We start from the raw sequence: 111,682 nt of genomic DNA on the forward strand, positions 1-111,682 counted from the left end.
CGCGTGCGGCGGCGGGCGAGAACACGCCCTAGCGTGGAGCGCAGCCCGCCAGGCCGCAGGAGCGGCCAGGCGGCAGGCGAGCGGAGCGAGCCTCTTGAACCAGTAAAGAAAATCTGAACCAGCAGAACTGCGTGCTTAGGGCACGCGCCTGGATTGGCAAGGCTCGGCTGGCCTACCCCCCGATGAGCTGGCCGTAACCCCAGTGACCGCGCATGCTCGTTCTTGCTCAGATTTCACAGCACACCAACGTGTGAAATGGGTTGATGTGTGCAGGCGGGCTCAGGCCACGATCTCGGAGGGCGACACATCCCGCCCCGGGTAAGAAAGATGCCTTTGGCTGAAGCTAGGGCTATCCAGGCAGCATACGAGTATCGCCTGGATCCTTTTTATCAAGAGCGTGATCGATATTGCCATCATTGGTTGGATTAGTATCGCTCACCTCGCCATCGCGGATCACTTTTCCGGGAATTGCCTTTTTGACTGCGTCGGAAAGTAATCCAGGATTACTAAAATCTAGATATGCGAATGCTTGTTCGATTGACGGATCGTGGTTGAAGTGGTCCTTGAAGTAATGCAACCGATCGCGACAATCTTCAATGAGCTCCGACCAGGTCTTAACCCATACTTTCACCCGTGTCGGCCCATCTGCGTAGTCCAGAACGCATCCGGATGGCCGGCCCTGTTGGCGCGCCTCGGCACGGACGAGGCCATTCATTTTACTCGTGATCAACCAAAATTCCCAGTTTACCGTAACATCGGTGAACTGCGGATCTTCGGCTACTGCCAATGCGTAACTCTTGATCTGTGACAGCTCTTTATCGCCAACAATGACCTTGGGAGCCTTTAGCTCCACTATGAGATGCTGCAGGCGTCCGTTCTCGCGCTGTGAGCGTGAAAGCATTAGGTCGACAATTCCCACTGAGCCATCTTCCCTGCGTACTGGTGATGGCGTACGTACCCGTCGGCCTAGCTTCTTAAGATGGCGATCAAGGACAGCGTCTAGTGATCGATCACTTACGAGTAGTCCGTAGTGTTCTCCAAAGATCCACGTTTCGTTTTCGAGGATTTTGTGGAGCTCCGTCCGCTCCTTGACTCGGCTAGAAGCTTCCGGATCGAAGACAAGATGTTCGAGCATGCGCAGGAAATCGAGTCGGTCCGCAACGTTGTTAGCCGCCTTGATCAGGCTCGCGAGGCTCGTCCGATCCAACAGCCTCGACAGCTCTTTTTTGTCGTCCGAACTTAGCCTAAAGATTTCATCAAGCACCTTATGTGTATGCTCAGGCTGATGACGGACCGTTTCTCGGAGCAAGGCCAATGTGATCTTCTGTTGCCTCTTAGTGCGTGGGATATGGCGGCTTATGGTTGCAGCCACCGTATCGAACGTTTCCCGCTCGAGTAGCTCCGCATCGTTCTCTGGCGCGCTCTTATAAGGGTAGACATCGTCGGCCTTCCATTGCTCGACTAGCTCTGCCCTGCGCTCCCTAATGCGTTCCCTGAAGTGCTCCCTGAGCTCAACTCTGGCGGCCCCGACCAGTGCACCAACGGGCGTCGTCGTGTCATCTGCCAGGACGAAGGTGCCAATATGATCAGGGACCCCGGACCAGAGAACGTATGCCGTAAACTCGAACCCTGGCGCCTTAATCCCCATATCAATAATATCCATGGAGACGCCATTTTCATCACACAAGTGAAGTTCGCGGCTGACTTTCATTTTCCATTCGATGATGCGAACTTCTGCAGAGTGCTGAATGTCGTCAAAGGTAAATGAGAAGGAGCGCTTAGTGTCCTTCTGTATGGCCGACTCAGGCTCTACCCGTTTGCCGTCGTAGACGACAGAGATCTTTGGATAGCGAATCAAGTACGGCCCAAGCTCGGTGATTATCTTATTTACGGCATTTTCGGTCAAGAGGGAGTCGAGACGAGTGTCTTGCCGACCCCATGCCTCAAAGACTGTACCAGTGGGGTCGATTGTCGGCTCAGGGTCCGAGATTATGAAGTCGTTGCGAGCATCACTTGATGCCGATACTACAGTTTTGAGCCTTTTGCCAGTTGCGTCCGTGGCGACCGTAGTCCACCTGATCTGTGATCCGAGTGCATAGCCGCGTAGACGCCCCTGGCCGTTTCGTCCATGGAGAGGTCGCTGTTCTAAAATTGACCGCTTTGTTGTCGGCTTCCATGATCCGCCAATGCGATCAAACGTCGATGCGCAAGATTCTGGGGATATTCCGGATCCATCGTCGGAGATGATTATTCGATCTGTGCCCGTAAGTTCTGAACGATGGATCTCGATTGAGACATTATTCGCGTCCGCGTCCAAAGAATTCCAAATGAACTCTTTTACGGCACCGATCGGATCGCGCTCGTGCGCGAGTCGCTCTACATGATCCTCTGCCGCTTCAAGGTGAACCCGTCGCATATGGACATAGTGCTTCGGCTTTTTCGGGCAGGCCATAGGTTGTCAACAAATGTTACTCATAGGATACGTCTCACCTGTGCCGATCCAGGCGCATGCAAGGGTCCTGGAGCTCCCACGGCCTGAGATGCTGACACTGCTCTGCGCTTTGAGGCAGTGTCGGCGAATGTTGGTGAACGTGCTTAAATCACGAGGTCGATGCCGTTGTCTCTGAGTTCCTGCGGTGTCAGGTCGATGGTGGGCTCGTCGGCAAGCTCTGCGTGGTAGCCGATCTCGTAGCGATTCGCAGGCGCTTTGACCTCGGTGACCTCAATGGGCCGGCCGTTGGCGTGGGCCATGGTGCGGCGGATGATCAGCAGTGCTTCGGCGTAGTCCATCGCCAGCAGGGTGCGTTCGTCTTCGTAGGCGATGCGGGCGGTGGTGAGGGTCATCCATCGGATGGGGCCGTGTTCGCGGATGAGTGATTGGTAGAAGAACCCGGCGCGTTTGCGGTACTGGTCGTGGCGCTTTGGGTTGTCCCAGTCGGGGAGCATGTCGGCGTTGGTGTAGGAGTTGATCTCCAGTCGGGCGGATGCGCCGTGGATGACGGCGGTGTGGCCTCGGTGCCACATGCTGCGGCGGTGGATGACGGGGTGTCCGGGCCGGACGCCGAGGATGATCGCGGTATCGCGGTTGGCGCTGATCTTCTCGTCGGTGAACAGCGGGGCGTCGGGGTCGGCGTCGCGCATGGCGAGGTCCCACCCGAACTCTTGGACGTCGGGGTGGTTGCCGGGGGCGGCGAGGTCGGGCCGCTTGCGGTCGGTGATGACGATTGTGCGGCGTTCGGGCATGGGGCGGACGAATGAGCCGCGTCCGCGCATGACGTAGGCGAGTCCTTCGGAGACCAGGGTGTCGATGGCCTTGCGGACGGTGGGGCGGGAGACGTCGTACTTCCTGACGAGTTCGGGTTCGCTGGGCAGTGCGCCGCCGGGCGGGTAGCGGCCGTCCAGGATCGCGGTGCGCAGGTCGGTGGTGATGACGCGCCAGATGGCGTCCTTCTCGTCGGTCTCCATGACCTTCCCTTCCGAACATTTTCTCAGCACTACTTGTACTACAGGTTGACGAACAGATCAAAGCAAGTCAACATGTACTACAGGTAGTACTGCGATCGTGGGAAGGTGGTGGTTGATCATGAACGCTGGCAACGAACACCCGGAATGGATGACCGACCTCGTGCGGGTCGTCAACGCGCCGGGCTACCAACGATGGCGGCAGATGGTCGCCGCAACAGGCGGCTGCGCCCACCCGATCCACCTCACCGGCGACTCGACCATCGTCGACGCGAGCACGGGCGAGGCGCTGCACACCTACACCACCACCGACGAACCCGGCGGGCACCTCCTCGTCGCCTGCGGCAACCGGCGCGCATCGGTCTGCCCGGCCTGCTCGGAGGTCTACCGCGCCGACACCTTCCATCTCATCCGCGCGGGCCTGTCCGGCGGCAAAGGGATACCGGAGACGGTCAGCGCTCATCCGCGGGCGTTCGTCACACTGACTGCGCCGTCCTTCGGGCCGGTCCACACCCGGCGCGAGACAAGCGGGACCGTGCGGGCCTGCCGTCCCCGCAACCGGGACCGCACATGTGAACACGGGCGGCCGGTCGGCTGCCACACCCGACATGAGCCGCAGGACGACCGATTGGGTCAGCCCATCTGCCCGGACTGCTATGACTACATCGGGGCCGTGTTGTGGCAGGCACACGCAGGCGTGCTGTGGCACCGCTTCACCCTGGCCATGCGTCAAGAGCTGGCCGCCCAGGCAGGGATGAGCCGCCGCACGTTCGGCAAACAGATGCGGGTCTCCTTCGCCAAGGTCGCCGAGTATCAGCGGCGCGGCCTGGTCCACTTTCACGCGATCATCCGCCTGGACGGCCCCGAGGGGGCGCACGAGCCACCTCCCGACTGGGCCGATCACGACCTGCTGGTCCGTGCGATCCCTCCCGCCGTCAAACGGGTGTCGGTGAAGTCACCGGTCAGCGAGTTGGGCCGGCGGGTGCTGCGGTGGGGTGATCAGCTCGACATCCGTCCCGTTCTGCTCGATCCCACGGCTGAGGGGCTGAGCGAACAGGCGGTCGCGGGCTATATCGCCAAGTACGCCACCAAGGGCGCGGAAGCCTCCGGCACCGTGGACCACCGGCTGTCCTGCTCGGTCTGCGGCGGCCGTGGACGCGTGAGCGTCCTGGCCCCCTGCGAACGCTGCCACGGCACCGGTCTCAAACCCGGACTGCTCCTGGACGCGCTCCCCGTCACCGATCATGCCCGGCGCATGATCCGCACCTGCTGGGACCTCGGCGCACGACCGGAGTTCAGCACCCTGCGACTACGGCCCTGGGCGCACATGCTCGGCTTCCGGGGCCACTTCTCCACCAAGAGCCGCGCCTACTCGGTCAAGCTCGGAGACCTGCGCGGCGCTCGCTCCCTGCACCGGGCCGCGCAAGCACGTGAACGGTACGGCCTACCCGCCCTCGGCGACGCCACAACCCTCGTTCTCGGTCACTGGCGCTTCGCCGGGATCGGCCACACCCCCGGCGAAGCAGTCATGGCCGAACACATCCGCCAACGCGTCCAAACCGCCCGGCACATCGCGGCAGAACGCGAGCCCGAATGAAGCCAACCGACCAGTCCGACGATCGTCGGCTCTACCGCGTCAGCGACGCCATGCGCCTGCTCAGCCTGAGCCGCACGGTGATCTACGAACAGATCAGATCGGGCCGTCTGCGCTCGGTCACCCAAGGCCGCGCCCGGCTCATCCCGGCCTCGGCCATCACCGAATACATCTCCCTACTGGAACAGGAGGCGAGGAAAGCATCATGACCACTCGGCGTAGCAGGGGAGACGGCGGTCTGCACTGGGACGAACAGAGGGAGCGCTGGATCGCCTCCGTAACGGTCGGCTATACGCCCGCTGGCAAGCGCATCGTGAAGAAGGCCAGCGGCAAGACCAAGACCGAGGCCAAGACCAAGCTCAAAGAGATCATCCGCGACTACGAAGACGGCTTGGCCATTGCTCCGGCGGACTACACGGTTGAGCGCGCCGTGAACGACTGGCTGGCCTACGGGCTGAGTGGGCGGGACAAGGGCACCGTCACCGCCTGCACGATTCTGAGCAACACTCACATCATCCCTGCGCTGGGCGCTCGGAAGCTTCGGGATCTCAGCGCGGAAGACGTGGACAAGTGGCTAGCAGACAAGGCGAAAAGCCTGAGCACTCGCACCCTTCAGGGGCTTCACTCGTGCCTGAATCGGGCGATCAAGCGGGCGATGGCGCGCGACAAGGTCAAGCGGAATGTGGTGGCGCTCTGCTCGGTCCCTAAAGGGAAGGCGGGTCGCCCGTCGAAGGCTCTTACTTTGGCTCAGGCGGAGGCTGTACTGGAGGCAGCCGAGGGTTCTCGGATGTACGCCTACATCGTCCTGTCGTTGCTCACTGGCGCGAGGACGGAAGAACTCAGGGCGCTGACGTGGGATCACGTGGATACGGAAGGTGACCCGAGCGCCACGCCGCCCATACCGCCCCACGTGGCCGTCTGGCGGTCGGTGCGGGCCGGCGGCGACACCAAGACCCGCAAATCCCGCCGGACCCTCGCCTTGTCCAAGCGCTGTATGGACGCACTACAGCGGCAGAGGGAGCAGCAGGAAAGGGAGAGGGAGATCGCGGGGGAGAACTGGCAGGAAAGCGGCCTGGTGTTCGCGTCCAAGGTAGGGACACCGCTCGATCCCTCGCACGTCCGGCGAGACTTCCGCAATGCGATCAAGACCGCGCAAGGCGTGGACCCGGCCGAGTGGACGCCACGGGAGCTCCGGCACAGCTTCGTCTCGCTGCTCTCGGACAACGGCATCCCGTTGGAGGAGATCTCCCGTCTTGTCGGCCACAGCAGTACGTCGACGACGGAAGCCGTCTACCGCAAGCAGATCCGACCAGTCCTCCAGGCTGGTGCAGTTGCTATGGATCGAATCTTCCGGGAGGAGTAGTCGTCCGGGCACGGGACCAACTCCAGCCAGGAGGTGGGCTCCCTTCATGTGAAGGGCTGTTTCGGGGCGTATTCTCTACGCGCGTGCGCTGAGCGCTGGTATTCCATTACGGGTGAATGAATGTACGCCCTTTGGCGTGAGAGGCGGGTAGATGGGTCGTCGCAGCAGACGACGTGAAGGCGACTTAGCGGATACTCATAGCCCTGAACAAGGCGGCAGCATCGATAAGTCAAATAATTGGTTGGAAGCCTTGGCGCGCCCTCGAGGTACCGCTGCTCTTGCACTCGGGGGCCTGCTTGTGTCCCTGGCGTCCTTCCTCACAAGCACGAGCATCACGAAGCTCAGCATCCTCGGCCCTGTAGCGTTCGGTTTCCTCATCAGATTGGCTTGGCGTAGGCGAGGTTGGCTGTTCACTGCGGGAGCGTCACTCGCCGTCCTGCTTTCGCTCGTACTGGCTACGCGGGTCTACTCGGCTCCTGGTACGACCTCGTTCTGGTACGACGGTGATGTGATGGATCTCTCTGCCCTGCCGCTCTCAGATGGCGCAGGCATCCCACTGACGGCCAGTCCTGATCACGGTCAGATTTATCAGACAATCCTCCCAGTTCAGTCGGATTCGGGCGAAATTCTAGTCTCGTGTACGCAGGATGGGCTTATCACTGTCGGTGCCCGATCAGCCGAGATGGAGTGGGCGCGGATCGAGAGCGGAAAATTCCAAACACTCTGGGTGCCCGTGGCATTTCTCGGTGGTTTAGCTCCTGGGACTGCTCGCACGTTGCTGCCGTGCTCCAACTGGCGGTGGCAAGTCCAGAATCTAGGAGATCCGTAGGCGACCGTCTTGGATGGATAGTCACTCAGTTAGTCACTCAGGAGACGAAGAAGGCCGGTTCCGATGATCGGAACCGGCCTCTCAGCTGGTACTTCTGGGTCGGGGTGGCGGGATTTGAACCCACGGCCTCTTCGTCCCGAACGAAGCGCGCTGCCAAGCTGCGCTACACCCCGGTGTCGCAGTCGTCCTGCCCTGCGACTCGGCAAGTCTAGCGGACTTTGTGCGTGCTTGTGCGTCAGCGTGCCGGGCGGCGGGGAACCAAGGTCAACAATGTGGCCTCGGGCGGGCAGGCGAACCTGACCGGGGCGTAAGGCGAGGTTCCGAGGCCGGCGGACACGTGGAGCCAGGAGCTCTCGTGCCTGCTCAGCCCCTTCACGCGAGCCCGGTCGATCCCGCAGTTGGTCACGAGGGCCCCGTAGAACGGGATGCACAGCTGGCCGCCGTGCGTGTGGCCGGCGAGCAGCAGTTGATATCCGTCCGCGGCGAACCGAGACATGTTCCGGGGCTCGGGCGAGTGCATGACGCCCAGGCGAAGATCGGCGTCGGCGGGAGCGGGCCCGGCGATCTCGTCGTATCGGTCCCGGTCGATGTGGGAGTCGTGGATGCCGCCCACGTGGACGTCCAGGTCGGCGACCTTCAAGCGTGCGGTGGCGTTGTTCATGTCCACCCAGCCCGCCTCCGTCATGGCGGCTCCCAGTTCCGCCCAGGGCAGGTTGGGGATGTGCTGCCGCGAGTCGTTCTTGGACGTGCGCCACAGATACCGGGCCGGGTTCTTCGGCCGTGGTGCGTAGAGGTCGTTGGATCCGTAGACGAACAGGCCCGGCCGGTCCAGAAGCGGCTCCACGGCCCGCATGTACGGCCCGATCGCGTCGGGGTGGGCCAGCGTGTCACCGGTGTTGACCACCAGGTCGGGCTCCAGGGAGGCCAGCGACCGCACCCAGTTGATCAGCCTCGAGCGTCCCGGCGTGAGGTGAAGATCAGAGATCTGCAGAATCCTGACCGGGCGCTGCCCTGGGGCGAGTACGGGCACGTCGAAGCGGCGAAGGCGGAACCAGTTCCGCTCCACGACGGACGCGTAGCCGAGACCGGCCACACCGAGACCGAGGATGGACAAGGGAATCGCGGTGGCTTTCCTCACACAGCCAATCATGCCCGACCGCTGTCGCCCCTCAGACATAACCTGGCGAGAACCCGGCCCCTGACACGGCAAGATGGATCCATGAGTGCGTTGAAGGACAAGTTGAAGGCCGATCTTGTGACCTCGTTGAAGGCCCGCGACGAGGTGCGGCTCCGGACGATCCGGATGGCGCTGGCCGCCATCGGGGTCGAGGAGGTCGCGGGCAAGGAAGCGCGGGAGCTCTCGGACGACGAGGTCGTCAAGGTCCTCACCCGTGAGGCGAAGAAGCGCAAAGAGGCTTCGGAGGCCTTCGCCAACGCCGGCCGCGCCGCGCAGGCTCAGGCGGAGCTCGACGAGCAGGCCGTCCTGGACGAGTACCTGCCCGCTCAGCTGTCCGACGAGGAGCTGGGGGCGCTCGTCGACGAGGCGATCGCGGAGAGCGGCGCCGCCGGCCCCAAGGCGATGGGGCAGGTCATGAAGGTCCTCAACCCCAAGGTCGCCGGCCGGGCCGAGGGCGGCCGGGTCGCCCAGGCCGTACGGGCCCGCCTCAGCGCCTGAGGCCGCCCGGGCCGTACGAGCCCGTCTCAGCGCCTGAGAGCGCCCGCAGGCCGTCCCCACGGGGACTCACCCGGGAACGACGAAGCCCTCCCCGCCATCGGCGGGGAGGGCTTTCACATCGTCACTGAGCGGGCGGGACGATCGGGGGAGTGACGGGACCACCGGGACCCCCTGGGCCGCCGGGGCCTTCGGGATGGTCGGGATCCTTGTCCTTGTCCTTGTCCGGTGGCGGCTTGGGGGCGCAGGCCTGGCTACAGCCGCCGAACCTCGACATGTCGGGGCGGGTGAAGCTGGTCGCGTCGATCCCCTTCAGCGCCGAGATCATGGTGGCCTTCCAGATCGGGCCGGGGATCGTGGCGCCGAACACCGAGCCGTACTGGCGCCCGTTCATGGTCTCGCCGCTGAGCGGGTACTTCACCGGTCCGCGCGGGTCGCCGAGGCTGACCGCTCCGGCCAGTTCCGGGGTGTAGCCGGCGAACCACACGGTCCGCGACTGGTCGCCCGTTCCGGTCTTGCCGGCCGCGTCCCTGCCGATGCCGCCCACGCCGGACATCGTGCCCTTGGTGAAGACACCCTCGAGGATGTTGTTCGTCGCGTCGGCGATCGCCGGCTCGATGACCCGCTTGCACGACGGCTTGAACGACGTCGTCTTGCCGTTCCGGTCGATCACGGCGGTGATCGCCATGGGCTTGCAGTACTTCCCGCGCGCCCCGAGCGTGGCGTACGCGGAGGCGACGGTGACCGGGTCCATCTCGTTGGCGCCGAGGGTGAAGGTCTGCACCTCGCGGAGCTTCGTGCCGTCGGAGCGGCTGATCCCCATGTCCTTGGCGGTCTTGACCACGTTGCAGAGGCCGACCTTCCGCTCCAGCGTCATGAAGAAGGTGTTCACCGATCCCCATGTGCCGGTCTGGAGGCTTTCGAACCCGCCCTCGCCACCCTCGGAGTTGTGCTGAGCCACGCCTGGAGCTCCGACGTTCTGGCCCTTGCAGTTCTTGAAGTCCGCGTAGGCGTGGGCCTCGAACGTGCCGCCGACCTTGAACCCGTCGTTGAACTTCAGGCCCTCCTTGAGGGCGGTCACCAGAGTGAACACCTTGAAGGTCGATCCGGCCTGGAAACCGCTCCCGCCACCGTGGGCCGCGTTCGCCACGATGTTGTAGGAGATCTCGTTCTTCTTCTTGTTCCGGCCGAACTTGCGGCTGGAGGCCATCGCCCGGATCGCGCCCGTTCCCGGCTCGACGAGCGCCTCGGACGCCACCGGCTTGTCGGAGGTGCTGACGTACTTCTTGATCGCCTTTTCCGCGGCCTTCTGCATCTTCGGGGTGAGCGTGGTCTTGATGGTCAGGCCGCCGCGGTTGAGGAAGTCCTCACGGGCCTTGGGCGTCTTACCGAACTGCGGGTTGTTCCTGATCTCGTTGCTGACGTAGAGGCAGAAGTACGGGTAGGCGCTCTCCCCGCATCCGCCCGGGATCGCCACGTCCTTGTAGCCGAGCTTCTTCGCCTTCGACTCCGCCGCCTCGGCCGGAGTGATGATCTTCAGTTCGGCCATCCGGTCAAGCACCGTGTTGCGCCGCTCGAGGAGGCGATCGCTGGTCACCTTGCCCCGGTTGGGGTCGGTCCTGTTCGGGTCCTGTACGGCTCCCGCCAGCGTGGCCGCCTCGGTCAGGTTGAGCTGGGAGGCGTGCTTGCCGAAGAAGCGCTGGGAGGCGGCCTCGATCCCGTACGCGCTGGCGCCGTAGTAGGCGATGTTGAGGTAGCGGTTGAGGATCTCGTCCTTGGAGTACTTCTTCTCGATCGCCATCGCGTAGCGGATCTCGTTGAGCTTCCGCGAGAACGTGGGGGCGACGGCGGCGGCCTTGGCCTCGTCCGAGTCGGCCATGTTGTACAGGACCTGCTTGACGTACTGCTGGGTGATGGACGAGCCGCCCTGGGTCACCCCGCCCGTGGTGACGTTCTTGATCAGGGCGCGGCTCGTGCCTTCGAGGTCGAGCGCGCCGTGCTCGTAGAACCGGAAGTCCTCGATCGCCACGATCGCCTTCTGCATGATCGGGGCGATCTGGTTGAGGGACACCGACACGCGGTTCTGCCAGTAGAACTGGGCGAACGGCTTGCCCTTGGCGTCGAGGAACGTCGTCTTCTCGGGCAGCGGAGGTTCGGGCAGGTCCTCCGGTGCGAGCCGTAGGGCCTCGGTCGCCGACTTCACCGTGACACCCGCGCCGCCGACGGCGGGCAGGACGACGGCCGCCGCCAGGAGACCGGCCACGCCGGCCGCGGCGATCAGCCGCAGAAGGTTCCAGAAAGCCGACGCCCGGCTTTTGCCCTTAGCTTGCACGGATCCAAGGGTACGTCGGATAGGTCACGTGATCGGCACCAATTGCACCAGCTTGCATTACCGCTTGCCGAGGATGACTAGTTATTCCCGGCCACATGGCCTGACATGACCATGCGAGAAATTGGTCCCCCCGGGGACTGTCGGTCCGATCGTCTCCTTGCGTACGTTCTCCTCTGCGGCAACTGCTACAAGGAGGCTCGACGCCCGCGCCCGTCGGCCGAAGTGACGACTGACCACCTAAGGGGAGTGGGGTCGAACATGTGGATCACGGATTGGACCTCCCGTGCCGCCTGTCGAGGTGCGGATCCTGACGCGCTTTTCGTGCAAGGCGCCGCACAGAACCGGGCGAAGCTGATCTGTCGAGGATGCCCTGTCCGTACCGAATGCCTCGCCGATGCACTGGACAACCGCATCGAGTTCGGGGTCTGGGGCGGAATGACCGAGCGGGAACGCAGAGCGCTGCTGAGGCGGCGACCCGACGTCGACTCCTGGCGCGACCTGCTCGAATCAGCCAAGGAAGAGTACGAACGCACCAACGAGTTGATCGCCGGCTGACCCCCGACCGGCTGGGCACCACCGCACACCCATGCGGCATCTCGGCCCGAGTCACCATCGCCGGGTCAGTCTGATTTCACGGCCGGCACCCCGGCCGTTCGGGTCTCGTGGCGGGCGCGCCCTGCGCCTCCCCCTCCATTCATCACCATGACCACGCCGTCACCGCGTGGCACGGTGACCGAGACGAACGCGTCGGACTACGACGCGAGGAGCCGTCCGATCTGGCGCAGTCCCGCCAGGTCGTGGACGTCTTCCGGCATGGCGGGCACCTGAGCCAGCGGCACCGTGGGGTGCGCGGAGGTGAAGTGCTCCTGTTCCCGCTGCTCACGCGCGGCGAGTTGCATGCGGCCCGCATGCAGCCGCAACACGGCGGCGGTCAGGTCGTGTTCGCCGCGCGCCTCCAGATCCTCGGCGGCGGCGGCGCTCCGGGCCGCGGACAGTGTGGAGGCCGAGGCCCGGTGCACCCGGTTGACCACCACCCCGGCCAGGGGCATGCGGTCGTCGGCCAGCCGTTCGACGAAGTAGGAGGCCTCGCGCATGGCGTCGCGCTCCGGCGCGGCGACGACGAGGAAGGCCGTCCCGGGCGCCTGCAGGAGGCGGTAGGTCTGCTCGGCCCGCTGCCGGAAACCGCCGAACACCGCGTCGAGGGCGGAGACGAAGGTCTGGATGTCCTTCAGCACCTGTGCTCCGAGCACCTTGGTCAACATGCCCGCGACGATGCCGAATCCGGCGTTGAGCAGCTTGAACGCGCTCCGTCCCCCTGCCTTGGCCGGGGCCGTGAGGATGCGGATCAGCCGTCCGTCGAGGAACCGCCCGAGCCGTTCTGGCGCGTCCAGGAAGTCGAGGGCGGACCGCGACGGCGGGGTGTCGACCACGATCAGGTCCCAGTCGCCCGAACGGCGGAGCTGGCCGAGCTTCTCCATGGCCATGTACTCCTGCGTGCCGGAGAAGCTCGACGACAACGACTGGTAGAACGGGTTGGTCAGGATCTGCTGAGCCCGCTGGGGGTCGGCGTGGGCCTCGATGATCTCGTCGAAGGTCCGCTTCATGTCGAGCATCATCGCGTGGAGCTCGCCGCCGTTGGCCGCGTCGACCCTGTCGTCCGCGGTGCCGTTGCCCATGATGCGACGTGGGGTGTTGTCGAGCTCGGTGAGGCCCATCGACTGGGCGAGTCGCCGGGCGGGATCGACGGTGAGCACCACGACCGAGCGCCCGCGTTCCGCGGCGCGCAGTCCCAGCGCCGCCGCCGTCGTGGTCTTCCCGACGCCGCCCGACCCGCAGCACACGATGATCCGCGTCCCGTCGTCGTCCAGGATCGCGTCGATGTCCAGCGCGGGGGCGGTCCTGCTCACAGCTCAACCTCTTCTGCCTGGATGGGCGGGTGCGTCGCCGTCATGCCGCGCCCTGGTCGTGGATGCTCTCGGCGAGCTCGTAGAGGCCCGTGAGATCGACGCCGTCGGCCAGCAGGGGCAGGTCGTACCGGGGGACGCCGGCGGTGTCCAGCGTGTCGCGCTCGCGCCTCTCCAGCTCCGTACGCGTGGCGTGCTCCGCGATCTCCAGGGCGAGGGCCTCCGCGATCAGGGACGCGTCGGACTTGCCGTCCGCGAGGCCGGCCGCCTTCAGTCCCAGGGCGAGCTCCGACAGGTCGAACCGGTCGGCGGCGGCGGCGTCGAGGACGGCGTCCGGCAGCGTCGTCGGCCGGACCATGTTGATGAAGACGCCGCCGACGGGGAGCTTGGCCGCGCGCAGCTCGTCGATGCCGTCGAGCGTCTCCTGGACGGGCATCTCCTCCAGGAGCGTCACGAAGTGCACGGCCGTCTCCGGTGAGGCGAGGACGCCCCGGACCATGTCGGCGTGGTTCTTGACCGGGCCGACCCTGGCCAGCCCGGCGACCTCCTGGGTGACGTTGAGGAACCGGGCGATCCTGCCGGTCGGGGGCGCGTCCATGACGATCGCGTCGTAGACCCTGCGCCCGGAGCCGTTGCGCCGCCGTACGGCCTCGCTGGTCTTGCCGGTCACCAGGACGTCGCGCAGACCGGGCGCGATGGTCGTGGCGAAGTCGATCATGCCCATCCGGGTGAGCGCCTTGCCCATGCGCTTGATGCCGTAGAACATCTCGAGGTAGTCGAGCATGGCCTCTTCGGGATCGATCGCCAGCGCGTAGACGTCGCCGCCTCCGGGCGCCACGGCGATCTTCCGCTCCTCGTACGGCAGGGGCGGGAGGTCGAAGACCTGCGCGATGCCCTGCCGTCCCTCCACCTCCACGAGTAACACCTTGCGGTCGCCCGCGGCCAAGGCCAGGGCGAGGGCCGCGGCCACGGTCGTCTTGCCGGTCCCGCCCTTCCCGGTCACGACGTGCAGTCGCACGCCCTCCCAGTCGGTGTCACGGGACGTGCTCTTCCTGCGGGCTGGCTGTTTCACTTCGCCTCCTCCGGCCTGCCTGACGGGGTCGTCACGCGGGACCCGCCACAGCTGCGCCGGTCGGCCGGCCTGCTCCACTCGCCCACGCTTCGAAGGCTACCCAACGGTCATATCCCGATTCATCTCGGTCGACTTCGTGGGGAACCACGCATGACGGCTTGGACGTCGCTTGGGTAAGACTTGGTTTTCGGGCGTATCCCCCCTAACGCGCCCACTAAGGAGATGCCGGCAATGGAGTCGGTACTGTTCCCGTTCGTCGTGATCCTGGTCGTACTCGCGCTCATCGCCGTCGCCCGCGGCGTGCGCGTCGTCCAGCAGTTCGAAACCGGGATCATCTTCAGGCTGGGCCGCATCCGGCCGGACGTGCGCGGGCCCGGCCTGCACCTGATCATCCCGGTCGTCGACCGGATGCAGAAGGTCAACATGCAGATCGTCACGATGGAGGTTCCCGCGCAGGAGGGCATCACCCGGGACAACGTGTCGGTCCGCGTCGACGCGGTCGTGTACTTCCGGGTCATCGAGCCGATCAAGGCCTTCGTCAACGTGCAGAACTATCTCTACGCCGTCTCGCAGGTCGCCCAGACGTCCCTGCGGTCGGTCATCGGCCAGTCCGAGCTCGACCAGCTCCTGTCCGACAGGGACGAGCTGAACGCCAAGCTGAAAGTCGTCATCGACGAGCCGACCGAGGGTCCCTGGGGTGTCAGGATCGAGCGGGTCGAGATCAAGGACGTCGTGCTTCCCGAGGGCATGAAGCGGTCGATGTCCCGTCAGGCCGAGGCCGAGCGCGAGCGCCGGGCCCGCATCATCACGGCGGACGGCGAGTTCCAGGCCTCCAAGCGGCTGGCCGCGGCCGCGCGGCAGATGTCCTCCGACCCCGCGGCCCTGCAGCTGCGCATGCTCCAGACCGTCGTGGAGGTCGCGGCGGAGAAGAACAGCACGCTCGTCATGCCGATGCCCGTCGAACTGCTGCGCTTCTTCGACCGGATGGCCCCCGCCGCCGAGCGGCCCCCCGCCCCGGTGGCGGAGGATCCGGAGCCCGAGCCCGTGGAGGAGACGCTCGACGAGTTGCCGGCGGTCGAGCCGCCCGCCGATCTGCCCGCCGATCTGCCCGGTGGTGCGCCCGGGGAGGGCCTCCGGATCGAGGCTCCGCTGGGGAACGGCACAGGCGACGGCGGCAAGGCCTGACGCATCGATAGCCTGTGCGCATGACCAAGTGGGAATACGTCACGGTGCCGCTGCTGACGCATGCGACCAAGCAGATCCTGGACAACTGGGGAGAGGACGGCTGGGAGCTCGTCTCGATCGTCCCCGGGCCCAACCCCGAGCAACTCGTCGCCTACATGAAGCGGCCCAAGTGATGGCGACGCCGGAAGAGCGGATCGCCGGCCTCGGGCTCGTCCTGCCCGAGGTCGTGCCCCCGCTGGCCGCCTACGTGCCCGCCGTGCGGACGGGCGACCACGTATACACCTCCGGCCAGCTGCCGATGGTCGACGGGAAGCTCGCCGCCACCGGCAAGGTGGGGGCCGAGGTCTCGGCGGAGGAGGCCAAGGAGCTCGCGCGCGTGTGCGGGCTCAACGCGATCGCGGCCCTCAGGTCCGTGGCCGGGGACCTGTCGAACGTCGCGCGGATCGTCAAGGTCGTCGGCTTCGTCGCCAGCGCTCCCGACTTCACCGGGCAGCCTCAGGTCGTCAACGGCGTGAGCGAACTGCTCGGCGAGGTCTTCGGCGACGCGGGCAAGCACGCCAGAAGCGCTGTGGGCGTCGCCGTACTCCCGCTCGACGCCCCCGTGGAAGTCGAGATCATCGCCGAACTCCACGCCTGACTCGCGGCGCGTCCCGGGCTCGCCGGGCGCGATCACCGCACATCCTCGGAGAAGGGGCCGTCCGCCGGCCCCTTCTCCGGCTCTCCCTGCTTTCCTCCCGCTTTCGCGCCGTCCCCGGTTTCCGGATTTTTCGGGCAGTTCGCCGGCCGTCTCCCGCACGCCCCCATCCCCAGGGCGCGGCGGCGCGAATACCATGAGGCCGGGAAAACCGAGTGATGTTCTACTGGAGGCGCACATGGGCATTCCACTGCCGGGAGAGTTCGGGGAGCGTGCGCGCGGCATCCTGTCCGGCCGCATCGTGCCCGTCCCCGCCCGTGACGCCGCCACCGTGGTGCTGCTCCGGGACGACCCCTTCGAGGTCTACCTGCTGAAGCGCAAGGCGACGATGGCCTTCGCGGCGGGCGCCTACGTGTTCCCCGGTGGTTCGGTCGACCCGCGGGACAGCGACCACGCCGTCGCCTGGGCGGGTCCGTCGCCCGCCGAATGGGGCGAGTCGTTCGGAGCCGACGAGCGGACGGCCAGGGGCCTGGTCTGCGCCGCCGTACGGGAGACCTTCGAGGAGTCCGGAGTCCTGCTCGCCGGGCCCAGTCCGGAGACGGTCGTGGCGGACACCACGGGCGACGACTGGGAGGCCGATCGCCTCGCGCTGGTCGACCACACCCTGTCGTTCGCCGAGTTCCTCGATCGGCGCGGGCTCGTGCTCCGGTCCGACCTGCTGAAGGCCTGGGCGCACTGGATCACGCCGGAGATCGAGACCCGGCGGTTCGACACACGGTTCTTCGTGGCCGCCCTGCCCGCCGGCCAGCGGACGCGCGATGTGGGCGGGGAGGCGGACGTCGTGGCGTGGATGACGCCGGACACGGCGCTCGTCCGGGGCCGGGCGGGCGAAATCATGCTCATGCCACCGACATTTCACACATTGACCGAGATTGCGGCGTTCGAGAGGATCGACGACGTGTTCTCGAACGACCAGACGATCACGACCTTCCTGCCGTCCGCCAGGGAACATGACGGACAGGTCGTCCTGGACGTCCCCGACATCGACTACCGCCTCCCCACGCAGAAGCGGGAGACGGCATGAGCGGGCTGCGGATCCCGGTCGACGGACCGGACGGATCGGGTACGGCCGGCGCGATCAACCTGCTGGCCCCGAACCCGTCGCCGATGACCCTGGACGGCACCAACACCTGGGTCGTCGGTCTCTCGGACGACGTGCTGGTCGTCGACCCGGGGCCCGACGACGAGACGCATCTCAAGCGGGTCGCCGGCCACCTGGGCGACCGCAGGGTGACGGCGATTCTGTTGACGCACGGCCACGAGGACCACAGCGGCGGCGCCAGGCGGTTCGCCGAGATGGTGGGCGCGCCGGTCCGCGCGCTCGATCCCCGGCACCGGCTGGGCGAGGAGGGACTCGCGGACGGGGACGTGGTGACGGCCGGCGACACGGAGGTCAGGATCGTCGGCACACCGGGGCACTCGTTCGACTCGTTGTGCTTCTGGTTGCCGCAGGACCGGGCGATGCTCACCGGTGACACGATCCTCGGCCGGGGAACCACCGTGATCGCGCACGACGGGGATCTCGGCGATTACCTCCACAGCCTCGACAGGCTCAGGCACGGCGCCGAGATGCTGGAGGCCGAGGCGCTGCTACCCGGTCACGGGCCGGTGCTGCCCGACCCGGTCGGCGTGCTCGACGCCTACATCGCGCACCGGCGGCAGCGGCTCGACCAGATCCGCGAGGCCATCAGGCAGGGGGCCAAGGACGCCCGCGAGATCGTCGAGATCGTCTACGCCGACGTGGACACATCGCTCTGGCCCGCCGCCGAGATGTCGGTCGCGGCCCAGCTGAACTACCTCAAGAGGCTTTAGCGCGAGCGGTTGTAGAGCCGCTCCCTGTCCATGATCACGACAGCCTTGGCCTCGATGCGCAGCCAGCCACGCTGGGCGAAGTCGGCCAGAGCCTTGTTGACCGTCTCCCGTGAGGCGCCCACGAGCTGGGCGAGCTCCTCCTGGGTGAGATCGTGGTGCACCCGGATGCCGTCGTCGGTCTTCTTGCCGAAGCGGTCGGCCAGGTCGAGCAGCTGCTTGGCGACGCGGCCGGGAACGTCGGTGAAGACCAGGTCGGCCAGCACGTCGTTGGTGCGGCGGAGCCGCTGCGCGAGCGCGCGCAGCAGATGGAGGGCGACCTCGGGACGTCCGGTCAGCCACGGACGGAGGTCGTCGTGCCCCAGCCCGGCGAGCCGGACGTCGGTCAGCGCGATGGCGGACGCCGTACGGGGGCGGGGGTCGAAGAGGGACAGCTCGCCGAACATCTCGCCCGGCCCGAGGACGCTCAGCAGGTTCTCTCGGCCGTCGGGCGCTGTTCGCGCTAACTTGATCTTGCCCTCGAGCACCACGTAGAGCCGGTCTCCCGTCTCGTTCTCACTGAAGAGGGTGCGGCCCTTGGGCAGTTCGACCTCGGTGACGCTGGTCCGCAGCGCCGCGGCGCTCTCACTGTCGAGCGCGGAGAACAGGGGAGCCTTGCTCAGTACTTCTTCGGTGCTCACGGTGCCTCCTTTACTGTGGTTCGCGCTCGGTCGTCGGCTCCGTGCTTAGCCATTGTGACCCACGCCTTCCGCATAGGCTTACGGGGTGTCCCGCAAAGTTCCATCGGCGGCCGAGTCCAGGCTCGCTCTGGTGCGTCGTGCCCGGCGGATCAATCGAATCCTGGCCGAAACCTATCCTGACGCCCATTGTGAGCTCGACTTCGGCAACCCCCTTGAACTGCTGGTCGCCACGATCCTCTCGGCGCAGTGTACGGACAAAAGGGTAAATATGGTTACTCCGGTGCTTTTTGCGAAGTATCGGACAGCGGCTGACTTCGCGGCGGCGGACCGCGCGGAGCTCGAGGGGATCATCAAATCGACCGGGTTCTTCCGGGCGAAGGCGAACAGCATCATCGGCATGGCTCAGGCGCTCTGCGAACGACACGAGGGCGAGGTTCCCGGCTCGCTCCCCGAACTGGTCAAGCTGCCGGGCGTCGGCCGCAAGACCGCGAACGTGGTGCTCGGAAACGCCTTCGACGTGCCGGGGATCACCGTGGACACCCATTTCCAGCGGCTGTCCCGGCGCTTCGGGTGGACCACGGAGACCGATCCCGTGAAGATCGAGCACGAGGTCGGCGACCTCATCCCCAAGTCCCAGTGGACGATGTTGTCCCATCGGCTCATCTGGCACGGCCGGCGGATCTGCCAGGCACGCAAGCCCGCCTGCGGCGCCTGCCCGCTCGCGGCGCTCTGCCCGTCGTACGGCGCCGGCCCCACCGACCCAGAAGAGGCCCGCAAGCTCGTCAAGACGGGCCCGTTCTCCTGAGCCCGGGGGCCGGTTCCTGCGCGCCGGGCGCGTTTTCCTCTCCTCAGCGGGAAGCCTCAGCGGTCCGCGGTCGTTGTACGGCAGGCTGGTCGGCTCAGGCCCCCGAGGGGCCGAGCCAGCGCTAATCGGAGGTGCTCGTGGTTCCCGGCTGGTTGACCGACTTGGCGGCGGGAGCCGTACGGACCCGGGTTCCCGCGGCGTTGCGGCCGCCCCCGAACGGCGACGGCCGGCGTGCCGCGGTGCTGCTGCTGTTCGGCGAGGGGCCGGAAGGGCCCGACATCCTGCTCATCCAGCGCAGTTCCAAGGGGCGGGTGCACGCCGGGCAGCCCGCCTTCCCCGGCGGCGGTCTCGACCCCGACGACGACGGCCCGACCGGCGCGGCCCTGCGTGAGGCGGAGGAGGAGACCGGCCTCGACCCGGAGGGCGTCGAGGTGGTCGGCACCATGCCCGAGCTGTACGTCTCGCGCAGCCACAACCGCGTGACGCCCGTGCTGGCCTGGTGGCACACGCCGTGCGCCGTGCACGCGGCCTCGCCGGACGAGGTGGAGTCGGTGGAGCGCGTCCCCATCGCCGAACTGGTCGATCCGGCCAACCGGCTCCAGCTCCGCTATCCCACCAGAGCCGCGTCCCATCCGGCGTTCCGCGTACGCGGTCTGCTGGTGTGGGGATTCACCGCCGGAGTGCTCGACGGGGTCCTGGCCGCGACGGGATTCGAGCGGCCGTGGGACCGGTCACGGATCGAGGATCTGCCGCCCGAGGTCCTGGACCTCGCCGCCCGAGGTTAGCGTCAGGCCGAGCGCCGCCCAGTCGGCGACGTCCTCGTCCTCGTCCGAGGTCAGGCGCCGCAGCGCGGCGAGCCCGGTGGGGTCGGGGGGATCACCCATGACGTTGGGCAACGCGTAGGCGGCGCCGTACCGGACGACGGGATCGTCGCTCCCGGCGAGCTCGATCACCGACGGGAGGGCGCGTACGTCGCGCAGGTGCCCGAACGCGATCAGCACCGAGTAGAGCACATGGGAATCGGTCTCGCTCACGGCGAGATAGCGCAGGATGGGCAGGGTCCTGTCGGCGAACGGCCGGTCACGGCCGAGCTCGCCGAGGATGTCCACGCCGAGCACCCGCTCGTTCACGGACGCGCTCGCGCACAGGCGCCTGGCCACCGTGAACGTCTCGAGGTCTCCTCGTGCCTGCAGCGTGGTGATGGTCTGCCACCGTGTGGTCCCGTCCGGGTCCGTGTCGCCGAGGGCGATCTGGATGAGCCTGTCGACACCGGATTCTCGATCGCCGTGTGGCTCCCGCCGGGTCCGCTCGCGCTGGGCCTCATCGTCATCGGATGGCCCGTCCCCTGCCTCCATGACGTCACGATATCGAGGAGACCTGCGGGACGCCTGCACGATGACGGGCGCGGCTGGATACCGTTGAAACTGTGCGCGGTGATCTCCTGGACCTCATTCTGATCGGCCTCGTGGTGGCCTTCGCCGTATCCGGTTATCGGCAGGGCTTCATCATCGGGGCCTTCAGCTTCATCGGGTTCGTCGGCGGTGCCGTACTCGGAATGTTCGTCGCGCCACCGATCGCAGGCGCGATCGTGAGCGGAGACACGGAACGGGCGCTGCTCGCCATCGTGGTGGTGTTCCTCGCCGCGACCGTGGGCCAGTTCGCGTCGTCCACCATCGGGGCCGTGGTCCGCAGCCATGTGACGTGGGAACCCGCGAAAACCGTCGACGCCTTCGGGGGCTCGGTGGCCAGCGGCCTGTCCGTCCTGATCATCGCGTGGCTCCTCGGCTCGCTGATGGTCTCGATGAGCTTCGCCGTGATCAGGGACCAGGTGAACGGCTCGGTGGTCTGGCAGACCGTCGACGACGCCATCCCCAGTGGTGTCCGGGCGCTGCAGAAGCCGTTCAGGGACTTCGTCGACTCCTCGGAATGGCCGCAGGTGATCACCTCCATCGGGGGGCAGAACGTGGCGCCGCCCGACGAGGGGGTCCTGAAGGGCAGCCCGGATCTGACCCGGGCGCGCAAGTCCATCGTGAAGGTCCAGGGCACCGCCCCGACGTGCCGCAAGCGCATCGAGGGCACCGGATTCGTCTACGCGCCCCACAAGATCATGACCAACGCCCACGTGGTCGCAGGCGTGACGCGGGATCTCCGGGTCACCGACTCCACGGGGGCGGGCCACGACGCCCGTGTGGTGCTCTACAACCCCGACAGGGACATCGCCATCCTCGACGTGCCGGACCTGCAGGTGCAGGCGCTCCGCTTCGACTACTCGGCCGAGAGTCGCGACGACGCGGTCATCGCCGGCTACCCCAAGGGGCACGGGTTCACGCCGCTGGCCGCGAGGATCAGGGTCAAGCAGCGAGCCGAGTCGTACGACATCTACAACCACCGCAAGGTCGACCGTGAGGTCTACGCGATCCGGGGCAAGGTCCAGCCGGGCAACTCGGGGGGGCCGCTGCTCAGCCCGGACGGCAAGGTGTTCGGCGTGATCTTCGCGGCGGCCACCGACCAGCCGGAGACGGGTTACGCGCTGACGGCCGAGGAGGTCCTCCCGGACGCCGAAGACGGCAGCGCCGCGACAGCCCGAGTAGGCACCCAAGAATGCGACTGATTCACCTGGGTGACCCCCTTGGGTGACCCCTTGGGTGACCCCTTGGGTGTGATCATGCACAGGTTCGTGGAAGGGCCGGGCGACCTGCGCGGACACCCGGCGTGATCATGCACAGGTTCGGCGGCACGTGCGGCGACCTGCGCGGACACCCGGCGTGATCATGCACAGGTTCGGTGGCACGTGCGGCGACCTGCGCGGACGCCGCTCGTGATCATGCGCGGATTCGGCTTCGTGCGGGCCGACCTGCGTGAATCTCAAGCGTGATCATGCTCACGATTTGTGATCAGGCACAGCCGTTGAGCCGTGGGTCACTTGAGATGTCCCACTATGCGCGATATCGCGGAGTTCGCGTCCGGGGTCCCCGAGTCGATCTCAACGATGATCTGGTCGGCGGCCAGGGTCATCGCCCGCAGATCCAGGTCGAACGGCCGGCGAGAGCCGTACGAGCCGAGACGAGCGGCTCCGCGGGTCAGGAGGGCGACGGCGCCGGACGGGTTGCCCCGCTGAACATGGGTGAGTCCAACGCATATCTGGGCAAGCCCCTGCCAAAGTTCCCGTTCGTCGGAGGGGCCGGTCTTCCAGCGGGCCTCCAGCACCTCATGGGCGTGGAACGGGTGGCCGGTCTCGAGATAACGACGCGCCTCGTCAATTGCCTCCCGGGCGTCCGGCGCGTAGTCATCTGGAACGCGCGGCACGCCTGCGGTGCCGTACGGCAGGGGCCTGCCGAAGTCGTCCCGAGGGCGGGAACTGCGTGGTCTGCCTGCTTCATCACGGTCGCGCATGTCTTCTCCGCATCGCATGATCACGAACAGTTGTCGGCCTGTTCATGGTTATTGATCGAGAACTCTTGCATGATCACGAAGGGGGTTTTCGCAGGTCGGGCTGGCTCTTGCCGAACCTGTGCATGATCACGATCGGAAAGCGGCCAGGTCAGGTGGCCTTTCCACGAACTTGTGCATGATCACGCCCAAGGGGGAGGTGGGCTTGGGGGTCATCGGTCGGGCTCGGGATCGGTGAGCCAGGAGATCAATTCGTTGTCGAACCGCTCAGGCCGCTCCTCGTGCGGGAAGTGTCCGGCCCTGTCGATCTGCCTCCACCGGTACGGCGCGGCGACGTACCGGCTGGAACCCTGGGCGGTCCGGGGGAGCACGCACGTGTCGAGGGATCCGTGCAGTTGCAGGGTGGGCGCCTCGATCTCCTTCCGCATCTGTCTGGCGTAGCGCAGCCCGTCCGGCCGGAGCTGGGAGCGCCCGAACCAGCGGTGGTACTCCAGAGCCGAGTGGGCGACTCCCGGAACGCGGAACGCGTCCTGGTACGTGCGCCGCACGTCGCCGGGAGGCCACTGCGGGCCCGCCCACGCATCGAGCAGACGCCCCACGAACGCGCCTCCGTCGGCCGTCAGCCGGCGTTCCGGCATGATCGGGACCTGGAACGCCAGGGCGTGCCCGCTGGCCCGTATCTGCCCGAAGAAGTCGGTCAGCAGGGCCGCGCGCATCCGCAGGGGGTGGGGAGCGCCGACGGGGACCAGGCGGCGCACGACCTTCGGGTCGAGCACGCTCATCGTCCAGGCGAGCAGCCCGCCCCAGTCGTGGCCCACCACGATGGCCCCCGTCTCGCCGAGGGCCCGGATCAGCCCGGCGGCGTCGACGGCGAGTGTGGGCAGGTCGTAGCCGCGGGGAGGCTTGTCGCTCGCGCCGTATCCCCGGAGATCGACGGCGACGGCGCGGTATCCGGCGGCGGGCAGGGACACGAGCTGGTGCCGCCAGGTCCACCAGAACTGGGGGAAGCCGTGGAGCAGCAGCACCAGCGGCCCCTCACCCGCCTCCACGACGTGGAACCGGGTTCCTCCGGCGTGGACGTCACGGTGGGTCCACGGGCCCTCGATCCGGACCACGGACTCGTCAAGTGCCATCGCTGATGGACTCCCGGTGTGCGCCGACCTGCCCGGCGGTGGGGCCGGTGTACGGCGGGGACGGAGGAGCGGGTGTGGACGTCGCGGGGGCGGCCGCCGTGGTCTTGCCCTCCTCCGGGCCGCTCGCGAGGCCCTTCAGCGACCGGGCGGTCCGCTTCATCCCTGCCAGGCCCTTGAGACGGCGGTACCCGATGAAGCTCATCGCCACGGCGACCAGGAGATAGAAGATCGTGACGATGAGGAACGCCACCCACGTCCACAGCCCGAGCGCGACCAGCCCGTACGCGATGGTGAACGAGGCCAGGATGAGGCACAGATGCGCGATGAAGGCGGCGGCCCCGAACAGCCCGGCGGCCATGCCGACCCGCTTCGCGTCGAACCTGAGCTCGGCCTTGGCCAGCTCGATCTCCGAACGGACGAGGGTCGAGATTTGATGACTGGCCTGAGCGACCAGGGCACCGAGCGATTCGTCCTCGGGCATCAGCGATCTCCTATCTGCGTCTACGGGACATCATGTCGTGTTCGCGCCTGTACGCGCACGTGAAGAAGGGCGGATGCGAGGGCCGCTGCGATCAGGCTGGCGGCCAGGACGGCCGTCGTCACGCGATCGGAGCCCGGGTAGGCCCGTTCGCCGATGAGCAGGGAGACCGTGAAGCCGATCCCGGCGAGGACCGACACCGCCGCGAGGTCGCGCCGGCGCAGGTCGTCGCTGATCCGCGCGAACCCGAGCCGCACCGACAGCCAGGCCCCGCCGAACACGCCCGCGAACTTGCCGGCGACCAGTCCGGCCACGACGCCCAGGGCGATCCTGTCAGTGAAGACCGAGCCGAGCGACGCCGGGTCCAGCCGCACCCCCGCCGCGAGGAACGCGAACACTGGGACCGCCAGACCGGCGGAGAGGGGACGCGCGAAGTGCGCGGCACGTCGCGCGGGCGAGGGCGATCCGTCCGTTTCGCTTCCGGTCCTGGTCAGCAGCCCGCACACCACTCCGGCGACCGTGGCGTGCACGCCGCTCTCGTGCATGAGGCTCCAGGCGGCGAGGCCGAGCGCCAGGTAAACGGCCGGATTGCGGAACCGCCGCCGCTGCAGGAACCCGTAAACGGCCAGGACGACCGCCGACCCCAGCAACGGCAGGACGTGCACCTTCTCGCTGTAGAACAGGGCGATCACCGTGATCGCGCCGAGGTCGTCGACGACGGCGAGCGTGAGGAGGAAGACGCGCAGTGCGGTGGGCATCGCCGAGGCCGTCACGGCGAGCACGGCGAGGGCGAACGCGATGTCGGTGGCCATCGGGATCGCCCACCCTCGGCCGGCTCCCGGGGCGCCCCAGCTCACCGCCAGGTAGAACAGCGCCGGTACGGCCATGCCCGAGAAGGCGGCGAGCACCGGCAGAGCGGCTCTTTTCAGGGTTCTCAGCTCGCCGTGGGCGAACTCTTCCTTGATCTCGAGGCCGGCGACGAAGAAGAAGATCGCGAGCAGGCCCTCCGCCGACCACTGGCGGAGCGTCAGGTCCATCGGGCCGACGACGGCATTCCTGAGCGCGTCGTACGACGGGCTCCACGGGGAGTTCGCCCAGATCAGGGCCATGGCGGTGGCGACGAGAACCACGACTCCGCCGATGGTCTCCGTTCGCAGCGCCTCGGCCATCCGCTGGGCGTAGGCGAGGGCGGACCTGGGCGGCCGCCCCTGGGCGGGTCGGTCCATCGTCTCCCCTGTGGATCGGCTGCTGTCAGTTCGCCGAACCAGACTCCCGGCACACCTGCGGACAAGGTTACCCAAGCACGCGAAGGGGCGCGGGTGCCGAGCACCCGCGCCCCTCGACGGACCGATCGGCTCAGTCCTCGCTCTTGGCGGCCGGCAACTTCTCGGCGATGAGGTTCATCACCGAGCTGTCGGTGAGCGTGGTGACGTCACCGAGCGAGCGGTTCTCCGCCACGTCGCGGAGCAGGCGACGCATGATCTTGCCGGACCGGGTCTTGGGCAACTCGGGCACGATCATGATCTGACGCGGCTTGGCGATGGGACCGAGTTCCTTGGCCACGTGGGTGCGCAACTCGGCGGCGATGTCCGCGCCCTCCTCAGCGTTGCCGCGCAGGATCACGAACGACACGATCGCCTGGCCGGTGACCGGGTCGGTCGCTCCCACGACGGCGGCCTCGGCGACCTTCGGGTGGCTGACCAGCGCACTCTCGACCTCGGTGGTCGAGATGTTGTGGCCGGAGACCAGCATGACGTCGTCGACGCGGCCGAGCAGCCACAGGTCGCCGTCCGAGTCGCGCTTGGCGCCGTCGCCGGCGAAGTACATCCCGTCGAAGCGCGACCAGTAGGTGTCGATGTACCGCTTGTCGTCGCCCCAGATCGTGCGGAGCATCGACGGCCAGGGCTCGCGGACGACGAGGAAGCCGCCGCCGCCGTCGGGCACGGACACGCCCTGGTCGTCGACCACGTCGGCGACGATGCCGGGGAGCGGTCGCATCGCCGCGCCCGGCTTGGCCGCGGTGACGCCCGGCAGCGGGCTGATCATCATGGCGCCCGTCTCGGTCTGCCACCAGGTGTCGACCACCGGGCAGCGGTCGCCGCCGATGTGCTCGCGGTACCACACGTACGCCTCGGGGTTGATCGGCTCACCGACCGACCCGAGCACGCGCAGCGAGGACATGTCGTACTTGGCGGGGATGTCGTCGCCCCACTTCATGAACGTCCTGATCGCCGTCGGCGCGGTGTAGAGGATCGTCACGTCGTACTTCTGGACGATCTCCCAGAACCGGCCCCGGTGCGGAGTGTCCGGGGTGCCCTCGTAGATCACGCTGGTCGCGCCGTTGGCGAGCGGGCCGTACACGATGTAGGAGTGCCCGGTCACCCAGCCGATGTCGGCCGTGCACCAGTAGATGTCGGTCTCCGGCTTGAGGTCGAAGACCGCGTGATGCGTCCAGGCGGCCTGAGTGAGGTAGCCGCCGGTGGTGTGCAGGATCCCCTTGGGCTTCCCGGTGGTGCCGCTCGTGTACAGGATGTACAGCGGGTCCTCGGCGTCGTGCGGCACGGGCTCGTGCTCGGACGGCTGGCGGTCGACGATGTCGTGCCACCACACGTCCTTGTCGGTCGTCGCGACGTCCTGGCCGGTCCTGCGGACGACGAGGACGTGCTCGATGCTCGGGCACTGCTCGACCGCCTCGTCGACCGTCGGCTTGAGCGCGCTCGGCGCCCCGCGCCGGTAACCGCCGTCGGCCGTGATGACGATCTTGGCGTCGGCGTCGTCGATGCGGCTCTTGAGCGCCGCGGCGGAGAAGCCGCCGAAGACCACGGAGTGGATCGCGCCGATGCGCGCGCAGGCGAGCAGCGAGATCGGCAGCTCGGGGATCATCGGCATGTAGATGGCGACCCGGTCGCCCTTGCGGACGCCCAGCTCCTCGAGGGCGTTGGCCGCCTTGGAGACCTCCACCTGGAGATCGGCGTAGGTGATCGTACGGCTGTCGCCGTCGGGCTCGCCCTCCCAGTAGTAGGCGACCTTGTCGCCCCTGCCGGCCTCGACGTGGCGGTCGACGCAGTTGTAGGCGACGTTCAGCTTGCCGCCGATGAACCACTTCGCGAAGGGGGGATTCCACTCGAGGGTGGTCTCCCAGGGCTGGGCCCAGGTCAGCCGCTCGGCCGCGCGCTCCCAGAAGGCGAGCCGGTCCTCGGCGGCCTCCTCATAGGCGCTCGCCGTGATGTTCGCGGCCGCTGCCAGGTCGGCCGGTGGGGCGAACCGCCGCGTCTCGCTCAGCAGGTTCGACAGCGTCTCCTGGGTCTCGTGACCGGGGGTATCGGGGGCCACTCCGTACTCCTTCACAGCGTTGTGGAATCACTTTCGTTCGGCCGCCTCGGCCAAGCCGTGGATGTCGTGTCTCACTTCACCAGGCCAGGGGCGCAAAGTACAAGTAATCCTGGTAGGTCCACAGGCAGCCTACGGCTACCCGGTGTGACCCTCTCTTGTCCTCGTTAATAGCGCTATCGCTGATAAATCAGTCGATTAGAGAGATATAAGAGCATTCCATGCGCTCAGCGGCCCAACCGGCTCGCCGAACGACCCCCTACTGGCCGGTAGGGTCGGTCCCTGTGAAGGACCCATTGGCCGCCATCGCCGAGTTGCCCGGCGTGCCCCAGGCCGTTCAGGAGGCTCGGGAGGCGGTCGACCGCCTCTACGGACACCGGCTGCTCCGCCGGAGGAGCCCCGAGGTGTCCGCGGAGTCCGCGCTACGCGGCGCTCGGGCCTCCGCGGCGCTGGAAGGCGTCGAGGCCGAACTGGAGCCGCTCCGGCGGGGCGAGGTCGCCGACCCCGTCGTGCAGGGCGCGCTGCGGGCCTCCGCGGAGCTCGGACGGCTCGGCAAGACCTGGCGGTCCGCCCCTCCCCAGGTCCTCGCCCGGCTGCACACTCTCGCGGCGACCGGTCTGACTGAGAACCCCGGCCGGCCGAGGACGGCGCCGACCTCCGCCGACCCGCTCGGGCTCGGCGCCGCACCGGGCCCCGAGGAGACCGCGGCGCGGATGAGTGCGCTGGCGGACCTGGTCACGGCGGCCCCGCAGGCGCCGGCCCTCGTACTGTCCGCGATCGTGCACGCCGAACTCGCCGTGCTCCGGCCGTTCGGAGTGGTGGACGGCGTGGTCGCCCGGGCGGCGGCGCGGCTCACGCTCGTGGAGCACGGGCTCGACCCCAAGTCGCTCGTGGCCGTCGAGGTGGGTCACGCCGACCTCGAGGACGCGTACGGCGAGAGCCTTCGGGCCTATCTCACGGGCACCGCCGACGGTGTGGGGACCTGGGTGCGGCACTGCGCCGCAGCCACGGTTCTGGGAGCCCGCGAGACCACCGCCGTCTGCGAAGCGTTGTCGCGCTGATCTTCCGAGGGCCGGGAATCGGTGCCCGGATGCGGGGAGGGGGTGGCGAAATCAGGTGGGGACAAATCGGCCGGAGGCAAAGTATCCGGAGACAAAGCGGACGGCGTCCCTGGGATGGAACGCCGTCGCCTGTACGTCACACTGGGTTACCAAGCGTGCACCTCGAATTTGCCGGACCGGGTCAAGCCCGTCTCGGCACGCCTCCCGCGGCTGGTCGCGCGTGGGTGCCCTGCGGCCGTACGCGGGCCCTACGGCCCGTAAGCCCTTTCTACGTCCGATTGCCTCGGTTGAAAACCCCGGGACCAAGACCTTTACGAGGATCTCAGTCTTCCGGAAACAGGTATTTGTATGGTCTTATGGCGGTAAGGATGAGTCTCCACCGCTGGAGCTCGCCGGGGCCGTCGATTTCACTCGGTGTGACCGGTGGCCCCTACCGGAACCCGACGCTGATGTCCACAGTCGAGACTGACTCAGTGAAAAAAACTGATTCAGTTTAGAGAGGATGCTCGACGAACCTCATATCGATCGGGCAGCATACGGTGTGTCTCTTCCGAAGGAGGCCTAGCATGTGCGACTTGCCACGCGGTGGTCTCCTTCCAACGACTTTCTTCTAATACGGAACCGGCTCTACCCCCCCAGAGCCGGACCGGTTGGCGACCCCCGCTCTCCCCCCCAGCGGGGGTCGCCTGCTTTCTCCTCCGTTCACGGTTCCCCGTGCCGTAAGCCTGCGTGCCGTACGGCCTGGCGATGTTGTGCATACCCCCGTCGTCCACAGGCCGGGTGCCCGTCCACAGAGCCGCGTTCGGACGTCGGACAGGGGCACGGGACGGCGCATCGTGGTCTCCCCGACCGACAGGGAGAGACCGATGCACCGGCCCTTGGCCATCACCGACGACCAGGAACTTCTCGACGATCTGCTGCGTCTCGCCGCGGCCGCCGGTGTGGAGATGGACGTCGCCCATGCGGCAGGCCACGCCCGGCCGTACTGGACCCTGGCTCCGCTCGTGGTCGTCGGAGGCGACCTCGCCGACGCCCTGGCCGCGGTCGCGCCGCCGCCACGGCAGAACGTCCTGCTCGTGACCCGGGTGCACAACGACCCGGACATGTGGCGCAGATGCGTGGCCGTGGGAGCGCAGGCCGTGCTCGAACTGCCTCAGGAGGAGCGGCTTCTCGTGGAGGAGCTGGGCGAGCTCGCCGACCCTGTGACCAGGTCGGGCACTGTTCTGTGCGTCGCCGGCGGCAGAGGTGGCGCGGGGGCCACGGTCCTGTCGGCCTCGCTGGCCCTCACGGCGTCCCGGACCGGCGCGAGGACGTTGCTCATCGACGCCGACCCCCTCGGCGGTGGCATCGACGTCGTCCTCGGCCAGGAGGAGGCGACCGGAGCCCGCTGGCCTGACGTCGTCGGACGGGAGGGCCGGGTCAGCTTCGCCGCGCTCCAGGACGCGCTGCCGACGTTCGGCGAGCTCACCGTGTTGTCCTGGCATCGCGGCGAGCCGGCGGACATCCCGCGGGAGGCGATGCGGGCCGTGCTCGACGCCGCCAGGCGCGGGTGCGACCTGGTCGTCGTCGACCTCCCGCGCGCGGTGGGCGAGGGAGCGGCGGAGGCGCTGTCCAGGGCGACGGCCACGCTGGTGGTGGTCCGGGCGGACGTCAGGGGCACCCTCGCCGCCGCCCAGACGCTCGCGCTGCTGCGTCGTCACACCGGCGATCTCCGGATGGTCATCCGCGAAGGGAGCATCGAGCCGGAGGTCGTCGCCACGACCCTGGGCCTGTCCTGTGCGGGGCTCGTCCCCGAGACGCGCGGCCTCGCCGAGACGCTGGATCGGGGCGATCCGCCCCCGCTCGGCCGCACTCCGCTCGGCCGGTTCTGCTCCGATCTGCTGTCAGAGCTCACGTCGTGACCACGGTGAACGCCGTGCCGGCGGAACTGGCCGAGGCCGTCAGGGTACGGCTGTCGCGAGCGGGAGTCCCGCCCACCGCGGCCCAGGTGGCCGCCGCCCTGCGGGCCGAGCGTGCGGTCCTGGGAGACGCGGAGGTCCTCGCGATCGCCCGCGTCCTGAAGGCGGAGCTCATCGGCGCGGGCCCTCTCGAAGGCCTGCTGTCCGAGCCGGGCGTGACAGACGTGCTGGTCAACGGGCCGCGTGAGGTGTGGATCGACGACGGCTCCGGGTTGCGCCGCACGGCGGTCGCCTTCCCCGGCGACGAGGAGGTCCGGCGGCTGGCCCAGCGGCTCGCGGCCGCCGCAGGCCGGCGGCTCGACGACGCCTCCCCCTACGTGGACGCGCGCCTGGCAGGCGGGGTGCGACTGCACGCGGTGTTGCCGCCCATCGCGCCCGACGGCACCTGCCTGTCGCTTCGCCTGCCGTCACGCCGGGTCTTCGCGATCGAGGAGCTGGTCGCGGGAGCAGGTGCGGCGGTGCTGCGGGCGGTCGTGGCGGCACGGCAGGCGTTCCTCGTCACCGGCGGCACCGGCACGGGGAAGACGACACTGCTGTCGAGCCTGCTCTCCCTCGCCGACCCGGGAGAGCGGCTGATCCTCGTCGAGGACTCCGCCGAGCTGAGGCCCCACCACCCACACGTCGTGCGGCTGGAGGCACGGCCGCCCAACCTCGAAGGCGCCGGGGGCGTCGGCCTCCGCGATCTCGTACGGCAGGCCCTGCGCATGCGGCCCGACCGTCTCGTCGTGGGGGAGGTGCGCGGGAGCGAGGTCGTCGATCTGCTGGCCGCGCTCAACACCGGCCACGAGGGTGGTTGCGGGACTCTCCACGCCAACAGGGCGACGGACGTCCCCGCCCGGCTGGAGGCGCTCGCGTGCGCGGCCGGGTTGTCCCGTGAGGCCGTGCACAGTCAGATCGCGGCCGCTCTCGACATCGTCGTCCATCTCGTCCGCGATCCTGGTGGCGGCCGTCGCCGGGTGGCGGAGGTCTGCCTGCTCGAACGCCAGGACTCCGGGCTGGTGGTCGCCGTGCCCGCGCTCACGTTCGCGGCGGACGGCCGTGTCCGTCCCGGCCCGTCTCTGGACGCGCTGCGCCGCCGTTGCCCGGAGCTCCCATGGTCGTCGTAGCCGTACTGGCCGCCGTGCTCGCCGCGTGGGTGGGCGCCGGTCCGAGCGCGCCGGAGGCGAGGCTCACCGCGGTCCTCGGCGTCCGTGGACCGAGGACCGCTCGTGGTGCGTGGAAGGCGCTGGTCGACCGTCGGCGTCCGATGGCCGACGAGGCGGTGTGGCGGACGGCGTGCATCGAGCTGTGCGAGTCGTTGGCCGCCGAGCTTGCCGCCGGGAAACAGGCGGGTGAGGCTCTGATGAGATCGGTCTCCGCCGTGACGGTGCCGGACGCGGCCGTCCTGTTGCCCGTCGCCGCAGCGGCTCGCGACGGAGGAGACGTTTCCGCCGCTCTCGCCGGTGCCGCATCCGTCCGGGGCGGCGAAGGCCTCCTGCGGCTCGCCGCCTGCTGGCGGGTGAGCGCGACGGTGGGCGGCGACCTCATGGCGCTCGTCGAGCACTTGGCCACGTCGCTGCGCGCAGTGGAGTCACATCGGCAGGACGTGGCCGCGCAACTCGCGGGCCCACGGGCGACCGCCCGCATGCTGGCGGGCCTTCCCGTGCTGGGCCTGCTCATGGCGGCCGGGCTCGGAATGAGTCCCGTGTCCTTTCTCCTCGGCAGCCCGGCCGGGCTCGGCTGCCTGGTTCTTGGCATCGCGCTCGATGCGACAGGCGTCTGGTGGACCGGTCGCCTCGTCGCGGGCGCGCAGGGACGGTCCTCGCGAGTGCGAGCGCGAGAGCGGCAGCTGGTGCCGGGCGGTCGCGCGACATGATCGTGCTCGCCGCGATGGTCCTCACGGCACTCGCGGTGCTGGCCTGGCCGGCTCCCGTGTCCCCCGAAGAACGGCTCCGCGCGATCCGGAGTACGCCGAGCGCCACCAGCCGGGGCGACGGCTCCGGAGGAGACGTCGGCAGGCCGGGACTCGTCGTCTCCGTGCCGGCGGGGTTCGTCGTGTTCCTGCTCGTGGGCGGGGTTCCAGGAGCGGTCGCCGGCGTGCTGGTCGCCGTGGGCGCGCTCGTGATCGTCGGCAGACGCGAGCCGGCCGACGTCCGCCGGCGCCGTGAGCGGATGGCCGCGGATCTGCCCTTCGCCGCTGACCTCGTGGCGGCCTGCCTGCGGGCTGGCCAGCCGTTGAGCGGCGCGATCGACACCACGGCCGGAGCCCTCGGCGGCCCTCTCGGCGAGCGGCTCGCCTGGGTGGCGGCGCAGGTGCGGCTCGGGGCCGATCCGGAGGACGTGTGGGCGGTCGTCGCGGGCGAACCGCCGCTGGGCGCGCTGGCCCGGACGATGATCAGGGCCGCGCAGAACGGGGCTCCCGTCGCGGACGCGCTCACGAGGCTGGCCGACGATGCGCGCGACGCCGCTCGGGCGGCCTCGGCGGCGGTCGCTCGCAAGGCCGGAGTCCAGGCGGTCGCTCCGTTGGGTCTGTGCTTCCTCCCCGCGTTCGTGCTCCTGGGGATCGTGCCCGTGGTCGCCGGCCTGGCGACGCAGATCCTCCTGCCGTGATCCGGCTGAGGGCAGGCCGTGGCCCGGGGGCGGCAGAGCCGCGGCCTTCGGTACCGCTGACTCCCGAGAACGGCCTCTGTGGACACCGCTGTCCACACCTGTGGACAACGAATGTGGCCGAGAGCGGGAAATGCCCATTCACCTTGGCCTTCTGCAATCCACAGGTGCCGCCCGGAAAGTCGCTCATCCACAGATGCCGATTCGACGAGAAGCAGGCGACGCGAAATCCAGCAACGTGGCTCCGGTCGCGGGCGGGCGGTCCGCCCCACGGTGTCAGGAGGTCCGATGGTCAGCCGGAGAGCGGAGCCCACATCCCCCCGCGTGGAGCCGACGCACCTTGAGGAAGGCGAGGGGAGGGCCTTCCCGTCCCTCTCACGGGTGCGGTGGAGGCTCGCCGCCATGGCCGAACCGTTCGGACGTGCGGTCGGCCGTCCGGTCGTCAGGGCACGGACATCCGGAGCCCCGAGAACGGTCGGCGCCGTCCAGGCGGCGATTAGGTGGGTGGGAGTCCAGTGGACGCTCACCGCCTGCGCCGGGGGTAGGGCCACAGACCGGGCGAGGGCACAGGCGGGCGCGCCGGCCGACGCCCGTGCCGAGGCTCATCCGGAGGCCCATTCCGAGGCCCATTCCGAGGCCCATTCCGAGGCCCGTGCCGACGCACGTGCCGAGTGCCATCCCAGCGCTGACGCCGACGCCGACGCCGACGTCGCCGTCCGGCCCGCCGCCGGTCCGGTCGCCCGTTCGCGGTTCGCGGGAGGGCCACTCATGAGTGCCCGTGCGAGAGCCGAAGCCGGCATGTCGACGGCGGAGTACGCCGTGGGGACGATCGCCGCCTGCGGGTTCGCCGCGCTGCTGTTCAAGATCGTGACCAGTGCGGAGGTCAGGTCGATGCTCTCCGCTCTGATTCAGAAGGCACTCAAACTGGCCGGCTGAGCGGGGGCCTGACGAGTCGCAGGAAGTCCGGAGGAGGAGTTGAGAGTGCCGAACATCGTGGCGTCCCGGATGGTGGGCGTTCCCGGGAGGGGCACCTTCGCCGAACAGGTCTCGGCAGGCTCGGGAAGTCCCGCGAGCGCCTTCGCCTATACGGGTGCGGCAGTTACGCGAGCGCCGGGCGGTGTTCTCGCCGGGACGGGTGCGAGAGCAACGGGTGCTCCGCCCGGCGCACAGGCCGCGACGACTGTTGCGGGCCATGGGCGTACGGCGGGCGTGGGCCGTTCGATGCGGGAGCGGGGCTCGGTGACGGCGGAGACGGCCGTCGCGCTTCCTGCGCTGGTGGTCGTGCTTGCCGCAGCCCTCTGGGCAATCGCCGTCGTCGGTGCGCAGTTCCAATGCGTGGACGCGGCCCGGGCGGGTGCCCGGGCCGCCGCACGGGGCGAGCCTGCCGATGCGGTCCGTGAGGCCGTCGCGCGCTCGGCTCCCGCGAACGCGAGGGTCGACGTCTCCTCCGACGCGGAGGTGGCCCGTGTCCAGGTAACCGTCCGGGTCGAGCCCGGATGGGGCCCGGTGTCGCCCGGCGTCGACGTGAGCGCGTCGGCCGTGTCCGCACTCGAGCCGGGCGTGGAGCCATGAGGCGCCGTGGACGGCGGGACCAGGGGTCGGCGACGGTGTGGATGGTCGCGGTTGTGGCCGTGGTCTGGCTCACGACCATGGCCGTCGTGGACGTCGGTGTCGCCCGGGTGGCCGGGCTACGTGCTCAGAGCGCGGCCGACCTCAGCGCGCTGGCGGCGGCGGCCCAGGCGACATTCGCGCAGGGGGAGGCCTGTGCGCGGGCGCGGACCGTGGCGACCGCCAACGGGGCGCGGGCGCATCGGTGCTCGATCTCGGGGGGAATCGCCACGGTCTCGGTCTCCGTGCGTTTCGCGCTTCCCCTTTTCGGTACTCGTACGGCTGTCGCGGTGGCGAAGGCCGGGCCGGTCGGTCCGAGACTGTGAGTGGCCGATGGCTCTGTCCTATGTCCGGCTTCGTAGTGGTTTACAACGCCACGTGACCGTGAGTATTCGTCGCAATAGAATCACGACTTCTTGGACGCGGAGTCCAAGAAGTGGACGACTGGCTATGGTTTCCACTACTCCCGGTCATTCTGAAGATTCCTCGGGATCGGGATCCTGGCCGTTCTTGACGGAGGGATGGGCCGTGATCGCGCTTCGCAGCCTGGCCGTGGCGGCGGGGGTCGTGCCGCTCGCGACGATGTCCGTGGTGCTGGCCGGCGCCGCTTCGGCGAGTGCGGCTCCCAGCGGCATCACCTCGCCATCGCCGGGAGCGGTCATCAAGACCACGGATCCGGTGACGATCTCGGCTCAGACCGGCCTCCTGCAGCTGAGCATGGGCCTCTATGTCGAAGGGCCGTCCGTATCCCGCAAGAGGGTCGCCCAAGGCGGTCTCAACCAGACGATCAAGGGCTCGTTCGATCCCGGGTCCGCCCCCAACGGCGTCTTCACGGTGTCCCTCCGCGGAGAGATCACGAAGAAGACCTACAAGACGGCCACCTTCACCCTCAGCCGGCCCCCGGCCGCGCCCTCGGCCGTCGACGCCGAGCTCACGGGCCCGTCGAACGTGGCCGTCACGTGGGCCGAGGGTTCCGAACCCGACCTGCGCTCCTACGTGGTCTCCGACACGGCGACGGGGAGGTCGCAGACCATCCCGGTGGGGACGGCATGCTCGAGTTCGCCGTGCCACGCCACCCTCGCGGTTCCTGCGGGGACGGCCGGCAGTCGAGTCGGGTTCTCCGTCCAGGCGGTGCGTGCCGACGGCCAGGGTGGCACCGTCGGCTCGGGCGGATCCGCGGTCTCCTACGTGACCATGCCGGCCGCGCCGCCGTCGGCGCCGACCGCGACATCCCCGGCGACATCCCCGGCGACATCCCCGGCGACATCCCCGGCGACATCCCCGGGGACCTTGCCGGGGACCTCGCCTTCCACGGCGTCTCCCGGCTCTGCGCAGGGTTCGACGAACGCGACCGGGTCGCAGTCCCTCCAGCGACTCACCGGGAGCACCTCGAAGACGGGTCTCACGCTGCCCGATGCAGACGACGCGAGCCCACCCGAGGTCGCGCCTCCCGCTTCCACGGCGAGCGAACCGATGCTGGAGCCGTCCAGCTCACTGCTCAGCGGTCCCGGCATCGGCATCCTGCTCGCGCTTGTCGGTGTGCTGCTGCTCGTGGGCGCTCACGTGCGCGGCCGGTTGAAGCGCCACAAGGGGGCATTCGCCGGCGCCGGTGCTCTGGCGGCGCTACCGGTCGGCGCCGGTGGGAGCGTCCCTCGGACCGAGGGGGCGGGCGGGCGAGTCTGGAAGGGCGGGCTGCGCGCAGTCACCGCGGGTGCCGCCGGGGGTGGAACCGGTGTGCCGGCCCTGGCGCCGACCGCGGTCCGCAGGCTCCCGGGTCTCGCGCCGACGGCGTCAGGGAACTCCGCGACGGCCACATGGGGACTGGTCAGGGGCACCGCCGCCACGATCGCGAGGCGTCCCTCCATCGTGCTCGCCGCTAGCGGGGACCGCAGGCCGCCGACCGTGCTCATGGCCTCCGCCGAATCTGTGGACGCCGACCGGACCGGCCCTCTCGAGCGGGTTCCGGCACGCGAGGGCGAACAGGGCAGGTTCGACCGGCCGGCAGAGGGCGAATGGATCGGTGACGACGACGATCCCTACACCGGGCGGCGCCGCCGGGAACCGTGAGCAGGCGACCGTGAGCCTGGCCCGGACCCCGAGCCTGGAACTCGAGCCTGGAACTCGAGCCTGTGCGCGAGCGGGCACAGACTTCTGAGCGCGGGAGTGAGACGCGCCGATCAGGAGCCCAGTAGCACGCCGAGGAGGCGGAGGGCGCCGGCCTTGTCGAGAGGCTCGTTGCCGTTTCCGCACTTGGGCGACTGAATGCAGGACGGGCAGCCTCTCTCGCACTCGCAGGAGGAGATCGCCTCACGGGTCGCCGAGAGCCAGTCGGCCGCCTTGGCGTATCCGCGCTCGGCGAACCCCGCGCCGCCCTCATGCCCGTCGTAGACGAAGACGGTGAGCAGCCCCGTGTCGGGGTGGAGTTCGGTCGAGACCCCGCCGATGTCCCACCGATCGCAGGTGGCGAACAACGGGAGCAGGCCGATCGAGGCGTGCTCGGCCGCGTGGGCCGCCCCGCCCAGATCGATCGGCTTGCCGTCCGGGTCCGACACGAGAGGCGTGAGGACGGAGGAAGGCAGAGTCCACCAGACCGCGCGCGTGCGCAGTGTCCGGGGCGGCAGGTCGAGGGGCTCCTCGCCGAGCATCTCGCCGGTCTGGTGTCGCCGCTTGAGATAGGAGACCACCTGGCGGGTGACCTCGACGGACCCGAAATGCAGCTCCCCGGGGCCGAATGACTGCGAACGCAGCGACTCCATCACGCGGATGTCCGTCACGTCCCTGGCGAAGGTCGAATAGTCGGGCTCGGCCGCGGACACCAGGGCGACGCCCGCGTCGAGTTCCAGTTCCTCGACCACGAAGGTCTCGCCCTGGTGCAGGTAGACCGCCCCGGTATGCACCGTGGTGTGCGCCGACGACTCGTCGACCGTGCCGAGCAGCCGCCCGGTCCCGGACTCGACCACCTGGATCGGGCTACCGCCGGATCCTCTGATGTCGGCGAGATCGGCGGCCCGGCTCCGGCTCGTCCAGAACCATCCGGTCGTGCGGCGGCGCAGCAGCCCGCGGGCCACGAGATCATCGAGCGCGTCCCGGGCGGCAGGGCCGAAGACCTCGAGGTCGTCGTCGGTGATCGGGATCTCGGCCGCGGCGGCGCAGAGATGAGGCGCGAGCACGTATGGATTGTCCGGATCGAGCACGATGGCCTCCACCGGACGGCCGAACAGCGCCTCCGGATGGTGGACCAGATAGGTGTCCAGCGGGTCGTCGCGCGCGATCAGCACGGCGAGGGCGTCCTGGCCGGCGCGCCCGGCCCGGCCCGCCTGTTGCCAGAGGGAGGCGCGGGTGCCCGGCCATCCGGCGATGAGGACGGCGTCGAGGCCGGAGACGTCCACACCGAGTTCGAGCGCGTTGGTCGTCGCCAGACCGACGAGGGCTCCCGAACGCAGTGCCTTCTCCAGCACGCGCCGGTCGTCGGCCAGGTAGCCCGCGCGGTAGGCCGCGACCCGATCGGCCAACCGGCCCGCCGGCGCTTCACCGAGCGGGCCGGCGTCCTGCTCACGCCCGCCTCGGCCCGTGAGCGGCTCCCCGCCGAGGGGGCCGCCGCCCGGCGCGTGCTCCTTGAGTTCACCGCCGGGAGCCAGGGCGGGCTCCTCGAGTTCCGTGCCGAGCGCGAGGGCGGGCTCCTCGAACGCCTCCGTCCGTCGTCCTGCCAGATCCGGGAGGGGCGCGGCGTCCGCGCGCGGATCGTGGGGCGGGGCCGATTCCGACAGCTCGGCCGCCCACGGCAGGGCGAGCCCGTCGGCGGCCTCCATCTCCTCCAGGTTGCGCCTCGCGGTGAGAGCGACCGTCTCGGCGGCGCGTCTCGACCGTACGAACGCCAGAGTCCGCACGTCCTCGATCACGAGATCCGACAGGAGGTCGGCCGCCTCGGCGGTCGCCGTACGCCGGACGGGTGCGCCGCCCTCGCCCCGCAGATCGGTCAGAGGGGGCTCCCACAACGCGAAGGTGGTCGAACCCCGAGGGGAGGCGTCCGTCGTCACCTCGGCCATTTCAAGGCCCGTCAGGCGCATTCCCGCGAGGGCGGGCTCGCTCGCGGTCGCCGAGGCCAGCAGGAAAACGGGCCGAGAGCCGTATTTGGCGGACACGCGGCGCAGCCGGCGCAGGATCTGGGCGACATGTGAGCCGAAGACGCCCCGGTAGCCGTGGCACTCGTCCACCACGACCAGCCGCAGGCGTCGCCAGAAAGACGACCACGACGCGTGCCGGGGCAGGATCGACCGGTGCAACATATCGGGATTTGTCAGGACATAGTTGGCATGCTGGCGAACCCACTGCCGCTCCTCGGCGGGGGTGTCGCCGTCGAAGGTGGCCGGGCGGACCTGGGCCAGCCGCAACCCTCTGACGGTCCTGAGCTGGTCGGCCGCCAGGGCCTTGGTCGGGGTCAGGTAGAGCACCGTGCCGCCGGAGAAGATCTCCGTGACCGCCGGAACCAGGTAGGCCAGGGATTTTCCCGAGGCGGTCCCTGTGGCGATGATCACGTTTCGGCCACGGTGAACATGTTCGGCGGCCTCGAGCTGATGCTCCCAGAGGCCGGAGAGGCCCTGGTTCTCCAAGCGCGTAATCAGCAGTTCAGGAGCCCAATCCGGCCAACGGGCTTGACCTGCCTGACGTGCTGGAACATGCTCCACATGGGTGACACGCCGCTGGCGTGCGGGAACGGCGAGCAGGCGGTCGAGAAGACCGCCTGATCGTTCCGAGGGAGAAGTAATCGGAGTCACTGGTTTCCAGTTTGCCATCTGCGGGGAGAGTCGCCCGGAGTCGTGATTTCGTATAGACACGGAGTCGGAGCGTGGTTGAATGCCGCGCGTCAGGGTCAGTGGTCCTGGGGCTACCAGGATGCACGACTCGCATCGAAGACCTACGCAAGTACGGCGCTGGAGGATCTGTGGATCTGAAGTTGGACCACCATTCCGAAGACAGTCTCACCATCGTCGACGTCGAGGGTGAGATCGATGTCTACACCGCGCCCAGACTGCGTGAGCTGCTGATCGACCTGGTCAACAAGGGCAACTTCCACCTGCTCGTCAACATGGAGAAGGTGGACTTCCTCGACTCGACCGGCCTTGGTGTGCTGGTCGGCGGGCTCAAGCGGGTCCGGGCGCACGACGGGTCACTCGAACTCGTCTGCACGCAGGAGCGCATTCTGAAGATCTTCCGGATCACCGGTCTCACGAAGGTCTTCGGCATCTACGCCTCGGTGGAAGAGGCCAAGGAAGCCCACGGCCGGGACAAGTGACGGCCGAGGAGCCAACATGGCCACCGTCGAATTGACGTTCAGCGCCCTGCCGGCGCACGTGCGTACGGCGCGGCTGGTCGCGACGGCCATCGCACGGCGCACCGGGGTGGCTGAGGCGATCTTGGACGAGGTCCGTCTCGCCGTCGGAGAGGCGTGCTCGCGGGCGGTGGAGGCCCATCGCCTCCACTGCCCGGGTGAGCCTGTCCGCATCGAGTTACGCGACGACGCGGGCAGGTTCGAGGTGACCGTCAGCGACGCCGCTCCGAGCGAGGAGCCGAAGCCGTACGTCCTGGATGCCGACGGCGGTTCCGAGCCCGACGACATGGCGGACCTGGGTGTCGCGGTCATCGCAGGCCTGGCGGACGACGTCGAAGTGCTGCCCGGCCCCAAGGGCATGCAGATCAGGATGAGCTGGCCCGCCTCGGCCAACGGACTCGCGGCGATCTGACCGGTCGGCAGGTGCTCCGCCCCCGGATGCGGGGACGGTCTTCCCCACGCCTTCGCCGGCTGGACCTCTGGCGCCTTCCCCGATCGACCCCTGTCGAGATGTCCTTCCCCTGAGGGCACCACGCTGCGTGACCACACCGGCACCGGCCGATTGCCGCCGTGATGCCTCGGCCGAGTGCGCCCGGTGGGACCCCGCACAGGGCGTGGGCGGCCGCCAGGCACTCCCGCACGGCGAGGGCAGGCCGCCCAGGGGCGCCACGGCGAGAGCGGCCGCCAGGCACTCCCGGTCGTCCCCGCAGGTCCCTGTCGGCGGCGCCGAGGAGCGCCTCTGCCTGCTGCGAGCAGCCCCTGATCCAGCGCGGAGCGCCTGATCCTTTCGAGCGCCCGCAACAAGGGCTACGGACCCGGCCGAAAAGAGTCTGTCCGTAATTGGAGAATCGGTCACTACTGGTGACGGTGTGGCGGACATCGATGTTTGAGCCCATTATGGATAGCTGAAATCTCGCATTTAAGGCCTGCCGTAACAGGAGTGACGCGCGAGGCCGACATCCTGACTTACCTGGTCAAAAGGACCACCGGCCGGGGCAAAGCTTGCTCCATTACTGGACGTGGTCCTAATTACCGAGGCGAGAGGCCTTCATATCCGTGGCGTCGCTGCGTAGACTCCCGGCACCGGCCAAGGTATTGCGGATGCAACCGGAAGCGGCACTTGCCAATAACCCGGAAGTGCGTCGCACCGGCAGGTACACCGTCAGCAGCGCCCTCCGGGCAGAATCCAAACCCGTCTGGCCGAGGAGGACGGATGTCTGCCTATCTAGCCGCTGGCGAAAGCACAGCGGTGGCACTTAGCGGTTCCCATCTCACGCTCGTCGTCGTAGTGGCGGCTGTGGCCCTGCTGGCCCTCGCCGTCGCCGGCGGACTGGTGCGAGAGGTACTCGCCGCTGGTCAGGGCACCGAACGCATGCAGAACATCGCGCATGCCGTACAGCAGGGTGCCGCCGCATATCTCACCCGGCAGTTCCGGACGCTCGCCGTATTCGTCATCATCATTCCGTTCCTGCTGTTCCTGTTGCCCGCGGATTCGACCAGCGTGGCCATCGGCCGGTCGGTCTTCTTCGTGATCGGCGCGGTCTTCTCCGCGCTGACCGGATTCATCGGCATGTGGCTCGCCGTGCGCGGAAACGTGCGCGTGGCGGCCGCCGCCCGCGAGTCGGGCGAGAAGCTCGCGATGCGGATCGCGTTCCGCACCGGTGGCGTGGCCGGCATGTTCACCGTCGGCCTCGGCCTGCTCGGCGCGGCGATCGTCGTGATCGTCTACAAGAGCGACGCTCCGAGCGTGCTCGAGGGCTTCGGCTTCGGCGCCGCGCTACTCGCGATGTTCATGCGTGTCGGCGGCGGCATCTTCACCAAGGCGGCCGACGTCGGCGCCGACCTCGTCGGCAAGGTGGAGCAGGGCATCCCCGAGGACGACCCGCGCAACGCGGCCACGATCGCCGACAACGTGGGCGACAACGTCGGCGACTGCGCCGGCATGGCGGCCGACCTGTTCGAGTCGTACGCCGTCATGCTCGTGGCGAGCCTGATCCTCGGCAAGGCGGCCTTCGGCACAGAAGGCCTGGTCTTCCCGCTGATCGTTCCGATGATCGGTGTCATCACCGCCATCATCGGAATCTTCACGACCGCGCCCCGCAGCGGCGACCGGTCCGGCATGGCGGCGATCAACCGCGGCTTCTTCATCTCGGCGGGGATCTCGGCCGTCCTCGTGGCGGTCGCGGCCTTCGTGTACCTGCCCTCGAGCTTCTCCGAGCTGAGCGGGGTCAGCCCCGCCATCGCCGGGCTCAGTTCCGACCCGCGCCTGATCGCCATCGGCGCGGTGCTGATCGGTCTCGTGCTGGCCAGCGCGATCCAGATCCTCACGGGCTACTTCACCGAGACCAACCGCCGTCCCGTGCGGGAGATCGGCGAGAGCTCCCGCACCGGCCCGGCCACCGTGATCCTGTCCGGCATCTCCGTCGGCCTGGAGTCCGCGGTCTACTCGGCGCTGCTGATCGGCGCCGCCGTCTACGGGGCGTTCCTGCTCGGCTTCGGCAACGTGACCGTGGCCCTGTTCGCCGTCGCCCTCGCGGGCACCGGCCTGCTGACCACAGTCGGCGTCATCGTGTCCATGGACACCTTCGGGCCGGTCTCCGACAACGCGCAGGGCATCGCCGAGATGTCCGGCGACGTGGAGGGCGAGGGCGCCCGGGTGCTCACCTCCCTCGACGCGGTCGGCAACACCACCAAGGCCATCACCAAGGGCATCGCGATCGCGACGGCCGTGCTCGCCGCGACCGCGTTGTTCGGCTCGTTCCGTACGGCGGTCGAAGGGGAACTGGCCCGGGCGACCCAGGGCGTCAAGGAGGCGCTGGGCCCGTTCGCGAACTTCAACCTGTCGGTGGACTCGCCCAACGTCCTCGTCGGCCTGATCGTCGGCGCGGCGGTGGTCTTCCTGTTCTCCGGCCTGGCCATCAGCGCCGTCGGACGGGCGGCCGGGCGGGTCGTCTACGAGGTCCGCGAGCAGTTCCGCACCAAGCCGGGGATCATGGACGGTACGGAGCTGCCCGAATACGGCCGCGTGGTCGACATCTGCACCCGTGACTCGCTGCGTGAGCTGGCCACGCCCGGTCTGCTCGCCGTCCTCACCCCGATCGCCGTCGGCTTCGCCCTCGGGTACGCGCCGCTCGGCGCCTATCTCGCGGGCGCGATCGCGGCCGGCACGCTGATGGCGGTGTTCCTGGCCAACTCCGGCGGCGCCTGGGACAACGCCAAGAAGCTGGTCGAGGATGGTCACCACGGAGGCAAGGGTTCGCCCTCCCACGAGGCGACGATCATCGGTGACACGGTCGGCGACCCGTTCAAGGACACCGCCGGCCCGGCGATCAACCCGCTGATCAAGGTGATGAACCTGGTCGCGCTGCTGATCGCTCCGGCCGTCGTCACCTACGCCGACAACGCAGCGGTCCGCATCGGCGCGACCGTGGTCGCCGTCGCGGTCGTCGTGGGCGCGGTCGTCGTTTCGAAGCGGAGGGCCGTCGCCGCCCCCGCCGCGGACGACAACGACCACGAGAAGCAGGCTCCGCAGCCCGTCGGAAGCTGAGTCGTCCGATATCCGGAACCGTGCCGAGAGGGTCCCCCATGACCATGGGGGACCCTCTCTCCATACACTGGGCTGTTATGGACGAACCCTCCGGAGGCCGGGGTCTGGCGATGATCCTGCTGGGCATGCTGGCGATGTTCGCGGTGATCGTCGGCCTCGCCGTATGGGCGGCGGGATGACGCCCGCGGGTGCCGCCGCCACGCCGGCGCCACCCGCCCAAGCCTGATCAGTTACGAACGATCTTGACGAACGCGTCGCAGAAGGCGGTCCGGTGAAGACGCTCATCGTGGTGAGACACGCCAAGGCCGTGCATGTCGCCGGTCTGGCCGACCGGGAGCGCGGGCTCACGGCGCGGGGGGAGCGCAACGCCCGGGAGGCGGGCGATCTGATCAGGCCCCTCGAACCGGGTCTCGTCGTCTCCTCTCCGGCCGTCCGCACGCGCCGGACGGCCGAACTGCTCGGCCTGGACGCCCCCATCGACTTCGAGGGGAGCATCTACGAGGCCTACCCCGACGACCTGCTCGAGGTGCTCCGCCGTACGGATCCCGAGGTGGACACCCTGGTGCTCGTGGGTCACAACCCCGGAGTCCACGAGCTCGTGCTGAGCCTGACCGGGACCGATATCGACCGCTTCCCGACAGGAGCCTTCGCCGTGATCGAGCTTCCGGCGCCCTGGGAGGAGGCCGTGCCCGGGGCCGGCCGTCTGGTCCGCACGCACCATCCCTGATCCCGGCAGGAGGACGATCTGCGCCTACTGCTCGTCAACACCGTCCGAGCGCTGCGGCCCGCGGATACCCGGCTCGCGCTCGGATTCGGGTTGACCGGGGCCGTCTCCCTGGTGATCCCCCTGGTCGTCGGCGTCGTCACCGGGCATCCGATCGGCGGGGCCACCGTCGGTCTGGGCGCTTGGCTGGTGGCGAGCAGGGCCATTCTCGACCCGGCCCGGGTGAGCAGGACGTTCATGCTCGGCGTGGTGGCGTCGCTCGGGGCGGGCACCGTCCTCGGAATCGTCATCTCGGGCGAGGGCTGGCTGATCGTGCCGACCGCCTCGGCGCTCGCCGGCCTCGGCGTGCTGGTGCGGCGCATCGGCATCACGGCCGCGCTCACCCTGCTGCTCACGGCGGCCAACCCGCTGCCTCTCGACCCTCTCCCGCACACGGGCCTTCAGGTGCTCGGCGGTCTGCTGTCCGCGATGCTGCTCACCCTTCCCTGGCCGTGGCGGCGGGCGCGGCCGCTGTCGGTGTCGTTGTCCCAGACCGCCGAGGCGCTGGCCGACCTGATGGAGGCCGCGGCGGATCCGGGGCTCGATCCCCGTGATTGGGACGATCGCCGTCGCAAGGCCGGCGACTCGCTCGCCGAGGCCCGGGTCATCTATGCCCGGCATCGGTGGCAACGCCGGTCACAGCCGGCCGAGAAGGTGACCACGGCGCTTCGGCGGGTGTTCTACGAGACGGTGGCCGCACACGCCATGTTCGTCTCGGTGCATGACCGGGCCCCAGCGGCGGTGGAGACGGTCGGGGCGGCGGATCTGACGCGTTCCCTCGCCCGGAGCCTGCGCTCCTTCATCGGGGAGGGGCTCGCCGTCGAGGACCCGCTTCCGGGCTATGAGGCCCGGGTGAACGAGCTGCGCGCGGATCGCCCGCACGGGGAGCGGGAGCTGCTGGTCCTGGTCCTGCTGCGGCAGATCGGGCACTGCGCCGACCGCGTCAGGAAGTCCCTTACGGCCGCGGAGGAGGCCGCCAGGGAGCTCCATGCCACCCGCAACGTGCTTCCCGCCCTCACGGCACGGCCCAAACCGCCTCCGGAGATCCGCCTGTCGCTCGACTTCGACGACCCCCGGGTCAGGCACGCCTTGCGCGCCCTGCTCGGCACGGCGTTCGCCTCCGCGATCATCGTGCTGTTCAAGCCGCCCCACCCGCACTGGCTGGTCATCGCCGTCCTCGTGACCCTCCAGCCGACGTACGGCGAGACGCGTGCCCGGGTGTGGGCGCGCATCGGGGGCAGCACGGCGGGCGGGCTCGTCACGGTGGGGATCCTCCACTTCCATCCGAGCCTCTGGTGGCTGTCCGCGCTGATCGGAGCGTGCGCGGCGCTCGCCTTCGGGATGGCGTCGGTCCACCAGGCCTACTGGTCGACGTTCATGACCATGTGCGTGTTGCTGCTCATCGACTTCCAGTTGCGGGGGGGCACCGCGGTCGTGGAGTCGCGCATCGTGCTGACCATCCTCGGCGGGCTGATCGCCGTCGGCTGTACGCGCCTGTTGTGGCCGCGGGGGGAGACCGTACGGCTGGCCCACCGGGTCGTCAGGATGCTCAGGGGGCATGCCGCGGCCGCCCGTACGCTTGCTGCGGTGAGCCGGGGCAAGTCGTCCTCGGAGAAGGCCGAGACCAGGATCAGGCAGGCCGAGCTGGACGCGGACGCGGTGGCCCGGTCCCTGGACTACATCGCGCACGAGCCCGGCGGGACGGCGCCGCACGCCGTCGAGGAGGCCGTCGACGTCGCCCAGCGGGTCAGGGACGACCTGATGTCCGTCACCTCGGTGCTGCGAGACGAGCCGGGGGATCCAGGCCACGTTCCCGATGTGCTCGAGACGGTGGCGGTGCGGCTTGATGCGGCGGCGCAGGCCGTCCAGACCGGCGAGCCGTTCGAGTTCACGGGCGACGTGGACTGTGAGCTGGCGGTGATGGCCGCTTCGGTGGGGCGGCTCGCGGAGCGGCGCCTCACGGAGCTGGACGCCGACCCGAGTGACACGCGTACCGAAGTGCGGCGAGCCCTCGTCCGGACGGCCGCGGCCGACCAGGCCCTGCGGTCGCTGGGGGCGGACACCGTCCGCCTGTGCGACGCCGCCACGTCCGCGTTCGCCCGTGTGACACCAGAGGCGGCCGTGGCCGCCTGAGAACCCGTCACGGGCGTGGCGCGCCGCTCAGTCCCGGTGCTCAGTCCCAGCGGGAGGCCACGCCGTCCTCGGCGTCGGCGGCCTCCACCTCGTCACGGGAGATCCCGAGAAGGTACAGGATCGAGTCGAGATAGGGCACGTTGAGCGCGGTGTCGGCCGCCTGCCGTACGACCGGCTTGGCGTTGAAGGCGATGCCGAGGCCTGCGGCGGCGAGCATGTCGAGATCGTTGGCGCCGTCGCCGATCGCCACGGTCTGGCTGAGGGGGACGCCCGCCTGCGCGGCGAAGCGCTCCAGCGCTCGCGCCTTGCCGGGCCGGTCGACGATCTCGCCGATCACCCGGCCGGTGAGCCTGCCGTCCACGACCTCGAGCGTGTTCGCTGCCGAGTAGTCGATGCCCAGGTCGGCGACCAGGGCGTCGGTGATCTGGGTGAAGCCGCCGCTGACGATGGCGAAGCGGTAGTCGAGGCGCTTGAGCGTCCGGACCAGCGTGCGCGCGCCCGGCGTGAGGACCACTTCCTTGACGACCTTCTCGAAGATCTGCTCGGACAGCCCTTCGAGCAGGGCCACGCGCCGGACCAGCGACTCGGCGAAGTCGAGCTCTCCCCGCATGGCCTCCTCGGTGACCCGGGCGACCTCGTCCAGGCACCCGGCGTGCCGGGCGAGCAGTTCGATGACCTCGCCCTGGATCAGGGTGGAGTCGACGTCCATGACGATGAGCCTTTTGGCGCGGCGGTTGAGGCCGCTGCGCTGGACGGCCACGTCGACCTTCTGCAGCGCCGCCTCGGCGGACAGCTCCGCGCGCAGGGCCTGCGGATCGGCGCCGGAGACGGCCATCTCGATGCAGGTGACCGGGTAGCTCGACAGGCGCTCGATCCGGTCGATGTTGGCGCCGCTCGCCGCCACCCGCCCGGCTATTCCGGCCATGGCGGCGGGCAGCAGGGGCGCGCCGAGCACGGTGACGTGCAGCCGGCCACGCCGCCGCTTCTCCTGCGAGGCCGTGCCGGTCGCGATCTCCAGGTCCATGTCGAGGTCGGCGGCGACCTGCTCGACGGCGGTCCACAGCCCGCCGATGGTGCCGCCGGTGCCCGTGCTCGGTCCCCCGGCGTAGGCGACCAGGACGCCGAGCGTCAGACGTCCGCGGATGACGACCTGTTCCACGTCGGCGACCGTCACGGGAAACCCGGCCAGCACGGTGAACAGCCGAGAGGTGACGCCGGGGCGATCCGGACCGGTCAGCGTGATCAGGAGCGTGCGCTGGTTCACGTTGTTTGAGGTTACTGGGCGATGCCTCCCGGCTGTGCACGAGGTTCACCATGCGGACGCCTCACTGCCGCACGTGTGAGAGATCACAGTCATTTCGGCATGACGTCATGGTCACGGAGACCTTGAGGAAGGACGCGCCCATGACGATCTCCATTGATACCGGTCGTTACACTGTCGGGCTCGCGGAGAGCGCCGCCGATGTCAGAGCCGCCCAACGACTTCGGTATGAGGTGTTCGCCCAGGAGATGGGCGCCGTCCTCGATTCCCCGGTGAGCGGGCTCGACGTCGACGGATTCGACGCGTACTGCGACCACCTGCTGGTACGCGAGGGTGACGCCGTCGTGGGAACCTACCGTCTCCTGCCGCCGGGCCGGTCGGACCGGCTGTACTCGGACGCCGAGTTCGATCTGGCCAATCTGGCGGGCATCCGGGGCAACCTCGTCGAGGTGGGCCGCACCTGCGTGCACCCGGACCACCGCGCCGGCGCGGTCGTCGGCCTCATGTGGGCCGGGATCGCCCGCTACATGATGGAGGGCGGGTACGGCTACCTGACCGGTTGCTGCTCGGTCCCCCTCGACGACGGGGGAGCCGTGGCCGGAGGGGTGCTCGACCAGGTGCCGCTCGGCCCGGAGGAGTACCGCGTCACCCCTCGCAACCCGTGGAAGAAGACCGGCGCGCCGCTGCCCGACCGGTTCGTGCTGCCGGCCCTGCTGCGCGGCTACCTGCGGCTCGGATCCTGGGTCTGCGGGGCCCCCGCACACGACCCGGACTTCCGCAGCGCGGACTTCCTCGTCCTGCTGTCGATGGCCGACGTCGACATGCGCTACCTGCGGCACTTCCTGGGAGACATGCTGTGAGCACCATCGTCCATCTGCCGGTGACCACCTCGCCGTGGTTCCCGGTCTCCCCCTGCATGCCGAGCGAGTGCATGGACCAGCCCAGCGCGGTGGCGGGGCCGCTGCGGCGGGCCGCACGGGTGCTGGGCGCCCTCGTCATCGTCGTCTCCGGCATCCCGCTGGCCTTCGTCGCCCGCATGTGCAGTACGGCCACGCGCAAGCGGTTCACCATGATGTGGTCGCGGATGCTGATCAGGGCGCTGGGCATCAAGATCGAGGCCCTGCGGGGGTTCGCGTTCGTCGGGGGCTCCCTGGAGGCCCGCGCCGTGCCCGAGGGGGAGGGCGGGACGCTGCTCGTCGGCAACCACATTTCCTGGCTCGACCCGATCGTGATCGCCGCCATCACCCCCTGCAGGCTGCTGGCGAAGAGCGAGATCGCCGGATGGCCGGTGATCGGGGCCCTGGCCACGGGCGGCGGTGCGCTGTTCATCGACAGGAACCGCCTGTCCGCCCTTCCTCAGGCGATCGACGCCGTCGCCGTCGCCCTGCGTGAGGGCGACACGGTGGTCGCCTTCCCCGAGGGCACCACGTGGTGCGGGCGCGAGATGGGCACGTTCAGGCCCGCCGTGTTCCAGGCGGCAATCGACGCGGGCGTGCCCGTCCGCCCGATGGCGCTGCGGTTCCGGCAGGGCGAGGAGCTGTCGACGGGGCCGTCGTACGTGGGCGACGACTCGCTGATCGCGTCCATCATGCGGGTCGTCGCCATCAAGGGCCTGGTCGTGGAGGTCACGTTCTTCCCCGGCGTCCAGGTGCCCCGCGGCGGCGATCCGCGCCGCGCGAGGCGGACTCTCGCGAGGATCGCCGAGGCCCAGGTCCGCGCCGGGGTCGTGGAGACGCATCCGCAGGCGGTGGCCGCGTAGCTCCGCCGGGGGATCAGACGATCAGGTGCGCGTCGCCGAACTCGTGCCACAGGTAGCCCTCGTCCAGAGCGGCCCTGTAGGAGCGGGACAGCAGCGGTTCGCCCGCGATCGCCGACAACATCATCAGGTGGCTCGACCGGGGCTCGTGCAGCCCGGTGATCAGGCCGTCGACCGCCCGGACGCCTCCGGCCGGCGTGACGACGTGTGACGTCCATCCCTCGGCCGCCTGGACCGGGCCGTCCAGTGCGGCCGACTCCAGTGCGCGTACGACGGTGGTCCCGACGGCGATGACCCGACCACCGGTCTCCCTCGTCAGGCGCACCAGGTCGGCCGTCCGCCGGGAGACGGAGAACCACTCCGCGTAGGGCGGTTCGTCCTTCTCGGGGGAGGCCACGCCCGTGTGGAGGGTGATCGGGGCGACGGCGACGCCCCGGGAGACGAGGCCCGCCACGAGTTCGGCCGTGAACGGGCGGCCGGCGCTCGGCATCTCCGCGCTGCCCGGTTCCACGGCGAACACCGTCTGGTAGTCGGAGATCGGCCAGTCCCGCCTGACATAGGAGTAGCGGATGGGCACCCCGTGCTCCCGCAGGTACGCGGGGACGTCTCGGTCGAGACGGGCCCGCCACAGCCGGGGCGTCTGCTGTGCGATCAGTCGCAGGGTCGCGCCGCCGGGAAGGGGCAGCCACTCTCCCGGAGCGCCGCCGAGGTAGGGCGCGGTGGAGGTGGACGTAAGGCGCCGGAGTTCGACCAGCCAGTCGCCGGACGGCGTGGTACCCGAGAAGTGGACAGCGAGCCGGTCGAGCCGGACGGCCGCGGCCAGGGTCGCGGAGTTGTTGACGACGAGCAGGTCGCCGGGGCCGAGGATTTCCGGCAGATCCGCGAAGGTGTGATGGGTGATCTCCCCGGTGTCGCGGCGGGAGACGAGCAGGCGCACTCCGTCTCTGCGGAGGCCGCGTGCCTCCGGGGGTTCGTGAGCCTCGCGGACGGGCGGAAGGGCGAAGTCGACGCTCCCGGTGTTCATTCGCGTGCTCCTGTCGTGACGGCGGCGAGCGCCTCCTTGGTGAGGCGCCCGCTCTCCGGGCGGATCGTGACCAGCCGGGCCAGTTCGGCCGCGACGGAGGCCGGGGACGCGGCCGAGGCGGCCTCCTCGGGGCCGACCGCGTCGGCGAGCATGCGGGTGCTCATCTCGCCCGGATCGACCCACCAGACCGCGAGATCCCGCTCCTCGGCGGCGAGAACGTGGGACATCTGGTCGAGGGCGGCCTTCGTGGTGCCGTAGCCGCCCCAGCCCTCGTAGGCCTCGACGGCGGCGTCCGAGGTGATGCCGAGCACCGCGCCCTTCCTTCTGCGCAGGGTGGGCAGCGTCGCCTGGACGAGCGCGAGAGGCGCGATCACGTTGGTCTCGAAGAGCCGGCGCAGCGCGTCGAGCGGGAGGCAGGACAGGGGAGGCAGGGGGACGGGCCCGAGGTCGCCGGCGTTGTTGACCAGCAGGTCCAGCTCCGGTGCGGCGGCCGCCAGCCTGGCGACGTGCGCGGGATCGGTGACGTCGCCGGCGATGGCCGTGGCGTCGAGGTCGAAGGCCGCGGAGAACAGGTCCTCCTCGCCTCGTGCGGTGAGGACCAGGGACCAGCCGTCGTCCGCGAGGGCCTTGGCGAGGGCCAGTCCCAGTCCTCGGGAGGCCCCGGTGATGAGTGCTGTCTTCATGGCCTCACGCTAAAAAGGCGACGCGGCCCGCACATCGGGCCGTGGACCGGGCCCCGGGTCGGCAGATGGGCCTAGGGCCGATGGCCGAGGCCTCCCGCGTGCCGACCGCTTAGGGTGGTCGCGTGCCGGAGGAAACCAGCGAGATCGCCGCGCCCGGCCGGGACGCCGTGCTGCACGCCGTCAGCTCGGCCGTACTGGCCGTCACCCGGCACCTGTCCGTCCGTGAGGTGCTCCAGGTCATCGTGCGGTCGGCGGCGAGGCTTCTCGACGCCCGCTACGCGGCGCTGGGCGTGCCGGACGACCAGGGCGCGTTCGCCGAGTTCGTCGCCGAGGGGATCACGGACGAGCAGTGGGACGCGATCGGCCCGACGCCGCGGCAACACGGCATGCTCGGGGCGATGCTCCGCGAAGGCGCGCCCGTGCGGCTCGCCGACATCCGCAGGGACTCCAGGTTCGAGTACTGGCCCCGGGCCCATCCCGTGCTCAAGGACTTCCTCGGCGTGCCGATCCTGGACGGCGAGCAGGTGCTGGGGATCATCTTCCTGTCCAACAAGAAGGTGCCGGGAGGGTTCACCCAGGCCGACGAGGAACTGCTCACGATGTTCGCCGCCCACGCGGCCATCGCGCTCATCAACGCCCGCCTGTACGAACGCGGCAGGGAGCTGACGGTCGTCGAGGAGCGGACGCGGGTGGCCCGCGATCTCCATGACTCCGTCAGCCAGAAGCTGTTCTCGCTCCGGCTCACGGCGAGGGCGGCCGTTTCGCTGATGCGGTCCGATCCTGAGCGCGCGGCGCGGGAGATCGAGCAGGTGGAGCGGATGGCCGGGGAGGCGATCGCCGAGTTGCGCGCGGTGATCGTCGAGCTCCGCCCGGCCGAGCTCGACAGGCACGGGCTCGTCGAGACCCTCCGTAAGCACGCCGACCTGCTCGACCGCCTGCATCCCGTCTCGGTCTCCTTCACGTTCGAGGGCGCCGAGCCCGGCGAACTGCCGCCGCTGACCGAGATCGCCGTCTTCAGGGTCGCGCAGGAGGCCCTGCACAACTCGCTGCGGCACGCCGCCGCCGCGAGCGTCGCCGTACGGCTCTCGCACGAACCGCCGAGGCTGGTGCTCGAGGTGAGCGACGACGGGAAGGGGTTCGACGACGCCGGCGGGCGCGGGCTGGGCCTCGCCTCGATGAACGAGCGCGCCGAGGCCGCCGGCGGGTCGCTCACCGTGGTCTCGCGGCCCGGCCACGGCACGATGATCCGCTTGGAGGTGCCCGCGTGATCCGGGTGCTGATCGCCGACGACCACCCCGTCGTACGGCAGGGCCTGCGCACGTTCCTCGACGTGCAGGACGACCTCACCGTGATCGGGGAGGCCGCCGACGGCGAGGAGGCGGTGGCGATGGCCGAGTCGCTCTCGCCCGACGTGCTGCTGCTCGACCTCAGGATGCCCGTCCTCGACGGGCTCGGGGCGCTCGGGCGGCTGGAGGGCCGCGGCGTCCGGGTGATCGTCCTGACCTCGGTGAGCGACCCGGTCGACGTGGCCCCCGCGATGCGGGCCGGTGCGTCGGGCTTCCTCTACAAGGACGTCGACCCGGCCGCGCTGGTTCAGGCCATCAGGGCCGTCCACGGCGGCCAGGTCCTGCTCGCGCCGGAGGCCGCGGTGGCCATGCTGACCGGCCAGGCGTCGGCGACGGACGCCGTGGCCGTCCTGACGGAGCGGGAGCTCGAGGTGCTCAGGTTGATCGCCGCGGGCTGTTCCAACCGGGAGATCGCCCGCCACCTCGTCGTGGCCGAGAAGACCGTGAAGACCCACGTGTCCAACGTCCTGATGAAGCTCGGTGTGCAGGACAGGACCCAGGCGGCCCTCTACGCCGTCAGGCACGGCCTCGCGTGACCTAGGTCTGCGGCTGGCCCGACTCGACGATGGCGTGATGGGCGGCCACCCGGGCCCGCCGTACGGCCCTGTCGAGCTCGCGGAAGGCCTCACCGCGCGTCGCGAGCTGCCCGGACGTGAGGCCGCGCTCGTCGGCCAGGCGCAGGGCGAGAGCGAGCCGGGCGGCGAGGGCGCCGACCCGGTGCGCCCGGCCCGGATAACCGGGGGCGAGGGCGTCGTCGACCGTGTCGAGCGCCGGGAAGCCCTGTGCCGGCCCGTCGACGCCGAGCAGCGCCTCGGTGGCCGACCGCATGGCCGCCGACAGCGCCTGCTCGGCCTCGGCGAGCGAAGGAAGGCTCGGCTCCACGGCCGAGGCCGCGCACGCGGTCCAGCGGACGCCCGAGTAGGACGATCCTCTTCTGTCGTCGGCGGGCACGAGGCCGAGGCAGCGCCCCGCGAGGACGGCGACCACGGCCTGGCCGGCGTCGATGGCGGAGCCGTTGAAGGCGGGGGGTCCGGTCAGTCCGAGGGGGTCTCCGGGGATCGGGAGGGCCAGGCGGAACGAGACGAGCCCTTCGACCCGCTGGTCCACGAGGAACGAGCGGAGCGTCGTCTCGCTCGAGTCGACTGCCACCACTTGGGGGCCCGCCGCCCGCTCGACGCGGTCGACGGCCTCGTCCAGACCGACGTGGCCGGCCAGCCAGGCGTTGCCCCACGAAACGAGGATGGCGGAGATCGGTGAATCGATGCGCACCCGATCCACGATAAGTGTTGCGGCCTGTCATAGTTGGTGGAGCATTCACGGGAGGGGGTCCACATGGGCGGTCAGGTGCTTCGGTTTCAGGACGTGGCCGTCCGACGAGACGGGGCGGCGCTGCTGCGCGGAATCGACTGGACCGTGCGCGAGGACGAGCGCTGGGTGATCATCGGCCCCAACGGCGCGGGCAAGACGACTCTGCTCCAGGTGGCGGGCGCGCTCATGTACCCCACCGAGGGCTCTGTGGACGTTCTCGGCGAACGGCTCGGCCAGGTGGACGTCTTCGAACTGCGGACGAGGATCGGGCTGGCCAGTTCGGCGCTCGCCGAGCGGGTGCCGCCGGACGAGAAGGTCATCGACCTCGTGCTCACCGCCTCCTACGCGATCCTCGGCCGGTGGACGGAGGAGTACGACTCCCACGACGTGACCCGGGCGGTCGAGCTGATCGACCAGTTCGGCTGCGCCCACCTGATCCGCCGTCGCTTCGCGACCCTCTCCGAGGGGGAACGCAAGCGTGTCCAGATCGCCAGGGCCCTCATGCCCGACCCCGAGTTACTGCTGCTGGACGAGCCCGCGGCCGGGCTCGACGTGGCCGGTCGGGAGGACCTCGTACGCCGCCTCGGCACGCTGGCCCAGGACTCCAAGGCCCCGACGATGGTCCTGGTCACCCACCATGTCGAGGAGATCCCCGCCGGCTTCACCCACGCGATGCTGCTCCGCCACGGCTCCGCGGTCGCCCAGGGCCCGATCGAGTCCGTGATGACGTCCGACAACCTCTCGCACACGTTCGGCGTGCCCCTGGCGCTGGAGCGGAGCATGACGGGCCGCTGGTACGCCCGGCCGTACTGAGATCCCCAACTCTCCGACATCAGCACTTAATCGGCGCGTAAAGCCAAAACGACATATCCTCCAGTCAGGGTTCACAGACTGGAGTGTCGGATGGGTCTGCTCATCGTCGGCGTGGTCGCGGTGGCCGTCATTGGACTCGCCCTGGTCAGGACGGTCCGGATCGTTCCCCAGGCGACCGCCTGCATCGTGGAACGTTTCGGCAGGTATCACCGGACCCTCCAGGCGGGTCTCACCTTGGTGATCCCCTTCATCGACCGGATCAAGGTCGAGGTCGACCTGCGTGAACAGGTGGTCACGTTCCCTCCCCAACCGGTGATCACCTCGGACAACCTGGTCGTCTCGATCGACACGGTCATCTACTTCCAGGTCACCGATCCGAAGGCGGCGACCTACGAGATCGCCAGCTTCATCGTCGCCGTCGAGCAGCTGACCGTGACGACCCTGCGCAACGTCGTCGGCGGGATGGACCTGGAGCGGACGCTGACCTCCCGCGAGGAGATCAACACCGAGCTGCGCGGCGTGCTCGACGACGCCACGGGGAGGTGGGGCATCCGGGTCAACCGTGTGGAGCTCAAGGCCATCGACCCGCCGGCCTCGATCCAGGACTCCATGGAGAAGCAGATGCGGGCCGACCGCGACAAGCGGGCCGCGATCCTCTCCGCCGAGGGGCAGAAGCAGTCCGCCATCCTCACCGCGCAGGGGCAGCGCGAATCGGCCGTGCTCAAGGCCAAGGGAGAGGCGGAGGCCGTCGTGCTCCGCGCGCAGGCCGACGCGGAGGCCCAGGCCATGCGGGCCAAGGGTCAGGCGGACGCCATCGCGATGGTCTTCCGCGCCATCCACGAGGGCAAGCCCGACCAGCGGCTGCTGGCCTACCAGTACCTCCAGATGCTTCCCGAGATCGCCAAGGGTGACGCCAACAAGGTCTGGATCGTCCCCTCGGAGATGAACAAGGTCCTCGAGAACCTGGGCGGCCTGTTCTCCGCGCCGAAGGACCCGACGACCACCGACCAGAACGGCGCGACCTCCGCCGGCTGACGCGGCGATCCGGGGGTGCTCGCGATCCCCGTACGGCCTGCCGCCTACGATCAGGCGTTAGCCGTACGAGGGAGAAGTGCTCTTGACGCCGTTCGACGCCGCCGCCGTGTTCGCGGCCGGCATGGGAGCCGGTGCGATCAACGCAGTGGTGGGGTCGGGATCACTGATCACATTTCCGACGTTGCTGGCCGTGGGGATCCCGCCCATCGTGGCCAACGTGTCCAACAACATCGGGCTGGTGCCAGGAGGCGTCACCGGTGTGCTGGGCTACCGCGCCGAACTGACGGGGCAGCGTAGCCGGCTGTTCCGGCTGGCGGCCGCCGCCGTACTGGGATCGCTGACGGGCGGGCTGCTGCTCCTCACCCTGCCTGAGGCCGCGTTCCCTGTGATCGTGACCGTCCTCATCGCGGTGGCGTGCGTCCTGGTGCTGCTTCAGCCGAGGCTGAGCCGGTGGCTGACCGGACGGCGCATGCCGCATCCCCACGGAGGGCCGTGGTTGTGGCTCGGCGTCCTGCTCACGAGCGTCTACGGAGGCTATTTCGGCGCCGCGCAGGGGATCGTGCTCATCGGCCTGCTCGGCGTGTTCCTCGACGAGCACCTGCAGCGGATCAACGCCGCGAAGAACCTGTTGTCCCTGCTGGTCAACGCGACGGCCGCGGCGTTGTTCATCCTGGTGGCCGACGTGAACTGGCTCGTGGTGGTGCTGGTGGCCGTCGGCTCGGCCCTGGGCGGTTTCTTCGGCGCCCGCGTTGGGCGCAGGCTCCCCCCGGCCCTGCTCCGCGGGTTCATCGTGTGCGTCGGAGTCGTGGCGATAGTGAAGCTGTTGTCGTAAAAGGGTATGTACGCCCTTATGAAGGGCGACTGGGTGGAGATCGTCATTGATGCGGGGGGAACCCCGCGCACCTACGAGGTGATCGCGACCAGGGCGGGACGTCGCGTGGAGATCAGCACGGGCCGGGGCATCGTCGAGGTCAGCGAGGTGACGAGGACGGGCACGCAGGTGCGCACGGCGCGATTCATGTCCTCCCGGATCCTCGCCCTGGTCGAGCATCCCGCGGACGGCCCGAAACCGGACGAGGTCTGACGGCGCCCCGGCGGCCGGGGCGGGTTCGGCGTGCGTTCAGTCGGCGGGACGGACCTGGACGACGCCGTCCTGCCGTAACCGGGTCCTGAACGCGGGCTGCCTGGCGGTCGCGGGGCCGTGCACGACCGAGCCGTCCGAGATGCGGAAGACGCTGCTGTGCCAGGGGCAGACGATGCAGGGCTCGCCGCCCTCGAGAGTGACGCGGCCCTGGTGGAGCGGCCCGGCCAGATGCGAGCAGCCGTCCGCCAGTACGCTCACGCCGTCGCCCAGGCGGAGCACGAACAGCTCGATGTAGCCGAGGCGCCTTCTGACCGGACGCCCGTTGGGCAGATCCTTGAGCGAGCAGAGATCGTGCCAGCCGAGGGGCACCAGGTGACTCACCGACTCGGCGTGGTTGGCCCCGGCGGCCTGGCGGTAGGCCATGTGCCCGCCGAGGTAGGCGCCGACCGAGGCCGCCCCGAGCCCGGTGAACGCCAGAGCCCGGCCGGTCCGCTCGCGACCGGCCATCCGCATCAGCAGCGAGCCTGTGTAGAGGCCGGTGGCGGTCAGGTTCATGATCGCGTGTACGAACCCCACCCGTTGCTGCTCCCGGTGCAACGCCGACCAGTCGGCCAGACCGGCGGTCGCGGTGGGCAGGGCCATGCCGACGCCGGTCGCGATCAGGGTCCGCGTCGCCCGGGTGTCGGATCTCGTCACGTCGAGCACCGCCGACGCGATCCAGCACCCCGCGCTCACCATCGCCATCGCGGGATGCAGCGGGTGTCCCAGGGGGACGCCGTGCAGCACGTCCCGGAACCTGCTCGGGCCCAGTCTGCGGCGTACGGCCTTGGAGAGCGCGTTGACCGGCCGATCCATGGCGGTCGTCCGTTCGAGCCCGTCGAGGAGGTTAGCGGATGGGACAATTCGTGGCAGGCGGCCCGTCCGTCGCGGCCTTGTCGTCTTCTCCATCATTCGCCCCCTTAACAGGGTCCACGTACCCGCCCGCCACGGCCACGAACATGGGGCGGCACGCCTCAGCAGGGCTTCTGCGAGGGCGACGGAGTCTCAGGGGGCGAGATGACCGCTGGCGACGGACTCCTCGATCAGCCGGGTCGCGAACTCGCCGAGCGCCGGCGAACCCTCTGCGATGATCTCCACCTTCTCCAGCACCTGCCGGGCGGTCACCTTGTTCAGCACCCAGGATCCGCCCTCGTTGTGGTGGTTGGCCAGGATGGGCGCGAGCCGGTCGAGCGCCTTGGCGAAGCGCGCCTCACGCGTGCGGCGCTCCTCGAACTCGTCCCAGAGGGCCCGAAGCCGCGTGCACTGGTCCTCGGGGAGCATTCCGAAGATCCGGTCGGCCGCCGCCTGCTCGCGCGCGGCCTGGTGTTCGACCGCCACGGTGTCGTAGATGAAGGTGTCGCCGGCGTCGATCTCCACGATGTCGTGGATCAGCAACATGGCGACGACCCTGTCGAGATCGGTTCCCGGCGGGGCGTGCTCAGCCATGACCATGGCCATCATGCCGAGATGCCAGGAATGCTCGGCGTCGTTCTCCCGCCGTGAACCGTCGATCAACGTGTTCCGCCGGATGACGCGCTTGAGCTTGTCGATCTCCATGGCGAAGGTGATCTGGGCGTCCAGCCGTTCCTGGAGAGCGATCGTCACCCGCGAAAGCCTAACGCCCGGTGATCACCGCTCGCCCGCGAGTCCCGCGATTGCGGGGCCGCCGGCGCCTCAGGGGCACACGATCACGACGGGCACCCCGTTGAAGACGGCGTTCCCGGACAGGGGGTCGACGACCGTCTCGTCGGTGAGGGCGTTGACGCTGAAGCCGGCGTTCCTGGCCGCGACGGCCTGGGCGCTCCCGTCGTGACCCCAGCCGTGTGGCAGGCTCACCACGCCCGGCATGATCGAGTCGGTCGGTTCAAGGGGCACGGCGAGTTCACCGGCCGCCGAACGGACCACCGCCTTGTCGCCGAGCCCGAGCCGGGTGACGTCGGCGGGGTTGATCTGCAGCGTGCAGCGGTTGCTGCCGCCGACCAGCGGCCCGACGTTGTGCAGCCAGCTGTTGTTCGATCTCAGGTGGCGCCGTCCGATCAGGACGAACTCGGGCGCCCGGCGGCCGAGCCCGGCGCGCAGCCGTACGAGATCGTCGAGTACGGCGGCAGGCGCGAGCTCGACGAGGCCGGAGGCGGTGCTGAGAAGGCCGGGAAGGCGTGGTTCGAGCGGACCCAGGTCGAGCCCGTGCGGATGCCTGAGCAGCTCAGGCAGCGACAGATTCCCGCCGTTCCACTCGCCGTAGGGGCCGAGCCGCAACATGGCGTCCAGCCGCAGCTCAGGGCCGTTCGCCCCGTCGAGCAGGCCGCGGAGCTCTGCAGGGTCGTGAGAGGGGAGCGTGCCGGCGCCGGAGTCGGCCGCCGCCCGCAACATCTGGTCGAGGATCAGCTCGTCGAGCAGCGCGGGCTCGGCGTCCGCACCCTGTCCCGACGCGATCATCGCCAGGCGGGCGAGGATCTCGGCCTCCGACGGCCGCCCGTCCAGGGGTAGCGCGGCAGGCGAGTACCGCGCGTAGTTGCGGACGGCGAAGCCGAGGAGCGCGAAGTCGAAATGTCCCGACTGCAGGATCCGCGGCGGAGGCAGGATCACGTCGGCGTGGCGGGTGGTCTCGTTGAGATAGGGGTCCACGCTGACCATGAACTCCAGGCCCGGCAGCACCCGGTCCAGCCGCGTCCCGTTCGGCGCGGAGAGCACGGGGTTGCCCGCCACCGTGATCAAAGCTCTGACCTGGCCTTCTCCGGAGCCCTCGATCTCGTCGGCGAGAGTCGCCACCGGCAGCTCGCCGTTCGCCTCCGGCAGTCCGCGCACCCGGCTGTGCCACCGCCCGGTCCGGTACGGCCGGCGCCGTCCGGGCCTCTCCGTGGCGGGCCGGGGGAACATCACGCCACCGGGACGGTCGAGATTGCCGGTCAGGACGTTGATCACGTCGACCAGCCACTGGGCCAGCGTCCCGAACTCCGCCGTGCACGTGCCGATGCGGCCGTAGACGGCCGCGGTGGGAGCGGAGGCGAGTTCCCGCGCGAGCCGTACGATCACTTCGGCGTCGACGCCGCAGGCCTGCGCGCAGGCGGCGGGCGGGAAATCGGCGAGGGCGCCCGCCACCTCGGCGAGACCGGCCGCGGGAACCGTGACCGTGACGAGGTCCTCGGCGAAGAGCGTGTGGGCGATGCCCGCGAGCAGGTAGGCGTCGGTGCCCGGGCGGATGAAGACGTGCTCGTCGGCCAGGGAGGCCGTCCGCGTCCGCCGGGGATCGACCACGACGAACCTGCCTCCGCGCCCCCGCAGGGCCTTCAACCGGCCGGGGAAGTCGGGCGCCGTGCACAGCGAGCCGTTCGACTCCAGCGGATTGGCGCCCAGCATGAGCAGGTAGTCGGTGCGGTCGAGGTCGGGTACGGGGATCGACAGCGGGTGGCCGAACATCAGGCCGCACGACACGTGCTTGGGCATCTGGTCGGCGGTGCTCGCCGAGAAGACGTTCCTGGTTCCGAGCGCCCGGACCAGGGGTGCGCCGTACAGGGAGCCCGCCATCGTGTGGGCGTTGGGATTGCCGAGGTAGATCGCCCGGCTCGGGCCGGGGATCGGGGAGAGTCCCCGCTCGACGGCCGCGAACGCCTCCTCCCAGGAGACCTCACGCCATCCGCCGCCGTCCCGGACCAGGGGCGCCTCGAGGCGGTCGGGGTCCTCGTCGAGGTGGCCGAGCGAGGCGCCCTTGGGGCAGATGAACCCCTTGCTGAAGGGGTCTTCCCTGTCGCCGCGGACCTCGGCCACCCGGCCCGCGTCGTCGAGGGTGATCTTCAGACCGCAGACGGCCTCGCACAGCGGACAGGTCCGGTGGACGGTCTCCATGCCAGGCCTCCTGGGTCCGGGAGTCGAACTCATCCTTCACCGGTGTCGCCACTGAGGGAAGCCCCAGAACCGAATTTAGTTCTAGGGCTTCCCAGCGCCCTGACGCCCCCGCGGTGCGTCTGGGCGCGCCTGTGGGACGCGCGGACGGCGGGCGGGCGTCGTCACGCGGTGAAGGCGCGGCCGACCTCCTCGAGCTCGCGCACGAGATCGAACCGCGGGTCGCGATACTGGCGGGCGCCGAAACCGGTCCGGTTGACCGTCCAGCGGAGTTCTCGCGCCCAGCCGTCCTGGTCCGCGCAGAGAGCTTGATCCGCCATGTTCATGTGGGTCTTGATTAGTAATAACCAATTGGTACCGTGGGGATGCATGGAGACTCCTTTTCGGGTGGCTTCGAGGTGGAGTTCTCGTTTGTGCTCGCCGGGTCGGCAGGTGGCAGCCTTTCGGCCCGGCTTTAACGTGGCCCGCGAACGGGCGCGTCGTGATGCGAGCGACCTGGTCGCCGTCCCTAGGCACGTGATGATTCCCGGTGGCCGGACGCCTCCCCGTCGTCTCGATATCCGCGAGGGGTCATGCCGTCGCCGGATACGGATGTCGCCCATGTGAAAGAAGCGGTTCGCCGAGCCGTTCGCCGCATTTTCATCGGCGCCTCCCCGAAATTCCGGGAACCCCTCCCGCTCGATCGTGACCCAGGAGAGATATGGCTGCAATACTTGGAGAAAGGAAACTTGCAAGGATCTTTTAGGCGTACGGTGCATGTGTCGGTGCAATTTGCACCGTTCAGACAAGCGGCCCGACGAAGGCGCGCGCCCGCTCGGCGTGACCAAGGAGGACGGCCGGGGTGCCGGATCATGGCAGTCCCACTGTTCGCCGGCGAAGGCTCGGTCAGGAGCTCCGCCGGCTGAGAGAGCGCGCCGAGTTGACCGGCGACCAGGTCGCCGCGCAGCTGGGATGGTCGGCGGCGAAGGTCAGCCGGATCGAGACGGCGCGAACCTCGCCGCGCGAGGCCGACATCGACGCCCTCCTGGTGATCTACGTGGTAGATTCGCGCCAGCGCCATGAGCTGCTTGCCCTGCACCGGGATGCAACCCGAAAGGGCTGGTGGGAGGAGTATCGGGACTCTCTGCCGAAGGAATACACCACTTTCCTTGGGCTGGAGGCCGAAGCCACGGCGGCACGAGACTGGGAACCCCAGGTGGTGCCGGGTCTGTTCCAGACGGAGACATACGTCCGAGCCATGATGGAAAGCGGACAGCGGAGCACGCTCGAGGCACCAGGCGGGGTCCGGAGCCGGATCGAGGTCCGGATGGCCCGCCAGGAGTCCGTCCTCGGCACCCGGAGCCCGCTGAACATCTCGGTCGTCCTCGAGGAGTCGGTGCTGCTTCGCCGTTTCGGGGACGACGACGTGATGAGAGAACAGCTCGGACGGCTGATCGAAGTCTCGGAACTCCCCAACGTCCAGTTGAGGATCCTCCCCCTGGATGCCGAGCACCCGATCAACACGGGAGCCTTCAGTCATCTCAAGGTGCCCGAATTCCATGACGTGGTGTATCTGGAGGCGCTTCTCGGCGGCCGCCTGGTCGAGGACGAGACCATCGTGTACCGCTATGAGGTCGCCTTCGATTACCTGGAAAGCAAGGCACTCGGCGTCGAGGCCTCCCGGAAATGCGTGGAAAAACGTCTTAGTCGCTGGCGATGAGCCATCCTGAGCCGCCTCGGAAGCCCCGACGAGGGATCACCCCGGGGGGAGAGACCAATAAATGAACGCTACGGATCTGCCCGGCGCCGTCTGGTGGAAGAGCACGCGCAGTGCCAACAACTGCGCCTGTGTTGAAATAGCCGTTTTGTCCGACGGCCAGGTCGGCGTTCGGGACAGCAAGAACCAGGAGGGTCCCGTCCTCGTATTCACACCGGTCGAATGGGACGCCTTCATCGGTGGAGTCAAGGACGGCGAGTTCGACATATAAGTAGGCCGCCGCATGCCGTCAGGACGAATGCGGCGACCCGCGCCGTGTGCGGAAACGCACGCGGCCGACACGCGCGTGCGGCTTGCGCCCAAGGAGAAGGGAGCAAGCCGCACGCTGTGAGGGGACGGGGGTCAGGCGAGACCCAGGCCCTGGGCGACGCCCTGGCCGAGGTCCTTGTGCACGTTGGTCCAGTAGTCGACCACGCGCTTCTTCATGTCGCCCGTGACCTCGGGAGCCGAGGCGTGGCCGACGATGTTGCCCACCAGGTGCGCCCGGTCGGTGTCCGACAGGACGTTCTCCCACAGGGCGCGCGGCTGGACGAAGTCGTCGTCCTCCGCGTGCTTGGCGTACGCGCTGCGGATGATCTCACCCGAGACGTGGTAGTTCTCGCCCGCGAAGATCGACGGATCCGCTGCCGGGCCCCCCATGCTGTTCGGCGCGTACACCGGGTCGCTTGAGTTGCTGAACCGCATCGCGCCGTCCTTGTTGTAGCTGTGGACGGGCGACTTCGGCTGATTGACCGGAAGCTGCAGGTAATTGGGTCCGATGCGGTAGCGGTGCGTGTCGGGATAGGAGAACAGCCGGCCCTGGAGCATCTTGTCCGGGGACGGTCCGATGCCGGGCACGAGGTTGGCCGGCTCGAAGGCGGCCTGCTCGACCTCGGCGAAGTAGTTCTCCGGGTTGCGGTTGAGGGTGAACCTGCCGATCGTGATCTCGGGGTAGTCGCCGTGCGGCCACACCTTGGTCAGGTCGAACGGGTTGAAGCGGTAGTCCGCGGCGGCCTCGAACGGCATGATCTGGACGTTCACCGTCCAGGACGGATGGTCGCCGTTCTTGATCGCGATGTACAGGTCACGGATGTGGTGGTCGGGATCCGCCACGAGTTCCGCGGCCTCGGCGGCGGTGTAGTTCTCGATGCCCTGGGCGGTCTTGAAGTGGTACTTGATCCAGAACTTCTCGCCGTTCGCGTTGTACCAGAGGAACGTGTGGGAGCCGAAGCCGTGCATGTTGCGCCAGCTCCTCGGCGTGCCCCGGTCGGTCATCAGGAACGTCACCTGATGCGCGGACTCCGGTGACAACGTCCAGAAGTCCCACTGCATGTTGTTGTCGCGCAGATGGTTGTCCGCACGGCGCTTCTGGCTGTGGATGAAGTCGGAGAACTTCGAGGGGTCGCGGATGAAGAAGACCGGCGTGTTGTTGCCGACCAGGTCGTAGTTGCCCTCTTCGGTGTAGAACTTGATCGCGAATCCGCGCGGGTCGCGTGCCGTGTCCGCGCTGCCGAGCTCGCCCGCCACCGTGGAGAAGCGCAGGAACATGTCGGTCTCCCTGCCCTTCTGGAACAGGTCGGCCCTGGTGAACTGGCTGACGTCCTCGGTGATCTGCAGCAGGCCGTAGGCGCCGCCGCCCTTGGCGTGCACGACGCGCTCGGGCACCCGTTCCCGGTTGAACTGGGCCATCTTCTGAATGACGTAGTGGTCCTGCATCAGCAGGGGCCCGTTGGGCCCGACGGACAGCGAGAACTCGTCGCTGGGAGCGGGAATCCCTGCGTCGGTGGTGGTTATCGGCCTGTCGGTCATCGGTTCCTCCGGGATTGCTATTCGGAAGCCGCGGATCCGGGCACGAGCGCGTGGATCAGTCGAGGCCCGCGACTTCAGCGGTGACGGTGTGACAGTCGGGACAGATCCCCCAATAGATGACGTCCGCCTCGTCGACCACGAATCCGGCGTTGGACACGGGTTCCAGGCAGGGGGCGTGCCCGATGGCACAGTCGACGTCGGTGACCCTTCCGCACTCGCGGCAGACGAGGTGGTGGTGGTTGTCGCCCACCCTGGCCTCGTAGCGAGTGGGGCTCCCCGCCGGCTCGATGCGACGGAGCAGCCCGCCGCGCTGAAGCGCGTTCAGCGAGTCGTAGACGGCTTGCAGGGAGACCTGACCGACCCGATCGCAGACGCCGCGGTGAATGGCCTCCACATCGAGATGGTCGCCGCCCCGCACGGTCTGCATGATGGCCAGCCGGGCGGCGGTTACCCGCAGCCCTGCCTGGCGAAGTCGGATGGCGTCTCCCACACTCACCACGCTAGCTCACTAAAGCTGAATCATTCAAGTAAAGGAACTCTCCCAGTCTCTTCTGACGAAACCTTTGCCCCATACCCCCTGGTGTCGGCTGGAGATGGCATGCTCTGTTGGCGTGAGACGTCTCCTCCCCGCCCTCCTCCTTCTCGCCGCCTCCGTCGCGTGCTCGGCCGCGCAGGGCGACCCGGCGCCCAGCCCGGTGGAGCAGGAGGCGACCGCCCGCCCCGCCACGTCGGCACCGGCCAAGCCGGCGCGACGGCCGTACACGATCTCCTTCGCCGGTGACGTGCACTTCGAGGGCGTCCTGCGCGGCCGCCTCGACGCCGATCCGCGTACGGCCCTCGGCCCGATCGCGAACGTGCTGCGCAAGGCCGACCTGACGGCCCTCAACCTGGAGACGGCCATCACCACCGGCGGTTCGCCCGCTCCGGGCAAGCAGTACACCTTCCGGGCTCCGGCCACGGCCTTCACGGCGCTGAAGGCGGCCGGGGTCGACGTGGTCACGATGGCCAACAACCACGGCATGGACTACATGGAGAGCGGCCTGCAGGACACCCTCGGCGCGATCAGGCGGAGCAAGTTCCCCGTGGTCGGCATCGGCAAGGACGAGGCGGCGGCCTACCGTCCTTACCGGGTCACCGTCAAAGGCAACCGCGTGTCGTTGATCGGCGCGACGCAGGTCCTCGACGACGAGTTCATCCAGGCGTGGACGGCCACCGCGGACCAGGGCGGCCTCGCCTCAGCGAAGAACGAGCCGCGTCTGATCAAGGCCGTACGTGACGCCAGGAAGAACTCCGACACCGTGATCGTCTTCCTGCACTGGGGCACCGAACTCGCCACCTGTCCCACGTCGGTCCAGCGCTCCCTGGCGGAGGCGCTCGAGAAGGCGGGCGCAGACGTCATCGTGGGCAGCCACGCCCACGTGCTGCTCGGCGGCGGGTATCACGAAGGCGCCTACGTCCAGTACGGCCTGGGCAATTTCGCGTTCTACAACTCCGGTCCCGAGACCGGCAAGACGGGCGTGCTGACGTTGACGATCAACGGCAGGAAGGTCCTCAAGGATCAGTGGACCCCTGCGCGGATCAGCGGCGGGATCCCCGTCCCGCAGACCGGAGCGGCCAAGCAGCAGAGCGTCACCGACTATCGGAAGCTGCGCGGCTGCACCGGCCTCGACGCCACCCCGTGAGCCGGCGCCCCGGCATTTCCATGCGACTCATGAGTAAGACCTGACCTCGGCGGCATCCGCGTGCAAGATGGGTGTGTGTCCAGCCAGCGCGTACAGGATGTGGAACGTTCTTCTGGTGGCGGGCGGGAGTCGGCGGCCCCGGCCACGCCCCTGCGCAGGCGTCCGTCGCAACGCAGGAGCGCCCGCAGGGTCGAGCGGATGCTCGACGCCTGCGCGGAGTTGCTGGACGAGGGCGGCTACGAGGCGCTCTCGACCACCCGGGTCGCCGAGCGGGCCGGTGTCGCCATCGGGTCGGTCTACCAGTTCTTCCCCGACAAGCGGGCCCTGAGCCAGGCGCTGACCCGGAGGAATCTCGAGCTGTTCGTGACCCGGGTCGGCCGCCGCTTCATCACCGACGACTACAGCGGGTGGTGGGAGGCGGTCGACGCGATCATCGACGAGTACGTCGACCTGCACAGAACGGTCCCCGGGTTCCGCTCGCTCCATTTCGGTGACGTCGTGGGGCTCGACGTGCCCGACTCGGTCGCGGACAGCAACACCGTGATCTCCGGGCGGCTGCGCGCGCTGTTGCTGGAGGAGTTCGGCCTGCTCGACAGCGAGGAGGTGGACCGTGCCATCCTCGTCGCCGCGGAAGCGGGGGACGCCGTGCTCAAGCTCGCCTTCCGGCACGACTCCTCAGGCGCTCCGGAGATCGTCGCGGAGGCGAGACAGTTGGTCCGCGGTTACCTCTCGCGCCAGTTGCGGTCGGCCCAACTGGAATGATCATGGGGCCAGTCGCGGGGGGCCCTGGCGCTCCGCTCGAAGCGCAGCGGCTGATGGGCGATCTCGCGAGGCCAGGGCGTCACCGCCGGGCGCGAGATGTCCGGCACCACCAGGGAGTTCCATATCGATGGCGGCACCGCCTGCATGTAGGCGGAGTTGTGCCACGGCCGGACGTGCGTGTGCCGGGGAGCCTGAAGTTCCCGCATGTTGTCGTCGGAGGAGGTACCGGGACCACAGGGGACGGCCGCGGCGGGCTCGACGTTCAACTCGACCATGCGCAACTGGTTCTGGAGCCGCGCGAGGTCCTTGCGCGCCTGATCGAGAGCCTCGAACTGAGCCGTCACATAGCCGGCGATGCCGGGGACGACTGCGGACAGGACGGCTGCGGACGCGAGAGTCACCATCACCCGCTTGGACATGACCTGCCGCCCCCCGCCAGCTCCGATTACGACAGCGCGGGCAATATGCCCGGTCAGCTGTACTGAGACACGATTCGTAGGCGAACGTGTACTAATCGTTGCTTCGTGAATGCCTGCCGTTGTCCCTGCAAAGGCACTCCGAGGTCGGTAGCCTCGGGTCTGTGGCACATGTGACTCATGAGCAGCTGGATCGACTGCTCGAACAGGCGCTCCTGCTCGATGACCACGGTGCTCTCGCATCCCAACTCGACGCGCTGGCCCAGGGCTACGAGTCCGGCGAGGTGTCGAGGGCGGCGATTCTCGTGCTGGCCGCGGAGGAGTGGCGTCAGGCGGGCCAGCCCGTGAACGCTCTCGAGCGGTTCAGGAGCGCGGTCGACGACGGGGGTGATGTGCTGATCGATCCCCGTTCCGGCATCGCCGACACGCTCTTCGAGCTAGAACGTTCCGAGGAGGCCCGGGACGTCATCGCGGACATCAAGGCCGGCCCCTGGAACCCGGCCACGGCACTCACCGTGGCCGAGACGCTGGTGGCGTACGGAGATCTGCAGGAGGCCCACGAGTGGGCCACCGAGGGGGTCCGCGCCTGCGCGTCGGGCACCACGATGCGGGAGGTGCTGCTGCGCACCCGTTACCGCATCCGGGTCGACCTCGGACTGCCCGAAGACGATCTCGACGCCCTGCTCGACGTCACCCGCTGAACCCCGGCCGGCCGCCGCTGGACCCCGCGTCCGGGGCGGCCGCGAAAGACCGTGACGCCCGCGGGATGGCTGTTTGCATGAAAAAGGGGCCGCGCGGCTTACGGCCCCTTCTGTCCCGGCCGCTGCGAAGGCGCACGGCCGGGATGTCCTCTGTGCCTGCGGTCAGGGCAGGATCGTGCTGTCGGTCGCGTTGTTGGCGAGCTTGGTCACCGAGCGTGCGTCCGCGGCCTTGGCGAGCGCGGGAGCGGTGAGGTCGTTGGGGACGGCGCCGTTCCCATGCGTCGGCGCCTTCGGGTGCACGACGCCGGTCCGGCTGTCGGCTCCCTCGATGGAGCGGGCCTTCGCGCCCCCGTCGTGGCGGCGGCCCTGATCCGCGTGCTTGCCCTTGGCTCCGGCGTTCTTCTGGGTCTCGGCGTCACGCGCGGCCTTGCCGGGACCGGCCGGCTTCGTCTCGCCCGGCTGGGTGACGGCCGGCGGCACCTTGTGCTGGGGGCGGCCGTTCGGATGCGCGGGAAGGAACTCGGCGCCCGAACGGGATGACGACTTGTCGTCCTTGCCTTGTCTCTCCGCGTGGCGGCCCTTGGGGTTGTGCTCGGTCCTGGTCATCGCGGACTCCGGCGTGCACGACTGGTGCGTCACGCTCGGCCGCGCCGGGGCGATGGCCATGAGCGGTACCGCGGGCGTCTTCGTCGCCGGCTGTGCGGCCGCGGCCGCGGCGGAGGCCCCCATGGCGGCCTGCTTGGCCACGGACTGCGCCGCGTCCACCGCCGGAGCGGGGTTCGGCATCTCGGCGGGGACGCCCTTCGCCACGGACTGCGCCGCCGACCCGGCCGCGGACTCCGCGGCCGACTGGGCTCCCGCGGGAGCCCTCCTGCCGTCCGGGACGGCGGGCAGCAGGGTCGACGCGTCGGGCGCGGCCGGAAGCGTCCTCGGACGGCCCGGGGCGGACTTGCCCGCGGCGCCCTGAGCCGTGCCGCCCTTGACCGGGGTGGACGGCCGCCCGGGCAGCGACGTGAGGCCCTGCCCGGCGGCGGCTCCGGCGGTGTCGGCGATGCTGAGCACTCCGTTCGGCGGCGTGAGGGTGCTCAGGTCCGCCGGCGAGCTCTGCTTCTGCGGCTTGCACGGAGCGGACACGGTCGCGCCGTCCGCCATCGCGTGACCGGTCGCGAGCCAGCTCACCCCCGCGGTGACCGCCGCCAGAACGACGCACCGCCCCCGCATACTTCGTGATGTCCTGGACATCCACGTCCCCCTGGTTGCTTACGGTATTCCGACGAACGCCGAACGTAGCAGCGAGGGAAAACGCGGGGGTCGGCTTGCCTCAATGGTGGGGAAGACCTTACCGAGCGGGCTGGATGCTTAGCGTGTCACCGGCTTCGTCAAGGTCGACCATTACCTCGTCCCCATCGCGGACCTCGCCGGACAGCAGCTCCTTGGCGAGCTTGTCACCGATCGCCGACTGCACCAGCCGCCGCAGCGGGCGGGCGCCGTACAGCGGGTCGTAGCCGGTGAGCGCGAGCCAGTCGCGTGCCGCCGGGGTCACCGTCAGCGTCAGGCGGCGGTCGGCGAGCCTGCCGGCGAGCCGCGACACCTGGAGGTCGACGATCTGCGACAGCTCCTCGGTGCCGAGGGCGTCGAAGACGATGACGTCGTCGAGCCGGTTGAGGAACTCCGGCTTGAACGCACCCCGCACCGCGTTCAGCACGGCCTCCCGCTTCGCCCCGTTCTCCAAGTTGGGATCGACCAGGAAGTGCGAGCCGATGTTGGAGGTCAGGATCAGGATCGTGTTGCGGAAGTCGACCGTCCGCCCCTGCCCGTCGGTGAGCCTGCCGTCGTCGAGCACCTGGAGCAGGATGTCGAAGACCTCCGGGTGGGCCTTTTCCACCTCGTCGAGCAGCACGACCGTGTACGGCCGGCGGCGCACGGCTTCGGTCAGCTGGCCGCCCTCCTCGTAGCCGACATAACCGGGAGGCGCTCCCACCAGCCGGGCCACGCTGTGCTTCTCGCCGTACTCGCTCATGTCGATGCGGGTCATGGCGCGCTCGTCGTCGAACAGGAACTCCGCGAGGGCCTTGGCCAGCTCGGTCTTGCCGACACCCGTCGGGCCGAGGAACAGGAACGAACCGGTGGGCCGGTCGGGGTCGGAGATGCCGGCGCGGGCCCGCCGCACCGCGTCCGAGACGGCCTGTACGGCCTGGCGCTGGCCGATGAGGCGCCTGCCCAGCTCGTCCTCCATCCGGAGGAGCTTGGCCGTCTCGCCTTCCAGGAGCCGCCCGGCGGGGATGCCGGTCCAGGACGAGATGACCTCGGCGATGTCGTCGGGGCCGACCTCCTCCTTGACCATCGGCTCGGCCTCGGCCTCCTCCGCGACCCGGGTGGCCTCGGCGAGATCCTTCTCCAGCCGGGGCACGTCGCCGTACATCAGACGGGAGGCGGCCTCGAAGTCGCCGTCACGCTGGGCCCGCTCGGCGGCGCTGCGCGCCTCGTCGAGCTGCTTCTTCAGCTCGCCGACCCGGTTCAGCCCGGCCTTCTCGCGCTCCCAACGCCCGACCAGGCCGTTGAGCTCCTCCTGGCGGTTGGCCAGCTCCTCGCGGAGCTTGTCCAGGCGCTGCCGGCTCGCGTCGTCGGTCTCCTTGGCGAGTGCGAGCTCCTCCATCTTCAGGCGGTCGACGATGCGCTGAAGCTCGTCGATCTCCACGGGCCTGGAGTCGATCTCCATGCGGAGGCGCGACATCGACTCGTCGACGAGGTCGATGGCCTTGTCGGGGAGGAAGCGGGCGGTGATGTACCGGTCGGACAAGGTCGCCGCGGCGACGAGCGCGCCGTCGGAGATCTGCACCTTGTGGTGCGCCTCGTATCGGCCCTTGAGCCCGCGCAGGATCGCGATCGTGTCCTCGACCGTCGGCTCGCCGACGTAGACCTGCTGGAAGCGGCGCTCCAGCGCGGGGTCCTTCTCGATGCGCTCGCGGTACTCGTCGAGCGTGGTGGCGCCGATCATCCGCAGCTCGCCGCGGGCGAGCATGGGCTTGAGCATGTTGCCCGCGTCCATCGCGCCCTCGGCCGCGCCCGCGCCGACCATGGTGTGCAGTTCGTCGATGAACGTGACGATCTGGCCGTCGCTCTCCTTGATCTCGTTGAGCACGGCCTTGAGGCGCTCCTCGAACTCGCCGCGGTACTTAGCGCCCGCGACCATCGCGCCGAGGTCGAGGGCGACCAGGCGCTTGTTCTTGAGGCTCTCGGGCACGTCGCCCGCGATGATCCGCTGGGCGAGGCCCTCGACGACGGCGGTCTTGCCGACGCCGGGCTCGCCGATCAGCACGGGGTTGTTCTTGGTGCGGCGCGACAACACCTGGACCACGCGCCGGATCTCGGTGTCCCGGCCGATCACGGGGTCGAGCTTGCCGCCCCGCGCCCGCTCGGTGAGGTCGACGCCGTACTTCTCGAGCGCCTGGTAGGTGTCCTCGGGCGTCTCGCTCGTCACCCGGGCGTGCCCGCGGACCTTCTCGAACACGTCGAGCAGGGCGTTGGGCGTGGCCCCCTCGGCCTTGAGCAGGTCGGCCACCTGGCCGCCGTCCGCGGCGAGGCCGACGAGCAGGTGCTCGGTCGAGACGTAGTCGTCCTCGAGCCGCTTGGCCCGCTGGGCGGCGGTGTTCAGCACGGTGAGCAGCTGCCGGGAGGTCGACGGCGCGCTCACCGTGGAGCCCTGCGCCTTGGGAAGGCGGGCGAGCTGCTCCTCGGCCTGCGTCCGCAGCCGCTTCCAGTCCGCGCCGACCGCCTCCAGGAGCGGTACGGCGGTGCCGCCCGACTGGGCCAGCAACGTGGTGAAGAGGTGGGCGGGCGCGACCTCGGGGTTCCCCTCGGCGGCCGCCCGCCGGACCGCCCCGGACAGGGCTTCCTGGCTCTTCTGAGTCAGCTTGTAGTCCATATGTGTTCGATGCCCTCGCTTCGGAAGATCAGGCAGGAGGCAGTTCGTAGCGGATCAGCGCCCGCATCATGGCCAGCTCTCCCCTGAGCCGGGCCACCTCGTCGCGCAGGCGCATGGTCTCGGTTTCGAGTTCGAGGATGCGCTTGATGCCGGCCAGGTTGATGCCGTCTTCCTGGGAGAGCCGCTGGACCTCGCGCAGCAGCACGATGTCCCGGGTTGAGTAGAGCCGGCCGCGCCCCGCCGACCGGCCCGGGCTCACGAGCCCGAGCCGGTCGTACTGGCGCAGGGTCTGCGGATGCAGTCCCGACAGCTGGGCGGCCACCGAGATCACATAGACCGGGGTGTCGTCGGACAGGTTGAAGAAGTTGGCATCCATCGGCTCACTCGCTTCTGGCCTGCTTGATCAGCTCGTCACGGAGGTCGGCGCCCTCCGTCGCGTTCCTGAACTCCTCGAGCGCCGCACGGGCCTTGTCGTCGAGGTCCTGCGGAACCGCCACCTGGACGGTGACGAGCAGGTCGCCCTTGGTGCCGTCCTTGCGGGCGGCGCCGCGGCCGCGGACGCGGAACGTGCGCCCGTTGGGCGTGCCCTCCGGAATTCGAAGCGTCACCGGCATCCCGCGAAGGGTCGGAACCTTGATCTCGGCTCCGAGCGCGGCCTCCGGGAAGGTGACGGGAACGTTGATCGTGAGGTTCTCTCCGCTGCGCCCGAAGACCGCGTGCGGCTTCACGTGGACCTGCACGTAGAGGTCGCCCGCGGGGCCGCCGTTCTCACCAGGCGCGCCCTTTCCCTTGAGCCGGATCCGCTGGGCGTCTCCGACGCCGGCGGGGATCCTGGCCTGGATGGTCCGGGTGCTCTTGCCGCGCCCGCTTCCCTCGCAGACCGGGCAGGGGTCGTCGACCAGGAGGCCCCGGCCGCGGCACTCGCGGCAGGGCTCGGAGAAGGCGAAGTTGCCGAGGTTGCGGCTGGCCGCCCCGGTGCCCTCACACGTGGGGCACACCCTGGGCGTGGTGCCCGCCTTCGCGCCCGTGCCGCCGCACGCCGTGCAGGCCGACGAACTGGTCAGTCTGAGGGACACCGTGGTGCCGTCGACCGCCTCGCTGAAGGAGAGGGTGACCTCCGACTCGATGTCCTGGCCGCGACGGGGCCGCTGCGTGGTCGTGCGCGTCGCGCCGCCGCCGCGGTTGAACAGGCCGCCGAACAGGTCGCCCAGGCGCTCGCCAGTACCGGACTGCGGACCGTGACCGGTGCCGCTGCCCGAGAACAGGTCGCCGAAGTCGAAGTTGAAGCCGCCGCCCCGCTGGCCGCCCGCGCCGGCGTAGCCCCCGAGGCCCGAGCCGAACAGCGTCCTGGCCTCGTCGTACTCCTTGCGGCGCTTGGCGTCGGACAGGACGTCGTAGGCCTCGGAGACCTCCTTGAACTTCTCCTCGGTCTGGGTGTCGCCCTGGTTGGCGTCGGGGTGGTACTTGCGGGCGAGCTTCCGATAGGCCTTCTTGATGTCCTCGCCACTCGCGCTCTTGGGCACACCAAGGACGGCGTAGTAGTCCTTCTCCAAGTAGTCCTTGGTGCTCATCTATCGCTTCCTTCACACGAAAAGGGAGTCGTTGGCCGCCTCTCCCGATCTTGCCTGATCGGGAGAGGCTTCCGGTTGTTCAGTTCTGGCCGTTTTCGCCGGCCTCGCCGGCGTCCTCGGTCTCGGAGTCGTCCGCATCGACGACCACCACCCGCTCCTCGTCCCCCGACGGCTCGGCGACCGCGACCCGGGCGGGACGCAGCACACGCTCGCCGATGCGGTAGCCCGGCTGCAGGATCTCGATGCAGGTGGGCTCGGTGACATCGGCTGAATAGCTGTGCAGGAGAGCCTCGTGCACGGTGGGGTCGAACGGGTCGCCCTTCGTGCCGTAGGTGGTCAGGCCCAGCTTGCCGACGGCGGCCTCCAGCGACTCGCTCACCTTGGCGAAACCGCCGGTGAGCTCGCCGTGGTCGCGCGCCCTGCCGATGTCGTCAAGGACGGGCAGGAACTCCGACAGCACGCTGGCGACCGCGTGCTCCTTTACGGCGATCCGGTCACGATCGACCCGCTTGCGGTAATTGCTGTATTCGGCCTGGAGCCGCTGCAGGTCGGCCGTCCGCTCCGCGAGCAGACCGGCCGCGGCACCGTCGGACGGCGCCTGCGGCGCCCCCTGGCCGCCGGGAGCGGTTCCGTCAGCCGGCTCGCCGGCGTTGTGACGGACCGTCCCGGTCTCTGGGTCGATCTTGCGTTTGTCGCGGATCACCGGCTCCTCTTCGGAACCGTTCTCGCGCGGGGTCACTTGTTGCCGCCCTCCTGCTTCGGCTCGTCGTCGACGATCTCCGCCTCGACGACGTCGTCGTCCGCCTTGGTCTGCTGCTCGGCTCCCGGAGTCGCCGTGCCGGCGGCGTCGCCGCCCTGCGACTGGGCGTAGATCGCCGAGCCCATCTTCTGGCTGACCGTCGCCAGCTTCTCCGCGGAGTCGCGGATCGTCGCCGTGTCGGTGCCCTCGAGGGCCTTCTTCAGGTCGGCGAGCGCGGTCTCCACCTCGGTCTTGACGTCGGCGGGGACCTTGTCCTCGTTCTCCCTGAGGAACTTCTCGGTCTGGTAGGCGAGGGAGTCGGCGTTGTTGCGGACCTCGGCCTCCTCGCGCCGCTGCTTGTCCTCCTCGGCGTAGGAGTCCGCCTCGCGCATCATGCGCTCGATGTCGTCCTTGGCCAGGGCCGAGCCGCCGGTGATCGTCATCGACTGCTCCTTGCCGGTGCCGAGGTCCTTGGCGCCGACGTTGACGATGCCGTTCGCGTCGATGTCGAAGGTGACCTCGATCTGCGGGACGCCGCGGGGCGCCGGGGCGATGCCGGTCAGCTCGAAGGTCGCCAGCTTCTTGTTGTAGGCCGCGATCTCGCGCTCACCCTGGTAGACCTGGATCTGCACCGACGGCTGGTTGTCCTCGGCCGTGGTGAAGACCTCCGACCGCTTGGTCGGGATCGTGGTGTTGCGCTCGATGATCTTGGTGAAGATGCCGCCCTTGGTCTCGATGCCGAGGCTCAGGGGGGTGACGTCAAGCAGCAGGACGTCCTTGACCTCGCCCTTCAGGACACCGGCCTGGAGCGCGGCGCCGATCGCCACGACCTCGTCCGGGTTGACGCCCTTGTTGGGCTCCTTGCCGCCGGTCAGCTCCTTGACCAGGTCGGACACGGCCGGCATGCGGGTCGAACCGCCGACGAGCACCACGTGGGCGATGTCGGCGACCTTGATCCCGGCGTCCTTGATGACCTGGTGGAACGGGCCCTTGCACCGCTCGAGCAGGTCGGCGGTGATCCGCTGGAACTCGGACCGGGTCAGCTTCTCCTCGAGGTGGAGCGGGCCCTCGGCCGAGGCGGTGATGTAGGGGAGGTTGATCGAGGTCTCGGTCTGGCTGGACAGCTCGATCTTGGCCTTCTCCGCGGCCTCACGAAGGCGCTGCAGGGCCATCTTGTCCTTGGCGAGGTCGACGCCGTGCGCGTTCTTGAACCGGGTGGCCAGCTCGTCGACGATCCGCTGGTCCCAGTCGTCGCCGCCCAGGTGGTTGTCGCCGCTCGTCGCCTTGACCTCGACGAAGCCGTGCCCGTCCTCCTGGCCGACGTCGAGCAGGGACACGTCGAAGGTGCCGCCGCCGAGGTCGAAGACCAGGATCGTCTGGTCCTTCTCCTTGTCGAGGCCGTAGGCCAGGGCCGCGGAGGTCGGCTCGTTGATGATGCGGAGCACGTTGAGGCCCGCGATCTGGCCGGCCTCCTTGGTGGCCTGCCGCTGGGCGTCGTTGAAGTACGCCGGGACGGTGATCACCGCGTCGGCGATCTTCTCGCCCAGGTAGGCCTCGGCGTCCTGCTTGAGCTTCTGCAGGACGAACGCGCTGATCTGCTGCGGGGTGAACTTCTTGCCGTCGATCTCGACGGACCAGTTCGTGCCCATCTCGCGCTTGACCGAGCGGATGGTCCGGTCGACGTTGGTGACGGCCTGCCGCTTGGCGACCTCGCCGACGAGAACCTCACCGTTCTTGGCGAAGGCGACCACGGACGGCGTGGTCCGCGAGCCCTGCGCGTTGGCGATGACGGTGGGCTCACCGCCCTCGAGGATCGAGACGACAGAGTTGGTCGTCCCCAGGTCGATACCTACCGCACGTGCCATGAGTACGTCCTTGTAGTCAAAGTTGAGTTGGTTGGACTCAATACTGAGTCAGCCGCCGAGGCTTTGTCAAACGTCTTGAGTCTATGAGGCTCAACCCCGCTACACGCGGAATTCTTCCCGATCACGGCAAGGATTCGCCGACGGGGTCACAGTCTGCCCGGCCTGGCCGTACCAGCGGATATCGGCAGGTCGGCAGGGGTTCGCCGGGAACGGCGTCAGCGGGCGCCGTCGACCACTTCGCGGTCCCCGAGCGGGGTGGGGAGGCGCACCCGCGTCTGCTTCTGGATCGCGATCTCGATGCAGACCGCGTCGGGCTGACGCCGGTCATGGCCTTCCCAGAGTGTGACCGTGACCGTCTTGGCGGTCTCGGTCACGTCGACCCGGTCGAGCATGTTGCACGGCTCGACCCCCGACCACCAGACGACGTCCAGGGCCGTGCCGTCGTCCGTGGGCGTCGCGCTGATCCAGGGGACCTTGCGGGGGTTGATCGTGTCGCCCACCGGTGTGACGGCGGACAGAGACGGCGTCGCGCCGCCACTCGCGGGGGCGCTGGAGCTGACCGGGCCGCCGGTGTTCGCCGGAAAGCCGGTCGGCTGGCCCGGAGAGGCTGACGACGACGGCGTCTCGCCGCAGGCGACCACCATGAACACGAGTGCCGCGATCCAGAGCTTTCCCATACCTCGTCAACGGTCGAGGGGCCCCCGGGGTTCACCCGGCTGTTCCAAGGTTCACCCCCCGGCTTTTCGGGTCCGGCCGGCTGTTGACGGGCGACCCGCCAGGGCTTAATTTCAACGCATGATGAATTTACCCGGGCCCGCGATAGCCGTACGGGATCTGCGGGTCTCGCGCGGCGGCGTCGAGGTCCTGCACGGGATCGACTTCGAGGTGCCGCGCGGTCAGGTGACGGGGCTGCTCGGCCCCAGCGGTTGCGGTAAGACCACGTTGATGCGCGCGATCGTCGGCGTGCAGATCGTGACCGGGGGCGAGGTGACGGTGCTCGGCCGTCCCGCCGGCGACCCCTCCCTCAGGCGCTCCGTGGGCTATTCGACGCAGAGCCCGGCGGTCTACCGGGACCTGACGGTGGTGGAGAACCTCCGCTACTTCGCGGCCGTGCTGAACGCCCCGAGGTCGGACGTGGACCGGGTGATCGAGGAGGTCGGTCTCACCGACGTGGCCGGCCAGCTCGGCGGAACACTCTCGGGCGGTCAGCTCAACCGGGCCAGCCTCGCGGTTGCGCTGCTCGGCAGCCCCGAACTCGTCGTCCTCGACGAGCCCACGGTCGGGCTCGACCCGGTCCTGCGCCAGGAGCTGTGGCTGCTGTTCCAGGGCATGGCCGACCGCGGGGTGACGCTCATCGTCTCCAGCCACGTCATGGACGAGGCCGCCAGGTGCCAGCGGCTCATCGTGATGCGCGAGGGGGAGATCCTCGCCGACGACACCCCCCACGACCTGCGCGAGCACACCCGCACGACGGATCTGGAAGAGGCGTTCCTGCGTCTCATCGAGGAGAGGACGGCGGCATGAACCCGGCGATCACGCTCGCGACGGCGCGGCGGATCCTCACCCAGCTGCGCCATGACCACCGCACTGTGGCGCTGATGGCCTTCGTGCCCACCCTCGTGATCATCCTGCTCTACTACGTGATCGACGATCAGCGCTCGTTCGGCGCGTGGGCGCCGATCCTGCTGTGCGTCTTCCCCTTCCTCGTGATGTTCCTCGTCACCTCGATCGCCACCCTGCGGGAACGGACGTCGGGCACGCTGGAGCGGCTGATGGCCACGCCACTGGGCAAGCTCGACCTCCTCCTCGGGTACGGCATCGCGTTCGGCCTGATGGCCTGCGTCCAGGTGGCCATCGCGCTGGCCGTCTCGCTGACGTGGCTCGGGTTCGACCTGGCCGGACCCTTGTGGTCGCTGGTCCTGATCGCCCTGCTCAACGCCCTGCTCGGCACGGCGCTCGGACTGCTGTGCAGCGCCTTCGCGCGCAGCGAGTTCCAGGCCGTGCAGTTCATGCCGGTCGTCATGATCCCCCAGCTCCTGCTCGGCGGGATCCTGGTCCCCCGCGACCAGATGGCGACCGTCCTGGAATGGGTCTCCAACGTGCTGCCGATGTCGTACGCCATCGAGGGGATGAAGGTCGTCGTCATGAACGGCGAACTCGGCGGCGAGTTCTGGCGGGACGTCGCGATCGTCGCGGGCTCCGCACTGCTCGCCCTCGTCCTCGGCGCGGCCACCCTCCGCCGCCGCACCCCCTGACGTCCGCGACAGCCGTACGGAGGGTCAGCCCGAGGCGAGCTGGCGGCTGCGGTCGCGAGCCGCCTCGATGGCGTCGAGGAACGCGGCGCGGACCTTGTGGCGCTCGAGTTCGGCGATGGCGGCGATCGTCGTGCCGCCGGGAGAGGTCACGGCCTCACGGAGGATCACCGGGTGCTCGCCGGAGTCGCGGAGCATGATCGCCGCCCCGACGATCGACTGGGTGACCATGTCGAGGGCGGCGGCGCGGGGCATCCCCAGCAGGATGCCCGCGTCGACCATGGCCTCCACCAGATAGAAGAAGTAGGCGGGGCCGCTGCCGGACAGCGCGGTGGCGGCGTCCTGCTGCGACTCGGGGATCCGCAGGACCTTTCCGACGGGTGACAGGAGGTCCTCGGCTTTTTTGAGGTGGGCCTCGGACGCGTGCTCGCCCGCGGAGATGACGCTCATGGCCTCGTCGACCAGCACAGGCGTGTTCGACATGACCCTGACGACGGGCACGTCGCCGCCGAGCCTGGCCTCGACGAAACCGGTCGTGATGCCCGCCGCGACCGAGATGACCAGGCTGTCGGGGGACACGTGCGGGGCGATCTCGGTGAGCAGGCCCGCCATGTCCTGCGGCTTGACGGCGAGGATGAGGGTCCGGGCGCTCTTGGCCGCCTCGGCGTTGTCCGTCACCCGCACGCCGTACCGCTCGCGCAGGGCGTCGGCACGCTCCGGGCGCCTGGCGGTCGCCGTGATCTCGTGTGGCCGGAGCCCGGCCCTGACCAGCCCGGACAGGAGGGCCTCGCCCATCTTGCCGGTTCCGAGAATCGCGATCATGGCATCGTCCTCACCGCTAGAACCAGGTTGGCAGCCTACCGACGGTCAGGCTCTGCGGAGGTTGCGGATCGCGGGCACGCTCAGCAGTACCGCGATGCCGGCGAGACCCACGCCGAAGCCGAACAGGAGCACGTGATCGGCTCCCACCCGCTCGGAGACCGGACCGGAGAGCGCCTGCCCGATCGGCATGCTGAGGACCGAGCCGCCCACCTCGTAGGCCGTCACGCGGTTGAGGACGTCCGGGGCGACCTTGGTCTGGATGCTGGTGGCCCACATGACCGACCAGAAGGCCCACGCGGAGCCTGCCAGGGCGAACCCGGCCGCCATCACGCCGGCGGGCATCCGGGTGGCGACGACCAGCGGCTCCAGGAAGAACGCGGTCATCACGACGGCTCCGGTGGCGAGCGGCCGGGCCGGTCTGACGTACATCGCGATCATGCCGCCGAGGATGGTGCCCGCGCCGACGGCCGACATCATCCAGCCGTAGGCCGACCTGCCCAGGTCCTCGGTGACGAGCGAGGCGCCGAGGGGCACGAGCGGGCCGAAGACCACCACGCCGTAGACGGCCCAGACGAGGATGACCGCCCACATCCACGTCCGGGAACGGAACTCGTCCCAGCCCTCGCGCAGGTTCCTGAGCATCGAGGAGCCCGCGGCGATCGACGCGGCCGGCCGTACGCGCAGAGACAGGATGCAGACGGCGCTCACCGCGAACGTCCCGGCGTTGACCGCGTAGACCACGCCGGCGCCGCCGAAGACCACGAGCACGCCGGAGAGGGCGGGCCCGAAGAGCTGAGCGATGGCGTCGGCGACCCGCAGAGTGGCGTTCGCCCGCTGCACGTCGGCGGAGATCTGGGGCACCATGCTGCCGACGCCGGGCTGGAACATCGCGGCGGCCGCGCCGCTCAGCGCCGAGAGCCCGATGAGCAGCAGGAGAGAGGGCGTTCCGGTCAGGAAGCTGATCGCGATGCCGGACTGGGTGACGATGCGCACCAGGTCGGCGCCGATCATCATGCGCCGGGCGGTGAACCGGTCGGCGAAGACGCCACCGAACAGGATGAGGGTGCCGAGGGGCGCCATCCATGCGGCGAGGACGAAGCCGACGCCGGTGGGCCCGTATCCGGCGCCCAGCACGCCCAGGGAGACGGCGACGGGCAACATCGCGTCCCCGAGGATGGAGACGGCCCGGCCGACGAAGTAGAGCGCGAAGTCCCGCGTCCACAGGGCCGGCCGCTGCTCTTTCGCCGCGGTCTGTACGGCCTGTGCCAATTCGCCCCCCGATGTCCGTTCGCCGCCGGACATCATGCCAGATTGGAAAGTTTCTTAATCAAAGGGGTTTTCCCTGGATGCGGCCTTTAAGGGCCGGGGGGTGACACCTTGATTCGCATGATCACGCGAGGCGTTCTGGCAGGTGGCGGTGGATGCGGCCGAATTCACGCATGATCACGATTGGCGTTTTCCCTGGTGGGCGGCCGAGATCACGAAGGGGTGCATGATCACGCGGAGGGGAAGGGGGTTGTTGACCATCCGTTTACGATTGATCGAGTGACGCCACGTCGCGGAATCCTTCCGCTTCTCGCCGTTCTCCTGGCTGCGGGGTGCACCTCAACGGAGCCCCCGGCCGTCCAGATCGCACAGGTCACCCGCGCGTCGGTCAGTGAGGTGATCGAGGCCCCCGCGACGGTCGGCGCGCGTGCCACCGCGGCGCTGACCACTCCCGCGTCCGGCACGATCTCCAAGCTCTACGTGGCGGACGGCGACACCGTCAAGAAGGGACAGATCCTCGCGAGGATCAGCTCTCCCCAGGCCAAGGACCAGCTCGAGCAGGCACGCAAGGCCGACAAGCAGGCCTCGCGGCCGATCTCGGCAGGGGGCGTGTCCACGTCGGTCCGGCTCCCGCCGCTGAAGGTGCCCGCGAGCCTCGACGCCCGCGTCGCCCGTGATTTCGCCAGAGCCAGGAAGGCGGCGGCGAAGGTCGAGGACCCGGCGATCAAGGCGCAACTCCTGGCCGCCATCGACGCGGCGCAGACCCAGCACAAGGCCCAGCGGCGCGCGCTCGACCAGGTGGTCACCGGCCTCAATCGATCGGTCGGCCAGGTGGTCGCGCAGGTGAGCGGCCAGCTCGGCGCCGGGCTCAGCGGCCTGACGGCGTCGATGTCGTCGCTCCAGGCGGCCTCGCGGTCGCAGACCAGGGCGGCGGTGAAGGCGGCCGAGCGGACCGTCGACGGCCTGGCCATCAAGGCCCCGTTCGCCGGGGTGGTCACGTTGGGCGGCGCCTCATCGGGAGGCGGCACGGCGGACCTGAGCGGCCTGCTCGGGCAGCTTCCCGCCGGGCTGGCCGGCGGGGCGGGCGCGGCCGCCCCGGCCCCGAGCGGGCGCTCCGGCGGAGTCGTGGCGACCGGGGTCCCGGTGGCGGCGGGAGACACCATCGTGACGGTCACCGACGTGTCGGAACTCGTCCTGTCCGCCGACGTGGACGAGACCGACGTACTGCTGGTCGAGAACGGGACGCCCGCGGAGGCCGAGTTCGACGCGGTCACCGGCGCCACCTACACGGCCACGGTGACGGGCGTCGGGGTCACGCCCAAGGAGGGGACGACCGGCGGGGTCAGCTATCCCGTGCGCCTGCGGCTCGGCGACGGCGTCTACGACGACCAGAGCCCCGCCCCGGCGCCCAAGCCCGGCATGAGCGCCGTGGTGCGGCTCACCGTACGGCAGGCGGCCGACGCGACGGCCGTACCGGCCTCGGCGATCGTGACGAGCGGCAGGGAGTCGATCGTCTGGGCGGTGCGCGACGGCAAGGCCGAGCGGCGCGTCGTCAAGCTCGGCGCCCAGGGCGACGCCACCGTGCAGATCGTCAGCGGGGTGTCGCCCGGTGAGCGGGTGGTCGTCAAGGGCGCGGACACCGTCCGCCAGGCGCAGACCCTGCCATGACGACCGAACCCTCCGCCACGCCGCCTGCGGCGTTCGAAGCGATCGGGCTGACCAGGTCGTACGACCTCGAAGGCGTGTCCGTCGACGCCCTGCGCGGGGTGGACCTGCGGATCGAGCAGGGCGAGTTCGTGGCCATCGTCGGGCCTTCGGGCTCGGGCAAGTCCACGCTCATGCACCTGCTGGGCTGTCTCGACCGGCCGACGTCGGGCGTCCTGCGGGTGGGCGGAGTCGACGTCTCGACCCTCGACGACACCCACCTGGCCGAGTTGCGCAACCAGACCATCGGCTTCGTCTTCCAGTCCTTCCACCTGCTCGCCCGGACACCCGCGCTCGACAACGTGGCGCTGCCCCTCGTCTACCGGGGAGTCGGGAGATCGGAGCGGCGGGCACGGGCAGAAGCGGCGCTGACGGCCGTCGGGCTCGGGCACCGGCTGGGTCACCGTCCCTCCCAGATGTCCGGCGGCGAGCAGCAACGGGTCGCCATCGCCCGCGCGCTCGTGGGCGATCCCCAGGTCGTGCTGGCCGACGAGCCGACCGGCAACCTCGACACGCGCAACGGCGAAGAGGTGATGAACCTCCTCGAACACCTCAACGCCGACAGTGGGGTGGCCGTCGTCCTCGTCACGCACGAGGCGGACGTCGCGGGCCGGGCCCACAGGCAGATCCACGTCCGCGACGGCCTCATCGAGCTCGACTCGCGATCCCGTACGGCGCCTGCCGCCACGACCGAGGGGGACGCGGGATGAGGACGGCGGAGGCGCTGCGGATGGCGCTGGAGGCGCTGCGGGTCAACCGGCTGCGCAGCACGCTGACCATGCTCGGCGTGATCATCGGCGTCCTGGCGGTGGTGATCCTCGTCGCCATCGGCACGGGCGCGAAGAACGCGGTGGAGAAGGAGATCGCCGGGCTCGGCAGCAACATCATTCTCGTCGTCCCCGGACAGGTCGGCCTGGGTGCCGCTCCCACGCAGAGCCGTCTCGACCTGACGGACGTTGCCTTCGTCCGGCGCGTCGTCGGGGACCCTTCGAAGGTCACGGTGGCCGTCAACTCGGGCGAGCCGGTACGGGTCGGCCGCAACGAGGTGTTCGCCACGCTCACCGGCACCGACGAGAACATGCCGAACATCTTCGATCGGCCGTTGCGCCGTGGCCGCTACATGAGCGCGACCGACGTCGAGACCCGCCGCCGGGTGACCGTTCTCGGCGCTGAGGTGGCGGCGAAGCTCTTCGGCGACGTCGACCCCATCGGACGGCAGGTGACGATCGCGGGCGTCAGGTTCCGGGTGATCGGGATCTACGAGACCGTCGGCTCGACGTTCGGCGTCGCCAGGGACCAGGAGGTGCACGTCCCCGTCACCACCGCCCAGCGGCTCATCGGGCTGCCGCGGATCAACGGCATCGCGGTCGGCGCGTCGGGCCCGGACGAGATCGAGTCGCTCCAGAGCAGGGTGGTCGCGGCGCTGGACGCCCGCTATCCGGACGAGAAGTTCTCCGCCGTGACCCAGACGCAGCTCCTGGGCACCATCGGCACGGTCCTCAGCATGCTGACGGGCGTCCTGGCCGCCATCGCCGGGATCTCGCTGCTGGTCGGGGGCGTGGGGGTGTCCAACATCATGCTCGTCAGCGTGCGGGAGCGTACCAAGGAGATCGGCCTGCGCAAGGCTCTCGGCGCCCGTCAGCGCGACGTCCTGTGGCAGTTCCTGATCGAGGCCGTGCTGCTCACGACGATCGGCGGGCTGATCGGCATCCTGCTCGGGGTCGGCGGAGCCCTGCTGATCCAGGCGCTCTCACCGGTTCCCGCCGCGATCACGTGGTGGTCGATCGCCCTGGCCTTCGGCGTCTCCGTCGGGGTCGGGGTGTTCTTCGGCGTCGCCCCCGCCAGACGGGCGGGCCGGCTGGATCCCGTGGTCGCCCTCCGCTCCGAGTGATCCGTGTGGGTCCCTGCGGCCCGTCGTGCGGTAGCGTCGCGGGCATGAGTCAGGCGGTGCGGGTCGTCTGGGACGACGCTCTGATTTCCTACGACTTCGGGCCGGGTCACCCCCTCGCCCCCATACGGGTGGAGCTGACCATGGCGCTCGCCCGCGGCCTCGGAGTACTGGACGCCGTCGAGATCACCGGCTGCGCCCCCGCCACCGACGAGGAGCTCGCCCTCGTTCACAACCGCGACTACATCGACGGGGTCAAGGGGGTGTCCGCCACCGGCCGCCCCAATCTCCGCTGGGGTCTCGGGACCCCGGACAATCCCGCGTTCGCGGGGGTTCACGAGGCCTCTGCCCTGGTCGCGGGGGCCACCCTGGAGGCGGCGAGAGCCGTATGGACCGGCGAGACCGAGCACGCGCTCAACGTGGCCGGAGGGCTCCACCACGCGATGCCCTTCAGCGCGAGCGGCTTCTGCGTCTACAACGACCCGGCGATCGCCATCGCGTGGCTGCTCGCCCAGGGGGCGACCAAGGTCGCCTACGTGGACGTGGACGTCCATCACGGCGACGGCGTCCAGGCGGCCTTCTACGACGATCCGCGCGTGCTGACGATCAGCCTGCACGAGAGTCCCACCACGCTCTTTCCCGGGACGGGCTTCCCCCGGGAGACGGGGGCCGAGGGCACCGCCGTCAACGTCGCCCTGCCGGCGGGGTGCGGCGACGGCGGCTGGCTGCGCGCCTTCCACGCCGTCGTCCCCCCGCTCCTGCGCGAGTTCGCCCCGGATGTCCTGGTGACCCAGCAGGGCTGCGACAGCCACGCCCTGGACCCGCTCGCCCACCTCATGCTGAGCCTCGACGGGCAGCGCGCGGCCTACGCGGAGCTGCACCGGCTCGCGCACGAGACCGCCGGGGGGCGGTGGATCGCGACCGGGGGCGGAGGCTACGAGCTGGTGCAGGTCGTGCCCAGGGCCTGGACGCACCTCATCGCCGAGGCGGCGGGCTCGCCCGTCGACCCCGCGACCCACACGCCGCAGGACTGGCGCGACCTGGTGAAGCAACGGACCGGGGAGACGGCGCCGCTGACCATGACGGACGGCCGACACCCCGCATACCAGGACATCGCGCGGGGATACGATCCAGCTGACGCCATCGACAGGGCGATCCTCGCATGCAGGAACGCGGTGTTCCCCTTCCACGGACTCGATCCGATGCCGTAGCCCCGCCGACTGGAGCCGAGACCGCAGGAATCATGACGAGACCAGGAGAGCTGTAGCGATTGTGACCCGTCAGCCCGCCTCCCCTCCTCCCACCCGCGCCGAGCTCAGCGATCATCTGGTCCGGACGCGGATCGCGGGCGAGGTCGCGACCAGCCGTGAGAACAACCTCGACCACTACCGGTCGCTGGCGCTGCGCGACCCGCACTACATGTTCGGCCTGAGCCTGTCCGCCCGATGGGCGTTCGCCGACATCCTCGAGCTCATGGCCAAGAAGACGGGCGTGGTCGCCGATCCCCGTCACCGCGAGGGCCAGGACACCATCGACCCGGAACGGACAATCGACGCCCTGGAGGAGATGGGCGACCGCATCGCCGGGGTGCTCCGCCGCGGCGGAGCCCGCATCATCGTCGCCACGGGGCACCCGACCGGCCTGCTGATCGTCCATCTGGCCCTGGCCCGGTTCGTCGTCGATCACGGTGCGACGCTGCTGACTCCCGCCGAGGGATGGAGCTACACGTACGGCGGGCTCGGGCGGCGCAGGTGGATCCGGTATCTCGACGGCGTGGCCATGCTCGACGACCGGGGGAACCTGGTCCACACGCACGACCCGCATCCCATGCGCGCGATGCTGGCGCAGGAACGCCCGGACTTCGTGATCGCCGATCACGGATGGGCGGGAGCGGCCGGCGAGGCGGGCGTCGAGACGGTCGGATTCGCCGATTGCAACGATCCCGCGCTCTTCGTCGGGGAGGCCGAGGGCAAGATCGCGGTGGCCGTGCCGCTGGACGACAACGTGTTACCGCGCCATTACGGTCCGCTCACGAGCTATCTGCTGGAACGGATCACTCAGGGGTTGTGACCCCAATCCGGACCATCCAATTCGGGCATTTCGCGCCCGCTTTTCCACCAGACTGTCGACCGTTTGCCAACTTTTTTGTGATCCTGGGCGACTCTAATGTGAGGGAAGTTGGTCCGTTCCAAGAGTGAGGCGAAGGGCACGACCCGGCTGCTGCCAGCGATTTCCTCGGTTTTGACGGCATAAGGCTCTAGTCGCGGATGGAATGGGGGGTTTGCCGACATGGAGTCCGGACTTACGCTGACAGCAGTACACGTGCGTGAGCGATGGCACCAGTGGGGATAACCCGGAAACACGTGCGGAAGAGGCGTCCGATGGGTGCAGGCGAAAGACCTCTCAGCGAGGTGAAGTTTCTGACGGTCGCAGAAGTTGCCACCGTCATGCGGGTGTCCAAGATGACGGTGTACCGGCTCGTGCACTCGGGCGAGTTGCCGGCCATCAGGGTCGGCCGATCTTTCCGAGTGCCTGAGCAGGCCGTCCACGACTACTTGAGGGACGCGTTCATCGAGGCTGGATGAACGCGCCCGCCGGCCGACACCGTGGCTCCGCGGAGCCCATGGTGTGTCGCAGGCCACGCGGGACCCCTGAAGGGGCGATCTACCATGGATCGCCGGTAGGCTGTTGAGCCGGTGTGCGTTCGCGCGCCGGTTCTGACACCACCTTCACCTGGGGGTCCCGTGGGCTCTGTGATCAAGAAGCGCCGTAAGCGCATGGCCAAGAAGAAGCACCGCAAGCTGCTCAAGAAGACTCGCATTCAGCGACGTAACAAGAAGTAGTAGATACGGCGCGCGCACCGGTCCCGAGGGACCGGGCCACCGTTGGAAGTCCCCCATCCTGCGAGGCGACGTTGACCCACACCGTGCTCGTCACCGGGGTCTCTCGCCATATCGGCGCCCGAGTGGCCGGAGCTCTCGCAGCGGATCCGGGGATCGGACGGGTGATCGGCGTGGACACGGTGCCGCCGCCCGGCCTCACGCGTGGCGGCGGAGCACTGCTCGGCCGCACCGAGTTCGTCCGGATCGACCTGCGGACCCCCGATATCGCCCAGGTCATCTCGGCCGAGGACGTCGACACCGTCGTGCACATGAGCCTGGTCAGCGAGCCTGCCAAAAGCCGCTCGACCATGATGGAGCACAACGTCATCGGCACCATGCAGTTGCTGGCAGCCTGCCAGCGATCGGCGACGGTGCGCAGGGTGGTGGTCCGTTCGACCACGGCGGTGTACGGCTCCTCGCCCCATGCCCCGGCCGTGTTCACCGAGGACACCGAGCCCGTCGACGTGCCGCACAGCGGCTACGCCAAGGACGCCATCGAGGTCGAGGGCTACGTCCGCGGCTTCGCCCGGCGGCGCCCGGACGTGGTGACGTCGACCCTGAGGCTCGCCAACCTCATGGGGCCGCACGTCGACTCGCCCCTCACCCGGTACTTCTCGCAGCCGGTGTCGCCGACGGTCTTCGGCTTCGATCCCCGGCTGCAGTTCGTGCACGAGGACGATGTGGTCGAGGTGGTGCGCCGGATGACGGTCGAGGACCGTCCCGGCGTCTTCAACGTGTCGGGCGACGGGGTCCTGTTGTTGTCCCAGTGCGTCCGGAAGGCCGGCAGGACCGCCGTCCCGGTCCCGTCTCCCGCCTTCGGGCTGCTCGGGATGCTGGCGCGGACCTCGGGCCTGGTCGACTTCTCTCCTGAGCAACTCGCGCTGATGAGCCACGGCCGGGTCGTCGACACCACCCGGCTGGCCGGCGCGCTCGCCTGGAGGCCCAAATTCAGCACGGCTGCCGCCTTCGACGACTTCTTACAGTCGCGCGGCATGAGCGCCGACAGGCCGGCCGCCCTGGTCGACTGGTTGTCCGGCCTGGCGACGAGGCGGTGAACGCAATTTTCGCTTCCGATACGCCTTCCGAGGAAGGCGCACGGATCATCCCGATTTCCGCGGCCCGGGGGACGCCCCCGCCCGGCCCCTCCGACGAGGCGGACCCCACGAGTCCGGTGGACGAACGGATCGCCGAACTGCTCGCCCTCCTCAGACGCAGGGTCGTCGGAGACTACGAGGTCGACGAGTTCGGCTTCGATCCCGAGCTCAACGACAAGGTCCTGCTCGAGCTGATCCGGCCGATCTACCGGCACTGGTTCCGGGTGGAGACGCTCGGCGTCGAGAACGTCCCCGCCGACTCCGGCGCGCTGGTCGTGGCCAACCATTCGGGCACGCTTCCCGTGGACGCGCTCATGATGCAGGTCGCGCTGCACGACGAGGCGCACCGGGCGGTCCGCCTGCTCGGCGCCGACCTGGTCTACCAGCTGCCGGTCCTCGGGCACCTGTCACGCAAGACGGGACACACCCTGGCCTCCCGCGAGGACGCCGACAGGCTGTTGCGCAAGGGCGAGCTCGTCGGGGTCTTCCCCGAGGGCTTCAAGGGCGTGGGCAAGCCCTTCTCGCAGCGTTACAAGCTCCAGCGGTTCGGCCGCGGAGGCTTCGTGACCTCGGCCGTCCGCGCGGGCACGCCGATCGTGCCCTGCGCCATCGTCGGAGCCGAGGAGATCTACCCCAAGATCGGTGACTTCTCCACCCTGGCCAGGGTGCTCGGCCTGCCGTACCTGCCGATCACGCCGTTCTTCCCCTGGCTGGGCCCGCTCGGGCTGATCCCGCTGCCCTCCAAGTGGCTGATCGAGTTCGGTGAGCCCATCCGCACGGACCAGTACGATCCCGAGGACGCCGACGACCCCATGCTGGTGTTCAACCTGACCGACCAGGTCCGCGAGGCCATCCAGCAGCAGCTCGACGCGTTGCTGCTGCGACGTGGCCCCGCCTTCCCGCCGTTCTTCTGACGGGATCAGATCTTCTGGCGGGATCAGAGCCCGCCAGGGAGACAGGGCCTAGCTCGAGCGGTAGTGCCGGCGAAGCGCGATGCCCGCCGCGACGCCGCCGGCGATGGCTCCCGCCGTCGCCGCGATCGGCAGGCCGATCATCGTGGCCTTCCGCCCGGTACGGAAATCACGGACCTGCCAGTTCTGGTCCCTGGCGTACTCCCGAAGCTCGCTGTCGGGATTGATCGCGTAGGGGTGGCCGACGAGCGACAACATGGGCAGGTCGTTGGCCGAGTCGCTGTAGGCCGAGCAGCGTGACAGGTCGAGCCCTTCGCGCCGGGCCAGCGCCCGGACGGCCTCGGCCTTGGCCGGTCCGTGGAGGAGGTCGCCGACGAGCCTGCCGGTGTAGGCGCCCTCCGCGGTCTCCGCGACCGTCCCGAGGGCTCCAGTTAGTCCCAGCCGCTGGGCGATCACCCGGGCCAGTTCGACGGGCGTCGCGGTGACCAGCCACACCCGCTGGCCCGAGTCCAGATGGGACTGAGCCAGGGCGCGGGTGCCCGCCCACACGCGGTCGGCCATAACCTCGTCGTAGATCTCCTCGCCGAGCCGTACGACGTCGTCGACCTTGAGGCCGGCGACGAAGGCCAGGGCCATCTCCTTGGCACGTGCGATGTGCTCGGGGTTCTCGTTGCCCCAGACACGGAACCAGGCCTGGCCGGCGGCGAACTTCATGAGGTCGCTCGTGGTGAACAGGCCGCGTGCGGCGAGTCCCCGTGCGAAGTGATAGATCGAGGCGCCGCGCATCATCGTGTTGTCGACGTCGAAGAAGGCCGCCGCGGTGGGGTCGGGGATCACCTCTGGAGCCGAGACGGCCGCGGCCGCCGCCACTTCACCCGCGATCTCCGCCGCGTCCCGTCGTCGCAATAGCCGCCTCATGGCACATCAGCTTAACCGTCCCGGGTTGCCCCTAATGGGAGCAAGCGCGCACGGTCCGGCTCGTGTCAACGCCCGGAAAACGCGAACATATCGATGTATCGCAGGTATTTGCTCGCCTTCTTGCGATTGGCCGCATCGAGCTTCGGCAGCAGCGACTCGACGGCGTCGCGCTGCTCCCTGGCGAAGCGCCGCGCCTCGGTGCTCACGGCCTTCCCGTGCCGCTCGACCCGGCCCAGAGCCGCCCTGGTCGTGGACTCCATGTCCTCGAGGGTCCGTTCGATGAGCTCGTCCCGTCCGGGATCCGGTGTCGAGTAGCCCGCCAGGGACGCGGTCTCGGCCGCCCGGAGGCGGGCGGCGCCCAGCTCGCGGTGCGTGCGCTCCTCGCCGGAGGTCATGGAAAGCAGCGTCGACTCCGCGGCCCGCTTGAGCGGGTAGAGCGGCTCGCCGGGGACGGAGTGGTAGGTCCCGACGCCCGTGCAGAACATGCCGATCAGCAGCACTCCGAACACGAGCGCGGGACGGACCCGCACGAACAGCGACCGGCGGCGCACCCGAGGCCGCTCGGCCGGCGGCGCCGACGCGGGCACCCGTTCCTCGACGTGGGTCCGCAGGAGTTCCGCACGGAGGCCGGCGCGGAACTCGGGACTCGGGCCGCTGAGGAAGGCGCTGAGCTCCGCGAGGCGCGTGGTCACCTGGCCGTCGCGTGCCGTCCGTCCGCGCAGCCGGCGCGAGGCTCGCCAGCAGCTCATGAGTAATGCTCCCGCCATCCCCCGTCTGATCCACCCCTGCCCCATGCCCAACGACAAGACGGGGCGGGGGTTACGGGAGTGGCGCTAACCGAGATCCTTCGGTAACGACCTGGCCAGCGCCTTGATCGCCCGGAACTGTAAGGCCTTGATCGCGCCGCTCTTCTTGCCCATCGCAACGGCCGTCTCGGCGAGGGACATCCCGTGGAGGAAGCGAAAGATCACGCAGGCCTGCTGCTCGGGCCCGAGCTGCTTGATCGCCTGCATCACGCGCTCGTTCACCATGTTCGTGACGACGGCGTTCTCGGGGATGTGCGGCCCGTCAAGGGGCCGGTCGAAGACCTCGGCGGTGGTGACCTCGAGCCGGTTGCGGCCCGACTTGAAGTGGTCGGTCACGAGGTTGCGGGCGATGGTGACCAGCCAGGCGCCGAAGTCGCGCCCCTGCCAGGTGAAGTCCGAGATGCCCCGCAGGGCGCGCAGGAAGGTCTCGCTGGTGAGGTCCTCCGTCTGCGCGTGGGTGCCGACCCGGAAGTAGATGTAGCGGTACACCAACTCCAGGTAACGGTCGTAGAGAACGCCGAAGGCCTCGGTGTCTCCGGTTTTGGCGCGCAGGACCAGCTCCCGCATCTCCTCGTCCTCGCCTGCGGCGGGGTCGATGAAGCGAGCTGGAGACGATGCTCCGAGGGCGGCTGGAGGGGCCAGCCCGGCCAACGGCCACGTGTTCGGCATCCGGTGTCCCTTGGGGGAAGGGGAGTCGGCGTGCTCGAACACTCTAGAAATCATCGGCGGATTACACAATCCGTCTGATCGTCGCAGTCACCATACGTGACGGAACTTGTTCCTGATCGCGGTGGTCCGGGGCTTTTGGGGGTCCGGCTACCCGTCAGGCGGCAATGTCCGGCAGCATGGGTTCCACCATGGGAGTCCTTGTCGCTTTCTTAGCCCTCGCCGGCGCGCTGACCGCCGGGATGACCACCGCCGTCCTCATCGGGCGCCTCCGTGAGGAACCGACGGGCTGGTTGATCGCCTGGAGCGTCGCCACAGGTGCGCTGACCCTGTCACTGGCGACGATCGGGCTCGGTCAGCTCGCGGGCTTCGGGGCCGCGATCTTCCGGATCTCCCAGATCACGGGATCCCTGCTCGCCCCGCTCTGGCTGGCGATCGGCCTCCTTCAGCTCCTGGCGGACAAGGGGTCCTCCCGCTTCGGCGGGTGGCTGATCGGCTCGGCCCTGACGGTCGTCGGCGCGGTCATCATGCTGCTCGACCCGGTGGCGGGGACCTTCTCCAAGGACTTCCCCGACGCCGCCGCGCACTGGGACATCTGGCCCGAGTACCTGCTGCACGGCGTCCACGGCCTCGTGATCGTCATGTTGCTGATCTCGCTGGCCGTCGCCCTGCTGAGCTGGCGTGACGGCGACGACTACGACATAGACAACATGCAGGCCACGGTCGTGCTGGCTCCCGCGGGCATGCTGCTGTCCGGCGCGCTGGCGCTCGGCCTTCCCTCGATCCTGGTCGTGATCCTCATGGCGGCCTCCGCCGGAGGCGTCTGGTACGCCGTGTCCCGGCCGCTCGCGCCGTACGAGGAGGACGACGAGGAGGACCACGAGTCCGAGGAGTGGTCGGGACGCTCCCGGCGCTCCGCCGACCGGCACGAGCCGCAGGCGGCCCCGCCGATCCCGCCGGCGCCCCACCGCTCGGGCCTGGGCGACCTCGTCGCCGAATACCAGGCGAAGGAGGAGGCCGAGCTCGACTTCGCGAACCGCATGCAGCCGATGGACGACTTCGGCCGTCCCCGCCCCGACGAGTTCGCCAACCGCATGCAGCCGGCGGACGACTTCGGACTCCGCCCGCGCCCCGACGAGTTCGCGGGCCCGGAGACCGGCCAGCTGATCATGCCGGACGCGTACGCCCAGCCTCGCCAGGCCGACTTCGGTGCTCCCGTAACGCCGCCTGCGGAGGCCCCGCATGACATGCCCGCCACCGGCGTCATGTTCCCCGTGGTGGACAACCCGGCCTTCCCTCCGGCCGCCGCGGCGGCGTTCGGCTCGGCCTTCGGCGCGGCGGCAGGCGGGGGCGTCTCGGCCTCGCGCGCGGACTCCTCGGTCAAGCCCGCGGCCGGCATCTACGGCATCCTCACCGTCTTCACCCTGATGGACGGTTCGGGCGAGGCGTTCGACAAGCTGGCCGAGGAGACGGTCGAGGCCGTCCTGCGCAACGAGCCCGACACGCTGGTCTTCATCTGCCACGCCGTCAAGTCGGCCCCGCTTCAGCGCATCGTCTACGAGCTCTACCGCGACGAGGTGGGCTTCTCCGAGCACCAGCGCCAGCCGCACATGGAGCGGTTCGCCACCGAACGTCAGTCGCTGGTGCTGGCCACCAACGTGATCGAGCTCACCCTGAACGCCGCCAAGGTGGTGCCCCTCCCCGGGAGCGCCTACCGGGTCTGATCACGCGCGGCGGTCCCCGGCTCCGGAGCGTCGCTCTCGCCGTCCTGCCGACGAGGTGAAAATCACAAAATCACACGGCCAGCGCCGCGCGGAGGCGCGTCTCGTTCACCCGCCAGTAATCATGCTGGACGCCGTCGACGAGGACGACGGGGATCATCTCCCCGTATTCGGCCAGGTCGTCGGGGGAGGCGGTGATGTCCCTCTCCTCCCACGCCACACCGACATCCTGCGCCACTCGCTCGACCACCGCGCGGGCGTCGTCGCACAGATGGCAGCCGGGTTTGCCGAGCAGAGTGATCCGGTGATCCTTCGGGGACATGGCCCCAGGATATGCCTGTGCGCGCGGGTCGGATTCGCTACCGGGCCGTTGGCCTGGGACAGTTAACGGACGCTCACTTTGTGCGTAGCTTCACAAAGGCACTAATGTGATGTTCATCCGTCGCATCCGCTCGTGCGGCCGGGGACGCACCGGCCGTCCGTCCCCCTGGAGCACCGGCACGTGACACGCCGTATTCCGCAAGCACGCGATCGTGGCATTCCCGACGCGACCGTCGCGAGACTGCCGCTCTATCTGCGTGCCCTCAACGGGCTGGCCGAGCGCGGAACGCCGACGGTGAGTTCCGAGGACCTGGCGGTGGCCGCGGGCGTGAACTCCGCGAAACTTCGCAAGGACCTGTCCCACCTCGGCTCGTACGGCACGCGGGGCGTCGGCTACGACGTCCAGTACCTGATCTACCAGATCTCACGTGAGCTTGGTCTCACCCAGGATTGGGCGGTCGCGATCGTAGGAGTCGGTAACCTCGGTCGAGCGCTCGCCAACTACGGCGGGTTCGCCTCCAGGGGATTTCGCATAGCGGGCCTCCTGGACGCCGATCCCGCGGTGGTGGGTGACCGGATCGCCGGTCTCGTCGTGGAGCACACCGACGAACTGGAGTCCGTGATCGCCGGACGCGCGGTCTCGATCGTGGTGATCGCCACGCCGGCGACCGCGGCGCAACATGTCTGCGATCGGGTCACGGAGGCGGGCGTCACGAGTATTTTGAACTTTGCGCCTGTAGTGCTGAATGTGCCTGAGGGCGTGGATGTCCGTAAAGTCGATTTATCTATCGAGCTGCAGATTCTTGCGTTCCACGAGCAGCGCAAGGCCAATGGAGGGCCCATCATGGCCGAGGAGTGGCCGGACGGGGTTGAACAAGTGAATGAGCGATCGATCGGAGCGAGCTCATGAGCCTCCTCGTCGTCGGGCTGAGCCATCGCTCCGCTCCCGTGGCGCTCCTTGAGCGCGTCACGGTCAGCGGCGACGCGCTCGACAAGCTCCTGCACGACGTCGGCCAGAGCGAGCACGTGTCCGAGGCCCTGGTGGTCTCCACGTGCAACCGGGTCGAGATCTACACCGACGTCGATCGGTTCCACGGCGGCGTGACCGCGATCAGCGACCTGCTGAGCGCGCACTCCGGCGTACCCCAGGAACAGCTCGGCAGGCACCTCTACGTGCACTACGAGGACCGCGCGGTCCAGCACCTGTTCAACGTCACCTGCGGCCTCGACTCGATGGTGGTCGGCGAGGGCCAGATCCTGGGGCAGTTCCGCTCCGCCCTGCGGCTCGCCCAGACCCAGGGCACGGCGGGTTCCACGCTCAACGAGCTCGCGCAGCACGCGCTGCGCGTCGGCAAGCGCGCGCACACCGACACCGACATCGACCACGCCGGGGCCTCGCTCGTCGGCGTGGGCCTGACGCTGGCCGAGCGGGTGATCGGCCCCATCGCCGGCAAGCGGGCCCTGGTCGTCGGCGCCGGCTCGATGAGCGCCCTGTCCGCCGCCACCCTCTCCCGTTCCGGCGTCACGGACATCGTCATCGCCAACCGCACCCACGCCCGGGCCGTACGGCTGGCGGAGACGGTCGGCGGCAGGGCCGTCCACCTGGCGGATCTGCCCGCGGAGCTCGCCCAGGCGGATCTGGTGATCTCCTGCGTGGGCGCAGGATCCCGCGCGGTCACGGCCGAAATGGTCGCGACCGCGATGGCCGCGCGCGAGTCCGGCGGGCTGTTCCTCCTCGACCTCGCGCTCCCGCACGACGTCGACCCCGGTGTGCGGGCCATTCCCGGCGTGACGCTCGTCGACCTGGAGTCCATGCAGCAGGCCGGCCTGGGCGCGGGCACCGGCGACGGCGGTCACTCCGAGGCGATCGCCGCGGTCAAGCGGATCATCGCCGAGGAGGTCACCGCCTATCTCGACTCCGAGCGGGCCGCCAAGGTGACCCCGACGGTGGTGGCGCTGAGGAGCAAGGCCGCCCAGGTTGTCGAGGCGGAGATCGGCCGGCTGATGTCGCGGCTGCCGACCCTGGACGCGCACATGCGCGACGAGATCACCCAGACCGTGCGAAGGGTCGTCGACAAGCTGCTCCACGAGCCGACCGTGCGGGTGAAGCAGCTGGCCACCTCTCCTGGCGGCGATCACTACGCCGAGGCGCTCCGAGAGCTGTTCGACCTCGATCCGAAGGCGCCTGACGCCGTCGCCGGCATGGAGCTCGGCACCCTCGACGCCGACCGCCCGGTCGCCGACGGCAAGGGGGCGGGACAGTGAGCGCCGCCCTGCGTCTCGGGACGCGCAAGAGCCTGATGGCGACCACGCAGTCGCAGTTCGTCGCGGACCGGCTGACCGGCCTGACCGGCAGGGACGTCGAGCTCGTCGGCATCACCACGTTCGGCGACGTCACCAAGGCCCACCTGACCCAGCTCGGCGGCACCGGCGTCTTCGTCAGCGAGCTGCGCGGCAAGCTGGTCGACGGCGGCATCGACTTCGCGGTGCACTCGCTGAAGGATCTGCCCACCGCGGTCGACGAGCGGATCGTGATCGCGGCCATCCTGCCCCGTGACGACCCGCGTGACGCGCTCGTCAGCAACGCCAAGCTCGCCGACCTGCCCTCCGGATCGAAGATCGGCACGGGTTCGCCGCGAAGAGTCGCACAACTGCGCGCCTTGCGGCCCGATCTCGATTACCTCCCCATCAGAGGCAACGCGGACACGCGCATCGGCAAGATCGCCTCGGGCGAGTTCGACGGTGTCGTGCTGGCCGCCGCAGGCCTGGAGCGGATCGGGCGGGACAGCGAGATCTCCGAGATCTTCGATGTTGACGCCATGCTCCCGGCCCCCGGGCAGGGCGCCCTCGCCGTCGAGTGCCTGGCCTCCCGTACAGACCTGATCGAGTTGCTCGGCGTCCTCGACGACCCGCGTACGCGGGCCGCCGTGACGGCCGAGCGTTCGGTCCTCGCAGCCCTCGAGGCCGGTTGCGCGGCACCAGTAGGTGCTTTCGCGTCCGGTGACGGGCACATTCTCAATCTGACCGCAGTCGTCGTCGCCGCTGACGGCGTCCGGTCAGTGCGCAAGTCCGCCTCCGGACCTCCTTCGGCGGCCATGGACCTGGGCCGTGATCTCGCGGCCGCCATGATCGCCGAGGGGGCCGACACGTTGATGGGGGAGCAGTCCCATTGAGCTCCGCGAACCGCAGTCCGCAGGCCCGTTCCGGGTTCGTCGCCTTCGTAGGCGCCGGGCCGGGTGACGAGAACCTGCTCACCTTGCGTGGCGCCGACCTGCTGGGCAGGGCCGACGTCGTCGTCCTCGATCAGGCGGCGTACGGCTCGCTGCTGCGCCACTGCCGTGCGGACGTGGAGGTCATGGACATCTCCCCGGACGCCGCGGAGAACTCGGTCTCACTGAGGACGATCCAGCACGCGAAGGCGGGACGGACTGTGGTCCGGCTGTGCCAGGGAGACCCGTCGTTCTTCTCCTCGGTCGCCGACGAGGTCGCGGCGTGCGCCAAGGCGGACGTCGAGTTCGAGATCGTTCCCGGTGTGCCGCCCGCCACGGCGGTGCTGACCTACGCGGGCATCCCGTCGGCGCCGGGCGTGCCCGAGTTCCGAGTCGTGGACGCGACGCAGGTCGACGACTGGGCGCCGCACGCCGCGTGCACGGGCACCCTGGTGATCTACAACGGCGTCACGGAGGCCGTGCCGATCGGCAAGGCCCTGATCGCGGCCGGAAAGCCGGACTCGACCCCGGTCGCGGTCACCAGCGACGGAACCACGACCGAGCAGTACACGGTCGTGTCGTCGCTCGGCCGGCTCGGCCCTGATCTCAAGCACGCGGGCATGACGGAGCCGGCGCTGATCGTCGTGGGCGACGCCGTCACCGCGCGCGAGAAGCTGTCGTGGTTCGAGACCAAGTCGCTGTTCGGCTGGCGGGTGCTCGTCCCGCGCACCAAGGAGCAGGCGGAGGGCCTTTCCGACCAGCTCCGGTCGTACGGAGCGGTGCCCGAGGAGGTCCCGACCATCTCGGTGGAGCCGCCGCGCACCCCGCAGCAGATGGACAGGGCGATCAAGGGCCTGGTCACGGGGCGCTACGAGTGGGTGGCCTTCACCAGCGCGAACGCGGTGAAGGCGGTCCGGGAGAAGTTCGAGGAGTACGGCCTGGACGCCCGGGCCTTCGCCGGGCTCAAGGTCGCCGCCGTGGGAGAGGCCACCGCCCAGTCCCTCGTGGACTTCGGCGTGAAGCCCGATCTCATGCCCACCGGCGAACAGTCGTCCGAGGGACTGCTCGCGGAGTGGCCTCCGTACGATTCGATGCTGGACCCGATCAACCGCGTCCTGCTGCCCAGGGCCGACATCGCGACCGAGACGCTGGTCGCCGGGCTCACCGAGCTCGGCTGGGAGTGCGACGACGTCACGGCGTACCGGACGGTCCGTGCCGCGCCCCCGCCCGCGCCCATCCGCGAGGCGATCAAGGGCGGCGGCTTCGACGCGGTGCTGTTCACGTCGTCCTCGACCGTGCGGAACCTGGTCGGCATCGCGGGCAAGCCGCACAACGTCACGGTCATCGCGGTGATCGGCCCGCAGACCGCCAAGACCGCCGAGGAGTTCGGCCTGCGTGTCGACGTGATGGCGGACAAGCCGTCGGCTTCCGCTCTCGCCGCCGCGCTCGCGGACTATGGTGCCAAGCAGCGGCACGCCGCCATCTCCGCGGGAGAGGTGCCTCGCCGGCCCTCCCAGACCCGCAGGGGCGCCCGGCGCCGCGTGAAGTGAGTGAGCGGGATGACGCGCCCGGACCGGATGCGTTGCACCGCATGACGGGCCTCGACGTCATCGTGAGGCCTTCCGAACCCGAGCGGAGAGTCCACAGTGAACGCGCGTTCCCGCAACCTCCCGCCGGCGACTGACATGGCTCAGTTCCCGGTCGCCCGGCCACGCCGCCTGCGCCGTACGGCACCGCTCCGCCGCATGGTCGCGGGGACGCGGCTGCATCCGGCCGAGCTGATCCTCCCCTTGTTCGTCAAGGAGGGCATCGACGAGCCGCAGCCGGTGGCGTCGATGCCCGGCGTCGTCCAGCACACGCGCGACTCGCTCCGCAAGGCCGTCCACGAGGCGGCGGAGGCGGGAGTGGGCGGCGTCATCCTGTTCGGCGTGCCGGTCCACAAGGACGCCAGAGGCTCGGCGGCCGACGACCCCGAGGGCATCGTCCAGGTCGCCCTGCGCGATCTGGCGGCCGACATGGGCGACCAGCTGGTCCTGATGACCGACACGTGCCTGGACGAGTACACCGACCACGGCCACTGCGGCCTGCTGACCGAGACCGGCGAGGTGGACAACGACGCCACCCTGGAGCGGTACGCCTCGGCCGCGGTCGCACAGGCGGCCGCCGGATCTCAGGTGATCGCGCCGAGCGGCATGATGGACGGGCAGGTCGGCGCGATCCGCGCGGCGCTCGACGCCGAGGGCTTCGCGGAGATCCCGATCATGGCCTACTCCGCGAAGTACGCCTCCGCCTTCTACGGGCCCTTCCGCGACGCCGCCGAGTGCGCGCCGCAGTTCGGCGACCGCAACGCCTACCAGCAGGATCCGGCAGGGCCGATCGGCGAGGCGCTGCGCGAGGTGCGACTCGACCTCGCCGAGGGCGCGGACGCCGTGATGGTCAAGCCGGCGCTGGCCTACCTGGACGTCCTGAGCCAGGTGCGCGCCCTCGTGGAGGTGCCGGTCGCGGCCTACCAGGTCAGCGGCGAGTACGCGATGGTCGAGGCGGCGGCGGCCAACGGCTGGATCGACCGGGAGCGGATCATCATGGAGTCGCTCATCGCCATCCGGCGGGCCGGAGCCGACCTGATCTTGACCTACTGGGCCACGGAAGTCGCCCGGACACTATCCTGACCGTCCATTACGGGGGGTCGCCCTGCGCCGGTGTGGGGCGACAGGGCATTATCGGGAGCACGTTCCTTGTGGGGAGGGGCACCATGGTGGGGGTACCGCTGGCTCGTCGCACGAAACGGCGTGCGCACCGAGCGCCGCGGAAGATCACATCGGTGCTCGAATACGCCCAACTCGGCTGGCCCGTGTGCGTGGGCGCCCATCCGCTCGACGAAGGCGGCCGGGCCTGTTCCTGCGACCGCGTCGGATGTCCCGAGCCGGGGATGCACCCGCTGTCGCCCGCCTGGCAGATGCAGGCCACGACGGACACGGCGTTGCTGACCCGATGGTGGGAGATGGAGCCGCAGGCCAACGCGATCCTTCCCACCGGCAGGGTTTTCGACGTATTCGACGTGCCCTCGACGGTGGGCCTGCCCGCCCTCGCCGCGATGGACGCCGCGAGTTTCGAGACCGGCCCGGTCGCCGCCAACGGCGACCGGGTTCTTTTTTTCGTCGCGACCCGTGGCGCCCCCGACGACGAGGACGAATGGTGGTCCTGCCACCTCGACGCGGACCCGGAGACCATCGACAGCACCCCCGGCCTGCGCTGGCACTGCCGGGACAGCTACGTCCTGGCGCCGTCGTCGACGTTGCCCAACGGCGGAGCGGTGACCTGGATCAGGCCCGCGGACGGGCGCCCGCTGCCCGACCCGCTGCGCGTCCTCGACTGGCTGGCCGACGCCTTCGAGTGATCCGGTACGGTCCCCGGTCGCACCGGCCCCTAATCTGGGGAGCGTGACTCGAACGCAATCCTCCGAGGCCCTGTTCGCCCGCGCGCGCGAGGTCGTCCCCGGCGGCGTGAACTCGCCGGTGCGCGCCTTCGGCGCCGTCGGCGGCACTCCCCGGTTCATGGCCGCAGGTCAGGGGCCTTACATCACCGACGTGGACGGCAACCGCTACGTGGATCTCGTGTGCTCCTGGGGCCCGATGATCCTCGGGCACCGGCATCCCGCCGTGGTGGAGGCAGTGGAGGAGGCCTTGTCGCGGGGGTTCTCCTACGGGACCGCCACCGAGGGCGAGGTCCTGCTGGCCGAGGAGATCGTCTCCAGGATCGAGCCGGTCGAGAAGGTCCGCCTGGTCAGCTCGGGCACCGAGGCCACGATGTCGGCCGTACGGCTCGCGCGCGGATTCACCGGGCGATCGAAGATCATCAAGTTCGCCGGCTGCTACCACGGCCACGTAGACGCCCTGCTCGCCTCGGCGGGCTCCGGGGTGGTCACGTTCGGCCTGCCCGACACTCCCGGGGTGACGGGAGCCTCGGCCGCCGACACGATCGTCCTGCCGTACAACTCGATCGAGGCCGTGGAGGAGGCGTTCCAGGCGTCCGAGATCGCCTGCGTGATCACCGAGGCCTGCCCGGCGAACATGGGCGTGGTGCCGCCGGCGGAGGGCTTCAACCGGCGCCTTCGGGAACTGTGCACCGAGAACGGCGCCCTGCTCATCATGGACGAGGTCCTGACGGGATTCCGGGTCTCCGCCGAGGGCTGGTACGGCATCGACCCCGTCGAGGCGGATCTGATGACCTTCGGCAAGGTGATGGGCGGCGGGCTGCCCGCGGCGGCGTTCGGCGGACGTGCCGACGTGATGGCCGCTCTCGCGCCCGAGGGGCCCGTCTACCAGGCAGGGACGTTGTCGGGCAACCCGCTCGCCTGCGCCGCCGGACTGGCCACGCTGCGGGCCTGTGACGAGGACGTGTACGACCGGTTGGACGCCTCCGCCCTGGTGATCGGCCGGGCCGCGTCCGACGCGCTGGCCGCCGCGGGGGTCCCGCACCGGCTCCAGCGGGCGGGCAACCTCTTCTCGATCTTCTTCACCGACCAGCCGGTCACCGACTTCGCGTCGGCCCGGCAGCAGAACACCGACGCCTACCGGGCCTTCTTCCACAGCATGCTCGACCAGGGCGTCTACCTGCCGCCGTCGGCCTATGAGGCGTGGTTCCTGTCGGCGGCCCACGACGACGAGGCGCTCACGCGCGTCGCCGAGGCCCTTCCGGTCGCAGCCAAGGCGGCCGCGCAGGCCGCCTGAGCGTCATTTGACCAGCGCGCCGAGATCGATGTCGATGGGGAAGGGCACGGGCACGGCCAGCCGTTCGTGATGGATGCCGGTCAGGCCGTAGGAGCCGGTGGCCGGATCGATCTCGTAGACGTACACGACCGGCCGTCCGTCGTCCTCCTCGACCCGCCAGAAGTGCGGGATGCCCGCCTCGCCGTACCGCTGGGGCTTGGTCTTCCGGTCGCGGTCGACGGAATCCGGAGAGACGACCTCGATGACCAGACGGACTTCGGAGGGGACGTAGAAGGTCCGTTCATCGTCGGCCGCCGCCTCCGCGGTGACCACGAGGACGTCGGGGCACGGGCGCATTCGAGGCCCCACCTTCACGTCCATCTGGTCGACGGCGACGAGCTGCCCGGGCGCCTGGGCGTCGAGTCGCTCCGTCAGCCCACGGGCCACACGCTGGTGGAAGCGCCGCCGGGGGGACATGAAGACTAGGGCTCCATCGATCAGCTCGACGTGCTTGAAGAAGTCGGGTTCACCGTTCGGGCCTTCCGGCGGCAGGTGATCGAGGTCGTCGGCCGTCCAGCCCCGGGCAGACGGCGCGGGCCAGTACTCGAGTGCAATGCTGCCACCGACCGCGGCATCGCTGTCGTTACTTGACGTAGCCATTCCGCTCGCCTCCGTGTTCTTCGCGCATTCTCTCCTGGTTGAGCGACACGGGGGCGGGTGGATCACGGAATGGGACGGTCGCTCGGCTCGGCAGAGGGCGGTACCAGGACAGAGTCGGGCCGTGAGGCTGCGCGGCGGGCTCTGGCGCGGACGACGAGTGTGCGCAGGTAACCGGCGCCGGCCGGAGACCCTGCCGCCCGTGAGGGTCGCGCCGGCCGCCTGCCGGCGTAGAGCAGCCCGGCCACGATCAGGACGCCCGCCGCGACGGTGACGGGGGAGATCGGCTCGCCGGTGAACAACGCGGCCGACGACAGACCGAAGATCGGGACGAGCAGCGCGTACGGCGCGACCACCGAGGCGTCGTACCGCGCGAGGAGCAGGCCCCACACGCCGAACCCGCCCAGGGTGGAGATGATCGCGGTGTACAGCACGGCGGCCACGCCCTCGACGCTGAAGACGCCCAGCGAGGAGGGTCCCTCGACCAGTACGGCCAGCACGAGCAGGGGCACCGAGGACACGGCGCTCACCCAGATCATGAAACGGAGCGAGTCGGGAGGCGCGGCCTTCCGCATGACGACGTTGCCGAGGCCCCACGCCGCCGCGGCGCCCAGGCAGAGCAGGAACGCGCCGAGGGGGACGCCGCCGGTCAGTTCCACCGTGAGCAGGGCGAGGCCGCCGAAGGCGAGTGCCGTGCCGTACACGCGGCGGGTTCCGAGGCGCTCACCGAGCAGTGGCACCGCGAAGGCCGCGGTGAAGATCGCCTGAACCTGGATCACCAGGGACGCAAGCCCCGGGGGCATGCCGGCGTGCATGCCCAGGAGGAGCAGGCCGTACTGGGCGACCCCGAGGGTGGCACCGGTCGCGAGCACCCAGCGCCAGGGCGTCCGCGGGCCCCCGGCGAACAGCACCGCGGGGAACGCGGCCAGGAGGAAGCGGAGCGCCGCGTACATGAGCGGCGGATAGTGCCTGAGCCCCGCGTCCATGACGACGAAGTTGAAGCCCCAGACGGCCGCGAGGCCGACCGCCAGGGCCACGTGACGAGCGCGCATGCGCTGGTGGGGGATGCGGGGCGTCAGCGGGAGGCGGCGGGGCGACCGGTCCTGCTGTGCCGCGCGTTGTTCGCCAGCGTCTCCAGGTACGACATCTCGGAGAGGGACGGACGGGACGGCTTCGTGAAGAGCTTGTTGAAGATTCGCATGTCCATATCTTCGCATCGCTTAATAGTTGAGTACAAGAAAGATTTTCTAAGGCCGATGCTTTAGACTGGCTTACATGTTGGATCTCAACCGGCTGAAGGCCCTGCACGCGGTGGCCGTCTACGGTTCCGTGGGAGCCGCCGCCGAGGCCCTGATGGTCACCCCCTCGGCGATCTCCCAGCAGCTCGCCAAGCTGGAACGAGAGACCGGCACGGTGCTCGTGGAGCGCAACGGGCGAGGCGTGAAGCTGACGGACGCGGCCGGCCTGCTGGCCGACCACGCCGAGAGGATCCTCGCCCTGGTGGAGACCGCGGAGGCCGACTTCGAGGCCCTGCGCGGCTCCGTGGTGGGGAGACTCACGATGGCGGCCTTCCCGACCGCGGCCCGCGGCATCCTCCCCCGCGCCCTCACCCGGTTGAAGAAGGACCATCCCGACCTCGCCCTGCTGGTCTACGAGCGTGAGCCCGAGCGGCAGCTCAGGGACGTCTCGCGCGGTGAGATCGATCTCGCCGTGGTCCAGGACTGGCTCAACCGGCCGATGGCGATGCCCGACGGCCTGTCCCGCGCTGCGCTCATGGACGACATCGCCGACGTCGTCGTCCCCGCCGACCATCCGCTGGCGGGCAGGCGCGAGGCGCAGCTCGCCGACCTCCCCGGCGACAGCTGGATCAGCTCGTCCCCGGGCACCGTGTGCCACGACTTCCTGAGTTTCCTGCTCCGTTCTGTCGAGAGGGAGCCGGAGATCGTCTGCATGGCGGACGAGTACCCGACCCAGATCGCCCTGGTGGCCGAGGGGCACGGATGCGCGCTGATCCCGCGCCTGGGGCGAGGTCCGCTGCCCGAGAGCGTCGGCGTGGTGGCGGTCCAGCCCCGGCCGGTCCGGCGGCTCTACGCCGTGTGGCGCACGGACGCGGCACGCCGCCCCGCGATCCGTGCGGCGGTTGAGGCCCTGCGTGCCTCGTGCGCCGATCTGGATGCCGGGTAGTCTGTCTTCGCCATGACTGAGAGCACGATCGTTCATCTCCTGCGCCACGGTGAAGTGCACAATCCCGACGGCATCCTGTACGGCAGGCTGCCCGGCTACCCGCTGTCGGCCAACGGCAGACAGATGGCCGAACTGGTCGCCAAGGCGGTCGGCGGACGGGACATCGTGGAGATCTGGAGCTCGCCGATGGAGCGGGCCCAGGAGACCGCCGCCCCGTCGGCCGAGGCACTGGGCCTCGAGGTCAAGATCGATGAGCGGCTGATCGAGGCCGCCAACGTCTTCGAGGGCATGCGCGTGGCGGGCGGCGACGGCGTCTTCCGCAACCCGCGCCACTACCAGCACTTCAGGAACCCGTTCAAGCCCTCGTGGGGAGAGCCGTACGGCCAGGTGGTCGCCCGCATGACGTCGGTCGTCGACGACGTGCGCGAGCGGGTGCACGGTCACGAGGCGCTGCTCGTCAGCCACCAGCTGCCCATCTGGGTCACCCGTCTGGCGGCCGAGGGCAGGCGGCTGTGGCACGACCCGCGCCGCCGTCAGTGCGCGCTGGCCAGCCTCACGAGTTTCACGTTCGAGAACGGCCGCCTCATCAGCGTCGGTTACAGCGAACCCGCGGGTTCCCTGCTCAGGGGCAATCCCGTTCCTGGAGCCTGACCCGGCGGCCCGAGCGACCTGTGTGGTCGGTAGAGTGACAGCTCTACCGGCTGTAGTGCAAGGAGATCTCCTCCCGTGACCGCCAAGAGCCTGCCCGTGATCGCCGCTCTGGCCGTGACAGCCCTCGCGGGCTGCGCGGGCGGTCAGTCGTCCCAGTCGCCCGGCGACACGCGGTTCGTGGCGGGCGACGGCAAAGTCCAGGTGTTCCCCGTCGCCGACCGGCACCAGGCCCCCGCCATCGAGGGCGCCACGATCGACGGCGCGACCGAGAAGGTCGCCGCGGGCAAGGTCTACGTCCTGAACTTCTGGGCGTCCTGGTGCGCCCCCTGCCGGGCCGAGGCGCCGGTCCTCAAGGACATCGCCGCCAAGACGAAGGCCTCGGGCGTGCAGTTCGTCGGGATCAACTTCAAGGACCTGCAGGCGTCCGCCCAGGCCTACGACCGCACCGTACAGCCCGGCTATCCCAGCATCTTCGACAAGACGGGCAAGGTGCTGCTGTCGTTCCAGGGCACCGTCCCGCCGGCGGCCATCCCGTCCACGCTGATCATCGACAAGCAGGGACGCATCGCCGGCCGCGCGCTGGGCGGCGTCAAGTACAACGAACTGCTCAGCGCCGTCACCAAGGTGAGCGATGAGTGATCTCGGCGGAACCGTCGCGACCGGTTCGCTGGTGCTGGCCCTCCCGATCGCGTTGCTGGCCGGCCTGGTGTCGTTCGTCTCCCCGTGCGTGCTCCCCCTGGTCCCCGGCTACCTGTCGTACGTGACGGGCATGAGCGGCGACCCGAAGCGCAGCCGCATGGTGCTCGGGAGCGCCCTGTTCGTGCTCGGCTTCGCCGCCGTGTTCGTGCTCGGCGGCGCGCTTTTCGGCGGCGTCGGCGGCGTCCTGCTGGGGAACTCCCAAGTGATCACCCGCGTGCTGGGCGTGCTGACGATCGTCCTGGGCCTCGTCTTCATGGGGCTCATCCCCGGGCTCGAGCGCGAAGTGCGGATCCGCCGCTTCCCGGCGGCGGGCCTCGCCGGCGCCCCGCTGCTCGGGGTGGTGTTCGGGCTCGGCTGGACGCCGTGCATCGGGCCCACGCTGGCCGTGGTGCTCACCCTCTCCGTCGACCAGGGCAGCGCCCTCAGGGGCGCCGTCCTCGCCTTCGTCTACGCCCTGGGCCTCGGGCTGCCGTTCGTGCTGGCCGGGCTCGCCTATCGCAAGGCGCTGCACGCGTTCAAGGCGGTGCGCCGCCACACCGTGGTCATCACGCGTGTGGGCGGTGCCATGCTGGTCTGCGTGGGCCTGCTCCTCGTGACCGGGATCTGGGGCGACCTCATCGCCGGCCTGCAGGGCTGGGTCGGCGGATTCGAGCCGGTGATCTGATGACTCTGCCACCCGACACCGAGACGGCGGGAACGCCCGAGGCGTCCGTCGCGATCGAGTCGGCCCCCAAGGAACCGCCGCGCCCCGTCGGCCTCGGCGTGGTCGGCTGGCTGCGCTGGGGCTGGCGCACGCTCACCTCGATGCGCACGGCGCTGATCCTGCTGTTCCTGTTCGCGCTCGGCTCCGTGCCCGGCTCGATCTTCCCCCAGAGGGGGGTCGACCCGGACAAGGTGGCGCAGTACTTCCAGAACTCGCCCACCGAGGCCGAGTGGCTGGACCGGTTCCAGCTCTTCGACGTGTTCACGGCGCCGTGGTACGCCGCCGTCTACCTGCTGCTGTTCGTCTCCCTGGCCGGATGCGTGCTTCCGCGCGCCCTGGTGCACTTCAAGGAGATCCGCCGCAAGCCCCCCGCCGCCCCGCGCAACCTGCTGCGCCTGCCGTACGGCGAGGCCTTCGAGGGGGAGCTGACAGTCGAGCAGGCGGCGGCGAAGCTGCGGAGCAGGCGGTTTCGCGTCGTCACGGGCCCGGACTGGGTCGCGGCGGAGAAGGGCTACCTGCGTGAGACCGGGAACCTCCTGTTCCACGTCGCGCTGCTCGCCCTGCTGTTCGCCGTCGGCGCCGGCGGCCTGTACGGCTACCGCGGCAACGTGCTGGTGGTCGAGGGCGACGGCTTCGCCAACACCGTCGCGGCCTACGACCGGTTCATGCCGGGGCAGCGCGTGTCGGCGGAGTCGCTGACGCCGTTCTCGTTCACGCTCAAGGACTTCCAGGCGTCGTACGTCGGCGCGGGGGAGAAGATGGGGCAGCCGCTGGACTACAGCGCGAAGCTGTCCGTGCAGGACACCCCGTCGTCGCCGCCCCGCGACGTCGACCTCAAGGTCAACGACCCGCTCGACGTCAACGGCACGCTGACCTACCTCATCGGGCACGGGTACGCTCCCACGTTCAAGGTGACCGACGGGAAGGGCCAGGTGGCCTTCGACGGGCCCGTGCCGTGCCTCGTCGACGACCAGGCGACCTACACCTCCGAATGCACCATCAAGGTGCCCGACGCCCACCCGACGCAGCTCGGGTTCGTCGCGCGGTTCCTGCCGAGCACCGTGCCGAACGGGAGCGCCTGGGTGTCGGTCTTCCCCGCCGCGGTCAACCCGACGGTGCAGCTCATCGGGTCCTTCCAGGGCGACCTCGGGCTCGACTCGGGACAGCCGCAGTCGGTCTACGTCCTCGACACCGACAAGCTGAAGCCGCTCGGCAAGATGTCCGCGACGCCGCCGAAGCCGCTCGCCCTCGGTGAGACGCGTGACCTGCCCGACGGCGCCGGGAAGATCCAGTTCACCGGCGTCAAGGAATGGATCACTCTGCAGACCACGCACGACCCCGGCCGGCTCCCCGCGCTGGCCGCCGCCGCGGCCGCGGTCCTCGGTCTCGTGTTCTCCCTGATGATCCGCAGGCGCAGGGTCTGGGTCCGGGTGACGGACCGGAAGGTCACGGTGGGAGGATTGACCCGCACGGAAGGCGATGTCGGCGGCTTCTCCGAGGAGTTCGCCGAGCTCGTCTCCCTCCTCCGTGGCTCCCAGGATTCTCCGGCACCTCAGGCCGGGCCAGCACCAGTTGAGCCGAGCACCGGCCCCGACCAGGAGTAGAGATGCCGTCCGAGGTCAATACGGGACTCGCCACCCTGAGCGATCAGCTCATTCTGGCGACCGTCCTCCTCTATCTCGTCGCCATGATCGGCTACGCCCTGGAGCTCGCCTTCGGCCGGGTGCGCACGGTCTCCGCCGCGAAACGCGAACCGGTCGCGGTGGGCGCGTCCGTGTCCTCCGGCTCGGGCGGGGTTCTGCCGGAGGCCGAGAGCCCGCGTGAGCCGGAGCCCGAGCCCTGGGCGATAAAGGCGGGTGGCCTCGCCGTCGTCCTCACGTGGATCGCATGGGCGGCCAACCTCGCCGGCATCCTCACCCGGGGCATCGCGGTGGACCGCTGGCCCTGGGCCAACATGTACGAGTTCGTGGTGGCCATCTGCTTCGCCGCGGTGACTGCCTTCCTGGTGCTCATGACCCGCCAGCCGATCCGGTTCCTCGGCGCCTTCGTCGCGCTGACGGCCGCGCTCGGGCTCGGGTTCGCGGTGCTCTTCCTGCACGTGCAGGCGGGGCCGGTGATGCCGGCGCTGCACTCCTACTGGATCGCCATCCATGTCACGGCGGCCATCGTCGCCAGCGGACTGTTCATCCTCGCCGGCGTCTGCGCCATCCTCTACCTGATCCGCAACGACGGCCGGGCGTCGGTCCTGCCGAGCCGCAAGGACCTCGAGCGCATCACGCACCGCGCGATCGTGATCTCCTTCCCCATCTGGACGTTCGCCGTCATCGCCGGCGCGATGTGGGCCGACCGGGCCTGGGGTCGTTACTGGGGCTGGGACCCCAAGGAGGTCTGGGCGTTCATCACCTGGGTGGCGTACGCCGCCTACCTGCACGCCCGCGCGACGGCCGGATGGCGGGGCAAGGCCGCGATCATCGTGTCGCTGGTGGCGTTCGCCTGCCTGCTGTTCAACCTGATCGGCGTGAACATCTTCTTCAGCGGCCTCCACTCCTACGCCGACGTCCCCAACTGACCCTCCCCTTGGGTGTGATCATGCAGAGGTTGATGTCGTGATCATGCACGGATTCGTGGATGTGGCCTCTGGCGTGCGCCGACGGCATTCGTGATCATGCAAGGGTTCGCAGATGGCCCCTCCGACGTGCGTCGATGGTATTCATGATCATGCATCAGTCGTCGTGAGCACGCCTGTCGCATGCACGCTGCCATGTCGTACGGCCAGGGCGCGCGGTCGGTCGTGCATGATCACGAAAGATGTCTCCGCAGGTCGGCGGTGCACCGGGCGAAAGTGTGCATGATCATGAACAGGAGATGGGCAGGTCGGCAAGGGTGCCGACGAACCTGAGCATGATCACGCCTACGGGGAGGGGCAGGTCGGCGGGGGTGTCGCCGAATCTGTGCATGATCACGCGGAGGGGGTCAGTCTTCGTCGCGGAGGCGGCGTTCCAGGTGACGGAGGAACTCGGGGTCGTCGTCGGGGCCCTTCGGAGCCTCGGCCCGGGGCGGTGCCGGAGGCATGCCTGAGGACGGCGTTCCGTAGATGTGACGCGCACCAGGGACCGTGTCGCCGATCCTGGGCCGTCCGAGCAGCAGCCACAACAGGCCGCCCAGCGCCGCGAGCAACACCACGATGATGACCCAGAGGATCTTCGGCAGTCTCCGGACCTCCTGCTCGGGGCTCGTGATCACGTCGAACAGGCAGTAGAGCCAGAAGGCCAGCAGCGCTAGACCGATAACCACGCTAGGCATGCCCACACGTTAAGCCATATGGCCATGTGATCGTGTTTTCGCGGCGATAGCCGTACATCATTTCCGGGTGACGCGGCCAGAACGGCAACGTACGGTGGACCGGTAGAACGCGAGCGCGCGACACATGAGAGGTGCGATGTCGGAGCCGGGCGACCGGGGACGCCACCGGCGGGGACCGCGGTGGTGGCAACGCGGGCCGTACGCGTCGTCGCACCGGGACACCCGAGAGGCTCGGGAGACGCGCGAGGCCAGAGAGTCGCGGGAGACCAAAGAGGCCAGAAAGCCTCGAGACGTCCGCGAGATGTGGGACTTCCAGGACCTCGACGCCCCCGGGCGGTTCATCGAGCATCCGGTCGAGAAGGTCCACGCGGTGACCGCTCCCGTCGTGGACGACCGGCCGCAGTACACCTGGCGCGACTTCGAGCTGGACGACCAGCCTGTGCGCGCCGAGCCGCATCGCCCGGACGCGCCCGACCTGAGGGACGGCCGGCGCCACTGCGGTCCCCTGGAGCGCGTGCTGTTCCGTCAGTGGGACGCCATGGACGGACCGCCCTCCGCGGACGCCGTACGGGCCGTGGACGGCCTCGCACGCCTTCCTGAAGGACTCAAGGCGAAGCTGGCCATCGGGCTCGACGGCATCTACATCGGCCGCGGAGGCGTGCCCGATCTCGACGACATGGGCTACCTGCGCGGGGCGCCGCTTCCGTCCGGGCGGGCCACCTGGGACATCTGCGCGGGCGCGTACGGCGATCGCAAGATCGTCGTCGGTGACCGGCCCTCGCCGACGCCCGACGTGATGATGCACGAAGTCGGGCATGCACTGGACGACGTGGACGCGAGTCCGGGAGAGTGGGTTTCGGACTCTCCGGAGTTCGCCGCGCTGTACGAGGACTGCATGCCGATGTTCGCCTCGGCGTTCCACCGGCAACCCGGCGGTCTCGGACGCAAGGAGTTCTTCGCCGACGCGTTCGCGGCGATCGCGTCGCGTCAGCGGCCGGCTCTGGTGGACATGCTCGGCGGCGACACCCGGACCGCGCTCAACGTCATGCTGTTCTTCAACAGGCGCTATGGAATCTAGGTGAAACGGGATGTACGTGATCCGGCTCGGTGACGGGACACTCCGCGTGCCTCGATCACTGACCAGCGATGACGGGCGCCTGATCGGCAACGCGTACGTCGAGATCGCTCCGGGGGAGCCCGACTACGACCGATGGGCGGCCGAGTCGATCACTGAGGCGGAGGACGCCGAACGGCGTCGCCGCTGGCAGGAGGAGAACGACCAGTTGGAGCGGGAGTTCCTGGCCTTCAAGGCCGAACAGGACTGAGTCCGATGCGCGCCCGGGCAGGACAGGCCGGGCTGACTCGGTGATCCTGCGCTATCCGGGTAGCGCGCAGGATCACCCGGTGCTGGTACTTGCGTCAGATCCGCGGTGATTCGCCATTCGGCCGGTCGGCCGTGAGGACGTCCTCCCCGCGAAGGAGGGCGTGCACTTCCGACTCGCGGAATCGCCTGTGCCCACCGGGCGTACGGATGCTGCTGATTCGTCCCGCCGCGGCCCAGCGTGTCACGGTCTTCGGGTCGACCCGGAAGAGGGCGGCAACCTCTCCAGGGGTCAGCAGTCGCTCGCTGCTACTCTCCACAATCTCTCCCCCTCGCATCCCGCGTCCTGCAGCGGGGCGGACAGGTAACCAGTGTGCCGAGCGAAGCCTGATTTATCCGTGGTTTTCGTAGAAGATCACGGGTTGTTACCGGCTCAGTGCCCGATTGTTATATGATAGAGCCTCTTTGGGACGCTCATGGGTGTTTCTTTACAAAAGCGCCTTGTTGTGAACACTAGCAGTGCTCGCGCCCGATGCGAAGAGAGACCTACATCTCGGGAAGGTGACGTAACCTCGACGCTGTGCATCCGGTAGTCGTTTACACCCTTTCGCGCATCGGCTTGTTCGCCGCTGCCCTCGCCGTCCTGTACCTCGTCGGGTTGCGCACGTACGCCCTGCTCGCCGCGGCTTTTCTGGTCAGCGGCGTCATCAGCTACGTGCTGCTGTCGAAACAGCGTGACGCCCTCAGCGAGCGGATCACCAGGAAACGCGGAGGATCCGAGGAGAACTAGGTCGTCGGGAACATGCCGATCCGGGCATGGTACTCATGTCCAAGGGTGGTCGTGTCGCTTCCCACCAAAAGGCCCTTCTTTACAGTCAGGAACG

General features: G+C 69.3%; 111 protein-coding genes, 1 tRNA gene and 1 pseudogene (1 of these 113 only partly in view). 68 read left to right on the forward strand and 45 right to left on the reverse strand.

The window, feature by feature from the left end; genetic code table 11:
* Positions 1–349 precede the first annotated feature (349 nt).
* Positions 350–2,416 (reverse strand): ATP-binding protein, encoded by a 2,067-nt coding sequence (locus tag Pka01_RS06685; protein ID WP_203881728.1) that lies wholly within the window; start codon positions 2,414–2,416, stop codon positions 350–352.
* A 179-nt stretch (positions 2,417–2,595) separates the two neighbouring features.
* Entirely contained in the window at positions 2,596–3,465 is an 870-nt protein-coding gene (locus Pka01_RS06690) for a GntR family transcriptional regulator (protein WP_203881729.1), read from the reverse strand.
* Positions 3,466–3,583: 118 nt separating this feature from the next.
* Here Pka01_RS06690 and Pka01_RS06695 point away from each other — a divergent pair, with 118 nt between their 5' ends.
* Genes Pka01_RS06695 through Pka01_RS40635 form a run of 3 tightly spaced genes read left to right on the forward strand, consistent with a single transcriptional unit; the run spans position 3,584 to position 6,419 of the window.
* Positions 3,584–5,059, forward strand: a complete 1,476-nt coding sequence (locus tag Pka01_RS06695; RefSeq protein ID WP_203881730.1) for a replication initiator — start codon at positions 3,584–3,586, stop codon at positions 5,057–5,059.
* Positions 5,056–5,265, forward strand: a complete 210-nt coding sequence (locus Pka01_RS06700; RefSeq protein WP_203881731.1) for a helix-turn-helix domain-containing protein — start codon at positions 5,056–5,058, stop codon at positions 5,263–5,265. The genes Pka01_RS06695 and Pka01_RS06700 overlap by 4 nt, the downstream gene beginning before the upstream one ends.
* The gene (locus Pka01_RS40635) at positions 5,262–6,419 is read left to right on the forward strand and encodes a tyrosine-type recombinase/integrase (RefSeq protein ID WP_239114786.1); all 1,158 of its coding nucleotides are present in this window, start codon (positions 5,262–5,264) and stop codon (positions 6,417–6,419) included. Before Pka01_RS06700 ends, Pka01_RS40635 begins: the two co-directional genes overlap by 4 nt.
* Positions 6,420–7,347: 928 nt before the next feature.
* On the opposite strand, the gene Pka01_RS06710 is transcribed toward Pka01_RS40635, so the two are convergent.
* Both Pka01_RS06710 and Pka01_RS06715 read right to left on the reverse strand, forming a co-directional pair.
* Positions 7,348–7,421: transfer RNA gene (locus Pka01_RS06710), tRNA-Pro, on the reverse strand.
* 62 nt (positions 7,422–7,483) lie between these two features.
* A complete protein-coding gene (locus Pka01_RS06715) occupies positions 7,484–8,398 on the reverse strand; it encodes a metallophosphoesterase (protein ID WP_239114787.1) in 915 nt (304 codons plus the stop codon).
* 69 nt (positions 8,399–8,467) lie between these two features.
* Between Pka01_RS06715 and Pka01_RS06720 the strand changes: the two genes are divergently transcribed.
* Positions 8,468–8,923 carry a GatB/YqeY domain-containing protein gene (locus Pka01_RS06720; protein ID WP_203881733.1) on the forward strand — a complete coding sequence of 152 codons (456 nt, stop codon included), beginning with the start codon at positions 8,468–8,470 and terminating at the stop codon, positions 8,921–8,923.
* A gap of 121 nt (positions 8,924–9,044) precedes the next feature.
* Here Pka01_RS06720 and Pka01_RS06725 read toward each other — a convergent pair whose 3' ends face one another.
* A complete protein-coding gene (locus tag Pka01_RS06725; protein ID WP_203881734.1) occupies positions 9,045–11,252 on the reverse strand; it encodes a transglycosylase domain-containing protein in 2,208 nt (735 codons plus the stop codon).
* A gap of 258 nt (positions 11,253–11,510) precedes the next feature.
* Between Pka01_RS06725 and Pka01_RS06730 the strand changes: the two genes are divergently transcribed.
* Entirely contained in the window at positions 11,511–11,807 is a 297-nt protein-coding gene (locus tag Pka01_RS06730; RefSeq protein WP_036326687.1) for a WhiB family transcriptional regulator, read from the forward strand.
* Between the two features lie 197 nt (positions 11,808–12,004).
* On the opposite strand, the gene bagB is transcribed toward Pka01_RS06730, so the two are convergent.
* Both bagB and bagA read right to left on the reverse strand, forming a co-directional pair.
* The gene (gene bagB, locus Pka01_RS06735; RefSeq protein ID WP_203881735.1) at positions 12,005–13,159 is read right to left on the reverse strand and encodes an ATPase BagB; all 1,155 of its coding nucleotides are present in this window, start codon (positions 13,157–13,159) and stop codon (positions 12,005–12,007) included.
* Between the two features lie 40 nt (positions 13,160–13,199).
* Positions 13,200–14,228, reverse strand: a complete 1,029-nt coding sequence (gene bagA, locus Pka01_RS06740) for an ATPase BagA (RefSeq protein ID WP_239114788.1) — start codon at positions 14,226–14,228, stop codon at positions 13,200–13,202.
* Between the two features lie 231 nt (positions 14,229–14,459).
* Between bagA and Pka01_RS06745 the strand changes: the two genes are divergently transcribed.
* The 5 genes from Pka01_RS06745 (at position 14,460) to Pka01_RS06765 (ending at position 17,919) form a co-directional block, all read left to right on the forward strand.
* A complete protein-coding gene (locus Pka01_RS06745) occupies positions 14,460–15,413 on the forward strand; it encodes a slipin family protein (protein ID WP_203881736.1) in 954 nt (317 codons plus the stop codon).
* 20 nt (positions 15,414–15,433) lie between these two features.
* Positions 15,434–15,586, forward strand: a complete 153-nt coding sequence (sp36, locus tag Pka01_RS06750) for a Sp36 family protein (RefSeq protein ID WP_203881737.1) — start codon at positions 15,434–15,436, stop codon at positions 15,584–15,586.
* Positions 15,586–16,050: a RidA family protein gene (locus Pka01_RS06755; RefSeq protein WP_203881738.1), complete on the forward strand. Its 465-nt coding sequence runs from the start codon at positions 15,586–15,588 to the stop codon at positions 16,048–16,050. The genes sp36 and Pka01_RS06755 overlap by 1 nt, the downstream gene beginning before the upstream one ends.
* Positions 16,051–16,285: 235 nt before the next feature.
* Complete coding sequence (locus Pka01_RS06760) at positions 16,286–17,131, forward strand: NUDIX hydrolase (protein ID WP_203881739.1); 846 nt, start codon at positions 16,286–16,288, stop codon at positions 17,129–17,131.
* Entirely contained in the window at positions 17,128–17,919 is a 792-nt protein-coding gene (locus Pka01_RS06765; protein ID WP_203881740.1) for an MBL fold metallo-hydrolase, read from the forward strand. Before Pka01_RS06760 ends, Pka01_RS06765 begins: the two co-directional genes overlap by 4 nt.
* Here Pka01_RS06765 and Pka01_RS06770 read toward each other — a convergent pair.
* Positions 17,916–18,596, reverse strand: coding sequence for a Crp/Fnr family transcriptional regulator (locus Pka01_RS06770; RefSeq protein WP_203881741.1), 681 nt, complete (start codon positions 18,594–18,596; stop codon positions 17,916–17,918). The two genes, Pka01_RS06765 and Pka01_RS06770, sit on opposite strands and share 4 nt — an antisense overlap.
* 85 nt (positions 18,597–18,681) lie before the next feature.
* On the opposite strand from Pka01_RS06770, the gene nth reads away from it, so the two are divergent.
* The gene (gene nth / locus Pka01_RS06775) at positions 18,682–19,401 is read left to right on the forward strand and encodes an endonuclease III (RefSeq protein ID WP_203881742.1); all 720 of its coding nucleotides are present in this window, start codon (positions 18,682–18,684) and stop codon (positions 19,399–19,401) included.
* A gap of 152 nt (positions 19,402–19,553) precedes the next feature.
* Positions 19,554–20,186, forward strand: a complete 633-nt coding sequence (locus tag Pka01_RS06780) for an NUDIX hydrolase (RefSeq protein WP_239114789.1) — start codon at positions 19,554–19,556, stop codon at positions 20,184–20,186.
* On the opposite strand, the gene Pka01_RS06785 is transcribed toward Pka01_RS06780, so the two are convergent.
* A complete protein-coding gene (locus Pka01_RS06785; RefSeq protein WP_203881744.1) occupies positions 20,133–20,756 on the reverse strand; it encodes a HEAT repeat domain-containing protein in 624 nt (207 codons plus the stop codon). The genes Pka01_RS06780 and Pka01_RS06785 overlap by 54 nt on opposite strands.
* A 71-nt stretch (positions 20,757–20,827) precedes the next feature.
* On the opposite strand from Pka01_RS06785, the gene Pka01_RS06790 reads away from it, so the two are divergent.
* Positions 20,828–22,012 (forward strand): MarP family serine protease, encoded by a 1,185-nt coding sequence (locus tag Pka01_RS06790; RefSeq protein ID WP_203881745.1) that lies wholly within the window; start codon positions 20,828–20,830, stop codon positions 22,010–22,012.
* A gap of 308 nt (positions 22,013–22,320) precedes the next feature.
* Here Pka01_RS06790 and Pka01_RS06795 read toward each other — a convergent pair whose 3' ends face one another.
* The 5 genes from Pka01_RS06795 to acs form a co-directional block, all read right to left on the reverse strand.
* Positions 22,321–22,794 (reverse strand): DUF309 domain-containing protein, encoded by a 474-nt coding sequence (locus Pka01_RS06795; RefSeq protein WP_203881746.1) that lies wholly within the window; start codon positions 22,792–22,794, stop codon positions 22,321–22,323.
* A 209-nt stretch (positions 22,795–23,003) separates the two neighbouring features.
* The gene (locus Pka01_RS06800) at positions 23,004–23,924 is read right to left on the reverse strand and encodes an alpha/beta fold hydrolase (protein ID WP_203881747.1); all 921 of its coding nucleotides are present in this window, start codon (positions 23,922–23,924) and stop codon (positions 23,004–23,006) included.
* Positions 23,914–24,405 carry a phage holin family protein gene (locus Pka01_RS06805; protein WP_203881748.1) on the reverse strand — a complete coding sequence of 164 codons (492 nt, stop codon included), beginning with the start codon at positions 24,403–24,405 and terminating at the stop codon, positions 23,914–23,916. Before Pka01_RS06805 ends, Pka01_RS06800 begins: the two co-directional genes overlap by 11 nt.
* A gap of 20 nt (positions 24,406–24,425) precedes the next feature.
* Positions 24,426–25,628, reverse strand: a complete 1,203-nt coding sequence (nhaA, locus tag Pka01_RS06810; protein ID WP_203881749.1) for a Na+/H+ antiporter NhaA — start codon at positions 25,626–25,628, stop codon at positions 24,426–24,428.
* A gap of 130 nt (positions 25,629–25,758) precedes the next feature.
* Complete coding sequence (gene acs, locus Pka01_RS06815; RefSeq protein ID WP_203881750.1) at positions 25,759–27,735, reverse strand: acetate--CoA ligase; 1,977 nt, start codon at positions 27,733–27,735, stop codon at positions 25,759–25,761.
* Between the two features lie 281 nt (positions 27,736–28,016).
* On the opposite strand from acs, the gene Pka01_RS06820 reads away from it, so the two are divergent.
* From Pka01_RS06820 to Pka01_RS06860, 9 genes are all read left to right on the forward strand, one after another.
* Positions 28,017–28,793 (forward strand): Fic family protein, encoded by a 777-nt coding sequence (locus Pka01_RS06820; protein WP_239114790.1) that lies wholly within the window; start codon positions 28,017–28,019, stop codon positions 28,791–28,793.
* 866 nt (positions 28,794–29,659) lie between these two features.
* A complete protein-coding gene (ssd, locus tag Pka01_RS06825; protein ID WP_203881752.1) occupies positions 29,660–30,694 on the forward strand; it encodes a septum site-determining protein Ssd in 1,035 nt (344 codons plus the stop codon).
* Positions 30,691–31,857, forward strand: coding sequence for a TadA family conjugal transfer-associated ATPase (locus Pka01_RS06830; RefSeq protein ID WP_373318104.1), 1,167 nt, complete (start codon positions 30,691–30,693; stop codon positions 31,855–31,857). Before ssd ends, Pka01_RS06830 begins: the two co-directional genes overlap by 4 nt.
* Positions 31,845–32,606, forward strand: a complete 762-nt coding sequence (locus Pka01_RS06835; RefSeq protein ID WP_203881753.1) for a type II secretion system F family protein — start codon at positions 31,845–31,847, stop codon at positions 32,604–32,606. Before Pka01_RS06830 ends, Pka01_RS06835 begins: the two co-directional genes overlap by 13 nt.
* Positions 32,603–33,340, forward strand: coding sequence for a type II secretion system F family protein (locus Pka01_RS06840; protein ID WP_239114791.1), 738 nt, complete (start codon positions 32,603–32,605; stop codon positions 33,338–33,340). Before Pka01_RS06835 ends, Pka01_RS06840 begins: the two co-directional genes overlap by 4 nt.
* Before the next feature lie 399 nt (positions 33,341–33,739).
* Positions 33,740–34,273, forward strand: a complete 534-nt coding sequence (locus Pka01_RS41445; protein ID WP_308442209.1) for a DUF4244 domain-containing protein — start codon at positions 33,740–33,742, stop codon at positions 34,271–34,273.
* 45 nt (positions 34,274–34,318) lie between these two features.
* Positions 34,319–34,909: a TadE family type IV pilus minor pilin gene (locus Pka01_RS40640; protein WP_239114792.1), complete on the forward strand. Its 591-nt coding sequence runs from the start codon at positions 34,319–34,321 to the stop codon at positions 34,907–34,909.
* A complete protein-coding gene (locus Pka01_RS06855; RefSeq protein ID WP_203881754.1) occupies positions 34,906–35,271 on the forward strand; it encodes an Rv3654c family TadE-like protein in 366 nt (121 codons plus the stop codon). The genes Pka01_RS40640 and Pka01_RS06855 overlap by 4 nt, the downstream gene beginning before the upstream one ends.
* 202 nt (positions 35,272–35,473) lie before the next feature.
* Complete coding sequence (locus Pka01_RS06860) at positions 35,474–37,012, forward strand: hypothetical protein (protein ID WP_203881755.1); 1,539 nt, start codon at positions 35,474–35,476, stop codon at positions 37,010–37,012.
* 110 nt (positions 37,013–37,122) lie between these two features.
* Here Pka01_RS06860 and Pka01_RS06865 read toward each other — a convergent pair whose 3' ends face one another.
* Entirely contained in the window at positions 37,123–39,738 is a 2,616-nt protein-coding gene (locus Pka01_RS06865) for a DEAD/DEAH box helicase (RefSeq protein WP_239114793.1), read from the reverse strand.
* 149 nt (positions 39,739–39,887) lie between these two features.
* Here Pka01_RS06865 and Pka01_RS06870 point away from each other — a divergent pair, with 149 nt between their 5' ends.
* The 5 genes from Pka01_RS06870 (at position 39,888) to Pka01_RS06890 (ending at position 46,717) form a co-directional block, all read left to right on the forward strand.
* Complete coding sequence (locus Pka01_RS06870; protein ID WP_203881757.1) at positions 39,888–40,238, forward strand: STAS domain-containing protein; 351 nt, start codon at positions 39,888–39,890, stop codon at positions 40,236–40,238.
* A 16-nt stretch (positions 40,239–40,254) separates the two neighbouring features.
* A complete protein-coding gene (locus tag Pka01_RS06875) occupies positions 40,255–40,686 on the forward strand; it encodes an ATP-binding protein (RefSeq protein ID WP_203881758.1) in 432 nt (143 codons plus the stop codon).
* Positions 40,687–41,487: 801 nt separating this feature from the next.
* The gene (locus Pka01_RS06880; protein WP_203881759.1) at positions 41,488–43,821 is read left to right on the forward strand and encodes a sodium-translocating pyrophosphatase; all 2,334 of its coding nucleotides are present in this window, start codon (positions 41,488–41,490) and stop codon (positions 43,819–43,821) included.
* 271 nt (positions 43,822–44,092) lie between these two features.
* Complete coding sequence (locus Pka01_RS06885) at positions 44,093–44,548, forward strand: SixA phosphatase family protein (RefSeq protein ID WP_239114794.1); 456 nt, start codon at positions 44,093–44,095, stop codon at positions 44,546–44,548.
* Between the two features lie 90 nt (positions 44,549–44,638).
* Positions 44,639–46,717, forward strand: coding sequence for an FUSC family protein (locus tag Pka01_RS06890; RefSeq protein WP_203881760.1), 2,079 nt, complete (start codon positions 44,639–44,641; stop codon positions 46,715–46,717).
* Between the two features lie 40 nt (positions 46,718–46,757).
* On the opposite strand, the gene serB is transcribed toward Pka01_RS06890, so the two are convergent.
* Complete coding sequence (gene serB / locus Pka01_RS06895) at positions 46,758–47,981, reverse strand: phosphoserine phosphatase SerB (RefSeq protein ID WP_203881761.1); 1,224 nt, start codon at positions 47,979–47,981, stop codon at positions 46,758–46,760.
* Positions 47,982–48,121: 140 nt separating this feature from the next.
* On the opposite strand from serB, the gene Pka01_RS06900 reads away from it, so the two are divergent.
* Both Pka01_RS06900 and Pka01_RS06905 read left to right on the forward strand, forming a co-directional pair.
* Positions 48,122–48,838, forward strand: coding sequence for a GNAT family N-acetyltransferase (locus tag Pka01_RS06900; protein WP_239114795.1), 717 nt, complete (start codon positions 48,122–48,124; stop codon positions 48,836–48,838).
* Positions 48,835–49,737 (forward strand): lysophospholipid acyltransferase family protein, encoded by a 903-nt coding sequence (locus tag Pka01_RS06905; RefSeq protein ID WP_203881763.1) that lies wholly within the window; start codon positions 48,835–48,837, stop codon positions 49,735–49,737. The genes Pka01_RS06900 and Pka01_RS06905 overlap by 4 nt, the downstream gene beginning before the upstream one ends.
* A 13-nt stretch (positions 49,738–49,750) precedes the next feature.
* Here the strand turns inward: Pka01_RS06905 and Pka01_RS06910 are convergent, their stop codons facing one another.
* Entirely contained in the window at positions 49,751–50,758 is a 1,008-nt protein-coding gene (locus Pka01_RS06910) for an S-adenosylmethionine:tRNA ribosyltransferase-isomerase (protein ID WP_203881764.1), read from the reverse strand.
* Positions 50,755–51,441, reverse strand: coding sequence for an SDR family NAD(P)-dependent oxidoreductase (locus Pka01_RS06915; RefSeq protein WP_203881765.1), 687 nt, complete (start codon positions 51,439–51,441; stop codon positions 50,755–50,757). Before Pka01_RS06915 ends, Pka01_RS06910 begins: the two co-directional genes overlap by 4 nt.
* Before the next feature lie 122 nt (positions 51,442–51,563).
* On the opposite strand from Pka01_RS06915, the gene Pka01_RS06920 reads away from it, so the two are divergent.
* Both Pka01_RS06920 and Pka01_RS06925 read left to right on the forward strand, forming a co-directional pair.
* Entirely contained in the window at positions 51,564–52,709 is a 1,146-nt protein-coding gene (locus Pka01_RS06920; protein ID WP_239114796.1) for a GAF domain-containing sensor histidine kinase, read from the forward strand.
* Positions 52,706–53,323, forward strand: coding sequence for a response regulator (locus Pka01_RS06925; RefSeq protein ID WP_203881766.1), 618 nt, complete (start codon positions 52,706–52,708; stop codon positions 53,321–53,323). Before Pka01_RS06920 ends, Pka01_RS06925 begins: the two co-directional genes overlap by 4 nt.
* A 1-nt stretch (position 53,324) precedes the next feature.
* Here the strand turns inward: Pka01_RS06925 and Pka01_RS06930 are convergent, their stop codons facing one another.
* On the reverse strand, positions 53,325–54,056 hold the full coding sequence (locus Pka01_RS06930) for an Rv1486c family protein (RefSeq protein ID WP_239114797.1): 732 nt from the start codon (positions 54,054–54,056) through the stop codon (positions 53,325–53,327).
* 63 nt (positions 54,057–54,119) lie between these two features.
* Here Pka01_RS06930 and Pka01_RS06935 point away from each other — a divergent pair, with 63 nt between their 5' ends.
* The 4 genes from Pka01_RS06935 to Pka01_RS06950 all read left to right on the forward strand — a co-directional run bounded on the left by Pka01_RS06935 (position 54,120) and on the right by Pka01_RS06950 (position 57,027).
* Positions 54,120–54,908 carry an ABC transporter ATP-binding protein gene (locus Pka01_RS06935; RefSeq protein WP_203881767.1) on the forward strand — a complete coding sequence of 263 codons (789 nt, stop codon included), beginning with the start codon at positions 54,120–54,122 and terminating at the stop codon, positions 54,906–54,908.
* 90 nt (positions 54,909–54,998) lie between these two features.
* Positions 54,999–55,943 (forward strand): SPFH domain-containing protein, encoded by a 945-nt coding sequence (locus Pka01_RS06940; protein ID WP_203881768.1) that lies wholly within the window; start codon positions 54,999–55,001, stop codon positions 55,941–55,943.
* Positions 55,944–56,025: 82 nt separating this feature from the next.
* The gene (locus Pka01_RS06945) at positions 56,026–56,775 is read left to right on the forward strand and encodes a sulfite exporter TauE/SafE family protein (protein WP_203881769.1); all 750 of its coding nucleotides are present in this window, start codon (positions 56,026–56,028) and stop codon (positions 56,773–56,775) included.
* Positions 56,776–56,781: 6 nt separating this feature from the next.
* Complete coding sequence (locus tag Pka01_RS06950; protein WP_239114798.1) at positions 56,782–57,027, forward strand: DUF8836 family protein; 246 nt, start codon at positions 56,782–56,784, stop codon at positions 57,025–57,027.
* A gap of 36 nt (positions 57,028–57,063) precedes the next feature.
* On the opposite strand, the gene Pka01_RS06955 is transcribed toward Pka01_RS06950, so the two are convergent.
* The 4 genes from Pka01_RS06955 to Pka01_RS06970 all read right to left on the reverse strand — a co-directional run bounded on the left by Pka01_RS06955 (position 57,064) and on the right by Pka01_RS06970 (position 61,226).
* Complete coding sequence (locus Pka01_RS06955) at positions 57,064–57,882, reverse strand: Rieske (2Fe-2S) protein (protein WP_239114799.1); 819 nt, start codon at positions 57,880–57,882, stop codon at positions 57,064–57,066.
* Between the two features lie 189 nt (positions 57,883–58,071).
* Complete coding sequence (locus Pka01_RS06960; RefSeq protein WP_203882019.1) at positions 58,072–58,623, reverse strand: HD domain-containing protein; 552 nt, start codon at positions 58,621–58,623, stop codon at positions 58,072–58,074.
* Positions 58,624–58,740: 117 nt separating this feature from the next.
* Positions 58,741–60,909, reverse strand: a complete 2,169-nt coding sequence (locus Pka01_RS06965; protein WP_203881771.1) for a molybdopterin-dependent oxidoreductase — start codon at positions 60,907–60,909, stop codon at positions 58,741–58,743.
* 161 nt (positions 60,910–61,070) lie between these two features.
* Positions 61,071–61,226 carry a hypothetical protein gene (locus tag Pka01_RS06970; protein ID WP_203881772.1) on the reverse strand — a complete coding sequence of 52 codons (156 nt, stop codon included), beginning with the start codon at positions 61,224–61,226 and terminating at the stop codon, positions 61,071–61,073.
* Positions 61,227–61,747: 521 nt separating this feature from the next.
* Between Pka01_RS06970 and Pka01_RS06975 the strand changes: the two genes are divergently transcribed.
* Together Pka01_RS06975 and Pka01_RS06980 are read left to right on the forward strand one after the other, a co-directional pair.
* Complete coding sequence (locus Pka01_RS06975; protein WP_203881773.1) at positions 61,748–62,605, forward strand: helix-turn-helix domain-containing protein; 858 nt, start codon at positions 61,748–61,750, stop codon at positions 62,603–62,605.
* 61 nt (positions 62,606–62,666) lie between these two features.
* Positions 62,667–62,873, forward strand: coding sequence for a DUF397 domain-containing protein (locus Pka01_RS06980; protein ID WP_203881774.1), 207 nt, complete (start codon positions 62,667–62,669; stop codon positions 62,871–62,873).
* A 131-nt stretch (positions 62,874–63,004) separates the two neighbouring features.
* Here the strand turns inward: Pka01_RS06980 and Pka01_RS06985 are convergent, their stop codons facing one another.
* Both Pka01_RS06985 and Pka01_RS06990 read right to left on the reverse strand, forming a co-directional pair.
* Positions 63,005–64,450 (reverse strand): catalase, encoded by a 1,446-nt coding sequence (locus tag Pka01_RS06985; protein ID WP_203881775.1) that lies wholly within the window; start codon positions 64,448–64,450, stop codon positions 63,005–63,007.
* 55 nt (positions 64,451–64,505) lie between these two features.
* Positions 64,506–64,940, reverse strand: coding sequence for a Fur family transcriptional regulator (locus Pka01_RS06990; protein ID WP_203881776.1), 435 nt, complete (start codon positions 64,938–64,940; stop codon positions 64,506–64,508).
* A 121-nt stretch (positions 64,941–65,061) separates the two neighbouring features.
* On the opposite strand from Pka01_RS06990, the gene Pka01_RS06995 reads away from it, so the two are divergent.
* Both Pka01_RS06995 and Pka01_RS07000 read left to right on the forward strand, forming a co-directional pair.
* Positions 65,062–66,132, forward strand: coding sequence for a CapA family protein (locus Pka01_RS06995; RefSeq protein WP_239114801.1), 1,071 nt, complete (start codon positions 65,062–65,064; stop codon positions 66,130–66,132).
* A gap of 198 nt (positions 66,133–66,330) precedes the next feature.
* Entirely contained in the window at positions 66,331–66,894 is a 564-nt protein-coding gene (locus Pka01_RS07000) for a TetR/AcrR family transcriptional regulator (protein ID WP_203882020.1), read from the forward strand.
* Here the strand turns inward: Pka01_RS07000 and Pka01_RS07005 are convergent.
* Positions 66,855–67,313 carry a hypothetical protein gene (locus Pka01_RS07005; protein WP_203881778.1) on the reverse strand — a complete coding sequence of 153 codons (459 nt, stop codon included), beginning with the start codon at positions 67,311–67,313 and terminating at the stop codon, positions 66,855–66,857. The two genes, Pka01_RS07000 and Pka01_RS07005, sit on opposite strands and share 40 nt — an antisense overlap.
* 161 nt (positions 67,314–67,474) lie before the next feature.
* Between Pka01_RS07005 and Pka01_RS07010 the strand changes: the two genes are divergently transcribed.
* Positions 67,475–68,011 (forward strand): YfgM family protein, encoded by a 537-nt coding sequence (locus Pka01_RS07010; protein ID WP_203881779.1) that lies wholly within the window; start codon positions 67,475–67,477, stop codon positions 68,009–68,011.
* 162 nt (positions 68,012–68,173) lie between these two features.
* Here the strand turns inward: Pka01_RS07010 and Pka01_RS07015 are convergent, their stop codons facing one another.
* The 7 genes and pseudogenes from Pka01_RS07015 to Pka01_RS07045 all read right to left on the reverse strand — a co-directional run bounded on the left by Pka01_RS07015 (position 68,174) and on the right by Pka01_RS07045 (position 76,788).
* Positions 68,174–69,253: a hypothetical protein gene (locus Pka01_RS07015; protein ID WP_203881780.1), complete on the reverse strand. Its 1,080-nt coding sequence runs from the start codon at positions 69,251–69,253 to the stop codon at positions 68,174–68,176.
* 97 nt (positions 69,254–69,350) lie between these two features.
* On the reverse strand, positions 69,351–71,936 hold the full coding sequence (clpB, locus tag Pka01_RS07020) for an ATP-dependent chaperone ClpB (RefSeq protein WP_203881781.1): 2,586 nt from the start codon (positions 71,934–71,936) through the stop codon (positions 69,351–69,353).
* 88 nt (positions 71,937–72,024) lie between these two features.
* Positions 72,025–72,312: pseudogene (locus Pka01_RS07025) on the reverse strand (heat shock protein transcriptional repressor HspR); the annotation flags it as partial.
* A gap of 4 nt (positions 72,313–72,316) precedes the next feature.
* Positions 72,317–73,507, reverse strand: a complete 1,191-nt coding sequence (gene dnaJ, locus Pka01_RS07030) for a molecular chaperone DnaJ (RefSeq protein ID WP_203881783.1) — start codon at positions 73,505–73,507, stop codon at positions 72,317–72,319.
* Positions 73,508–73,586: 79 nt separating this feature from the next.
* Positions 73,587–74,246, reverse strand: a complete 660-nt coding sequence (grpE, locus tag Pka01_RS07035; protein WP_203881784.1) for a nucleotide exchange factor GrpE — start codon at positions 74,244–74,246, stop codon at positions 73,587–73,589.
* Positions 74,243–76,111, reverse strand: coding sequence for a molecular chaperone DnaK (gene dnaK / locus Pka01_RS07040; RefSeq protein ID WP_203881785.1), 1,869 nt, complete (start codon positions 76,109–76,111; stop codon positions 74,243–74,245). The genes grpE and dnaK overlap by 4 nt, the downstream gene beginning before the upstream one ends.
* 215 nt (positions 76,112–76,326) lie before the next feature.
* Positions 76,327–76,788, reverse strand: a complete 462-nt coding sequence (locus Pka01_RS07045) for a hypothetical protein (protein ID WP_203881786.1) — start codon at positions 76,786–76,788, stop codon at positions 76,327–76,329.
* A 118-nt stretch (positions 76,789–76,906) separates the two neighbouring features.
* Between Pka01_RS07045 and Pka01_RS07050 the strand changes: the two genes are divergently transcribed.
* Together Pka01_RS07050 and Pka01_RS07055 are read left to right on the forward strand one after the other, a co-directional pair.
* Positions 76,907–77,635, forward strand: coding sequence for an ABC transporter ATP-binding protein (locus Pka01_RS07050; RefSeq protein ID WP_203881787.1), 729 nt, complete (start codon positions 76,907–76,909; stop codon positions 77,633–77,635).
* Positions 77,632–78,366, forward strand: a complete 735-nt coding sequence (locus tag Pka01_RS07055; protein WP_203881788.1) for an ABC transporter permease — start codon at positions 77,632–77,634, stop codon at positions 78,364–78,366. Before Pka01_RS07050 ends, Pka01_RS07055 begins: the two co-directional genes overlap by 4 nt.
* Positions 78,367–78,390: 24 nt before the next feature.
* Here the strand turns inward: Pka01_RS07055 and proC are convergent, their stop codons facing one another.
* Positions 78,391–79,185 (reverse strand): pyrroline-5-carboxylate reductase, encoded by a 795-nt coding sequence (gene proC / locus Pka01_RS07060; RefSeq protein WP_203881789.1) that lies wholly within the window; start codon positions 79,183–79,185, stop codon positions 78,391–78,393.
* Positions 79,186–79,230: 45 nt separating this feature from the next.
* Positions 79,231–80,487 carry an MFS transporter gene (locus tag Pka01_RS07065; RefSeq protein WP_239114802.1) on the reverse strand — a complete coding sequence of 419 codons (1,257 nt, stop codon included), beginning with the start codon at positions 80,485–80,487 and terminating at the stop codon, positions 79,231–79,233.
* A 243-nt stretch (positions 80,488–80,730) separates the two neighbouring features.
* Between Pka01_RS07065 and Pka01_RS07070 the strand changes: the two genes are divergently transcribed.
* The 9 genes from Pka01_RS07070 (at position 80,731) to Pka01_RS07110 (ending at position 88,933) form a co-directional block, all read left to right on the forward strand.
* Positions 80,731–82,119 (forward strand): efflux RND transporter periplasmic adaptor subunit, encoded by a 1,389-nt coding sequence (locus tag Pka01_RS07070; protein ID WP_203881790.1) that lies wholly within the window; start codon positions 80,731–80,733, stop codon positions 82,117–82,119.
* On the forward strand, positions 82,116–82,865 hold the full coding sequence (locus Pka01_RS07075) for an ABC transporter ATP-binding protein (RefSeq protein WP_203881791.1): 750 nt from the start codon (positions 82,116–82,118) through the stop codon (positions 82,863–82,865). The genes Pka01_RS07070 and Pka01_RS07075 overlap by 4 nt, the downstream gene beginning before the upstream one ends.
* Entirely contained in the window at positions 82,862–84,046 is a 1,185-nt protein-coding gene (locus Pka01_RS07080; RefSeq protein WP_203881792.1) for an ABC transporter permease, read from the forward strand. Before Pka01_RS07075 ends, Pka01_RS07080 begins: the two co-directional genes overlap by 4 nt.
* A gap of 44 nt (positions 84,047–84,090) precedes the next feature.
* Positions 84,091–85,254: an acetoin utilization protein AcuC gene (locus Pka01_RS07085; RefSeq protein WP_203881793.1), complete on the forward strand. Its 1,164-nt coding sequence runs from the start codon at positions 84,091–84,093 to the stop codon at positions 85,252–85,254.
* A gap of 61 nt (positions 85,255–85,315) precedes the next feature.
* A complete protein-coding gene (locus Pka01_RS07090) occupies positions 85,316–86,113 on the forward strand; it encodes a phosphatase (protein WP_203881794.1) in 798 nt (265 codons plus the stop codon).
* Positions 86,114–86,424: 311 nt separating this feature from the next.
* Complete coding sequence (locus Pka01_RS07095) at positions 86,425–86,628, forward strand: helix-turn-helix domain-containing protein (RefSeq protein WP_030456159.1); 204 nt, start codon at positions 86,425–86,427, stop codon at positions 86,626–86,628.
* Positions 86,629–86,787: 159 nt separating this feature from the next.
* Entirely contained in the window at positions 86,788–86,886 is a 99-nt protein-coding gene (locus Pka01_RS07100) for a 30S ribosomal protein bS22 (protein WP_018654693.1), read from the forward strand.
* A gap of 83 nt (positions 86,887–86,969) precedes the next feature.
* Entirely contained in the window at positions 86,970–87,980 is a 1,011-nt protein-coding gene (locus Pka01_RS07105) for an NAD-dependent epimerase/dehydratase family protein (RefSeq protein ID WP_308442218.1), read from the forward strand.
* Positions 87,981–88,096: 116 nt separating this feature from the next.
* Positions 88,097–88,933, forward strand: a complete 837-nt coding sequence (locus tag Pka01_RS07110) for a lysophospholipid acyltransferase family protein (RefSeq protein WP_373318108.1) — start codon at positions 88,097–88,099, stop codon at positions 88,931–88,933.
* A gap of 48 nt (positions 88,934–88,981) precedes the next feature.
* Here Pka01_RS07110 and Pka01_RS07115 read toward each other — a convergent pair whose 3' ends face one another.
* The 3 genes from Pka01_RS07115 to Pka01_RS07125 form a co-directional block, all read right to left on the reverse strand.
* A complete protein-coding gene (locus tag Pka01_RS07115; protein WP_203881796.1) occupies positions 88,982–89,848 on the reverse strand; it encodes an HAD family hydrolase in 867 nt (288 codons plus the stop codon).
* 65 nt (positions 89,849–89,913) lie between these two features.
* On the reverse strand, positions 89,914–90,597 hold the full coding sequence (locus Pka01_RS07120) for a DUF5667 domain-containing protein (protein ID WP_203881797.1): 684 nt from the start codon (positions 90,595–90,597) through the stop codon (positions 89,914–89,916).
* A gap of 84 nt (positions 90,598–90,681) precedes the next feature.
* Positions 90,682–91,377 (reverse strand): sigma-70 family RNA polymerase sigma factor, encoded by a 696-nt coding sequence (locus Pka01_RS07125; RefSeq protein WP_239114803.1) that lies wholly within the window; start codon positions 91,375–91,377, stop codon positions 90,682–90,684.
* A 122-nt stretch (positions 91,378–91,499) separates the two neighbouring features.
* Here Pka01_RS07125 and Pka01_RS07130 point away from each other — a divergent pair, with 122 nt between their 5' ends.
* Entirely contained in the window at positions 91,500–93,044 is a 1,545-nt protein-coding gene (locus Pka01_RS07130; RefSeq protein WP_203881798.1) for a putative quinol monooxygenase, read from the forward strand.
* Between the two features lie 70 nt (positions 93,045–93,114).
* Here Pka01_RS07130 and Pka01_RS07135 read toward each other — a convergent pair whose 3' ends face one another.
* Positions 93,115–93,363 carry a glutaredoxin family protein gene (locus Pka01_RS07135; protein ID WP_203881799.1) on the reverse strand — a complete coding sequence of 83 codons (249 nt, stop codon included), beginning with the start codon at positions 93,361–93,363 and terminating at the stop codon, positions 93,115–93,117.
* A 180-nt stretch (positions 93,364–93,543) separates the two neighbouring features.
* Between Pka01_RS07135 and Pka01_RS07140 the strand changes: the two genes are divergently transcribed.
* The 7 genes from Pka01_RS07140 to hemL all read left to right on the forward strand — a co-directional run bounded on the left by Pka01_RS07140 (position 93,544) and on the right by hemL (position 101,301).
* Positions 93,544–94,272, forward strand: coding sequence for a redox-sensing transcriptional repressor Rex (locus tag Pka01_RS07140; RefSeq protein WP_203881800.1), 729 nt, complete (start codon positions 93,544–93,546; stop codon positions 94,270–94,272).
* Positions 94,269–95,627 (forward strand): glutamyl-tRNA reductase, encoded by a 1,359-nt coding sequence (locus tag Pka01_RS07145; protein ID WP_203881801.1) that lies wholly within the window; start codon positions 94,269–94,271, stop codon positions 95,625–95,627. The genes Pka01_RS07140 and Pka01_RS07145 overlap by 4 nt, the downstream gene beginning before the upstream one ends.
* On the forward strand, positions 95,624–96,535 hold the full coding sequence (gene hemC / locus Pka01_RS07150) for a hydroxymethylbilane synthase (protein WP_275414435.1): 912 nt from the start codon (positions 95,624–95,626) through the stop codon (positions 96,533–96,535). The genes Pka01_RS07145 and hemC overlap by 4 nt, the downstream gene beginning before the upstream one ends.
* Entirely contained in the window at positions 96,532–98,121 is a 1,590-nt protein-coding gene (locus tag Pka01_RS07155) for a bifunctional uroporphyrinogen-III C-methyltransferase/uroporphyrinogen-III synthase (protein WP_203881802.1), read from the forward strand. The genes hemC and Pka01_RS07155 overlap by 4 nt, the downstream gene beginning before the upstream one ends.
* A gap of 135 nt (positions 98,122–98,256) precedes the next feature.
* Positions 98,257–99,240, forward strand: a complete 984-nt coding sequence (gene hemB, locus Pka01_RS07160) for a porphobilinogen synthase (protein ID WP_203881803.1) — start codon at positions 98,257–98,259, stop codon at positions 99,238–99,240.
* Between the two features lie 83 nt (positions 99,241–99,323).
* Positions 99,324–99,968, forward strand: coding sequence for a bifunctional DNA primase/polymerase (locus Pka01_RS07165; RefSeq protein ID WP_203881804.1), 645 nt, complete (start codon positions 99,324–99,326; stop codon positions 99,966–99,968).
* 43 nt (positions 99,969–100,011) lie between these two features.
* Positions 100,012–101,301, forward strand: coding sequence for a glutamate-1-semialdehyde 2,1-aminomutase (gene hemL / locus Pka01_RS07170; protein WP_203881805.1), 1,290 nt, complete (start codon positions 100,012–100,014; stop codon positions 101,299–101,301).
* Positions 101,302–101,304: 3 nt separating this feature from the next.
* Here the strand turns inward: hemL and Pka01_RS07175 are convergent, their stop codons facing one another.
* The 3 genes from Pka01_RS07175 to Pka01_RS41170 form a co-directional block, all read right to left on the reverse strand.
* The gene (locus Pka01_RS07175; protein WP_203881806.1) at positions 101,305–101,940 is read right to left on the reverse strand and encodes a Uma2 family endonuclease; all 636 of its coding nucleotides are present in this window, start codon (positions 101,938–101,940) and stop codon (positions 101,305–101,307) included.
* Between the two features lie 62 nt (positions 101,941–102,002).
* Positions 102,003–102,989, reverse strand: a complete 987-nt coding sequence (locus Pka01_RS07180; RefSeq protein WP_203881807.1) for an EamA family transporter — start codon at positions 102,987–102,989, stop codon at positions 102,003–102,005.
* Positions 102,990–103,012: 23 nt separating this feature from the next.
* Positions 103,013–103,138 carry a hypothetical protein gene (locus tag Pka01_RS41170; protein WP_275414436.1) on the reverse strand — a complete coding sequence of 42 codons (126 nt, stop codon included), beginning with the start codon at positions 103,136–103,138 and terminating at the stop codon, positions 103,013–103,015.
* Between the two features lie 74 nt (positions 103,139–103,212).
* Between Pka01_RS41170 and Pka01_RS07185 the strand changes: the two genes are divergently transcribed.
* From Pka01_RS07185 to ccsB, 6 genes are all read left to right on the forward strand, one after another.
* The gene (locus tag Pka01_RS07185; RefSeq protein WP_203881808.1) at positions 103,213–104,121 is read left to right on the forward strand and encodes a LysR family transcriptional regulator; all 909 of its coding nucleotides are present in this window, start codon (positions 103,213–103,215) and stop codon (positions 104,119–104,121) included.
* 12 nt (positions 104,122–104,133) lie between these two features.
* A complete protein-coding gene (locus Pka01_RS07190; RefSeq protein ID WP_203881809.1) occupies positions 104,134–104,772 on the forward strand; it encodes a histidine phosphatase family protein in 639 nt (212 codons plus the stop codon).
* 75 nt (positions 104,773–104,847) lie between these two features.
* Entirely contained in the window at positions 104,848–105,411 is a 564-nt protein-coding gene (locus Pka01_RS07195; protein ID WP_239114804.1) for a TlpA family protein disulfide reductase, read from the forward strand.
* Entirely contained in the window at positions 105,404–106,135 is a 732-nt protein-coding gene (locus Pka01_RS07200; protein ID WP_203881810.1) for a cytochrome c biogenesis CcdA family protein, read from the forward strand. The genes Pka01_RS07195 and Pka01_RS07200 overlap by 8 nt, the downstream gene beginning before the upstream one ends.
* The gene (resB, locus tag Pka01_RS07205) at positions 106,135–107,778 is read left to right on the forward strand and encodes a cytochrome c biogenesis protein ResB (RefSeq protein WP_203881811.1); all 1,644 of its coding nucleotides are present in this window, start codon (positions 106,135–106,137) and stop codon (positions 107,776–107,778) included. The genes Pka01_RS07200 and resB overlap by 1 nt, the downstream gene beginning before the upstream one ends.
* 2 nt (positions 107,779–107,780) lie before the next feature.
* On the forward strand, positions 107,781–108,743 hold the full coding sequence (gene ccsB / locus Pka01_RS07210; protein ID WP_203881812.1) for a c-type cytochrome biogenesis protein CcsB: 963 nt from the start codon (positions 107,781–107,783) through the stop codon (positions 108,741–108,743).
* A 404-nt stretch (positions 108,744–109,147) separates the two neighbouring features.
* On the opposite strand, the gene Pka01_RS07215 is transcribed toward ccsB, so the two are convergent.
* Entirely contained in the window at positions 109,148–109,477 is a 330-nt protein-coding gene (locus tag Pka01_RS07215) for a PLDc N-terminal domain-containing protein (RefSeq protein ID WP_203881813.1), read from the reverse strand.
* A 136-nt stretch (positions 109,478–109,613) separates the two neighbouring features.
* Here Pka01_RS07215 and Pka01_RS07220 point away from each other — a divergent pair, with 136 nt between their 5' ends.
* Entirely contained in the window at positions 109,614–110,555 is a 942-nt protein-coding gene (locus tag Pka01_RS07220) for a hypothetical protein (RefSeq protein WP_203881814.1), read from the forward strand.
* A gap of 10 nt (positions 110,556–110,565) precedes the next feature.
* On the forward strand, positions 110,566–110,802 hold the full coding sequence (locus tag Pka01_RS07225; protein WP_203881815.1) for a hypothetical protein: 237 nt from the start codon (positions 110,566–110,568) through the stop codon (positions 110,800–110,802).
* A 94-nt stretch (positions 110,803–110,896) separates the two neighbouring features.
* Here Pka01_RS07225 and Pka01_RS07230 read toward each other — a convergent pair whose 3' ends face one another.
* The gene (locus tag Pka01_RS07230) at positions 110,897–111,136 is read right to left on the reverse strand and encodes a BldC family transcriptional regulator (protein ID WP_203881816.1); all 240 of its coding nucleotides are present in this window, start codon (positions 111,134–111,136) and stop codon (positions 110,897–110,899) included.
* Between the two features lie 242 nt (positions 111,137–111,378).
* Here Pka01_RS07230 and Pka01_RS07235 point away from each other — a divergent pair, with 242 nt between their 5' ends.
* Complete coding sequence (locus tag Pka01_RS07235; RefSeq protein ID WP_203881817.1) at positions 111,379–111,588, forward strand: DUF4229 domain-containing protein; 210 nt, start codon at positions 111,379–111,381, stop codon at positions 111,586–111,588.
* On the opposite strand, the gene Pka01_RS07240 is transcribed toward Pka01_RS07235, so the two are convergent.
* A protein-coding gene (locus tag Pka01_RS07240) for an NHL repeat-containing protein (protein WP_203881818.1) crosses the window boundary here: on the reverse strand, positions 111,585–111,682 show its 3' end. It continues 1,138 nt past the right edge of the window; 98 of the gene's 1,236 nt are visible here — the last part of the coding sequence; the start codon falls outside the window, past its right edge — the gene reads right to left on this strand; it ends in the stop codon at positions 111,585–111,587. The two genes, Pka01_RS07235 and Pka01_RS07240, sit on opposite strands and share 4 nt — an antisense overlap.

This window comes from Planotetraspora kaengkrachanensis, assembly GCF_016862895.1.
Lineage (GTDB): Bacteria > Actinomycetota > Actinomycetes > Streptosporangiales > Streptosporangiaceae > Planotetraspora > Planotetraspora kaengkrachanensis.

Excerpts from the sequence above, each read along its gene's own strand:
- Pka01_RS06685 (WP_203881728.1), bottom strand. The coding sequence starts at position 2,416 with ATGCGACGGGTTCACCTTGAAGCGGCAGAGGATCATGTAGAGCGACTC.
- Pka01_RS06690 (WP_203881729.1), bottom strand. The coding sequence starts at position 3,465 with ATGGAGACCGACGAGAAGGACGCCATCTGGCGCGTCATCACCACCGAC.
- Pka01_RS06695 (WP_203881730.1), top strand. The coding sequence starts at position 3,584 with ATGAACGCTGGCAACGAACACCCGGAATGGATGACCGACCTCGTGCGG.
- Pka01_RS06700 (WP_203881731.1), top strand. The coding sequence starts at position 5,056 with ATGAAGCCAACCGACCAGTCCGACGATCGTCGGCTCTACCGCGTCAGC.
- Pka01_RS40635 (WP_239114786.1), top strand. The coding sequence starts at position 5,262 with ATGACCACTCGGCGTAGCAGGGGAGACGGCGGTCTGCACTGGGACGAA.
- Pka01_RS06715 (WP_239114787.1), bottom strand. The coding sequence starts at position 8,398 with ATGATTGGCTGTGTGAGGAAAGCCACCGCGATTCCCTTGTCCATCCTC.
- Pka01_RS06720 (WP_203881733.1), top strand. The coding sequence starts at position 8,468 with ATGAGTGCGTTGAAGGACAAGTTGAAGGCCGATCTTGTGACCTCGTTG.
- Pka01_RS06730 (WP_036326687.1), top strand. The coding sequence starts at position 11,511 with ATGTGGATCACGGATTGGACCTCCCGTGCCGCCTGTCGAGGTGCGGAT.
- Pka01_RS06745 (WP_203881736.1), top strand. The coding sequence starts at position 14,460 with ATGGAGTCGGTACTGTTCCCGTTCGTCGTGATCCTGGTCGTACTCGCG.
- sp36 (WP_203881737.1), top strand. The coding sequence starts at position 15,434 with ATGACCAAGTGGGAATACGTCACGGTGCCGCTGCTGACGCATGCGACC.
- Pka01_RS06755 (WP_203881738.1), top strand. The coding sequence starts at position 15,586 with ATGGCGACGCCGGAAGAGCGGATCGCCGGCCTCGGGCTCGTCCTGCCC.
- Pka01_RS06760 (WP_203881739.1), top strand. The coding sequence starts at position 16,286 with ATGGGCATTCCACTGCCGGGAGAGTTCGGGGAGCGTGCGCGCGGCATC.
- Pka01_RS06765 (WP_203881740.1), top strand. The coding sequence starts at position 17,128 with ATGAGCGGGCTGCGGATCCCGGTCGACGGACCGGACGGATCGGGTACG.
- Pka01_RS06785 (WP_203881744.1), bottom strand. The coding sequence starts at position 20,756 with ATGGAGGCAGGGGACGGGCCATCCGATGACGATGAGGCCCAGCGCGAG.
- Pka01_RS06795 (WP_203881746.1), bottom strand. The coding sequence starts at position 22,794 with ATGCGCGACCGTGATGAAGCAGGCAGACCACGCAGTTCCCGCCCTCGG.
- Pka01_RS06800 (WP_203881747.1), bottom strand. The coding sequence starts at position 23,924 with ATGGCACTTGACGAGTCCGTGGTCCGGATCGAGGGCCCGTGGACCCAC.
- Pka01_RS06805 (WP_203881748.1), bottom strand. The coding sequence starts at position 24,405 with ATGCCCGAGGACGAATCGCTCGGTGCCCTGGTCGCTCAGGCCAGTCAT.
- nhaA (WP_203881749.1), bottom strand. The coding sequence starts at position 25,628 with ATGGACCGACCCGCCCAGGGGCGGCCGCCCAGGTCCGCCCTCGCCTAC.
- ssd (WP_203881752.1), top strand. The coding sequence starts at position 29,660 with ATGCACCGGCCCTTGGCCATCACCGACGACCAGGAACTTCTCGACGAT.
- Pka01_RS06835 (WP_203881753.1), top strand. The coding sequence starts at position 31,845 with ATGGTCGTCGTAGCCGTACTGGCCGCCGTGCTCGCCGCGTGGGTGGGC.
- Pka01_RS06840 (WP_239114791.1), top strand. The coding sequence starts at position 32,603 with ATGATCGTGCTCGCCGCGATGGTCCTCACGGCACTCGCGGTGCTGGCC.
- Pka01_RS41445 (WP_308442209.1), top strand. The coding sequence starts at position 33,740 with ATGGCCGAACCGTTCGGACGTGCGGTCGGCCGTCCGGTCGTCAGGGCA.
- Pka01_RS06855 (WP_203881754.1), top strand. The coding sequence starts at position 34,906 with ATGAGGCGCCGTGGACGGCGGGACCAGGGGTCGGCGACGGTGTGGATG.
- Pka01_RS06865 (WP_239114793.1), bottom strand. The coding sequence starts at position 39,738 with ATGGCAAACTGGAAACCAGTGACTCCGATTACTTCTCCCTCGGAACGA.
- Pka01_RS06875 (WP_203881758.1), top strand. The coding sequence starts at position 40,255 with ATGGCCACCGTCGAATTGACGTTCAGCGCCCTGCCGGCGCACGTGCGT.
- Pka01_RS06880 (WP_203881759.1), top strand. The coding sequence starts at position 41,488 with ATGTCTGCCTATCTAGCCGCTGGCGAAAGCACAGCGGTGGCACTTAGC.
- Pka01_RS06900 (WP_239114795.1), top strand. The coding sequence starts at position 48,122 with ATGACGATCTCCATTGATACCGGTCGTTACACTGTCGGGCTCGCGGAG.
- Pka01_RS06910 (WP_203881764.1), bottom strand. The coding sequence starts at position 50,758 with ATGAACACCGGGAGCGTCGACTTCGCCCTTCCGCCCGTCCGCGAGGCT.
- Pka01_RS06915 (WP_203881765.1), bottom strand. The coding sequence starts at position 51,441 with ATGAAGACAGCACTCATCACCGGGGCCTCCCGAGGACTGGGACTGGCC.
- Pka01_RS06935 (WP_203881767.1), top strand. The coding sequence starts at position 54,120 with ATGGGCGGTCAGGTGCTTCGGTTTCAGGACGTGGCCGTCCGACGAGAC.
- Pka01_RS06940 (WP_203881768.1), top strand. The coding sequence starts at position 54,999 with ATGGGTCTGCTCATCGTCGGCGTGGTCGCGGTGGCCGTCATTGGACTC.
- Pka01_RS06950 (WP_239114798.1), top strand. The coding sequence starts at position 56,782 with ATGTACGCCCTTATGAAGGGCGACTGGGTGGAGATCGTCATTGATGCG.
- Pka01_RS06955 (WP_239114799.1), bottom strand. The coding sequence starts at position 57,882 with ATGGATCGGCCGGTCAACGCGCTCTCCAAGGCCGTACGCCGCAGACTG.
- Pka01_RS06960 (WP_203882019.1), bottom strand. The coding sequence starts at position 58,623 with ATGGAGATCGACAAGCTCAAGCGCGTCATCCGGCGGAACACGTTGATC.
- Pka01_RS06965 (WP_203881771.1), bottom strand. The coding sequence starts at position 60,909 with ATGGAGACCGTCCACCGGACCTGTCCGCTGTGCGAGGCCGTCTGCGGT.
- Pka01_RS06970 (WP_203881772.1), bottom strand. The coding sequence starts at position 61,226 with ATGGCGGATCAAGCTCTCTGCGCGGACCAGGACGGCTGGGCGCGAGAA.
- Pka01_RS06980 (WP_203881774.1), top strand. The coding sequence starts at position 62,667 with ATGAACGCTACGGATCTGCCCGGCGCCGTCTGGTGGAAGAGCACGCGC.
- Pka01_RS06985 (WP_203881775.1), bottom strand. The coding sequence starts at position 64,450 with ATGACCGACAGGCCGATAACCACCACCGACGCAGGGATTCCCGCTCCC.
- Pka01_RS07000 (WP_203882020.1), top strand. The coding sequence starts at position 66,331 with ATGCTCGACGCCTGCGCGGAGTTGCTGGACGAGGGCGGCTACGAGGCG.
- Pka01_RS07005 (WP_203881778.1), bottom strand. The coding sequence starts at position 67,313 with ATGTCCAAGCGGGTGATGGTGACTCTCGCGTCCGCAGCCGTCCTGTCC.
- Pka01_RS07015 (WP_203881780.1), bottom strand. The coding sequence starts at position 69,253 with ATGTCCAGGACATCACGAAGTATGCGGGGGCGGTGCGTCGTTCTGGCG.
- clpB (WP_203881781.1), bottom strand. The coding sequence starts at position 71,936 with ATGGACTACAAGCTGACTCAGAAGAGCCAGGAAGCCCTGTCCGGGGCG.
- dnaJ (WP_203881783.1), bottom strand. The coding sequence starts at position 73,507 with ATGAGCACCAAGGACTACTTGGAGAAGGACTACTACGCCGTCCTTGGT.
- dnaK (WP_203881785.1), bottom strand. The coding sequence starts at position 76,111 with ATGGCACGTGCGGTAGGTATCGACCTGGGGACGACCAACTCTGTCGTC.
- Pka01_RS07045 (WP_203881786.1), bottom strand. The coding sequence starts at position 76,788 with ATGGGAAAGCTCTGGATCGCGGCACTCGTGTTCATGGTGGTCGCCTGC.
- Pka01_RS07050 (WP_203881787.1), top strand. The coding sequence starts at position 76,907 with ATGATGAATTTACCCGGGCCCGCGATAGCCGTACGGGATCTGCGGGTC.
- Pka01_RS07055 (WP_203881788.1), top strand. The coding sequence starts at position 77,632 with ATGAACCCGGCGATCACGCTCGCGACGGCGCGGCGGATCCTCACCCAG.
- proC (WP_203881789.1), bottom strand. The coding sequence starts at position 79,185 with ATGATCGCGATTCTCGGAACCGGCAAGATGGGCGAGGCCCTCCTGTCC.
- Pka01_RS07065 (WP_239114802.1), bottom strand. The coding sequence starts at position 80,487 with ATGTCCGGCGGCGAACGGACATCGGGGGGCGAATTGGCACAGGCCGTA.
- Pka01_RS07075 (WP_203881791.1), top strand. The coding sequence starts at position 82,116 with ATGACGACCGAACCCTCCGCCACGCCGCCTGCGGCGTTCGAAGCGATC.
- Pka01_RS07080 (WP_203881792.1), top strand. The coding sequence starts at position 82,862 with ATGAGGACGGCGGAGGCGCTGCGGATGGCGCTGGAGGCGCTGCGGGTC.
- Pka01_RS07085 (WP_203881793.1), top strand. The coding sequence starts at position 84,091 with ATGAGTCAGGCGGTGCGGGTCGTCTGGGACGACGCTCTGATTTCCTAC.
- Pka01_RS07095 (WP_030456159.1), top strand. The coding sequence starts at position 86,425 with ATGGGTGCAGGCGAAAGACCTCTCAGCGAGGTGAAGTTTCTGACGGTC.
- Pka01_RS07115 (WP_203881796.1), bottom strand. The coding sequence starts at position 89,848 with ATGAGGCGGCTATTGCGACGACGGGACGCGGCGGAGATCGCGGGTGAA.
- Pka01_RS07120 (WP_203881797.1), bottom strand. The coding sequence starts at position 90,597 with ATGAGCTGCTGGCGAGCCTCGCGCCGGCTGCGCGGACGGACGGCACGC.
- Pka01_RS07125 (WP_239114803.1), bottom strand. The coding sequence starts at position 91,377 with ATGATTTCTAGAGTGTTCGAGCACGCCGACTCCCCTTCCCCCAAGGGA.
- Pka01_RS07130 (WP_203881798.1), top strand. The coding sequence starts at position 91,500 with ATGGGTTCCACCATGGGAGTCCTTGTCGCTTTCTTAGCCCTCGCCGGC.
- Pka01_RS07135 (WP_203881799.1), bottom strand. The coding sequence starts at position 93,363 with ATGTCCCCGAAGGATCACCGGATCACTCTGCTCGGCAAACCCGGCTGC.
- Pka01_RS07145 (WP_203881801.1), top strand. The coding sequence starts at position 94,269 with ATGAGCCTCCTCGTCGTCGGGCTGAGCCATCGCTCCGCTCCCGTGGCG.
- hemB (WP_203881803.1), top strand. The coding sequence starts at position 98,257 with ATGGCTCAGTTCCCGGTCGCCCGGCCACGCCGCCTGCGCCGTACGGCA.
- Pka01_RS07165 (WP_203881804.1), top strand. The coding sequence starts at position 99,324 with ATGGTGGGGGTACCGCTGGCTCGTCGCACGAAACGGCGTGCGCACCGA.
- Pka01_RS07175 (WP_203881806.1), bottom strand. The coding sequence starts at position 101,940 with ATGGCTACGTCAAGTAACGACAGCGATGCCGCGGTCGGTGGCAGCATT.
- Pka01_RS07180 (WP_203881807.1), bottom strand. The coding sequence starts at position 102,989 with ATGCGCGCTCGTCACGTGGCCCTGGCGGTCGGCCTCGCGGCCGTCTGG.
- Pka01_RS41170 (WP_275414436.1), bottom strand. The coding sequence starts at position 103,138 with ATGCGAATCTTCAACAAGCTCTTCACGAAGCCGTCCCGTCCGTCCCTC.
- Pka01_RS07185 (WP_203881808.1), top strand. The coding sequence starts at position 103,213 with ATGTTGGATCTCAACCGGCTGAAGGCCCTGCACGCGGTGGCCGTCTAC.
- Pka01_RS07190 (WP_203881809.1), top strand. The coding sequence starts at position 104,134 with ATGACTGAGAGCACGATCGTTCATCTCCTGCGCCACGGTGAAGTGCAC.
- Pka01_RS07200 (WP_203881810.1), top strand. The coding sequence starts at position 105,404 with ATGAGTGATCTCGGCGGAACCGTCGCGACCGGTTCGCTGGTGCTGGCC.
- resB (WP_203881811.1), top strand. The coding sequence starts at position 106,135 with ATGACTCTGCCACCCGACACCGAGACGGCGGGAACGCCCGAGGCGTCC.
- ccsB (WP_203881812.1), top strand. The coding sequence starts at position 107,781 with ATGCCGTCCGAGGTCAATACGGGACTCGCCACCCTGAGCGATCAGCTC.
- Pka01_RS07215 (WP_203881813.1), bottom strand. The coding sequence starts at position 109,477 with ATGCCTAGCGTGGTTATCGGTCTAGCGCTGCTGGCCTTCTGGCTCTAC.
- Pka01_RS07220 (WP_203881814.1), top strand. The coding sequence starts at position 109,614 with ATGTCGGAGCCGGGCGACCGGGGACGCCACCGGCGGGGACCGCGGTGG.
- Pka01_RS07225 (WP_203881815.1), top strand. The coding sequence starts at position 110,566 with ATGTACGTGATCCGGCTCGGTGACGGGACACTCCGCGTGCCTCGATCA.
- Pka01_RS07230 (WP_203881816.1), bottom strand. The coding sequence starts at position 111,136 with ATGCGAGGGGGAGAGATTGTGGAGAGTAGCAGCGAGCGACTGCTGACC.